This window comes from Nocardia sp. NPDC046763, assembly GCF_040645495.1.
Lineage (GTDB): Bacteria > Actinomycetota > Actinomycetes > Mycobacteriales > Mycobacteriaceae > Nocardia.
This window is the reverse complement of the sequence record NZ_JBEYYI010000019.1, coordinates 56,967-170,833: the sequence shown is the minus strand read 5'-3', so window position 1 is coordinate 170,833 and position 113,867 is coordinate 56,967. Positions and strand designations below refer to the sequence as shown.

Genomic DNA, 113,867 nt, shown 5'->3' with positions numbered 1-113,867 from the left:
AGCGACACCACCGTCATCCTCACGCTTGAAATAGATGTTCGGGAACGCAGCGAACCGATGCCACGCCACACCCCAGGTGACATTGCGGCCGACCAGCAGCAGGAAGGTCGCGCCGGAGACCAGCTTGATGAACGCGAAGATCGACACCAGGGCGATCGACTCGGGCAGCAGCTTGGCCACCTGCTCGGTGAAGAAGTCGCTCCAGGTGTGGGATTCGTGGTAGGTGGCGATCTTGCCGGCCTTCACGAAGACCATGCCCAGGCCCTCGACCAGGACGATCGCCTCGATGACGTACGCGGGCGCGAACCTGGAACCGCTGAACCGGGACAGCCGCTGCGGCACGCGCGGGTGATTCAGCTGGCGGATGACGATCAGCACCAGAATGCCGACCACCGTTCCGATGCCGAGGATTTCGTCCGTCAGGTGGTAGATGCCCCAGGATCCGACGATGGGCCAGTGGAATTCGGGGTCGAAGATCTGGCCGTACGCCTCGAACCACAGGATGAACCCGGCGAGGAAGCCGATCATGACGAGCCAGTGGGCCCAGCCGACCGTGCGGAATTTGTTCATGCGCGTGTGCGCGAGGAATTCCACGATCATGGTCTTGAAGCGTGGGAAGAACGGCCGCCAGCGATCGGGTGCGGACTGCCCGACCATGACGGTGCGCGCGATGTTCCGCACGCCTCCGATGAACGATGCCCAACAGAAGACTGTGAACACCGCCCCAATCGTGCCCAGAGTCACTGTCAGGGCATTCATGTCGCGACCTCTCTTACGGTTCTACGAGCGTCTTGCGAGGCAGCCTGGTTCCGCCTCGAGTTGCCCGTATCCTAATGGACGGTAAGTTACCCGTCGGTAACTTAACTGTCCAGGGTTTCCCACACCGTAAATCCCGGCAAATCGGTGCGGTAACCAAGGGCAGGCTTACTTCGAAACCCCGTGTCCAGCAGAAAGAAACGAATCTCGCAAATCGTAGGGTGATCGACTAGGCTCACGCTGTCCGACAGCTGTGCGCGTCTTCACATGCTCGGGGAGGACTCGTCCTAGCGCGTGGCATGGCCCGAGGGAAGCCGGGCCTCGCGTGGCGAAGAGGCGCACAGCGGATATACCTGATGACGGATTGGATACCAACCGAATGAAGCTTCGCAGTACCACTGCGGCTGCTGCCCTGGTCATCGGCGCAATGACCATCGGGATGACGACCGCCCACGCCGACGATGCTCCCGCACAGCCTGCTGGAATCAACTACTCCACCAAGCTGGTCGACGGCAAGACTATCGTCTCCACCCTGAAGAACGGCACCTTCGAGCTCGCCCAGCAGGACGGCGCGACGCCCGAGGACCCGAAGCAGACGATCGTGAACGTCAAGGATCAGCAGGGCGCCACCCTTATCTCCTTCCCCCTGAAGTTCAGCGCCGCCGGCACCGACATCCCGGTGACATCGGACGTGAAGGACGACGGGAAGGTGCTCGAGGTCGTCCCGGAGAAGCCGGCCGACTTCCAGCCCGGCACCACCGTGCTCGCCGCCAAGCCGATCGCCTCGGCGTCGGAGAACCAGTCGGCGATGAGCGACTTCTCCACCAAGTTCGGCCTGGCCATCGGCATCGGTAGCTTCGTGGGCACGGCGCTCGGCGCGCTCATCGGCTGCGTGGTGACCATCGTGGCCGGTTGTGTCCCGGGCCTGGTCGCGGGTGCCGGCATCGGCGGCATCCTCGGCACCATCGCTGCAGGTGGCCCGACCCTGGTCGCCGCGGGTATCGACCTGCTGCAGACTCTGCAGGCTCCGGACGGCACCACCAAGTGGGCGCCGACCACGGCCGCTGCCGCTGCTCCCGCATCGGTCACGCAGAACTGAGAACTACGGGGGCCTTGGCCTCCGCACGCTAGACCGTTCGGCCCGCCTCACTCGTGGAGGCGGGCCGAACACGTTTCCGGGGCGGGGTCGGACCGGTCACGCCGGCAGTTCGAGGTGGCCGGTGGACGTCACCGTGTCGCGGCGGCGGGCGAAGCGGGCGAAGGTGCGCTCGGTCATTACGTAGCTGCCGTCTTCACGCACCAGAAGAACTGTGCTGCAGCGGGTTCCGTGCACGGGATGATCGACGAAGCGTGCGGAGGCAGCGCGTTCGGTGAGCCGGTCCAGTCCGGTCTCCGGCAACTCGGAGGCGGCGGCGGGGGTGCGGTCGGCCAGGACGTCCAGATAGCTCTCGACATCGCCCGGATCGGCCGCGGCCACGGTGGCGAGGGCGCGCACACCCTCGCGGACCTTGGGCCAGGCCGGATCGCCGGTGCCGGTCGACACGCTGTCGTCGGGTTCGAGGGAGCCGGCGAGCGCATTGTTGGACAGGCCGTGGAAGCCCGGCGCGAGTTCGCGCGGGGTCCGGTCGCTCCGATTGCTGTGCCACCACAGCGTTTCCAGATCCGAAACCACCAGGTTGTAGCCGTTGTAGTCGTCGGGTGCGGCGGTGACGTCGCGCACGAACTTCTCCGGCACCGGATCGCCGCGCAGGAAATCCATCAGCAGCGCGCCCCGGGAGCGGGCATCGGGGCGGAAGTCGCCGGGCCGGCGCACATTGGTGACCGTCGCGAAGCGGTGGCGATCCGACAGCAGGCCCAGCCACGTACCCGGTACCGGGCCCGCCGCACCCAGATCCCGGCCCGCCAGCAGACCGGGCACCTCGTCCCAGGGCCGCAGCGATTCCGTTGGGCGAGTGAAGAACTCGTCCCGATTGGCGGCCACGATCAACCGGTATTCCGGATGCGCCCGCCAGCCGAGCAACACCAAACACATAACCCCCAGCATGCCCGACCGGGGGTCGCCGCGACCACGCCCGATCGCTCCCCGCCCGCTCCCCGCCCGCCGCCCCTGCGCTGCCACCCGAGGGCACACCCGCCGTACCCCGGAATGCGAAAAGGCCGGTAGCGGTTGGGCTACCGGCCTTTCCGAGGGTGCTGTGATCAGAGGGTGCGCACGCGCAGGCCCGGGTTGTCCGAGAGCACGGTGCTCACCGGCTGCGCGAACAGCTGCGGGGTGTTGCCGGTGATGAGACCGATCAGGTTCGGGATCTCGCAGATCGGGTAGTCGGCGACCGAGGAGGCGCTGGAGATGCCCAGGGCTAGGGTGCCGGTCACCAGCGGACCGCCCGAATCGCCGGGCAGGGCGCAAATATTGGCGGAGAAGGACTGGGTGAGCAGGCGGTCGCCGACCTGGACGGTCTGGTCGACGGCGTTCACCACGCCGCAGCTGAAGCCGGTGCGCGCACCCGACTTGCAGACCGGGGCGCCGACCACCGGCACGGCCACGCCGGTGATGTTGACCGGGGCCGCTCCCGGGACGTTCACCAGCGGGTTGGAGAAGGCGTCCCGGTACTGGTCGCTGATCCCGATGATCGAGTAGTCCTCGTTGCCCAGCACCGACTTCTGGAACGCGCCGACCTGCGGGCCCAGGCTCTCGCCGCCGACCATCTGGTAGACGCCCGGCGAGTTGGCGCCGGGGGTGGCCGAGATGTTCGGGTTGCAGTGGCCCGCGGTGATGTTCACGACGTTGCCGTTGCCGTCGATGCCGTTGAAGCCGAGCGAGCAGCGCAGCGACATGCGGCCGGCCACCGAGGCGTAGGCCTGGCCGGCGGCCATGGTCTGCGGGCCGGCACCGGCGATGTCGGAAGCCTTCGGGACGTCCTGGCCCTCGCCGCCGACCGGCGGGGCGGTCATGACGATGACACGGGCCGGGTCCACGAAGCCGGGCAGCGGCAGGTCGGGCTTGTCCACCCGGACCGCGATGCTGTTGTTGAGGGTGTCGATGGCCACGCCCCGGATGGCCTTGGACACGGACTCCGGCTGGTCCTTGAGCCACTGCTGGAAGGCGTTCTTCTCACCGCGCAGCGTGGTCTCGCTCTTGGCGACGTCCTTGGCGGTGAAGCCGGCGTCCGTCACGGCCTTGCGGGCCTGGTCCAGGCTGTCGCCGGGGGCCAGCGCCACGATGGCCTTGCCGGTCTCGTCCAGCCAGGCGCCACCGAAGACGCCCGGGAACTGCCGCTGGGCGGTGGTGGCGAAGGTTGCCACCTTCTGCGCGGTGTCGGCGCGCTGCAGGTAATCCTGCGGGGAGATCTTCAGGTCGCGGGTGATGGCGGTGACCAGCTCGGCCGGCAGATCCGGGGTCGCGGGGGCCGCGGGCTCCGCGTGCGCACTCGCCGCCAGGGGTCCGGCGACGAGCACAGTGGTGGCCGCGATCGCCGCAGTACGGACAAGGGACCGTGGGCGGCGGCCCACGGCTGGCATGGAGAATCGCATACGTGGCAGGAGCATGGCCCCGACTATATGGTGTCGGGCCCGTTATGCCTACTTATTGTGAGATGACGTTTCGGTATTCGGCGTGCAAACAGCGGGCGTGTTCGAACACGCGCAATGAGAGGGGTGTCCGATTTTCGCGGCCCGCTGGAACGGGCCGCGAATCATCACGCGTTGGAACGCGTCCGGACCTGAATTCCGCTGCCGATGCCGCCGTCGGAATTGGCGTCGATTTCGGTGAGAATCGCGCGCACCGGGATACCCAGCGACGCCGTACCACCATACTGCGCCAGCGCGGTATTGGCCTCGTTGCAGTTCGGTGCGTCGGCCGCATTCGAGCCGCTGGTGATGCCCAGCGCCAGCGTGCCGGTCACGATCGCGCCGCCGCTGTCACCACCCAGGGTGCAGGCGCTGGAGGCGAAGCCGCGCACCGTCTTGGACTGGCCCTCGGAGGTGAACAACTGGGTCTCGACCCGGTCGGCCACCACGAAACCACAGGTGAAGGTGGAGGATTGACCGGACTTGCAAACCGGCGCGCCGGTGATCGGGTCGGCCACCCCGGTGATGGTCAGGGTCGTGCCATTGGCGCCGCGCACCGACGGCTGATCCATGCCGGCCCGCACCGCGTCGTCGTTCAGCTTGATGACCGAATAGTCGAGTGCGCTGCGGCCGCCCAGATTCGAGGAGACGAAGCTGCCGGCCTTCGGGCTGGACACCAGGTTTTTCACATTCGGAATGTAGACATCGGCGCTGGTGCCCTTGTCCACATTCGGATTGCAGTGTCCGGCACTGATGTTCAGGGCGTTTCCGGCGGAATCCACACTGTTGAAGCCGAACGAGCACACATCGACGCTGCGCAGCGACGAATCACTGAGCGCGGTCGGCGCGGTGATATAGGTGTCACCGCCCATGGGGCGCCGCTCGACCGGGCCGCCGGAATCCGGGGACAGCATCACCTTGATATTGGCGATCAGCGTGGGCAGATTCAGCAAATGCCCGGCCGGGGTGTTCGCCACGCTGAGCACCAGCTGGCTGTTGAGGAAGTCGATGGCGACCGAGTTGATGGCATTGGACAGATCGCGCGGCAGGCTGGTGATCCACGTGTTCAGCTGATCGGCCGAATTTTCGAGGTTGTCGGCGCTGATCGGGGCCAGCCGGGTCTGGTAGCCGTCGGCGGCGGCGATCTTGGCGGCATCGAGGGAGGTGACGGCCACGACCGGCTTGCCGTCGGTGCCCAGCCACGCGCCCGCGAAGTCGTCGGGACGCTGGCTGCGGAAAGTCGTTGCGTAGTCCCGCAATTGCTGGGCCTGGTTGGCCCGGTCCAGGTATTCGGCGGGCGTCATCTTCAGATCGCGCTGGATGGCGGTGACCAGCTCGGCCGGAAGCTTGTCGGCGGCAAGCTGATCCGGGGACGCCGGGTCGGCGGTGGCGGTGCTGAGCAAGGGACCGATGAGGACGGTCGAGGCGAACGCGACGGTGGCTGCTCGAACCGTGGCGCGACGCGCCATGAACTTGCGCATGGAGTCCCTTCGTAAGTGCACCAGCAGACCGATGTCCCGGGTCCGGATCCGGTTACCTTCCGGAAGGTCGGTCAGCGCACCACTTTAGGGCATCAACCACCGAAGGTCTCTACGAAATCAGCGCGGATTCTGTCCCCACGGATCCTGCAGTACCGGCGCTTGCGGCAGCTCGAAGGTCGGCACCGGCGGATACTGGTAGATCGGCGGATACGGGCGTGTCGTGGTGGGCGGCGGCGTGGTGTGCGGGGTGGGGCTCGGTGTGGTGGCCGACGGGTCCGGCGTGGTCGTCGGCGGTGGCGGCGTGGTCGTGGGGTCCGAGGTGACCGGTACGTCCGCGTTATCGGCGGGCGGCGCGGCCGCGGTCGGATTGTCCGAACCGGTCGGCGGCAGCAGCGGCGGGGCCACCCCCGCGGTGGCCACCGGCTCCGAACGCACCTCGCCGCGCGGCGGGCCCGGGGTGGAGTCGTCGGTGCGCAACACGGCCGCCACCCCGATGCCACCGAGCAGCAAACCGACCAGGGCCGCCGCCGCGGCAATGATGTACGGGCCGCGATTGGCACGCGGTGCGTGGGTGACCGCGACCGCCGCGGTCGCGCGGGTGACCGCCGGCTCGGCGGTGGTGACGGTCGGGACCGCCGCCGAATACGCCTGGGCCAGTTCGGAGGACTTGAGCGCGGGCAGCACGTCGGTGACGTCGGCGGCGTTCTCGGTGGCCGCGCTGGCATCGGGCGGCGTGAGGCCGGCCGGGGTGGACAGCACCGCCGCCAGCGCCGCGCGGGCTGCGTTGTAGGCCAGGGTCTTCCCGGTCTCCGCGTCCGCCTGGGGTAGGTCGCGCTCGCTGACCAGCACCACCGATTTCAGGCCCAGATAGTCCAGCGCCTCGCGCAGGGATCGCACGTGGGCGTCGGGCCAGCCGGTCGGGTGGGCCAGATAGAACTCGGCGGGACCGTTGAGATGTTCGGCGGCCTGACTGATCAGACAGAAAACTGCCGTGGCCATCAAGTCCTCGGCCCGGTACGCCTCACCGTCGTCCACCGCGAGCCCGGCCGGATCCCCGACCGCGCCAACGAAGCCCCGGATGGAATGGCTGTAGCCCTCCGGTGCGTCGCCGCCGAGCACGGCGTCGCCGTCCTCGGACATGTGCAGCACCGACTCGCGCACGGTGTAGTGCACCGGGAGTGTGGCGTCGTCGCCTGTCACCACGGCAACGACGGATTCGTCGTCCGCGATCCGCAGGCCCACCCCAGTGGCCATCCTCTTCTACCTCGCTCGATGCGTCCGGGTGCTCTCCGTGCCGAGGTCAGACGAGGAGTGAACCGTGACCCATGGCGCGAAGCATTGACAATAACTCCGAACGCGAGCCGGCACCGATTCGACGTCTCATCCGAGCCACGTGATGTTCCACGGTTTTGGCCGAAATGTAGAGTCGGGCCCCGATCTCGCGGTACGTCAAGCCCAATAGGACCAGTTCGGCCACCTCACGTTCGCGTTCGCTCAGCACGGTATCGGTGATCGGTTCCGGGCGTGGCTGCGGGGCCGCGGGCTCGGGCGCGCGCACCGGAGACTCTGGCGGCCGAGCCTGCGCGCGCACCGTGCGCGCCAGCTTGAGCAGCGCGGTCGCGGTGGCGGAATCACCCGCCGCCAGCGCGGCCTCACTGGCCAGCCGGGCCGCGTCCCAGCGCAAGCCGAGCCCGGCCAGCCGGGCCACTGCGCCCTCCACCTGCTCGCGCACTACCTGACCGCGCAGCACCAGCACCCAGGTGCGGCCCGCGTCCGCCAGTACCGCGGCCTGCGGATCGCCCGCCGCGGCGGAGGTCTTGAGCCGATGGGCGTGCGGCAGCAGGGCTTCCGGACTCTCCTGCGCGATGGCCGCCTGAATCGCGTACCAGTGGAAGGCATTCGACCAGGCGGGCGGTTCACCGAGCCGGCGTAGCAGTTCGTCGGCGGCGGTCACCAGCGCGGTCATCCGGGCCTCGTCACGCAGGCGGATGCCGGCCAGCCACAGCTCGCCGATGGGCAGCAGCGCCAGCAGATCCGCGCCGACCTCGTCGAACAGCGGGAAGGCCTGCTGCCAGGCCATGGCCAGCGCCGCGTGATCGCCGCTGCGCCGCGCCAGGCCGACGATCACGCCGTGTGCGAGCAGCCGATCGCGCGGATCCAGTTCCGCCAGGCCGACTTCCGACATCAGGGTGGCCGCCGAATGCTCGTCGCCGCCCAGCATGGCGACCCACGCGCCCAGCACCAGGCTCTGCGGATCGCGGCTGGGGCCGCGGTCCTGGGTGCCCTGCCGCAGGGCGTCCGCGGCCCGGCGCGGATCGCCCATGCTCAGGCACAGCAGCACCGCGATCGACACCGCCGAGCACGGCAGGAAGCGATCGCCGCCGTCATCGGTGGGGGCCGGGCCGGAGTGTGCGGCGTGGATGAGCGCGGACGCCGCCGTGACGGCCGCACCGCGCCGCGCCTGCGCGGGGCTGGTGAAGCGCTGCACGGCAAGGGTTGTCGGCGCGATGGCCCGCATCTCGGCGGTGAAACCGGTCGGGGTCGAGACGGCTCCGAAGGTATTCGTGGCGCTCGCAGCGGGTCTCGCCGGTGCGGTGTCCTCGGGGCGCGGTCGGTCGCCGGTGGGCCGGGCCGTGGGGCTCGCGGCCCGGGCCGGTGCGCCGGTTCCGGCGGCCGGCGGGGCGAAAGTCCTGGGCGGCGGCGGGAATGGGGCGCCGGCGTGGCTGTTCCCGCGATCGGTGCGCGTCGCCGCGCTGAAATCGCCAGGAGCACTGGGCGATCCGATCGTGTCGAACAGGGCATTGGCGATCGAGGCCGCGCGCGCGGTGGCCTCGGTGAGCGGCCACTGGGCGGCATTGACCGACAGCGCCTGTGCGCCCTGGGCATCACCGGACATCGACAGCACCGTGGCGGCGACCGCCCAGTCCGGACCGACCCGGGTGGGGCCGAGCCAGGTGTAGAGCTGGGCGGCCCGGGTGGCCAGGCCGCGCCGGGTCCACACACCGGCGCAGATGCGTACGGCGGCAGCCAGATCCGCGAGCGGGATCGCCGGATTGGCCAGGGTGGGTTCGGCCAGGCGCAGAGCGGTGTCGCCATCCCCGGCCCGGGCGGCGGCATCGGCCCAGCGCACGGCGAGGGCCTCCGGATCCGCGCCGGCGGCGGCCGCGGCCGCGTAGTGCCGGACGGCCTCGTCACCGGCGCGTTCCGCTGCGGCACAGAGGAATTCGGCCAGCCGCTCGTCGCGAACGCCCGATTCGGCGAGCAGCAGCGCGGTGTGGTCGCGCAGCAGTCCGGCGTCCAGGCGTGCGTGCAGCAGGCGGCGGGCGACCGTCAGGAAGCGGCGGTCGCCGACCAGGGTGCGCAGCGGCGGGACGGCCGGGGCCAGGAGCAGATCGGCATCGGTGACCAGGGCGCTGCCCCGGGCCCGGTCCACCAGATCCTGGGCGGCCGGTGGGGCGATGTCGAGCACCTCGGTGAGCTCGCCGGTGTCCAGGCCCGCGCCGATGGCCGCCACCACCAGGGCGTCCAGCAGGTCCGGATCGGCGTCGTCGAGACGCGCCCGGGCCCAGGCCGTCACCGCCTGGTCCACCGCGGTCACGCCCGCGTCGAGGCGGGTGGCGCAGGCGGCGGTCAGCGCGGCCACCACACCGCCGTGGATGCCGCCGGTCTGGCGGTGGATGTGCTGGGCCAGCCCGCGCGGCACCATCATGCCCAGTTCGCGGGCGAACGGGGCGATCTCGGTGGCGCCCAGGGCGCGCAGATCGACCACCCGGCCGCGGCGGGCCACCATATCGGTCAGGCCCCGCAACCGGGGATCGTGCGGGCGCGGGCGCAGCGCGATCACCACCGGGTACTCCCCGGATTCGGCTGCGGCGCACAGCAGGTCGAATTCGGCCTGGCCCAGCGCGTGGGCGTCGTCGACGATGAGGGCGCCGCGGGCGCGGCTGTTGTTGCCGTTGTAGCCGTCCGCGCGGGCCGGGGCCGACGCGCGCAGCGCGTGCGCCGGATTGTCGGTGTGCGGGACGCCCCGGGCGCGCAACCGCGCCCGGACGGCGCCCAGCAGGGTGGACTTTCCGGTGCCGGAACGGCCCCGGACGAGATAGAGCACCGAGGCGGAATCGTCGGAATCCAGGTCCCGGAAAATCTCACGGGCGCACGGGATGGAATCCAGTGCGACGGGGGTCATGCCTGTCACGAGGAACCAACTCTCAGCGGCCGGTGTGCGGAACGACCGGTGGAACGGCGTTGCCGAGCTGATCAACTGCATTGTTCAGTGCGCCCGTGGGGAGCGTCACGCTGGGTACCGTCGGCGGCTGGATCTGCGGCACCGTCGGCATCTGGACCGGTTGTTGCTGCTGCTGCGGCGGCTGGGGGCTCGCCGGATTCTGTTGCGGCGCCGGGGTATCCGCCTGCGCGGCCGGGGTGGTCGGGTCGGTGGCGGCCGGTGCGGGTGCCGCGGCGCCGGTGGTGGCCGGGCTGCCGGGCTTGGCCGCGCCCGGCTGCGACGCGGGTTTGGTCGCGGAGACCGGGCTGCCTGCCGCCGGAGCCGGGGCGCCCGAGGTGGCGGCCCCGCCGGTCGGCGCCGGGGAATCGAGCGCCACGGCGGAGGTCGAGGGGGACGGCGTACCGGCGGGATTCGCGGGCGTGGACTGTCCGCCGGTGCCCATGGCCAGGGTGCCGGTGGCGATGGCGGCCACCGCGACCGCGGCCGCGCCGATCACCGCGAGGCGCTTCCAGTGCCGGAAGCCGCCGGCGGGTTCCTCGACCGGGAGATCGGGCAGCAGCGGAATACGCGGGGCCGCAGGCGATTCCGCCTTCCCCGCGGTATCATCCGCCGCCCTTCGGTCGGAATCGCCGACCGGGCCCGCTGGTTCGGGGTCCGGGGGCCCGCCCGGGGAGTCGCCCCGGGGCCGCTGGGGGAGCCCGGCCGTGGGGCGACCGGGGGCGAGGGCCGGGCCGCCGCCGGCCTCGGCGAGGCCCAGGCCGGCGACCGCGATCGCCGGATGCGCCTCGGTCTCGGTGGTGTCGGCGAGCAGGTCGGCGGCCAGCAGAGCGGCGCCGTGCGCGCTCAGGTGGGCCGGGTCGGCGGCGGCCGCGACCGGGATGCCGAATTCGGTGGACAGCACTTCGGTTACCAGCGGGATGCTCGCGCCGCCGCCGGTGACCAGGAAGCCGTCCAGATCGGCCGCGGTGAGCCCCGCCCGGCGCAGGGCCTCACGGACCAGATCGGTCGAACCGAGAAGCGGGCCCCGCAGCAGTTCCTCGATATCGTCGCGAACCAGTCGCACGTCCACTTCGCTCATGGCGGGCAAACGCACGGGCACCATGGTGGCGGTATTTGTGGACAGAGTTTCTTTCGCAATTTTGCAGCGAACACGGAGTGTCGCCAATTCTTGTTCCACCAAAGGGTCGAAAGGATCGAAATCCTTTTCGCCGACCGCATGGGCGAGCACGAAACGCATTGTCAGCAGATCGAATTCCGACCCGGCCACCTCGGTGGTCCGTACCGGTTCGCCCAGCAGGCCCGACATGACCCCCGTGCGCGCCACCGAAACCGTCAGGCCGGTCGCCCCCAGGTCGTACACCACCATCGCGCCGTCGTGGCCGGACTCGTGTACCTCCTGCAGCCAGCGCATGGCCGCCGTCGGCTCCGGGACCAGGGCTACCGCGTCCAGTCCGGCCGCGTCCAGGGCGGTCCGCTGCACCTCCACGGTGTGCTGCGACCACCACGCCGGGTAGCAGGCGACCGTGGCCGCGGCCGGGCCCATGCCGTCCACCGCGCGGCCGATGGCCGCCGCCACCAGGTCGGCGGCGCGGACGGCGGATCCGTCGCGGGTGCGAATGTCCACGGGATCCCCGACCCGGGCCAGGAAACTGTCCGGAACCTCCGGCTCGGCGCCCAGCATGCTGGGCCGTGTCTGTACTGTGTGTTGTCCCCCCGAAGTCGTCACGGCAACCGTATTCGACGACCCGACGGTGATGCCGAGCGCCAGCCCCTGACTCATTCGAGTTCCCCTGTCATTACCCAACGCGCGACCGGTGGATCGCGTGCCGAAAGCTCTTCGGTCCGATTTGTACGAAAAATCTCGGGTTAGGCCGGGTGGCCCACCCCGCCTGTCGGGAACCGAGAGGATCCCGTTACCGATTCCCCCGCAGGTTTGGGGGAATTCCCCTAATGTTCGCCTGCCCCCGTAGGCGACCGCCGGGGAACTTGGGGGAGTTCACCCCGTTACGCGTAACGAGTTGCCTTCCTAGCGTGAAAGGAAATTCGAGCAGCGCGGGTCAGCGGGGCCCGCCCATCCAGGGAGACGATTCGCCATGAGCCCCAACGCAATTCTCGAGTTCATCCTCAATCTGCTGCGTGACCATGAGGCCGCGGTCAGCTATTGCAACAATCCGGGCGGGGCGCTGGCCGCCGCCGGGCTGGAGAACGTAACGCCCGAGGACATCGCCGCCGTGGCACCCATGGTGGCCGAGTCCGCACTGGTTGCGGGAGGTTCGCAGCTGTCCGACATCATTGCCGCGGGCGGGGCGACCGGGCTGGGAGCCGACACCGGGCTGGGCGGCTCCGCCGGGCTGGGAGCCGACACCGGTCTCGGGGTCGGCGCCGGGGTCAACGGCGGCGTGGCCGGCTCGGCCGCGATCGGCGACTCCGCGGGTGTGAACTTGGGCACCACCGCCGCCACCGCCACCCAGGTGTGCCTGACCGGCGATACCGGCACCGGCCTCGAGCTGGGCCTGTCCAATGGCATCGGCGCGGTCGTCGGTGCGGCCGCCGACCTCGGCGCGGGCCTGTCCGCCGGACTCGGCGGCGCGCTCGGAGCGGCCGGCGACGTCGGCACCGGCGTGGAGACCGACCTTGGTGGCGTGCTCGGCGCGCAGGCCGCCGCCGACCTGACCTCCGCCCTCACCGGCGGCCTCACCGCCGGCGCCGGCCTCCAGACCGGCCTCCAGGGCGCCCTCGACACCGTCACCCAGGCCGGCGCGGACCTCACCACCGGCCTGACCGGCGCTCTCTCCACCGCCGGCGACCTCGAAACCGGTCTCGGTGCGAACCTTTCCGCCGCCGTCAACGCCGCCACCGATGTGGGTGCGGGCCTTCAGACCGGCCTGACCGGCGCCCTCGGCTCTGCTGCCGGCGTCGGCGCGGGCGTGCAGACGGGTCTGACCGGCGCCCTCGACTCCGCTCTCGGCGCGGGTGCCGGGGTACAGACGGGTCTCGATGGCGCGGTGAACGCGGCGGGTGACCTCGGAACCGGCCTCGGCGCTGGGCTTTCCACCGGAATCGACAGCGCGCTCAATGCGGGCCTGGGCGTACAGACCGGCATCGATGGTGCGGCGAACGTGGGCGCGCAGCTCGGAAGTGGCCTGGAGACCGGGCTTTCCGGGGCGGCCGACACCGTGGTCGGGGTCGGCAGCCAGCTCGGCGGCGACCTGAACGGTGGACTCTCGGGCGGTCTGAACACCGGTGCCCAGGTGGGCGCGGGTCTCGACGCCGGAATCAACACTTTGCTGGGCGCGGGTACCCAGGCGGGAGCAGGACTGCAGACCGGCATCGGCGGCGCCGCGAACGTCGGCGCGGGCCTGGGCACGCAGGTCGGAGCCGGGCTGGAGACGGGGCTCTCCGGTGCGGCCGACACTCTGGCCGGTGCCGGGACGCAGCTGGGTGCAGGCCTCGACGGCGGTCTGCACACCGGTGCGGATCTGGGTACGCAGATCGGAAGTGGTTTGGAGACGGGCATTTCCGGCGTGGGTAATGCGGCGGCCGGGATCGGCGCGGGCGTGCAGGGTGGCCTCGGGACCGGGATCGATACTGCGGTCGGCGTGGGCAGCCAGCTGGGCGCGGGGGTGCATACCGGAGTGGACACCGGCGCGAACCTGGGTGCTCAGGTGGGCAGTGGGCTCGATGCGGGGCTCAATTCCGCGGTGGGCGCCGGGACTCAGGTCGGGACCGGTTTGGAGACCGGGCTCGGCGGGGCTGCGAATGTTGGTGCGGGGCTTGGGACCCAGGTCGGGAGTGGCCTCGATGCCGGGGTGCACTCGGCGCTCGGTGCCGGGACTCAGGTCGGCGCGGGCCTGGAGACGGGGCTCGGCGGGGCCGCGAATGTGGGGACCGGGCTGGATGCGGGGACGCAGCTGGGCGGGGGCGTGGATACCGGTCTGACCGGGGTGGGGAATTCGGTCGCCGGGGTCGGCGGCGGGTTGGGTGCCGGGGTGGGGACGCAGGCCGGTGGGGGCGTGCAGGTGGGGAGCGGGCTCGATGCGGGGGTGCACGGCGGGACCGCGGTGGATGCCGGGTTGCACGGTGCCGGTACGAATCCCTGGGCGGGCGTGGATGTTTCGCAGGCGTTCGGCAGCGGGGTGCATGCCCCGGGTGCGGACGCGTCGCTGTTCGGGGATGGTGGGGCGCACACCGGGGTGGATCTCGGGACGCATCCGGGCGGGGACATCGTCGGCGACGTGCTGCACTCGTAGATTGAAGGGTCGCTCGCCGCGGGTTCGCCGCGGCGAGCGACGACCTGTCGGGGACACAACGGCTGGAATAGGTTCGGTGAGCAGGCTGTGACGGGCATGGTGGCGGCGAATCCGCTGTTGACGATGGTGTCGGAGACCATCGCGGTGGCGAAGGCCGCGGAACGCGGCGATCTGGTCGCGCGGCTGGAGACGGTCGCGGGCAAGGTGCGCGATCCGCGGCGGCGGATCCTGGTGGCCGGTCTGGGGAATCAGGGCAAGAGCCGGTTCGTCAACGCGCTGATCAATATGGACGTGTGCCCGGTGGCCGACGATACGACCACGGTCGTGAGTACGGTGCTGTCCTACGGTGAGCAACCCCGGGCGACCGTGGTCGCGGCGGGCGCCGACGGCGGCGAGAACACCCGGGAGCCGGTGCCGTTCGAGACGGTCCCCGTCCTCACCGCGCGTAGTCCACAGGGCCGGGCCGTGCTGCGGCTCGAGCTCGAGGCCCCGAGCCGGCTGCTGGCCGACGGCATCGTGGTGGTGGATACGCCGGGACTGGGCGCGCACGGAACCACCGGCGCGGCAGGCATTCTCGCGCAGGCCCCGGCCGCGGACGCGGTGCTGGTGCTCACCGACGCCTCCACCGAGCTCACCGAGGCCGAGGTGGATTTCCTGCGGCAGGTGCGGGAGCTGTGCCCGGCGGTCGCGGTGCTGGTGACCAAGATCGACCTGTATCCGCATTGGCGGCAGGTGTTCGAGGCGAACCGGAAGCACCTGCGCGCCAATGGGATCGAGATGCCCATGCTGCCGGTGTCTGCGGTGCTGCGCGCGCATGCCATGCGCCTGCAGGACGAGGGCCTGGGCCGCGAGTCCGGATTCGGGCTGGTGTTCCAGTTCCTGCGCGAGCAGGTGGTGGCCCGCGATCAGGCGGCGATGCAGCGCGCGGTCGCCCTCGACATCTCCTCCGCCGCCGAGCATCTGGCGCTTGCGCTGGGCAGTGAGCTGGTCGCGCTGCGTGATCCCGAGCGTGGCGCGGCGGCCATCCGGGAACTGCACGCCGCCAAGGCCGAGGCGGAGAAACTGCACCGCCACACGGCCGCCTGGCAGCAGACGCTGGGTGATGGCATCACCGATCTGGCGGGGGATATCGACCACGATCTGCGTAGCCGCCTGCGCGATATCGCCCGCACCGCCGAGGACTGGATCGACCAGCACGATCCCGGCCGGCACTGGGACAGCATCGACGAATGGCTCACGGCCACCGTGGGTTCCGCGGTCGGCGACAACCTGGTGTGGACGGGCACCCGAGCGGTGAAGCTGGCAGAGCGGGTCGCCACCCACTTCGACGATCTCGGCGCGGTGGATCTGCCCGAGGTGCGCGACACCCTCGACGACGACTCCCGCGCCGAGTCCTGCACCCTCGCCGATCTGGAACCCGATCTGGGGCTGGGCCACAAGCTGCTGGTGGGTGTGCGCGGCTCCTACGGCGGCGTGGTGATGGCGGGCATGGTGGGCACCATGGCCGGGTTGGCCCTGATCAATCCGCTCTCGCTGGGTGCGGGAGTCCTGCTGGGCGGCAAGGCCTTCAGCGACGACAAGAAGGCCCGCCTGGCCAAGCGCCGCGCCGACGCCAAGATGGCGGTGCGCCGCTACCTCGACGACATCGCCTTCCACACCGGCAAGGAGACCAAGGACCGCCTGCACCGCATCCACCGTCTGCTGCGCGACCATTTCACCGCCATCGCCGACCGCACCCTGCGCTCCATCGACGAATCCCTGCGCGCCGCCCAGGAGGCCGCCAACCTGGAGGCCGCCCGTCGCACCGAACGTGCCGCCGAAATCGAACGCCGCCTGCGCGTCGTGGCCGAACTCCGCCGCCACGCCAGCACCCTCCTCGGCCCGGAACCCCCCGCCGCGCAGTCACAACTCCCGCCCGCCGGGCACTAGCGCAGACGACTCCGCCGGCCGATCCCACCCGCGCGAGGTAGGCGTTCGTGCGTGGTCATGGCGATGGCACTGGCGAGTTCGGCACTGTGCCGGACCGGCGCGGAGCCGAAGAACGGGCGCGGCGCACCGGGGTGTAGTCGGGGCGTTCAGGTTCGGGCCAGGCAAGATCAAGGGTCTGGCAGCTGGGCTCGGATGCCGTGAGCTGCCTCTCGGAACTGGGAATCGGCTGTGAGAGCTGGGCGGTTCTGATAACGATTCGGCGTGGCCGGGCGAATGCCTTGCGATGCGTGGAGGTGCGGTGTGCTTCGGAATCGGGGGCCTATGAGAGACGACGCGAGCGGTGTCGGGTATGGGCTGGTGCCGGAGACGCGCGGGCTGGTGGCGGCGGCGCGGCGGGCGCTGGGCGAGCGGCCGCGGGTGCGCGGCCAGCTGGAAGAGTGCGCGCGGCGGTTGGACGAGCCGCTGCGGGTGGCGTTGGCGGGCCAGCTCAAGGCCGGTAAGTCGACACTGTTGAACGCGCTGGTCGGGCAGGACATCGCGCCGACCGACGCGACCGAGTGCACGCGGCTGGTCACCTGGTACCGCAATGGGACAGCGCCGCGGGTGACCGCGTTCAGCCTGGACGGGGCGCGGGCCGATGTGGTGGTGCGGCGTGGCCGCGGGGCCGAGGGGCTGCCGGGCGCGCAGGGGCTCACCTTCGATCTGTCGGCGCTGCGCTGGAACGCCCCCGCGCCGAGGGAGGTGGACCACCTGGCGGTGGAGTGGCCGTCGGCCGAGCTGGCGCAGACCACCATCATCGATACGCCCGGCATCTCCTCGGTGTCGCGGGAGGTGTCGGCGCGCACGTCGCGGCTGCTCACGCCGGGCGGCCCGGGCCCGGCGCTGCCGCCCGCCGATGCCGTGCTCTATCTGCTGCGCCGTCTCGACGCCGCCGATGTGGACTTCCTGGAGCGTATCGGCGCCGGACCGAGCGCGAGTACCGGTGCGCCGCAATCCTTCTCGGGCCAGCTGGGCGTGGTGGGCGTAGTGTCGCGGGCCGACGAGATCGGCGCCGGGCGCATCGACGCCCTGCATTCCGCCCGCGATGTGGCCGCCCGCTTCGCGACCGAGTTGGAGCGAACCGGCCTGTGCCAGTCCGTGATTCCGGTGGCGGGTCTGCTCGCCTTCGCCGCCGCCACGCTGCGCCAACGTGAATATGATGCCTTCGAGCAGCTGGCCGCCATCCCGGTGGACGAGCTGACCGCGGCCCTGCTGTCGGCTGACCGCTTCGCCCATCCCGATCTGGCTCTGCCGGTCCCGGCCGAGTTGCGCGCCCACCTGACGGCCCGCTTCGGTTTGTTCGGAATCCGCCTGGCCGTCACCCTGATTCGGCTCGGTGTCCGCGGCTCGCAGGCCCTGGCGGCCGAATTGTCCGACCGCAGTGGCCTCGACGAACTCCGCACCGTCCTGGATGTCCAATTCGCCCAGCGCGCCGATGAATTGAAGGCCCACTCGGCCCTCACCGCCCTGGCCCGCATCCTCACCGCCAATCCGGGTTCGGCGGCCGATGTCCTGCTCCCGCGGGTGCGCACCCTGCTCGCCGATGTGCACGGCTTCGCCGAACTCCGCCTACTGGCGCACCTACGCTCGGACGAATTGCCCCTGCCCCCGGACGATCTGGCCGAACTGAACCGCCTCATCGGCGGCACCGGCGTGGCCCCGACGCGGCGCCTGGGCCTGTCCGCCCACACCGATCTCGCCACCCAGCGCGACGCGGCCCTGGCCGCGGTCCGGAAATGGCGTGCCCGGGCCCGCCACCCGCTGGCCGATCAGTTCACCGCGAACGCCTGCCTGACCGCGGCCCGCAGCGCGGAGGGTCTGCTGGACATCCTGCACGAGCCCCCGACCACGCCTTTCCCGGCGCTGCGGCGGCCCGGCCGCTAGGTTCCCGGCGTCAGGGTGCGGTGCGGTCGCTGCGCGGGTCGATCAGGATCTTGGCGTGGTGCTCGGGGGAGGCGAGGGTGGTGAAGGCCGCGTCGATCCCGTCGAGGCCGACGGTCCCGGTGATCAACGGGCTGGGATCGACCTTTCCTTCGGCGATCATGTGGAGGGTGTCGCGGAATTCACCCGGGTCGTAGCCGAGGACGAACCGCAGCTCGATCTCCTTGTTGATGGCGGTGGCGGGCTGAAAGGCGTCCTGCTGCATGCACACCCCCACGACCACCACGCGGGTCAATGGCGGTGCGGCGGTGAGGATCTGGTCGATGATGCCGGGCACACCGACGCATTCGAAGACGACGGGTCCCGATGGACCGCGGTCGAGGGTGTGCGCGACGCGGAACAGGTACCACCACGGGAAGTTCGGGATCCGCCGCAGTCGTTCCATGGCGTCGAAGCCCAGGTTGAGGATGTCGGACGCGCCGGTGATCCGCGGCTTCTTCGGCGTTGCCTCCCACGGTGATTCGACGGTTGGGTCGACCACCACATCGGCCCCGCACCGGCTCGCCAGTTCGCGGCGGCGCGGCGAGAAGTCGCTGGCGATCACGGTGCGCACGCCCGCCGCCTTCAGCATGGAGATGACGGCCAGCCCGATGGGACCGCAGCCGACGACGAAGGCGGTCTGCCCCTTGGCGATCCGGCTGCGGCGGACCGCGTGCCAGCCCACGGCCATCGGTTCGGTGAGGGCGGCGTGGTCGGGGGACAGGCCGTTGGGGACCGGGAAGGTCATGGGTTCCTGCACCAGCACCTGCTCGGCGTAGCCGCCGGGCGCGTTGGCGGACAGTCCGGTGAGTTCGGGCTGGCGGCCGGTGCGCAGGATGGGCAGCGCCACCACCGGGGTGCCGGGCTTCCATCGGCGGCGGGTGCCGGGACCGTATTCGGCGATCTCGCCGGTGAATTCGTGCCCCATGACGATCCGCTGGTCGGAGCGCATGAAGTGGGCGTAGCCGGTGGCGGCGGCCAGGTCGGCGAGTTCGTCGCAGTGCAGGCGGGCGTGCAGGTCGGAGCCGCAGATGCCGCAGCGAGTGACCGACAGCAGTACCTGACCCGGCCCGGGGACGGGGGTGGGCAGGTCCTCGACCCGGAATTCGCCCTTGCTGACCACGGTCGCGCGCATGCCTGACTCCTGTCGAATGGCGGTGACAGTGTGGATTCTTCACCGGAACGGACCGCGGGTCCGGTGAATCACCGAACCCGCGGCCGTTTTTGTCGGACTCCTGTCCGGATCTCGCCGGTGGGGTCAGACTCCCACGAGTTCCTCCTCGGTCTCCACCTCGTGCTGGTCGAGCCGGGTGTCGCGGGGCAGCGCCAGGAATCCGAGGCACACCAGCGCCATCAGCCCGATGCCCCACACCAGCGTGTAGTCGAAGGTGTGCGCGAAGTTGACCGCATTGGCCTGTCCACCCGCATGCGCGAGGGTCTGGCCGACGGCCGGATTCGTGGCGGGAGATTCGCAGCTCGCCGGGACGACGGAGGGATCCACCTCGGCGGAGCGATCCCGCACACAGGCCCGGAAGTTCGCGAGGATCTGCTCCTGCGCGGGCCCGGGTACCCCGGCCGTAGCCAGCTCGGTGCGGGTCTGCGCGGCAACGGAATCCACGCCGCGCGCCGAATCATGATCCAGCTGCGCGAAGAACAGGATGCCGACCAGCGCCACGCCCAGCGCCATCCCCAGCTGCTGGCCGGTGTTCAACAGCCCGGACGCCGCCCCGGCCTCCCGGTCGGGAATCTGCCCGAGCAGCATGTCGATGGTCGGCGCGACCACGATGCCGAATCCGATGCCGGTCACGATGAGCGGCAGCACCATCTGCCAGGAGGCGAAATCGGATTCGTAGTGGGCGGCCATCGCGCCGTACAGCGCGAACCCGCCCGCCGTCACCAGTCCGCCCGCGAGCAGCACCCACTTGCCGAACCGCGGCGCCAGCACGCTGACCGACACGCCCGCCCCGATGCCCGCGCCGACCGCGAAGAACACCGAGGTGAGACCGGCCCGCATGGGCGACCAGCCCAGCCCGGCCTGCATGAACAGCGTCCAGATCAGGAAGAACCCGCCGAAGCCGATCCAGAACAGCAGCCAGCTCGCCAGGCCGACGGTGAACGGCCGCGATCGGAACAGGTCCAGGTCGATCAGGGGCGATCCGCCGTTGCGGCTGCGCCGCTGTTCGTAGGCCACGAAGGCGGCGAAGGCCGCGGCTGACGCGCCCATCATGACGAAAGTCCAGGCGGGCCAGTCCAATCGACGGCCCTCGGTGAGCGGATACACCAGCAGCAGCACCGCGGAAATGGCGAGCACCATGCCGACGATGTCCAGGCGCGGCGCGTGCGCGGACCGCGAATCCCGCATCACCAGGGTCGCGGCGGCCAGCGCGATCAGGCCGACCGGCACGTTCACCAGGAAGATGGGCCGCCAGCCCAGATCGAAGAGATTCCACTGCACCAGCAGTCCGCCCAGGGACAGCCCGACCGCGGACGCGGATCCGCCGACGCCGCTGTAGACGGCAATGGCCTTGGCGCGCTCGTCCTTCGGGAAGGTGACGCGAATGATGGCGAGGATCTGCGGCACCATGAGCCCGGCCATCGCGCCCTGGACGAAGCGCGAGCCGATGAGCAGTGTGGGTGAGGAGGCCAGGCCGCAGGCCAGTGAGGCCGCGGTGAATCCGGCCATGCCGAGCAGGAACAGGCGTTTGCGGCCGTAGATGTCGCCGAGCCGCCCGCCGGTGATGAGTACGGCCGCGAAGGACAGTACGTACGCGGCGATGATCCATTCGATCTGCGAGTAGGCCGCGCCCAGGTCCTTCTGGATGCTCGGCACGGCCACATTGACGATGGTGACGTCGAGCAGGTCCATGAATCCGGCGGCCAGCACGACGGCGAAAGCGATCCAGCGACGTGGATCGAGGGTGGGGGTGTTGTCGGTATCCATGGTGCGAGCTCTCTTCGCTATCGGGAGTGGATCGACTCACCAAACTATGCACCTGAAGTGATTATCAATCAAGAGGGCAATCATAATTCGGGCATTGCTGTAGTCTGGGTGGGTGCCCGACGCCGATCCCCAGTACTCACCGCTGTTCGAGAGCGTCGCATTCCTGCTGGGGCAGTTGGGATCTCATTCCGCGTACCGCTTCGACGCGCTGCTCGCGCCGCTGGGGATCAGGCCGCCGCAATACGGCACGCTGCGACTGCTCGAGGCCAATGACGGCCGGACCCAGCAGCAGCTGTGCGACGCCCTGGGGATCCACCGGAACGTCATGGTCAGCCTGATCGACGATCTGGAGAAGCGCGGTCTGGTCGAGCGGCGCAAGCATCCGGTCGATCGGCGCGCCCACGCCGTGCACCTGCTGCCCGCCGGCCGCGAGACGATCGTCCGCGCGGCCGCGATCGCCGATGGGCTCAATGCGGAAATGCTCGCCGCGCTCGACCCCGAGGACCGGCCGCGGCTGCTCGCGCTGCTGCAGCGGACGGCGATCGGCAATGGCCTGACGCCGGGTGTCCATCCCGGCCTGACGGTCGCGCCGGGCGCCGTGCCCATGTATGGCCCAGATCACACCTAGGCGCTGTCACAGGCCGGGCCGGCGCGTGTCCAACCAGGTGTAGGCAACTCACCCGGAAGGACACCGACGATGGCCACCATCGACGTTCTGGACTCGTTCATCAACTACACCGACACCGGCAGCGGTGCGGTGCCCGTCGTGTTCCTGCACGGCAACCCCACCTCCTCCTACCTGTGGCGCAATGTGATCCCGCACGTGAGTGACGCTGTGTCCGATACACCGAACCGCGCCCTGGCACCGGATCTCATCGGCATGGGCGCCTCCGGCAAGCCGGACAGCGACTATCGCTTCGTCGATCACGCCCGCTACCTGGACGCCTGGTTCGACGCCCTGGGCCTGGACCAGGTCGTGATCGTGGGCCACGACTGGGGCGGTGCACTCGGAATGGACTGGGCTGCACGGCATCCCGAGCGGGTGCGCGGTATCGCCGTGGTGGAGACCTTCCTGCGGCCGCTGCGCTGGTCGGAGATGCCGCCGCAGGGCGCGGAACTGTTCCGCCGCTTCCGTTCTCCCGAGGGCGAGGAGATGGTGCTGGAACGCAATATGTTCATCGAGTTCAACCTGCCGGCCGCCACCCGGAATCTGAGCCCCGAGGCCCTGGACGCCTACCGCGCGCCCTACCCGACCCCGGAGTCTCGCCGGCCGATGCTGGCGTGGCCGCGCGAATTCCCGCTGGAGGGCGAGCCGGCCGACGTGGTCGCCATCATCGAGAACTACGACCGGTGGATGGCCGCGAGCCCCGAGGTGCCGAAGCTGGTCATGCACGTCGAGGACGGTGTCGGCCTGGGCTCGCCGGAGGTGGTGGAGTGGGCGCAGCAGACCTTCGCCGCCGCCGAGCTCGCGAATATCGGACCGGCCGGGCATCACTGCCCCGAGGACCAGCCCGATGCCATCGGGCAGGCGGTCGCGCAGTGGATTCACCGCCGCGCCCTCACCGCCACTCCGGCCGTGGCCTGATCCGCGGGGTCGCACGGCCGGGCGGTTCGAGCGGTTCGCCTGATTTCGCCGTGGCAGGGCTGATCGCGGGGCGCACCATGGTGTCCCCCGCGATCCCTATGCTGGCGATATGGACACCGGATCGGACATCGACGAGCGCGCGCTCGTCGCACGGGCCGTCGAGGGCGATCGTGCCGCCGTCTCGGATGTCGTTCGGCTGCTGCAGGATCCGATCTACCGGCTCGCATTGCGCATGGTGTGGCGGCCCGCCGACGCCGAGGATGCCACCCAGGAGATCCTGCTGCGGGTGGTCGGCCATCTCGCGACCTGGCGCGGCGAGGCCCGGCTCACCACCTGGGCCTACCGGATCGGCGTCAACTACCTGCTGAATCTGAAGCGGCAGACGCCGCAGGAAGCCCAGCAGCTCAGCCTCGACCAGTTCAGCGAGGGACTGAAAGACGGCCTGGCCGAGGAGGATTACCGCGGTCCGGAGTCCACGCTGCTCACCCACGAGGTGCGGCTCAACTGCAGCCAGGCCATGCTGCAGTGCCTGGGCCGCGACGAACGCGTCGCGTATGTGCTCTCCGACGTCTTCGAGGTGAGTTCGGAGGAGGCCGCCTGGATCGTCGGCGCGACATCCGCCGCGTATCGGAAACGGGTGGAGCGGGCCAAGAAACGGCTCGGGAACTTCCTGCAATCCACCTGCGGCCTCGCGAATCCCGAGGCGTTCTGCCGGTGCTCGCGGCGGGTGGAGAAGGCCGTCGAGCTGGGCCGGGTGGACCCGCGTCGCCCCGCCTTCGCCGCGCACCCGATCACGCCGGGCGGGCGCAGTGTGGAGGAGGCGGAGCGGCAGATGGTGCGCCTGCACGATGCCGCCGCCGTGCTCGGCGCGCATCCGGATTACGCCGCGCCGCAGGCGAAGATGGAGGCCATCGCCGGGCTGTTGCGTTCGGGGCGGTTCCCGCTACTGGAGTGACGCGGGCTGCCCGTACTTCAACTCGTACGCCCACGGCGCGAGTTCGGCCGTCACCTCCGCCAGGTCGGGGGTGGTGTCGCAGTCCGAACACTCCAGGCGCACATGGACTTTCCCGTCGCAGCCGGTGTGCCGGTAGGTGATCGGCGGCCCGTCCGGTGCGGCCCAGCGGTCTCCCCACTCGGTGAGCGCGAGGATGACCGGCTCGAGGTCGAGTCCCTTTGCGGTGAGCCGATATTCGGGGTGGCCGCTGCCGGTGCCGCTGCGCTGCTCGAAGATTCCGGCCTCGACGAATTCGGCGAGCCGCTTGGTGAGGATGTTCGGTGCGATGCCGAGCGAGCGCTGGAACTCGGTGAACCGGGTCATCCCGGCGAACATCGCATTGCGCACGATGAGCAGGCTCCAGCGCTCGCCCACGATCTCCAGCGTGCGCGCGGCCGAGCACACCTCCCCGTCGTACATGCGTCCCAACATGTATCCAGATTGGCCCATCCGCTTGTGTGATGCAAGTAACCGCACTATCGTTATGCAAGTAAGTTCTCGCGAGACAGTCCACTCCGACCCGTCCTGTGTTCAGGAAAGAAATGGGACCTGCCATGACTGATCAGAACTTCACCACCAGCATCACCGTCGACCGGACCCCCGCCGAGGTGTTCGCCGCCGTCCTGAACGCCCGCGGCTGGTGGTCGCCCGGCATCAAGGGCGGCACCGAGCGGGTCGGCGACCAGTTCGTCTTCGAGGCCCCGGGGGTGCATCGCAGCGAGATCGAACTGACCGAGGTGGTGCCGGACCGGCGCGTGGTCTGGCTGGTGAAGGACAACTACATGTCCTCCGTCCAGGACCGGACCGAGTGGGTGAACACCGAGATCCACTTCGACATCGCCGAGACCGCCGGCGGCACCGAACTCCGCTTCACCCACGTCGGCCTGGTGCCCGCGTACGAGTGCTACGACGCCTGCTCCCCGGCCTGGACCTTCTACATCACCGAGAGCCTGCGTGACCTGGTCACCACCGGTGTCGGCCAGCCGAGCGAATTCCCCGCCGAGGTCGAGGCCACCGCCGAGGCCGCGCGGGGATAGCGGTTCCCCGCGGCGAGAGTTGTCTAATTGTCGCCCAGGAGCTTTCGCGCGATGGGCACCACCTGTCGCGCGAAACGCTGCACCTGGTCGACGTCGAAACCCGGCGGCCAGTAGATGAAGGTGTCGAAGCCGGCGTCCCGGGCCAGACGGACGATGATGTCAGCCCACTCCTCGGGGGAGCCGTGAATCGGGTCGGAGCCATGCGGATCCGGGTGCAGCGACCGGTCGCTCACCACGCCGGGCAGCGCCGCCAACCGGGTGATGGTGCGCGGATCCCGTCCGAGTGACCGTGCCACCGCGTCGATGCGGGCATTGGCGCCGGCCCACTGCTCCCAGGGCATCCAATTCGGCAGCGGCGCAACCCATCCGTCGGCCGCCGAGCCGATCAGGTCCAGTGTGTGCGATCCCATGGCGCCCAGCCAGATCCCGATGTCGTGCGCGGGCGCGGGCCCGCCCTCGATGCCCTGCACCGTGTACTCGGTGCCCACCACGGACACCGGCTGTCCGGCCCGCCATTCCGCCCGAATGATGGCGATGCTCTCGGCCATGGCCATGAGCGCCGCCCGGCCCTTGCGGGCGGGCCCGCCCATGGCCACCACGCCGCTCTCGAAAGCGCCCGCCCCCAAACCCAATTCGAAGCGCCCGCCGCTGAGCAGGTCGAAGGTGGCGGCCTGCTTGGCGATCATTGCGGGCGTGCGCAGCGGGAGATTCGCCACGCCCGGATAGAGGCTGACCCGGCCGGTGGCCGCCAGGCAGGCCCCGATCACCGCGAAGGTGTCGCCGAACTGCGCGTTGTAGGGATGGTCCTGGATGGCCACCAGATCCAGCCCGTCGGCGTCGGCGGCCACGGCCATATCGATGACGTCCGGCAGTGCGGCCGCGACGGGCGGGATCGAAATACCGAACCTTGCCTGCATCGAGCCTCCTCACCAGCGGAAATCGACGCTCCCGATCTTCGTGGGCGGTTGCGTGCAACACCGGCATTTCGGACGTTGGCGCGCATCCCGGGCGTGTCCTGTCCCTGTTCACCACCCTGCCCGGAAACCGCGCGGTACGGCCGGGTTCCGTTTACGATCCCCGCGTGAGCTCGAAATCGTCCGGATCGCCCGGGGATTCGCCCGCGGCCGGGCGCATGCGGGCGCGGGACATCGACCGCGTCAATGCGCGGACGCTGCTCGACGCCGCCTTCGAGGAGGGCGAGCTCGCGGTCGAGGAATACCACCAGCGGTCCGAGCGGGCGCAGGCCGCACAGACGCTCGGCGAACTGCAACGACTCATCGTCGACCTGCAGCCGAGCACCAAGACCGCCGATCTCGCGCCCGCCGGCCGGCGGGCGCGCCGGCCGTCCGCGGGCGGCTATCCGCCGCGCACCCGGGCCCGCGACAGTGACCGCCAGGCCACCTGCACCCTGCTCGACGCCGCCCGCGCGGACGGGCAGCTGAGCGCCGCCGACCATCGCACCCTCACCGAACTCGCCGGTGAGGCGCAGACATTGGGCGAACTGTCCCAGCTCACCGACGATCTGCAGCGGCCCGCCGACGCCCGGCCGGATCCGATGCCGCCGAAGTCGCGGCGCGAGAACTGGTTCGCGGCCGGTGTCGCCGCGCTCAGCATCGTGGTGGCCGTGGGGACCTTCGTGGCGGTGGACCGCCCGGCCTCCCCGCCCGCCGGGCCGCCCGCGGTGGACCTCGGCACGATCAAACCCATGGTGCTGCCCCGGCCGAAACTCACGGAAGCCGATGGCATCGACTACTTCCGGGCCGCCTACCGCGCCAAGTTCGGCGACACCATCGTCGACACGCTGCTGCTGTACCCCGACTACGCGGTCGGGACCCGCGGCATCCAGCCGAACCGTCAGGTTCGCTACTACTACCGCGGCGGCTTCGACCAGGGTGACCAGCCCCGGACCCGGTCGCCACAGACCCCGACCGTGGACCTGGCCGCCGTGAACGTGCCGGCCGTCATGGCCGTGGCGGCCCAGGCTCCCACGCTCACCAAGGTGGATCAGGGCAAGGTCAACTACCTCGATATCGAGGGCTCGGGCAGCGGGCCGATCGTCCGAATCTATGTGGGCAACACGGCCAATGAGAGCGGCTACGTCGAGGCGACTCCGGACGGCCGGATCGTGCGGACCCTGGCGTTCGGGGGATAGATCGAGATCATGGCTGATGCACGCTCCCAGGGATTGCGGGCCCGCGACACCGATCGCGTGGACGCCTGCACCCTGCTCGACACCGCCCGGGACGCCGGCGAGCTCACCGCAACCGAGCACACCGCACGAACCGCGAAGGCCGTGGCGGCCAAGACCTTCGGTGAACTGGACGCCGTGCTGGAGGACCTGCAGATTCCCGCCAATCTGGTGAATTCGCCTGTGGTGCGGGCGAATCGGCGCGGCCCGTCCACGCGCATGCGGGTCGCCGCCGCGATCCTGGTGGCCGCGGCGCTGCTGGGCGCGTTCGCGGGTTGCGTCTCGCGCACGGTCGCACCGAAACCCGCTCTGCCGGACCCCACCACGGGCCCGGGCCTGGCCAGTTTCGTCGCGGCCTACCGGGACCACTTCGGCGACACCAAGGCCGACCAGGTTCTCCTCTATCCCACCTACGTGGTCATCGAGCGGCGCCAGGATCCGTCGGCACCACGTGACGCGCACATCCGTTACGACGGCAGCTTCCACTCCTATGACGACATCGCCCGAACTCCGGGCATGGACATCTTCGACATGTCGGTCCTGGATCTGAAGAAGATCGCGGGCCTGCTCGCCGGGGCTCCGCAGTCGGCAGGCGTGCCCAACGGCCGGATCAGCCATGTCGAGATCGCCCGTGGCGCCGATGGCAATCCAGTGGTGACCGTCTACGTCGACGACGATTCCCAGCACGGCTATTTCAAGGTCACCGCCACCGGCGAGCCCATGGAGATCTACCCGCCCAGCTGATCGGTCCCGATCCGGGCCCATTGGTAGTTGCAAACCGGCCGGTGCGGACGGGAGGGGCAGCGAGTCGCGCCTGCGCGAAGAATTTTTTGTGCTGCGTGGAATAGATGACGTGCGGCCCCCGTTGGGACAGGTCAGCAAGGTTGAGCGAGTTGGACTCAAGTTCAAGTTGCGCCCCGCCGCCGGCGGGTGCAAGATTGAGCCGACCACGCTCAGTGTTACTGGGATGCAGTGTGCCGGAGTCGCTCGGAAGGGATTCCGGGGCGCTCAGGTACGTCAACTAGGAGGAACAACCATGGCTCGTGCGGTCGGTATCGACCTCGGGACCACGAACTCTGTCATCGCCGTTCTCGAAGGCGGCGAACCGGTCGTCGTGGCCAACTCGGAAGGATCGCGCACCACGCCGTCCGTCGTCGCTTTCGCCAAGAACGGTGAGGTGCTCGTCGGTCAGCCCGCCAAGAACCAGGCCGTCACCAACGTCGACCGCACCATCCGGTCCGTCAAGCGCCACATGGGCGAGGACTGGTCTGTCGACATCGACGCCAAGAAGTACACCCCGCAGGAGATCTCCGCGCGCGTGCTCATGAAGCTGAAGCGCGACGCCGAGGCCTACCTGGGTGAAGAGATCACCGACGCCGTGATCACCGTCCCCGCCTACTTCGAGGACGCGCAGCGCCAGGCCACCAAGGAGGCCGGCCAGATCGCGGGCATGAACGTGCTCCGCATCGTCAACGAGCCCACGGCCGCCGCGCTGGCCTACGGCCTCGACAAGGGCGACAAGGAACAGACCATCCTGGTCTTCGACCTGGGCGGCGGCACCTTCGACGTCTCGCTGCTGGAGATCGGCGAGGGCGTCGTCGAGGTCCGCGCCACCTCCGGTGACAACCACCTCGGTGGCGACGACTGGGACGAGCGCATCGTGGGATGGCTGGTCGACAAGTTCAAGGGCACCTCGGGCATCGACCTGACCAAGGACAAGATGGCCATGCAGCGCCTGCGCGAGGCCGCCGAGAAGGCCAAGATCGAGCTGTCGTCCTCGCAGTCGACCTCGATCAACCTGCCGTACATCACGGTCGACGCGGACAAGAACCCGCTGTTCCTCGACGAGCAGCTGACCCGCGCCGAGTTCCAGAAGATCACCTCGGATCTGCTGGACCGCACCCGCAAGCCGTTCCAGTCGGTCATCAAGGACGCCGGCATCTCGGTCGGCGACATCGATCACGTTGTGCTCGTCGGTGGTTCGACCCGTATGCCCGCGGTCTCCGACCTGGTCAAGGAGCTGACCGGCGGCAAGGAGCCCAACAAGGGCGTGAACCCGGACGAGGTCGTCGCCGTCGGCGCCGCCCTGCAGGCCGGTGTGCTCAAGGGTGAGGTCAAGGACGTCCTGCTGCTCGATGTCACCCCGCTGTCGCTGGGTATCGAGACCAAGGGCGGCGTGATGACCAAGCTGATCGAGCGCAACACCACCATTCCGACCAAGCGGTCGGAGACCTTCACCACGGCCGACGACAACCAGCCGTCCGTGCAGATCCAGGTCTTCCAGGGTGAGCGCGAGATCGCCTCGCACAACAAGCTGCTCGGATCGTTCGAGCTGACCGGCATCCCGCCGGCCCCGCGCGGTGTGCCGCAGATCGAGGTCACCTTCGACATCGACGCCAACGGCATCGTCCACGTCACCGCCAAGGACAAGGGCACCGGCAAGGAGAACACGATCAAGATCCAGGACGGCTCCGGCCTGTCCAAGGAGGAGATCGACCGCATGGTGAAGGACGCCGAGGCGCACGCGGCCGAGGACAAGGCGCGTCGCGAGGAGGCCGAGACCCGCAACCAGGCCGAGTCGCTGGTGCACCAGACCGAGAAGTTCATCAAGGACAACGAGGACAAGGTCCCGGCGGACGTCAAGACCAAGGTCGAGGCGGCCATCGCGGAGGCGAACGAGGCGCTCGAGGGCACCGACATCTCGGTCATCAAGACCGCGGTGGAGAAGCTCGCCACCGAGTCGCAGGCGCTGGGCCAGGCCATCTACGAGGCCGCGGCCGCGGACCAGGCCGCCCAGGGCAATGGCGCGGGCGCGCCGCAGTCCGATGACACCGTCGTGGACGCCGAGGTCGTCGAGGAGCCTGAGAAGAAGTGACGAACCAGAACCCGGACTACAACGCCGATCCGACGGCGTCTGATGGGCGCTCCGCGCCTGCGGGTGAGGTCTTCGAGGCCGCGGCGGACACCGCCGCGGCCCTCGGGGCCGAGGGGACTCCCGAGGTCAGCGAGGACGCCCTAGCCGACGCGATCACGGCCGAATTGGCCGAGCGCACCGCCGATCTGCAGCGTCTGACCGCGGAGTACGCCAACTACCGCCGCCGCGTCGAGCGCGACCGCAAGGCCGCCATCGACACGGCCAAGGCCGCGGTCGTGGGCGAACTGCTCCCGGTGCTCGACGATCTGGATCGCGCTCGCGCGCACGGTGACCTCGACAACGGACCGCTCAAGTCGGTCGCGGACAAGCTGGTCACCGCCCTGCAGAAGCAGGGTCTCGAGGAATTCGGTTCGGAGGGTGAGCCTTTCGACCCGACCCTGCACGAGGCCGTGCAGCACGAGGGCAGTGGCGCGGACCCGATCCTCGGCATGGTGATGCGCAAGGGCTACCGCTTCGGCGATCGCGTGCTGCGGCACGCGCTGGTCGGCGTCACTGACGGTGTGGCGGATCTGGCTGCGGCGCAGCCGGATACGACGAACGCTGGCACCGATGCCGCTGGCACTGATTAACAACGCACAGACGCCCCCGGCGTCATCCGCAATACAGACGCCCCCGGCGTCACCGGCAACACAGAAAGGAGGAGATGCCCGGTGAATCGAGAGTGGCTCGAGAAGGACTTCTACAAGGATCTGGGTGTTTCCTCCGGCGCCACCCAGGACGAGATCAAGAAGGCCTACCGCAAGCTGGCCCGTGACCTGCACCCGGACAAGAACCCCGGGGACAGCACGGCCGAGGAGCGGTTCAAGGCCGTCAGCGAGGCGAATGCCGTGCTGTCGGATCCGGAGAAGCGCAAGGAGTACGACGAGGCCCGGAAGCTGTTCGCCGGCGGCGGTTTCGGCCGCGGCGGGTTCTCGCCCGGGGGCGGCTACGGCCAGCCCGGCGGCGGGTTCTCCGGCGAGTTCAACCTCGGCGACATCTTCGGCGCGGGCGCCGGAGCCGGTGGCGCCGACGGTGGCCTGGGCGATCTGCTGGGCGGGCTGTTCAATCGCGGTGGCACCCGGACCTCGTCGCGTCCGCGGCGCGGTTCGGATGTCGAGACCGAGACGACCCTGGGCTTCCGCGAGGCCGCCCAGGGTGTGACCGTCCCGCTGCGCATGACCAGCCCGGCCGCCTGCACCACCTGCCACGGCAGTGGGGCCAAGCCGGGCACCAGCCCGCGAGTCTGCCCGCACTGCAATGGCACCGGCGTAGTCAGCCGGAACCAGGGCGCGTTCGGCTTCAGCGAGCCGTGCGAGGACTGCCGGGGTACCGGGTCGATCATCGACGACCCGTGTGTCGACTGCCGCGGCAGCGGCATCCAGAACCGGACCCGCACCATCACCGTGCGCATTCCCCCGGGTGTGCGCGATGGGCAGCGGATCCGGCTGGCCGGTCAGGGCGAGGCGGGCCTGCGCGGCGCGCCTCCGGGCGACCTGTATGTCACCGTGCATGTCAGCCAGGACAAGGTCTTCGGCCGCAATGGCGACGACCTGACCCTGGTGCTGCCGGTCTCGTACGCCGAACTGGTGCTGGGTACCACGGTTTCCGTGCCCACCCTGGACGGCCGTGTCGGCGTCAAGGTGCCGCCGGGCACCGCCGACGGCCGGACCTTGCGGGTGCGCGGGCGCGGTGTGCCCAAGCGCGACGGCGCCGCCGGTGACCTACTGGTCACGGTGAAGGTCGCGGTACCGCAGAAGCTGGACGACAATGCCGCCGAGGCGCTACGGCGCTACGCGGAGGCGGAGAAGACCAGCGGGTTCGATCCACGTGCGGGATGGGCAGGTGCGTAATGAGTTCCGATCCGAAGAAGACCGAGGCCCAGTACTTCCTGATCTCGGTGGCCGCGCAGCTGGCGGGCATGCACGCCCAGACGCTGCGCACCTATGACCGGCTGGGTCTGGTTTCGCCGCAACGCACCTCGGGTGGCGGGCGGCGCTATTCGGACCGGGATGTGGAGCTGCTCCGCGAGGTGCAGCGCCTGTCCCAGGACGAGGGCGTGAACCTGGCCGGCATCAAACGGATCATCGAACTCACCAACCAGGTGGAGGAGCTGCAGCAGCGGGTGAGCGAGTTGACCGCCGAGGTGGAAAGGCTCCGGTCGGGGTACCGCCCCGACCTGACCCCGCCGCAGCGCAGCACCGCTCTCGTGGTGTGGCAGCCCCGAAACCGGCGTAAGCAGTAGCTCCCCCGCCTCTCCGGATATTCAGCGGGCGGCTCAGAGCCGTTGGGGTCGGGCAGCCGTGCCGGCGGTTGGGAGCCGAACCTATTTCGGGGGTACCCGGGGAGTTACCCGGATCTCGCGAAATCAGTTGTCCCGTTCAGGGAACGGGGAGGGGTCGGGAGCGTTGCTCCCGACCCCTCCCCTGCTCTATCAGGCTTTGCGGATGAGGCTGGGTGTTCGCCCGGTTGCGATTGTTGCGGGCAATGTGCTGAGTTGCCCATGGGAACTGTGGGATTGGCGAAGTTCTTGGCGCCGGTGAATTGCAAACAGACCGGTAGGTTATAAATTGACGCCAATCATGAGTTTTGTCCGTATGCTGCAAGGGAATTCAAGGGCCGGCGCAGTTGCGGCAAGATCGCTGTTTTCCTGAGTCTTGCAAAACGGATCAGACAGGTTTGCTGTCCGAAAACCCGTGTCTTGCGGTGTGTTCCGGTTGAACAGTCTGTTTTCGACTCGGATACCCCGCGAAGTTCACGTTTTCGAGGAATAAAGGCCGTGTTATTGAAACGTCCCGTTCCGTTGCTGGCTAACCTCGCTTACACTTGCTTGGCAACGGCTGCTGTCGAGTGTCCCGCAGCACTTCACTCGCCGGTCACGCCTGCGTTCGATTGCGAAATGGGGTTGTGACACACATGGATTCGCGCACCGTCGCATTGATAAGAACAACGTTCAAGGCGGTTGCTGCGGAAGACGGTGGCCCCGAGAAACTCGCGCGTTCGTTCTACGCCATCCTCTTCACGGAGTACCCCCACGTTCGCGACTTCTTCCCCGCCGCCCTGGATGCCCAGCGCGACCGACTGGTCAAGGCCATCGGCTACGTGGTGGACCGGCTGGAGGAGCCGGACCGGTTGCTGCCCTTCCTGGCCCAGCTCGGTCGTGATCACCGCAAGTACGGGGTGGTGGCCGAACACTATGAGGCCGTGGGGAAATCGCTGAAGAGCGCGCTGGAGGCCTACGCCGGCACCGAGATCTGGACCGACGAGATCGGGCGCGCCTGGGACGAGGGCATCGGCGTCATCGCCGACACCATGATCAACGCGGCCGATCGGGAGACCACCCCGCCGGTGTGGACCGGCACCGTCATCGAGCACCGGGAAGTGCTGCGCAACCTGGCCATCGTGCGCCTGCGGCTGGACCAGCCCATGCAGTACGCGGCCGGTCAGTACATGAGCGTGCAGATCCCCTCCCGCCCGCGCATGTGGCGCTACCTGTCCCCGGCCATCCCCGCGAATGCCGGCGGCGAACTGGAATTCCATATCCGCGGCGTCACCGGCGGCTGGGTCAGCCCGGCCATGGTCGGGCACAGCCGGGTCGGCGAGCAGTGGCTGATCGGCTCGCCGCTGGGCGGGCTCGGCGTGCCCCGCAACATCCGCCGCAAGCTGCTCATGATCGGCTGCGGCACCGGCATCGCTCCGCTGCGCGCCCAGCTCATGGCCATGACCACGCGGCGTTCCAATCCCAAGGTGGATCTGTTCGTCGGAGGCCACTACCCGTGCGATCTCTACGACCTCGAGGTGCTGAGCCAATTGGCCTGCGCCAACAAATGGCTCACCGTGCACCCGGTCACCGAGTCCACCGAGAACCCGTGGTGGCACTTCGACGACTCCGACGGGACCCGCGAGTATCCGGGCCTGCAGCCGCGGGTGGTCGGTCAGATCGGCAAGATCGTGGCGAGCCACGGCTCCTGGGACGACCGGGACGTGCAGATCGTCGGCGCGCCGTCCATGGTGCAGACCACCAAGTTCCGCCTCATGGCCGCCGGCACCCCCACCCCGAACATCCGCCACGATCCCCTCTTCTGAGACCGGCTGCCCCGGCTCCCCGGATATTCAGCGGACTGCTGAGAGCCGTCGGACTTGGGCACCCGTGCCGGCGGTCGGGAACCGAGACCATCTCGGGCGTATCCGGAGAGATACCCGGATCCTTGCGAAATCAGTGGTCGCGTTGGCGATTATCAAAAACCCTCGTAGCGAATGGCTTCCGCGGGGGCGCCGATGGCGACCAGTTGGTCGATGGTGTTGCGCACCATGGCCGCGCCGCCGCAGACCAGGATCTGGTGATGGTCCAGGGGGCCGAAGCGTTCCGGGATGTCGGCGATGGTGCCCGGCATCATCTCCTCCGGGCGGAAGCCGATGTCGACCCGGCACTGCTCGTACCAGGTGTCGACGAGATCCGGGTCGTACTCGTCCTGCACCACGGGAACGACCGTGAGCCACGGCAATTCACCGGTCAGCAGGTAAAGCATGTCGGAGGCGTAGAGGTCGCGCGGGTAGCGCCCGCCCACGAACAGATGGGTGCGCGGCGGCTGCTCCCGGCGCGACAGATCCAGCAGCAGCGCGCGCATCGGCGCGAGCCCGACCCCGTCGGCGATCATGACCAGCTCGGTGGCCTCCGGCGTCACTGCCAGCCAGCCCGCGGGCGCGCTGATCCGCCATTCGTCGCCCGGATGCGAGTCGGCGACGATGGATCCACTGCACCAGCCGCCCGGCACCGTGCGCACATGGAATTCCAGCTTGCCGTCCAGCGAGGGCGGCAGCGCCGGATACAGGCGGCGCACCATGTTCGGATGCTGCGGCGTGCGCACCTCCACCGACTGGCCCGCCGCGAACGGCACGAACTCGCCGATCAGCCGCACCACCGTGGTGTCCTCGCGCAGTCGGTGCGCACCCACCACCGTGGCGTTCCACTCCGTCTGCGCGCCGAGCGCGAGTTCTCCGGTCTCGTCAGGGCCGAGCGTCACCGATAACTCCTGATTGTCGAAAGCCGTGCACTACACCGGATCCGAGCTTATCGCCGACATCGGCGTGCCCACCGCGAGCAGAGCGCGCCGGGTGTCGGCGATCATGCGGGCCGAGCCGGCGATCTGGATCTGGCGATCGGCCCAGGCGCCGAAGCTGGCCACTACCGCGCCCAGATTGCCGATCAGCCGCCGGTGCATGCCGAACGGCGTCTCGGCCGGCGGATAGGGGTGCCACCACGGGTTGGTCTCGTTCTCACACACCGGGACCACCGTGAGCCACGGATTGGATTGCGAGAGCTGCCACATGTTCTCCACGTCGTAGAGATCACACGGGTATCGCCCGCCCATGAACAGGTGCACGCGCGGATTGATGCCGCGCCGGCCCATCTCGATGAGCTGTGCCCGCAGCGGGGCGATGCCGGTGCCGGACCCGATCATGAGCACGTCCTTGCGGCGGCTCAGATCCACGTGCAGACCGCCCAGCGGAGCGGCGATCATCCACCGGTCGCCGACCTGGGTCTCGTTCACGATGCCCGGGCTCACCCAGCCGGTGCGCACCTTCCGCACGTGGAACTCGATCTCGCCGTACGGATTGGTGGGGATGGCCGGCGACAGGTAGCGCCACATCTTGGGCCGCTGCGGAATGGCCACCGGCACGTACTGCCCGGCCTGATAGGGGATAGGGGTGTCGGTCTGCAGCCGGACGATGGCCAGATCGTCCACCACCCGCCGGTGCCCGACCACCGTCGCCTCCCAATACGGTTGCGACTTATCAGAATTGGCGCCGATGGCCATGGACGCCGAGATCAGGATGGTGATGTCGCGCCAGCCCGCCTCCAGCTGCCGGCTCCAGTTCGCGGTGCCGTTGTAGCTGCGGAAGGCGTGGAGCAGGGCGCGCCCGGCGATGTCGTAGTGCGCCGCCTCCACCCCGTACTTGCGATGGTCGCGCGCGAGTTGCTCCAGGAAGCGTTGCGCGCGATCCCAGTCTTCCAGATTGTCGAGCACGAACGAGATGGCCGTGACCAACCGTTTCGGCTGCATGTCCATGGCGGGGGGGAACAGTTCCCGCAGGGCGGGAATTTCTGCGAAAAGATGACCGTAGAACGCGCTGATCAGCCGTTCCGGCCCGCTGGGGGCCTCGACGACTGTCCGAAAGTTTGCGCGGACCAGCGCTGCCGAACGCGCATCCACGACGTCGAGCTTTCCTTCCTGTGCTGCTGCCCCGGAACGCCTGCTGCCAGGCGGCCCTCCGCGTCAAGTATCCCTTAAAACCCGGTGGTCGCACGGGTATAGCCGGAGCCCGATCGATTTCCGTAACCCGGAGTTCAGATCACCAGGACGATCTTGCCGCGTGCGCCGGGTGCGCCGATCACCTCGGGGGCCTCGGCCAGGGGCGGCATGGCGCTGATCGGGACCATCAGGTCGCCGTCGCCGACCAGTCGCAGCAGCTCGCGCAATTCGGCTGCGCCGCCGTGGGATTGGAAGTTGCCGCCGTGCACGCCACGGGCCTGCAGCTCCGCCTCGTCGGCGGACCAGATGGTCGAATAGGCGGAACCGCCGGGCTTGACCAGGCTCGCGTTGTCGGCGAAAACCGGCGGTGGGCTGACCAGATCGAACAGCACGTCGATACCGCCGGGATCGGTGATCCGCACCGAATCCGCGACCGACAGCTCCGAGCCCGCGGCGCGGGTGGGGGAGTCGGTGACGGTGATCCGGCCGTAGTTCACCACCTCGGTCGCGCCCAGCCGGATCATGCGATCGGTGTCGTCGGGGCGGGCGGTGGCGATGACATGCGCGCCCACGAGCGCCGCGAGCTGTACCAGGTAGGACCCGACACCACCCGAGGCGCCCACGACCAGCACCTTCTGGTCGCGGGTGACCCCGGCGGCGCGCATGAGGTCCAGGGCCGTGATGCCCGCGGTCGGCAGGGCGGCGGCGCGAATGGCGGTGACCTCGTCCGGCAGCTTGGCGAGGGCGCCGTCGTGCGGCACCACGATGTACTCGGCGAAGGTGCCGTGCCCGATCGGCGGGGTCAAGAACTTCCCGACCACCCGCTCCCCGATCTCGAAGTCGTTCACCCCCGCGCCCACCGCGGTGATCGTGCCCGCGCCGTCGGTGCCCGGGATCAGCGGAAAGTCGTGTGGCAGTTGGCCGTCCAGGAAGCCGTCGATGATCCGCTGGTCGAGCGGGTTGACCCCGGCGGCCTCGAGCTGGATCAGGACCTGGCCTGGTCCGGCCTCGGGGGTGGGCACGTCGGCGGGCTCGGGGCGGCCACCGAATTCACGGACGACGATCGCGCGCATTGCTGCTCCATTCATTCGGAAACCGGGATGGATGAGCTGGTGTGATGCGTCAACGAACGGAGTCATCGTACGCGTAGCGTAGGAACCGGTCTCGGACGCTGGACCTGGCGTCGAAAACTGGTCAGACTTGAGCGGAACAGACTCAACTTCTACCGCGTTGTAGAGAGCAACGACAAGTAGGAAGGTGACAGTGGACTCGTTCAATCCCACCACCAAGACCCAGGCGGCCCTGACCGCCGCCCAACAGGCGGCCGCCGTCGCCGGAAACCCGGAAATCCGTCCGGCGCACTTGCTGGTGGCGTTGCTGGATCAGACCGACGGCATCGCCGCACCGCTGCTCAAGGCCGTCGCGGTCGACTCGGCGACGGTGCGACGTGAGGCCCAGGAGATCGTGGACCGGCTGCCCCGGGCCACCGGCGCCACCACCACCCCCAACCTCGGACGGGAAGCCATCGCGGCGCTCAGCTCCGCGCAGCGGCTGGCCACCGAGCTGGGCGACGAATACGTCTCCACCGAGCACCTGGTCTACGGCCTGGCCGTCGGCGACTCCGATGTTCAGCAATTGCTGCTGAAGTACGGCGCGACCGCCGACGCCCTGCGCGAGGCCTTCACCGCCGTGCGCGGCAACGCCCGTGTCACCTCGCCGGATCCGGAGGGCTCGTACCAGGCGCTGGAGAAGTACTCCACCGACCTGACCGCCGCCGCCCGCGAGGGCAAGCTGGACCCGGTCATCGGCCGCGATACCGAAATCCGCCGTGTCGTACAGGTTTTGAGCCGTCGCACCAAGAACAACCCGGTGCTGATCGGTGAGCCCGGCGTCGGCAAGACCGCCATCGTGGAGGGTCTGGCCCAGCGCATCATCGCCGGCGACGTCCCGGAATCGCTGCGCGGCAAGAAGCTCATCTCGCTCGATCTGGGCGCGATGGTGGCGGGCGCCAAGTACCGCGGTGAGTTCGAGGAGCGGTTGAAGGCTGTGCTGGAGGAGATCAAATCCTCTGCCGGACAGATCATCACGTTCATAGACGAGCTGCACACCATCGTGGGCGCGGGCGCGACCGGCGAATCCGCCATGGACGCGGGCAATATGATCAAGCCCATGCTGGCCCGCGGTGAGCTGCGGCTGGTCGGCGCGACCACCCTCGACGAGTACCGCCAGCACATCGAGAAGGACGCGGCCCTGGAACGCCGCTTCCAGCAGGTGCTGGTCGGCGAGCCATCGGTGGAGGACACCGTCGGCATCCTGCGCGGGCTCAAGGAGCGCTACGAGAACCACCACCACGTGCGGATCACCGACTCCGCGCTGGTGGCCGCGGCGACCCTGTCCGACCGCTACATCACCTCCCGGTTCTTGCCGGACAAGGCCATCGACCTGGTCGACGAGTCGGCCTCGCGGCTGCGCATGGAAATCGATTCGCGCCCGGTGGAAATCGACGAGATCGAGCGCGTCGTGCGGCGCCTCGAGATCGAAGAGGTGGCGCTGGCCAAGGAGACCGACGAGGCGTCCAAGCAGCGGCTGGAGAAGCTGCGCCAGGAGCTCGCCGACGACCGCGAGAAGCTCAACCAGCTGATGACCCGCTGGCAGAACGAGAAGCAGGCCATCGACGCGGTGAGCGTGCTCAAGGAGGAGCTGGAGTCGCTCAAGGGCGAATCCGAGCGGGCCGAGCGCGACGGCGACTACAACAAGGCCGCCGAACTCAGGTACGGGCGAATCCCCAAGCTGGAGAAGGAACTCGCCGAGGCCGAGTCCAAGGCGAAGACCGCCGCCGATGGTGACGTCATGCTCAAGGAGGAGGTCGGGCCGGACGATATCGCCGAGGTGGTGTCGTCGTGGACCGGTGTCCCCGTGGGCAAGATGATGGAGGGCGAGACCCAGAAGCTGCTGCGCATGGAGGACGAACTGGGCAACCGGGTGGTCGGGCAACCGGAAGCCGTGCAAGCGGTTTCGGATGCCGTGCGCCGCGCCCGGGCCGGGGTCGCCGACCCCAACCGGCCCACCGGTTCGTTCATGTTCGTGGGCCCGACCGGTGTCGGTAAGACCGAACTCGCGAAGGCGTTGGCGGACTTCCTGTTCGACGACGAGCGCGCCATGGTCCGCATCGACATGAGCGAGTACAGCGAGAAGCACTCGGTGGCCCGCCTGGTCGGTGCGCCCCCGGGATACGTCGGCTACGACCAGGGCGGCCAGCTCACCGAGGCCGTGCGGCGACGCCCGTACACGGTGGTGCTGTTCGACGAGATCGAGAAGGCCCACCCGGACGTCTTCGACATCCTGCTGCAGGTGCTCGACGAGGGCCGGCTGACCGACAGTCAGGGCCGCACGGTCGACTTCCGCAACACCATCCTCATCCTGACCTCCAATCTGGGTGCGGGCGGTGACAAGGATTCGGTCATGAACGCGGTGCGCCGCGCCTTCAAGCCGGAGTTCCTGAACCGGCTCGACGACGTGGTCATGTTCCACGCGCTCGACGAGGAACAGCTGGAGCGGATCGTCGACATCCAGCTGAACCAGCTGCAGAAGCGCCTGTCCCAGCGCCGCCTGAAGCTGGACGTGTCCGACTCGGCCCGCTTCTGGCTGGCCGTGCGCGGCTACGACCCGGCCTACGGCGCGCGCCCGCTGCGCCGCCTCATCCAGCAGGCCATCGGCGACTCGCTCGCCAAGGAGCTGCTGGCCGGCGAGGTGCAGGACGGCGACACGGTGAAGGTCAACGTCACCCCCGATGGCGACACCCTCATTGTCGGCCGTTGACCCAGCGGATTGCGCAGCCCCGAGACAGAAGTCTCGGGGCGGCGTCTCATCTGTCCACGGCGAGGGCAATCGCTGGTGAGTCGAATCGGACAAAGTTCGCGGCCCGCCCCGGCCTGGACTGCGGCTTGATAGACCTCCGCCTTGGAGCGAAGGAGCGAAGCGGAGGAGGGAAGGCCGGGGTCACGAGGGCCGCGAACCGCCGAAGCGAAGCGGAGGCAAATTAAACACAGCCGCCTACCCTGGAGGCCATGACTAATCCGAGCGATCCGTGGTCGCGGCCGCCGGAACCGGGCCCGGGGGAGGGGCCCGCCGAGCAGGCCGCGCCGGGCGGCTACCCCTCGGATAGCGCCGTCGGCTACGGACCCACCGAGGCCATACCCGCCGGTCCGGTCGATTATTTCGGGCAGCCGCCCGGGCCCGAGGCCACCCGCGTGCTGCCGCCGGCGGAAGCGCAGTGGGGTGGATACGAGAACGGCGGCGGCTACGAGCCGACCGCCGTCTACCCGGGTCAGCCGGGGTACACCCCGACGAGCAGCTACGGCGCGCCCGGGTATCCGCCCGCCGTGGGCGGGCCCGGTTACCCGGGTGGTCCGGGGATGCCGACCGGTGGATATCAGCCCGCGGGCTTCCCGCGGAATCCGGTCCCGCCCCTGCCGCCCCGCCGGACCACCCTGTGGATCGCGCTGGCCATCGCCGCAGTCATCGTGGTCGCCATCGTCGGCGTCGCGGGAACCCTGCTGTCGAACAACGATTCGTCGAACAGCGCGGCCGCGCCCAGCGGCGTCAGGACCTCCGGGTACCCGGCGCCGAGCAACTCCTCGGCCCTACCCCTGCCCAGCGGCATTCCCACCATCCCGGGCCTGGGTGATCTGGACCAGCTGGGTGCGAACATGGGGACCATCTCGAACAACGACGGTTCCACCCTCACCATCACCACCCTGTCCGGTGGCACGGCGACCGTGAAGACCGACGGCAAGACGCAGGTGATTTCCCTGGGCAGCACCAAGGTTTCGGACTTGCCGGTCGGCGAGGTGATCATGGTCGAGGGCGACAAGAATGCCGACGGATCCATCCAGGCGAAGCTGATCATCAGCACCTCGATGCCGAGCGGAACCCGATGAACTCTCGACCTGTTGGCGAGTGCCAAGCCCCAAAGGTTCGCGGCGCGTCTCGTTCTGGACTGACGAAGCGGGGGAGCGAAGCGGAGGAGCGTAGGAGGGAAGAACGAGACCTCCAGCGCCGCGAACCCGCCCGGAGCGAAGCGGAGGGCAAATTGAACACGGCCGCGAACCCGCCCGGAGCGAAGCGGAGGGCAAATTGGACACAGTGTGGATAGGGTAGGCGGCGATGACGGCAATATGGTTCGGGCTGGCGGCGATCGCGCTCGTGGGTGCGATCGTGCTGCTCTATTTCGATCGGCTGCAGCGGCAGCGCACCGGGCACGTGCGACAGGTCTGGGCGAAATCCCAGGGCTACACCTATGTTTCGGTGGAGCCCACGCTCGCCTCCACCTGGCGGCGCGGCGCCCTGGCCAAGCTCGGCTATCTGTCCGCGGTGGACGTGGTGTCGGGCAATCGCAAGGGTGAGAAGTTCGTGCTCTTCGACCTGGAGGACGCCGCCACCCTGGTCGCGGTGCGCCGGCAGATCGGCTCGGACATCGATATCGACCTGCGGCTGAAAACCGCGGCGCCGCCGAAGGATCACGATCTGGAGCTGCTCGGCGCCATCGGCGACCGGGTGGTCTTCGCCACCAACCCGGACATCGCCCGGCACGCGGTGGATCAGCGCATGGTGGCGTTCATCGAGTCGCTGCCCGACATCGTGCAGCAGCTGTGGTCCGAGGGCAACTGGACCCTGGGCATGGTGCCGGTCGGGGCCGTGGCCAAGGACTGGGAGATGGCCATCGACGCGGTGCTGCGGCTGTCGGGCCTGCTGCACGTGCTGCCGCCGGTCATCAATACCGAGCGCGGCCGCGACGAACTCCCCGAACCCGGTCGCTCGCACCCGGTTCCCGAGGACGACGACTACGACGGTCACGACGAATTCGGTGACTTCGGCGACGACGACCGCGATCGCCCCCGCGGCCAGGACCGTCCGGCCCGCCCGCGTGCCGAGGAGGCCGACGACTACGAGTCCCCACTGGTGAGCGATATCGCCGGCGCGAGCGAACCGGACGACGAGCCCGAAAACTGGCGTCCCGCACTGAAAGTCGTGCCGGACCCGCGCAACCGCCCGCGCCGCAACTGGCCGCCCGCCCCCGAGGGGGAGGAGTCGGACCGGTACGACGGGGACGAAGACCGTTGGGCGGAACCGGAATCCGAGGATTGGCGCGACGAACCCGAGTCCGACCGCGAGCCCGAGGAGGGCTGGCGCAAGGACCAGGGCCGCAGTGCCCCGCCCGGCGGCCCGTTCCATCCGGGGTTCCGCCCCTACCAGGGACCCGCACCGAGGTGACCCACCCCGGCCGTGTCCCCGCGCGGCACGCCGCAGCCACGTGGTGTCTGCGCGAATTCGCCGCGTGTGGGTCGGCCAGGGATCAGAATGGGGGCGCAGTTCCGGTCATTGCCGACCGCTCCCAAGTCGTGCGAGTGATGGGCCGCCGATGACCGAGAGTTCCCCTGATCGTCCGGCGGGCGCCCCGCGCCTGCCGGGTGCGCACCGCCCGGTGGCGTTGATCACGGGGCCGACCTCCGGCATCGGCAAGGCGTACGCCACCCGGCTCGCCGCGCTCGGCTACGACCTGGTGCTGGTGGCGCGGGATGAGGATCGGCTGGCCGCGCTGGCACACGATGTGCGGGTGCGTTTCGGCGCGCGAGCCGAGACACTGCCCGCGGACCTGGGCCGCTCCGCCGACCTCGACCGGGTGGCCGAACGCCTGGCGCAGGGCGTCGAATTCCTGGTCAACAACGCGGGATTCGGCATGTCGGGCGAGTTCTGGACGCTGGAACCGGACGCCCTGCAGCAGCAACTGGATGTGAACGTCACCGCTGTCGTACAGCTGACTCGGGCGGCCCTGCCGCCCATGCTGCACGCGGCGAAGGGCACGGTGGTCAATGTGGCCAGTACCGCGGGCCTGATACCCGGACGGGGTTCGACCTATTCGGCCTCCAAGGCGTACGTCGTATCCTTTTCGCAGGGGCTGGCCGGCGGGCTGGCCGGAACCGGAGTCCGGGTGCAGGCCTTGTGCCCGGGATTCGTCCGCACCGAATTCCATGAGCGGGCCGGAATCGACATGGCCTCGCTACCGCGACCGTTGTGGTTGAGCGTGGACGAGGTGGTGGCGGGTTCGCTGCATGATCTGGAGAGAGACCGGGTGATCAGCGTGCCCGGAATGCAGTACAAAGCGATCGTCGCGATCGCCGGGTTCATCCCACGATCCCTGGTGACCCGCCTTAACCGGGGCCTGTTCAACGCACGCGGAAGGACATAGAGAAAGCAATGCAGGTAACGACCACCGACCGGGACAGACTCGCGGCTCTGGTGCGCGACCTCGCCGTGGTGCACGGCCGGGTGACCCTGTCCTCGGGTAAGGAAGCCGACTACTACGTGGACCTGCGCCGCGCCACCCTGCACCACGAGGCGGCCCCGCTCATCGGCAAGCTACTGCGCGAACTCGTGGCGGACTGGGACTTCGACGCGGTGGGCGGGCTCACCATGGGCGCGGACCCGGTGGCGGCCGCGGTCATGCATGCGCCCGGCCGGGCCATCGACGCCTTCGTGGTCCGCAAGGCCGCCAAGACGCACGGCATGCAGCGTCAGATCGAGGGCCCGGACATCGTGGGCAAGCGGGTGCTGGTGGTCGAGGACACCACCACGACCGGAAACTCCCCGCTCACCGCGGTGCGCGCGCTGCGTGAGGCGGGCGCCATCGTGGTCGGTGTGGCCACCGTGGTGGACCGCGAGACCGGCGCCGACGACATCATCGCGGCCGAGGGTCTGGAGTATCGATCGATCCTGGGTCTGAAGGACCTCGCCCTGGGGTGAGGACTTAGGTCCTTACTGAAGGGTTAACAAGGCTTTGCTCTGGGCTGAACCCTTGCCCTGGGTTAGCCTGTTGCTGGTCTTACGTCCGACAAAGGTGTTGCGAAGGGTCGTGTGAGTCACCAGTGGTGAGCATTGCAATCAACAAGGGTCATCAAAATGTTGCGATGCTCGGCATCGGCGCCTACCGGCCCCAGCGCTTGGTCAGCAACGCCGAAGTGTGCGAGATCCTGGACTCCACCCCCGAGTGGATCTTCGAGCGCACCGGCATCCGCAACCGGCGCTGGATCTCCGGTGACGAGACGCTGCGCACCATGGCGGTGGCCGCGGGCAACCGGGCGCTGAACAACACCGACATCGACCGATCCAAGATCGGCGCGCTCCTCCTCTGCACCTCCAGCTGGCTCAAGCTGACCCCGCACGGTGCGCCGAGCGTCGCCGCCGACCTCGGCATGAACGGCATCCCGGCCTTCGACCTGACCTCCGGCTGCGGCGGGTTCGGTTACGGCCTGGGTGTCGCCACCGACATGATCCGCTCCGGCTCGGCCGAATACATCCTGGTGATCGGCGCGGAGACGATGACCGTTGGCCTGGACCCGAAGGATCGCGGCACCGCCATGATCTTCGGCGACGGCGCGGGCGCGGTCGTAGTCGGGCCCAGCGAGGAGAACGGCATCTCGCCGACCGTGTGGGGCTCCGACGGCGAGAACGCCGAGGCCATCTCGCAGGACGTCGATTTCCTGGAGTTCATGAACAAGGCGCAGCGGCTGCAGGGCACCGACCCGGCCGTCGAGCCGGTGGGCCGCATGTCGCTGCACATGGAGGGCCCCAAGGTCTTCCGCTGGGCCGCGGTCACCCTGCCGCGCGCGCTGTCGAGTGCAATCGAGCAGTCCGGCGTGCACAAGGAGGACATCGAGGTGTTCATCCCGCACCAGGCCAATGCCCGCATCAACGAGCTCATGAAGAAGAACCTCGGGCTCGCCGACGACATCCCGATGGCCAATGACATCGAGAACACCGGCAACACCTCCGCGGCCTCGATTCCGCTGGCCATGGAGGAGATGCTGGTGACCGGCAAGGCCAAGGGCGGTCAGCTGGCGCTGCTGCTCGGCTTCGGTGCGGGTCTGTCCTACGCCGGTCAGGTCGCGGTGCTGCCGCCCGCGCCGGCGGAACCCAGCTTCTGATGGCCCGCCCGTTCCGCGCGGCGTTCGTCGGCGCGGCGGCCGTGACGGTGTTCGGCGCCGTCACCGGCCGCGAGAAATTGCAGTGGGCCGCAAAGCCTTTGCTGATGCCGCTGCTGGCGGCCGATGTGGCGGTGAACGGCGCATCCCTGCATCGCACCGATCGCACGGTGCTGCTCGGGTCACTGGCCGCGGCCACGATCGGCGACGTGCTGCTCATCGACCCCGATGACGATCGCCGATTGATAGCCGGCGCTTCGTCTTTCGCGGTCATGCAGACCGGGTACTCGTGGTTGTGGTTCCGGCGCGGCGGCCGGCCGCGCGCGCAGATCGTGGCTCCGCGCCTGGCGGCGTGGCTGGGCGCGGCGACGCTGATGCGGTTCAAGGCCCCGGCGATCGCGGTGCCGCTCACCGCCTATGGCGCGACCCTCGGCACGGCGGCCACGCTGGCGTCCGATCCGGAACTGGCCCCGGACGCGAAGAATTTTGCGGGCGTCAACATTCCGAATGCGGACCCACGCAGCCGATTGGGTGTGGGTGCGTTGTTGTTCACGCTGTCCGACGGATTGATCGTGCTCCGGCGTATTTTCGCGCGCGGTGAGAAGTCGCGCCGGATCAGTGAGGGCGTCATTCTCGGCACATACGCCGCCGCGCAATACCTGCTCGCGGATCCCCGCGCGCATCGGTAGCCATGTCGGTAACCGAATAGGTCACCGTATCTGTCATCGATAACCGCTGCCGATCATCGAATTCGATGCGACAAGAACCCCATCCCGAGTTTCGGGATGGGGTTCCGGTGTATTTATCCCCGAAGGATCAGGGCAGGACCTGCGGAATGGCATCCGGGTCGACCGCGCCCACGAGCAGCCCGATCAGGGCGCCCTGAAGGGCCGGGCCGAGCGCGCACAGCGGGATGAGCGGAATGCCGATCACGGTGACGGCGCAGATGGCGGCGCCGATCACGGCCCCGACACCCGCGCCCACCACCGCGGCATTGGCCATCGGATCGTGGTTCTTGGCGTTCGGATCGGTGGCGATGTCCTGTGGCTGCGAGATCTCGGCCGCCGGCTGCGCGACCTCGGGCGCAGCGGGCTGCTCGACATCCGGGGTGACCGGCTGCGCGGCCTCCGGAGCGACGGAGACCGCCTCCGGCGCGATGGTCTGGGCAATGGCGGCCGCGACCGGAGCCGGGACCATCTGCCCGACCGGGGCCGACTGTACGGCGTCGGCCGGAGCGGTGGCGGAAGCCGTTCCCGCGCTTGCGAAAGTAGCGGCGACGGCCAGCGGCAGTGCCGCGACGATTGCCTTACAACCCAAATTACGAATGGTGCGACGCATGATTTTTCCTGTCCTCCCGACCCCCGGGGCACGCTGAACTCAGATGGCGTGCAGAACGATTCGCGTTGCCGATGGCAACGGAACAAGTTCTATCCGATCGCGGTCGCGGAATCAAGTCCCGCTGCCCCATTCGAGATCCGTGGAATTGTGTTCGCCGCCACTATTCGGTGACGCGTGTCATTCCGCGGATTGCGGACAGCAGTTCGCGGCCCGCGCCGGATTCCGTCCACCATGCGGTATGGCCGAGAAAATACTCGTCGTAGGCGATTTCGGCGTTCTTCGCATTGCCGCCGGGGACGACGCCGAGGAAGTAGTCGATCTCGGACAGTTCGTACTCGCAATGTACGAGGGGGAGCAACGCCGGGAGGGCGAGCCGTTCGGCGGCGGTCAGCGGCCGCACCGATTCGTAGCCCTGGAGCAGGACGCGCACCTGGTCGAATCGCACCTTCGCCGGTCCGCCGTCGCGGATCGAAATCCAGTCCACGGCACTGCGTTCGATGGCGGTGGCGAGATCGTGGACGGCGGTGGTGCGGTCGCACAGGCCGAAGTCGATGACGGAGGTGATGTCGCGGTCGCGCCAGAGCAGGTTCGTGCCGTGCCAATCATTGTGTGTCCACAGCGGTTCCAGGTCCGCGAGCAGGGGCCCGAGACGTTCGTGGGCCGGGAGGTGGACGCGTTCAAGGTCGGCCCGCCAGTCGCGTTCGACGAGGAATTTGCCGATGGCCGGGCGTTCCGCGGCCCGATGCGCCACGGCCGCAAGGGGATCGGCGGAGGCGAAGATGGTGAAGCTTGCCAGTAGCGGCCTCGGCGGGCGGCGTGGCGCCTCGTATCCCGCGGCGGCCACGTGCAGGCGGGCCAGCAGGCGCCCGGCCGCGGCCGCCCCGTCGAGGGAGCGGTACGGCGTCCAGGAGAAGACGCCCTCGTACTCGTCTCGCCCGTCACCCGATTCCTGGACCTCGTAGGCGAAATCGCCCAGGTCGACCGTGTGCAGTACGCGGGGCACCGGAATGCCTTGCGAGCGAAGGTGATCCATGAAGCGGTACTCCTCGCCGAGCGCGGCGGCGTCGCGCAGCGCCCGGGGGAGGCGTTTGACGATGAGGTCGCGCCCGTCCGACGGGCGTACCCGGGCGGTCGCCGACAGTGGTCTCGGGCTGCGCCACACGATTGCCGCGTCCGTGCCCAGCACCGCGTCCACCTCGGCGGAAGTCAGTGCGGGCCAATCGGGTTCGACCAGCGGGTCGAAACCCATGCCGTAGACGCGGCCGTCGGTCATCCCCGCCGGACCCGCACCAGGAGCGCGGTCACCGCCGCGGCCGCCAGAAACGAGTAGAGCGAGGCCGAGGACCACCAACCCGGATGGACGCCGAGCGCGTCCTGCGCCCGGGCCCAGAATGTCGCCCACCAGCTGATGGAGCCGGGATTGAACAGCTGGTACACCACGAAGCCGAAGGCCCACGGCAGCAGCATGAGCGGCCGGGCGGGTGCGTTCTGCGCCAGATTCCAGTCGCGGCGGCCCTGGCCGAGGAAGTAGTCGACGATGAGCACCGCGCACAGCGGCACGAAGACCGAGCCGATCAGGTAGAGGAAATTCGCGTAGCTGCTGAAGTCGCGCACCGGCAGCGCCAGCAGGGTCACCGCCATACCGACGAGTCCGGCCAACAGTCGCCGATCCACCCGTGGCAGCAGGTTCTGGATGGACATGGCCGTCGAATACACATTGGCGAAGGACTGGTCCGATTCGCGCAGCACCAGTACCGCGAAGAAGACCCAGCCCGCGGTCACACCCAGGAAGGAGTCGAAAACGTGGTCGGCATTGCCGCCCGCCTGCAGGATGGCGATGATGCCCAGCAGGTAGCACCACACCTGGGCGATCGAGTAGCCGGCCACGGTGGCCCCGGCGGCGGTCTTCGCCGAGCGGGAGTGCCGGGTGTAGTCGGCGGCCAGCGGCACGAACGAGATGGATACGGCCAGGGTGGTGTCGACGGCGGGCCAGAACCCGCTCCAGCTGGTGTCGTGCTGCGCCGGAACAGGTTGCCGCAGCAGCTGAATCGTGAAGTAGAGCATGGCGATGGCCACCGCCACCGAGACGTACTTGCGGAGCGCCCGCACCGCGGCCAGCGGCCAGATCGCCATGGTGGTGGACAGCGTACCCGCCGCGATGATGACCACCCAGTGCGGCACCCGGTCGTGGGTGAGCGCCGAGACGCCGAGCGCGATGACGGTCAGCTCGTACACACCCCAGCCGATGCACTGCACGATATTGGCGACCGTCGGCAGATACGACAGCCGCGTCCCGAACAGGCCGCGCAGCACCGCCATGGCCGGCGCGCCGGTGCGGGCCCCGACCGCGCCCGGTCCGGCCACCATGGCCGCGCCGACCACGGTGCCCACGACGGTCGCCAGCAGCGCCCCGGCCAGCGGGAGCGGGGGGTTCCCGGTAGGGAAGAGCACGTACGCGGCGCCGCTGAAGCCGATGAGACTGACGCCGAGATTGAGCCAGAACGCCGCCTGATCCGTGAAACCCAGTGTGCGCGGCGGCTCGGTGTCGAGCACCAGCGGCGCTTCCCTGCGGTCGGGTTTTTCGGCGATCGTCATGGACAGGAGCCTACGGCCCGAATCGTGCGAATCCGGCACTGAGCTGGATATATATCAGAGGCAGAGGATGATCCGGTCCCGGTTGTGCGGGTCGACGCGGATCGAAATCGTGCCGCCCACAGCGATTCTCGGCTTCACCACCGGCTCGACGTCGAAGACGATGCTGCCGTAGTAGGTCTCCGAGCCCGGCACCACGAGTTCGAGATCGAGTTCGGTGATCTCGGTGCAGTGGTCGGTGCGCTGCAGGGGGTGTACCGCTTCGATGTTCGCCCAGCCCTCGAGCCCGTGCCGGCGTAGTCTGCGGTCGGAGCGGGTGGGGCGCTGGGCGAACAGCATGCCGAGGCCCAGGAACGTTCCGAAGAGACCGACCAGTGTGACGATCTGGACCGGCACGGTTCCCGGCGGGGTGAGTGGGACCAGCCACCCCAGCCACAACCCGAGTGCGACGAGATATGCCGCCGTCACTCCGAGCACCGTACGGGCTATGCGCGCGTGGTCCATGACACCCTCCAACCACGGCCTCTCAGAATTCCAGGATAGTCCCGAAATTTGTTCCCCGTGGGCCGATCAGGCGAGGTCAGAGGGCTGGCGCGTCAAACGGGCACACCGGCTGCGCGGAGCGCGGTGAGAGCATCCAGATCGAGCGGCAGGCTGACGCCGTCGAGTTCCAGGGTCACCTGTCCTGAGTACTCACCGGTCGGTAGGTATTGGCCGTCCTGCAGCCGATGGGTCAGCAGCCGCAGCGACTCCTCGGTCTCCAGCAGCCAGTAGTGCCCGATCCCCGCCGCCGCGTACTCCGCGAACTTCATGACCCGATCCACCCGGCGCGAACCCGGCGACACGATCTCGATGGCCGCCAGCACATCCCCCGGCCGCACCCGGGTGGCGTGCTCGGCCCCGGCCGCACCGCACACGATCAGCACATCTGGCACCCGCACGGTCGGCGGCGTGCCGTCGTCGATGATCAATTCGATGCACGCCATGGCGGCCACCCGCCGGGGCAGCGCCCGCTCCAGCTGAGCGGCCAAGCGCCATACCGCGAGCTGATGCCGCGGCGGTTGCGGCGCCACCACCAGCACGCCGTCGACCAGTTCGCGGCAGTACCGGTTGTTCTCGGGCAGCAGCGACCACTCCGCGATGGTCAGGAGATGATTCGGCCAGTATTCAACCGATTTCAGCAATTCCGCGGAACTCGACCGAGTCATGGGCCCAGTCTTCCATGCACGGCAACCGTGCAGCGATGTTTCAACCCTTCAACCGCAGAACGGCGAGTACCCGTCGATGATGCAGATCCGAGGGCGGCAATTCCAGCTTGGTGAAGATGTTGCCGATGTGTTTCTCCACCCCCCGTTCGGTCACCGACAGCGCCCGGGCGATGGCCGCGTTCGACAGTCCCTGGGCCATGGATTCCAGCACTTCACGCTCCCGCGGGGTGAGCCGGGCCAGCGAATCCTGTTGCCGGGCGGCGCCCATGAGCTGGCCGACCACCTCCGGATCCAGCGCGGTGCCGCCGGTGGCGACGCGGCGCAGGGCCTCGGTGAAATCGCCGACGTCGGCCACCCGATCCTTGAGCAGGTAGCCGACGCCGCCCGCACCGGCGGCCAGTAACTCGGTGGCATAACGGGTTTCGATCCACTGCGAGAACACCAGCACCCCGGTGCCGGGATGACTGCGGCGCAGCGCGAGCGCGGCCAGCAGGCCCTCGTCGGTGAAGCTGGGGGGCATGCGGACGTCCACCACTGCGACATCCGGCAGCTGGTCGGCGACCGCAGCATGCAGACCGGTCGCGTCGCTCACGGCGGCCACCACCTCGAACCCGCGTTCCGTCAGCAGCGCGGTGAGGCCGTCGCGCAGGATCGCATTGTCCTCGGCGATGACCACCCGCAGCGGCCGGTTCGCAGTGTCCTCGCTGTTCGGATTTTTCACAGCCTCGATCATTGCGGCCCCGCCAGCGGCAGCACCAGCGTGACCACGGTCGGGCCGCCGATGGGGCTGTCCACCGTGAGCGTGCCATCCACCGCGCGCGCCCGCTGCGCCAGCCCCGAAAGCCCGCCCACCACAACACCTTCGCCGGGCCCGCCCACCGGTTGCAGCGCGCCGCCCTGACCGTTGTCGCGCACGCTCACCGCCAGCGCGCCCGTACCCGCCGGCAGCACCGCCACCCAGATCCGGTTCGCGGCAGCGTGTTTCACCACATTGGTGAGCAGTTCCGCGACCGAGAAATAGGCGATGGCCTCGATGGCCGGGCTGGGCCGCAGCGGCAGCAGCACCCGCAGCTCCACCGGCAGCGCGCAGCGGGCGGCCAGGGTCTCCAGCGCCGGTTCCAGCCCGAGTTCGAGGGCGGGCGGATGGATGCCGCGCACCAGTTCCCGCAGTTCGGTCAGCGCCTCCTTGGATCCGGTGCGAGCCTGGGCGATCAGCTCGGCCGCGTCGCCGCCCGCCGCGATCCGCTCCTCGGCGCGGCCCAGCATCATGGCGATGCTGACCAGCCGCGCCTGGGTGCCGTCGTGCAGGTCGCGTTCCAGCCGGCGCAGGGTGGCGGCGGAGTCGTCGACCGCGGCGCGGCGGCTCTCGCGCAGGCCGGCCAGCTCGAGATCGCGGGCAGTCGGGGTCAGCAGCCATAGCGCGAGCGCGCGGTGCAGGAAGCAGACACCGCGGATCAGCCACGGCAGCAGGAAGCAGCCGAGCACCCCGAGCGCCGCGAAACCCAGTACGCGCGGCCAGGTGTCGACGGAGAAGGCGTCGCCGAACTGGATCATCGAATGGTGCTCCACGCCGTTTTCGTCCACATTTGTGGGATTCAGCAGCGCCCACGGGATGGGTGACAGCGCAACGAAACCGATCACGGCCACGGTCATCAGCACGCCGTAGCCGATCACCACACCCAGCAGGCCCTCGACGATCAGGAACAGCAGGGCCCGATACGAGGTCCGGTCGGTGAAGGCGCTGCGCAGCCAGCCGATCGGCCCGGGTGTGAACGTGAACGCCGGCGGCTCGGGCAGAGCCGCGTCCAGCAGCACCGCGACCAGCACCCGATGGATGCGGCCCCACACCCGGCCGCCCAGAATCATGGCCGCCAGCACCGGAATACCCACCACGAACAGCGAAAGGTACAGGCCGCCACCGATTCCCGCGAACAGATAGACCGCCGCGACGCAGCCCAGTCCGAAAACGATGATCAGATACGCGAATTCCTTCCAGGTGCGCGCCCGGAACGGCGTCGTCAGGAAGGTCCGCAGCACAGTGCTGGGCAGGGCGGCCGTATCGCTCATGGCTTCATCGTCGCGGGCGGCCGGGTGCGGTGGCGAGGGAGCAGCCCAGAAAATATTCGGTGTAGCCAGCACGACCACCTAGCATTCAGCCCATGACCTACGACGCGCCCCCGCCGGGCTGGGATCCGCAGTCCCAGGGCTATCAACAGCAGCAGCCGGGTTACAACCAGCAGCCCGGCTATCCCCCGGGCTACCCGCCGCAGACGCCCGGCTACTACCCGCCCGGCTACTACGGCGCGCCCGCCCCGGATCATCCGCAGGCCGTGGTCGTCTTGGTCCTCGGAATCATGAGCCTGGTGTTCTGCCAGCTGCTCGGGCCGGTGGCCTGGATCATGGGCGGCAAGGCCCGCCGCGAGATCAATCAGTCGAACGGCATGATCGGCGGCAGCGGCATGGTGACGGCCGGCTGGATCTGCGGCATCGTCTCCACAGCGCTGATGATCCTGGTCATCCTGTTCATCGTGGTCGCCATCATCGTGGGCGCGGTCGGCTCCTCGCAATAGGCAACTACCATCGCCGGGGTGAGTTCCGCCCCGACCGCCCACGAACCGCCGACCCCCGGACCGACCGAATGGGGTGAGCATCCGCACGGCGTCGGACCGTGGCGCGAGGAGTTCGGCACCGAGCCGCCGGACGATCCGCGCCTGGACCCGGACCTGCTCGAACACGGCGACCGGCGCAATGTGGTGGATGCCTACCGGTATTGGCGGCGCGAGGCCATCGTCGCCGACATCGACAGCCGCCGGCACCCGTTCCATGTGGCCATCGAGAACTTTGGGCACGACGCCAATATCGGCACGGTGGTGCGCACGGCCAATGCCTTCGCGGCGGCGGCCGTGCACATTGTCGGGCGCCGGCGGTGGAATCGCCGTGGCGCCATGGTCACGGACCGCTACCAGCACATTCACCATCACGCCGACACCGATGAGCTGCTGCGTTTCGCGGCCGACGCGGGACTGACGGTGGTGGCGGTGGACAATGTCCCCGGCGCGGTGCCGTTGGAAACCGCGGCGCTGCCGCGTGAATGCCTGCTGCTCTTCGGCCAGGAGGGCCCGGGCGTGACCGAGGCCGCGAAAGCGGGCGCGTTGCTGACCGTTTCGATCGCACAGTTCGGCTCGACCCGCAGCATCAATGCCGGTGTCGCCGCGGGTATCGCCATGCACGCCTGGATCCGCCAGCACGCCGACCTCACCACCGCCTGGTGAGCTGGACGACTCTCGGTAACAAATCAGCCACGAGTGCAGTGCCCGACTGGCACGATAAGTCCTATGACTTCGCGGACCGGACGCAATATCGAGCCGACCGCTGCCCTCTGGTCGGAGCGAGCCGACCTGGCGGAGTCCGCGATCCTCTCGCGTCACCTACGCAAGTTGTGGGGCTGTCCCGGTACCCAGCTCGGCGTGGTGGGCTGGCCCGCCACCAAAGGCGAACGGGTTTTCGCCTTCTGGCACTACTGGTGGCAGGCCCACCTGATCGACTGCGCGGTCGACGCCGCCAATCGCGCGCCGACCCCCGCTCGGCAACGCCGCCTCTGGTCCATCGCCCACGCCACGCGCCTGCGCAATATCACCGGCTGGACCAACAACTACTACGACGACATGGCCTGGCTGACAATCGCTTTGGAGCGGGCCGAACGCACCCAGGGCGTCGCCGAGGTGCGGGGCGCGCTGATTGCTCTGGAGAAGGCGCTGGTCAACGGGTTCGATCCGGAGTTCGGAGCGGTCCCCTGGCGCAAGGGCTCCGACTTCTACAACGCCCCGGCCAATGGTCCGGCCGGCATCGCCATGGCGCGGCTGGGCCGCTACCACCTGGCGCAGGAACTGGCCGACTTCCTCGACGCCAACCTGCGTGACAAGGAGACCGGCCTGATCTTCGACGGCATCCACCTACCCTCCGGCGAGGTCGAGAAGCCGGTCTACAGCTACTGCCAGGGCGTGACGCTCGGCCTGGAAACCGAACTCGCGGTGCACACCGGCGAACCCCGGCACGCCGAGCGCGCGGCCCGGCTGGTGGACGCGGTCGAGGAACATCTGACCGTGGACGGCGTGGTGGTCGGTGACGGCGGCGGGGATGGCGGCCTGTTCAACGGCATTCTCATCCGCTACCTGGCGCTGACCGCCCTCATGCTGCCCGGAGACGAACCAGCCCGGGTCACCGCGCGCCGCAAGGCCGCCGCGATCGTGTGCGCGTCCGCGAACGCGGCCTGGGAGCACCGCCTGGATGTGGAGGGTGAGCCACTGTTCGGCGCGGATTGGCGGCAGCCCGCGCGACTTCCGGGCATCGCGGGCGCGGGCGGCTTCGAGGGCGGTTCGGTGACGGCCTCGCGCAGCCCGGAACGCGATCTGTCGGTGCAGCTTTCGGGCTGGAAGCTGATGGAGGCCGCGCACACGGTGACGGCCGCCGGGCTGTAGTCGCTCAGGCGCGCGGCAGCCGCGGCAGCGGCACCGTCGCGGCCTCTGCCACGTCGAGGTCGAAATCCTCGGCGGGACGTGCCATTTCGACGCGGTACTGCCGCACGCCCAGGACCGTGCCGAGCACCAATCCGACCACCAGGGTTCCGATGACCGCGGGCATGAGCCAGGACATGTTCTCCAGGAAGCTGCCCGCGTAGTAGCTGGCCAGCAGGATCACCGGTGCCCAGATGACTGCGCCGACGGACGAGGCGATGGTGTATTTGCGGTGGTCCATCCCGGCCGCGCCCGCGACCAGCGGGCACAGCGTGCGCACCCAGGGAATCCAGCGGGCCACCAGCACCGCCAGGAACCCGTGCTTGTGCAGCATGTCCGAAACCCGCTCGAGATTGCGGGTATTGATGTACTTCCCGTTCTTGCGCGCCACCAGATGGTGTCCGGCGCGCTGGCCGAAGACGTACCCCACCTGGTTGCCGGCGATGGCCGCGATCATGGTGCCGATCGACAGCGCCCAGACCTGCCCCTCGCCGACCTGCGAGGCCAGCACGACACCGGCGGTGATGAGCATGGAGTCACCCGGCAGGAACAGCCCGATGATGAGCGCGCACTCCAGGAAGACGAAGGTGAGAACAACGGTCCAGACGAGCACTGGTCCGGCTGTCTCGAGCGGGCCGAATCCGCCTGATGCGAGGGTTAGCGGGGTGGTCGACACCGAAGGGCTCAGTGGGTCGGCTCGTTCGTCGAGGTGGCGTACTCGGCCTGTTCCGGGGCCTGGCCGCGGTGTAGCAGGTTCTTCGCGACCGTGACGATGCCCGGCAGGATGGACACGAACACGATCAGCAGGAAGATCGCCTCGACGTTCTTACGGATGAATTCGACATTGCCCAGGAAGTAGCCGAGCACGGTCACGCCGCCGCCCCACGCCACCGCGCCGATGATGTCGACGGTGGCGAACTTGCGGTAGTCCATCTTCGAGACACCGGCCAGCACCGGCATGAAGGTGCGCACGATGGGTACGAAGCGGGCCAGCACGATGGTCTTGGGGCCGTGCTTCTCGAAGAAGGCGTGGGTCTCGGTGATGTAGTGCTGTTTGAAGAAGCGCGTGTCTTCCTTCTTGAACAGCGCCGGGCCGATGCTTCGGCCGATCCAGTAGCCGCTCTGGTCGCCGAGCCAGGCCACGAACGCGGTGGCCGGGATCAGCCACCAGATGTTCATACCGGCCGGCGGGTGCGCCGAGGCCGCCAGCAGACCGCCGGTGAACAGCAGCGAGTCGCCGGGCAGGATCGGGAACAGCAGACCGGTCTCGATGAAGACGATGGCCAAGATCGCCGGGAGCACCGCGTGCTGCAGCCAAGTCTCCGTCAGGAGGTGCATTGGATCCAAGATCGCGGGCAGCGCGGCATTGGTCGTCACGGCATCGGATACGGCCAGCAAGGTCACGGCCACCACAGTACCGGTAGCCCGGACATCACACCGAACGTCGAAGCAACCTCACAAACTTGTGGGGTAAGTGAGGCCATTGCCCCGGAGAAAAGGGGCTGTCCTATCGTGTCAGCTGACAGAATTTTGTAGTACGCACCACACACAACACGGAGGTCACTGTGCCCATCGCGACTCCGGAGATCTACGCCGAGATGATTGCTCGGGCCAAGCAGAACTCCTTCGCGTTTCCCGCCATCAACTGCACCTCGTCGGAGACCATCAACGCGGCCATCAAGGGCTTCGCGGACGCCGGCAGTGACGGCATCATCCAGTTCTCCACCGGTGGTGCGGAATTCGGCTCCGGCCTGGGCGTGAAGGACATGGTGACCGGTGCGGTCGCGCTGGCCGAGTTCGCGAACGTGGTCGCCGCGAAGTACGACGTGACCATCGCGCTGCACACCGACCACTGCCCGAAGGACAAGCTCGACACCTTCGTGCGCCCGCTGCTGGCCATCTCGGCCGAGCGCGTGAAGAACGGCCTGAACCCGCTGTTCCAGTCGCACATGTGGGACGGTTCCGCGATCCCGATCGACGAGAACCTGGAGATCGCCAAGGAACTGCTGAAGCAGGCGCACGCGGCGAACATCATCCTCGAGGTCGAGATCGGCGTCGTCGGCGGTGAAGAGGACGGCGTCGAGGCCGAGATCAACGAGAAGCTCTACACCTCGCCCGAGGACTTCGAGAAGACCATCGACGCGCTCGGCTCCGGGGAGAACGGCCAGTACCTGCTCGCCGCCACCTTCGGCAATGTGCACGGCGTGTACAAGCCGGGCAACGTGGTGCTCAAGCCCGAGGTGCTGGCCGAGGGCCAGCGGGTGGCCGCCGCCAAGCTGGGCCTGGGCGCGGACGCGCAGCCGTTCGACTTCGTCTTCCACGGCGGTTCGGGCTCGCTGAAGTCGGAGATCGAGGACTCGCTGCGCTTCGGCGTGGTGAAGATGAACGTCGACACCGACACCCAGTACGCCTTCACCCGCCCGGTCGCCGGCCACATGTTCGGCAACTACGACGGCGTCCTGAAGATCGACGGCGAGGTTGGCAACAAGAAGGTCTACGACCCGCGCAGCTACCTCAAGAAGGCCGAGACCTCGATGGCGGCGCGCGTCGTCGAGGCCTGCAACGACCTGAACTCGGCGGGACGCTCGATCAGCGCCAAGTAAGCTCAATGGTCGGGATTCCGCTGAGGCGAGCGGAATCCCTGGCAATTTTCGAGCGGCGGGCGCGCCGCAGTCTCTATCGAGGCAGGTGGCATGACTGTCGATGTGCGGGTCCTGGGCCCCGTGCAGCTGTTGGTCGCCGGTCGGTCCGTGCCGGTCGGCGGCCCCAAGCCGCGTGCGCTGCTGGCGGCTCTGACCGTCAACCGGCGGCGCGCGGTGTCCTCGCAGGCGCTGGCCGACATTGTCTGGAACGACGCTCCACCGGACTCGTATCAGGCGAGTCTGCAGGTGTTCGTCTCGAACATTCGCAAGACCCTGCGCACCGCCGGGGTCGACCCGGTGGCGCTGCTGCGCACCGAATCCTCCGGCTACCGGCTGGAGATCGAGGACGACGAATGCGATCTCGGGCGCTTCGAGACGCTGCGCCGCGAGGGTTCGGAGGCCGCCTCGATCGGCGATCCCACCGCCGCGTCCCGGCTCTTCGGTGAGGCGCTGGCGGAATGGAGCGGCCGCGCCCTGGACGATCTGTCCGGCCTCGGCTTCGCGGAGAGCTTCGCCACCGCCATGGACGAGGAGCGGCTGCTGGTCGCCTCCGCCCGCATCGATTCCGAAATCACTTTGGGCCGAGCCTCTTCCGTGGTCGGCGAGCTGGTGTCGATGACCAGCGCGCATCCGCTCCGGGAGCCGCTGTGGGCGCAGCTCATCACCGCCCTCTACCTGTCGGGCCGACAGGCCGACGCGCTCGACGCCTGCCGTCGGGTGCGCACCGTGCTGGCCGATGAGCTCGGCATCGATCCCGGTCCCGCGCTCATCGCGCTGGAGCAGAAGGTGCTCCGTCAGGAACCGTTGAGCACCGGGCAGATTCACGAGGTCGAGCGCATGGCCAAGGCCATGACCGAGACCGTCACCGAGATGCCGCGCGCGGTGCGCGCCGGGCAGTTGCGGCTGTCCGACGGCCGGGTGGTGCCGATCGGTCCGAACGGCATGAAGATCGGTCGCATGACGGACAACGATCTGGTGCTCGACGATCCCAAGGCCAGTCGGTACCACGCGCAGATCACCCCGAGCCGGGCCGGGCTGCTCATCAAGGACCTGCACTCCGCCAACGGCATCTACATCAACGAGGAGTCCATCGAATCGGCCGCAGTGCTGGCCGACGGGGACGCCATCCGGATCGGCACCACCGTGCTCACCTTCCAGGCCGTGCGCTGAGCCGTCGTTGTATTACGTTGCTGCACTGTCAGTTTCGGTTCGCAGTGCGGCGCCGGTAGGCCCCGCGGGTCTCGATTAGGTCGAGATCGGTCGAGTACCGGCGGTTCGCAGGGTTCCGGGGGTAGGGTCTCTGCCCGGATATGTCCGGAGGGCTCGTTCGTCGGAAGGTTGAGTGCATGACCAAGCGGCTGGTGGCAGCTGCGGGAGCGGTGATCGTCGGGGCGGGTGTACTCGCCGGAATGGGCGGGCCGGTCGCGGTGGCGGATCCGGATCCGGGTGCGGCACCGGCCGTTCCGGGTATCGGGCCCTGCAGCACCGACGCCAAGCCGGGACACGAGTCGCTGATCCCGAAGACCGTCGAGGTACCCCTGCCCTATCCGGTGGTCACGGTCGACACCGGGCCGCCGCCGGAGAACACCAAGCGCGTGGCGATGCAGCTGCCGCCGGATCCGTGCGTGAACCCGTGCCCGGACCTCACCGACACCCCTGCTCCGCCACCGGGACTCACCGAACAGCTCGGCCTCCCCAAGCTGATCGTGCGGCCGCAGCCGTTCAATTTCGCGTTGCCCAACCCGAATCCGCCGGCGCTGCCGCCCCGTCCCGATCCGGCGCACCCGCCGGTCGAGGCCGCCGCTCAGGCGCCCGCCCGGCCGACGCCGCAGGTCTCCGACGTGCGCGAGGTGTCCAAGCTGACCGGCGCCGACTCGGTCAACCGCACCGACAAGCGCTGGCAGGTACAGGGCACCGACCTGGGCATCATGTGGCAGAGCGCGCCGGACGAGATCGCCATCGCCTTCGGTGACACCGTCGGCCGCGACTTCCATCCGCCGGGCGGCATGGGTGAGGACTGGCGCTCGAACCTGCTGGCCTTCAGCAAGAACCGGGACCTGGAGAACGGTGTCGTGTTCGACCGCATGGTCACCGACGACCGCTGCCACGCCACCGAACTGCTGAGCAGCCGCAAGCTGGACAATGTCGAGATCACCACCATTCCGACCTCGGGCTTCGCCATCGGGAACCGGCAGTACCTGAGCTACATGTCGATCCGCACCTGGAACAGCGTGCCGGGGACCTGGTTCACCAACTACGGCGGCATCGCCTACTCCGACGACCACGGCGAGCACTGGACCAAGGACCCGTACGCCAAGTGGGAGAACATCTTCGGCGTCTCCAACTTCCAGGTGACGGCCATGGTGCCGCAGGGGGACTGGGTCTACATGTTCGGTATCCCCAACTCGCGGCTCGGCGGGGTGGGGCTGGCCCGGGTGCCCAAGGACCAGGTGCTCAACCCGACCGCCTATCAGTACTGGGACAGCGGCTCCTGGATGCCCGAGACGAACGGATCGGTCACGGTCACACCGATTGTCGACGCGCCCGCCGGTGAGCTGTCGGTGCGCTACGACGAGAGCCGCAACGTGTGGCAGATGAGTTACCTGGACACCGCCAAGGCGGCACTCGTTGTGCGGGAATCGGATACGCCGCAGGGTGCATGGTCCGACAGCGCGGTCACGGTGAGCGCGCAGCAGTACCCCGAGCTGTACGGCGGCTTCATCCACCCCTGGTCGACCGGTTCGGACATGTACTTCACCATGTCGACCTGGAGTGACTACAACGTCTACTTGATGCATGCCACGTTGAACTGAGACCGGAAACGAAACCCCGGTCCGTTACCCCAACCGCGACAACTGATTTCGCTGCGGTTGGGGTAACTCCGGGGGTACGGCCAGAATCGGTTCGGCACCTCCGCAGGCACGGATGCGGGACCGGCGACGGCACTCGGCCGCCCGCTGAAGTCTCGGAGAGGCGGGTCAGCGAGGCGGGTCAGCGAGGCGGGTCAGGACAGCCGGATCTCGGCGATCGCGCGGCCGAACAGCTTCTTGCCCTCGGAGGTCGCGCCCAGCACGACGGTGGCCGCGCCCCTGGCGGCGTCCACCGACTTCACCTTGCCGGTGAACTCGACGATGGTCGGGGCGGTCGGCTCGACCGGCACGAAGCCGGAGAAGCGGACGCTGAATTTGCCCAGCGCCGACGGATCGCCCAGCCAGTCCACCAGGTAGCCGGCGGTCAGGCCCATGGTGAGCATGCCGTGCGCCACCACGGTGGGCAGTCCGACCAGGGTGGCGGCGGTGTCGCTGAAGTGGATGGGGTTCGGGTCGCCGGAGACTCCCGCGTAGTTGACCAGGTCGCCGCGGGTGACCGGCACCTTGGTGGCGGGCAACTCGGTGCCGGCGGTCAGGGTGGCGGCGGTCGGGATGGTGTGGACCGGCTGCGGCGCGGCGGGCGCGGCCGGCTCGGCGACCTCCTCGGGGGCCAGCAGCACCAGGCCGGTCGGGTCGGCGTCGAATTCGCCGGGCTCGGCGACGTGGCCGTGCATGACCACGCCCGAGACCGTCTCGACCATGGCCGGATCGATCTCGACGCCCTTGCGGGCCACGATGGTGGTGGTGGAGACCAGCACCGGCAGCGCCTCGGCGTCGGTGAGGGTGACCTTGACGGTGATGAAGTCGTTGTCGCCGAAGCTGCGGATGTTCTCGATGACCACGTCCACCCCGAGGCGGTCCTCGGCCAGGATCGGGCGGTAGTACTCGAAGACCTGATCGGTCTGCAGGATCTGCGAGACGTCGTACTCGGTGAGCACGGACCCGATCAGCGAGCGGGTGGTGGCCGCGCCGATCACCGAGGCGAAGGTCGGCGAGGTGAGCAGGCCCCCGTAGCCGAGCGCCGCGGCGGCGTCCTCGCGATGGTGACCGGGGTGCTCATTGCGCACGGCGCGCGCGAACTCGCGGATCTTCTCGCGGCCGACGTCGTAGTGATCACGGACACGGAAGTGCCGTCCGACCAGTTCGGCCGCGGTGGCCCTAGTAGCCTCTGCCGTTTCCGGCATGGTTTTCAGCTCCCTGCAATTCGAAACCCGGTGGGCCCGCACCACTTCTGTCGGACACTGCTCTATACGAAACAGGCAATGTCCTGGACGGTGTACAACCGCTGAAGTGCCGGAATGCCGAAACGGCTGGCCCAGACAATCCGGCACACTCTACCCACGTACCGGACTGTTGACCAGGTCTTTGTGATGTTCATCGCGACCGGGGCCGCAAATGCGTCAGCGAATTTTCCGGGAGTCTCTCAGTGCCCGTTCTGCGGGTCGCACACCTTCCACGAACCACCCTCATTGCGCAGATCGAAGGTGCGTGCTGACGTCTTCGACGGGTCCGCCGCGGTGTACACGGTCGCCTGCGCCAGCGCGGCGTCGCCGTTGATCCGAATGGCGTCGATGCTCTTCACCTGCGGAATGCTCTTCTGGTCCTGCGAGGTCTTGTACACGCTCGTGAACTGGTCGGCCGAGATCTTCTGGTAGAAGTCGTGTTGCGCACCGCAGGTCACGGCCCGCAAAGCGTCCAGATTCCCGGACTTCAGCGCGTCGGTGTACGTGGTGACCGTCTTCTGCACCAAGGCTTCCGGCGAGTTGTCGTTCTTGTGCTTCACCACCCCGAACACCACACCGGCAATGGCGATCACCGCGATCACGGCCGCCGCCACGATGATCCACAGCTTCTTCGACACACCGCCGGAGGCCGCCGCGGCCCCGTCGGCCGCCCCGGCCGGAACCCGCTGCGGCTGCGCCGGAATTCGCGATCCATCCCCCTGAACATCCTGCGGCCCAAGCGGTCCCGGACCACCCGGCACCGGACCCTGCTGCACACCCTGCGGTGCGTTCGGTCCCTGTGGTGCATTGGGGCCCGGTGCGCCCGGTCCCTGCGGGCCGCGCGGACCCTGCGGCGGCGCACCCGCCCCGACCCGCTGCGGCGCGGCGATGCGTGGCCCGCCGATCGGCTGGCCCGGCGTGGTCGGCTGCATATCCGCCGGCGACGGCGCGGTCGCGGGCCGGCGCGGCCCCATCGACGGCCGCGGCGGCGACGGCCGGGTCTCCTCGACCGGCGCATCCGGCACCGGCGCATTGCCCTTCGGCCCCACATTCCGCGGCCCGGCGTTCACCCGTGGCGTCTGCGGCGGCTTGCTGACCGCCCGCCCCTGCGGCCCCGACACCCGGATCTTCTCGGTCCCCTGCTCACCGGACACGATCGGCAACGCCGTCGTGGCGTCCTCCGCCGGATTGGGAACCTTCTTGATCACAACGGTTTTCGCGTCCCCGCCCGCGACGTCACCGGAATCGCCGTCCGGCTTCGCCGTGGAATCGCCTGCCCCGCCGGCCTTCTCGGCCGCCGCGCCACCGTCCTTCGCCTTACCGGCATCCTTCGCCTTGACGCCGGCCGCGGCGGCCTTGCCATCCTCCGGCTGTGAATCCGCCTGCGGCATCCCCTCGGTGGGAACATTCTGCGGCGCAGGCTTCCCCCGCGTCGCATCGCTCGCGGCGCCACCCGGCTTCCCGGCAGCCGCAGGCGCGGAACCGGCCTTCGCGGCCCCGCCCTTCGTACCCTGCTCGGGTCGCTGAATCCGAATCAACTGTGTGGTTGCATCCGCCGCGGCCTCGCTCGCGGCCCGCCCGCCCGCAGCAGGCTTCTCCCCGCCCGGCCGCTGAATCGGAATGAACTGCGTAGGAGCATCATCCGTCGCCGCCTGCCGGCCCGGGCCGGACTGCTCGGCGCCGGTCGGCTGTCCACCGGCGTTCTTTTGCGCGGGTGCGCTCGAACCCTTGGGGTCGGCCGGGGCGGTCTGCCTCTCCTTTGCCGCGGAGGCCGAGGACGCGTCCGGGCGTTGTACATCGCCGACGGCCTGTGGCTTTGCGCCAGGTACGGATTGCCCAGCGCCAGTGGGCTTCTCACTGGCCGCGTTCGATGGCGTCGGCGCGTTCGAGTCCTGGCGGGTTGTCTGTCCTACGGCAGGTTCGGTGGCCGGCGGGGTGCCCGGTCGCGGTGCAGCGCCCGCGGCGGGAGCCTGTCCGCGGGGGGTGGACTGCCCGGCGGCAGCGGGTGGGGTGCCGGGCGGGTTCTGCTTACCGGCCGCGCCGGGGGCTGCGGGCTGGCCGCTCGGGGTGTTCTGGGGGACGAATTCGCCCGAGCCCTGGCGAGCGGCGGCCGGGGGCCGGCCGCCCGGGGTGCGCTGCGGTGCGGGGGACTGGACGCGTCCGGTCGACTTGGGGGTTTCATAGTGGATGGTGGCGAAACCGGCCGAGCCGGACTTGGCCGGCTTGCCTTGGCCGGGGGCCGGGTTCGAGGCGGTCGGCGCGGGTTTGGCTGCGCCGGTGCGGATCTCCTCGGTGCGGGAGTCGGCGGTGGGAATCACTTCCGTGGCCGCGGTCGGGGGAGCGTCGTCTCCGGCGGCGTCACTCGGTACGCCGGGGCCCTTCGCGGGGTTGCTCGGGGCGGGGTCCCCGGGCCGGGACGGGGACTGGTCGGTCGGAGTCTTGGGGGCGGCGGTGTCCTCGGCGCCGGATGCCGGGTTGGCAGGACCCTGCGGCTGCTGGTCGTCTTTCGGGTCGGACACGCGCTACACCCCTCGCTTCTGCGGAACTGTGATTCGACGGTCAGCCTACTGAGCATTCCGGACGGCGGTGCAGAATGATCGGCATGACCTCCTTCGGCGATCTGCTCGGACCGCAGCCGGTCCTCCTCCCGGAAAACATCGACGCGGAGGACGCGCTGCTCCAGAAACAGGACCCGGCGCAGGTCGCCGCGGCGCATCCGACCGCCTCCATCGCCTGGGCCTACCTGGCCGAGGCCGCGCTGGAGCGGGGTGAAGCCGCCGAGGGCGAGATCAACTACGACATCGTCGCCGCCTACGCCTTCGCGCGCACCGGCTACCACCGCGGCCTGGACCTGTTGCGTCGCAACGGCTGGAAGGGCTTCGGCCCGGTGCCCTGGAGCCACGAGCCCAATCAGGGCTTCCTGCGCAGCGTCGGCGCGGTGGCGAAGGCCGCCCGCGCCATCGGCGAGACCGACGAGTACGCGCGCTGCCTGGACCTGCTCGAAGACTGCGACCCGCGCGCGGCCGCCGAGCTCGGCCTCGACTGAATTGAGCGGCGGCCTAGGCGAAACCATCGACGCTGCCCGGGAGAGCAGCGTCACCCGCATGCGCAAGGCCGCGGGCCGGGTCCGGTCCTCGCTGCTGCCGATCGTGCAGTGCGCGATCGGCGCGGGCGTGGCCTGGTTCATCGCCCACAATGTGATCGGGCACGAGCGCCCGTTCTTCGCGCCCATGGCCGCGATGATCTCGATCGGTCTGTCGTTCGGTGCACGGCTGCGCCGGTCGGTCGAGCTGATCGTCGGCGTGGCAGTCGGCATCGGCATCGGCGACCTGTTCGTCACCCGGGTGGGCACCGGCGGCTGGCAGATCGTGCTGCTGGTGGTGATCGCCATGTGCGCCGCCGTCTTCCTGGACGGCGGCCCCGTCATCACCATGCAGGCGGCCAGTTCCGCGGTGCTGGTGGCCACGCTCTATCCGCCCGGCCAGGGTGGTGCGTCCCTGCGCATGATCGACGCGCTGGTGGGTGGCCTGGTCGGCATCGTGGTGGTGGCGGCGATCCCATTGCATCCGGTGCGCCGCGCCCGGGAGCAGGCCGCCGGGATTCTCGAGGTGATGGGCAATGCCCTCACCGAGTGCGCGGACGGCCTGCTCGAGCAAGATGCCGGCAAGATCAAGACAGCGCTCGAGACCGCGCGCGGCACCCAGGGCGCGATCGACGCCCTGCGCAACACCCTCGAGGGCAGCAAGGAGATCATTCGAATCTCCCCGCTGTACTGGAACTCTCGCTCCCGGCTGCAACGCCTGCGGGAGGCCGCCGACCCGCTCGACAACGCGGTCCGCAATACCCGCGTGCTGCTCCGCCGCGCGCTCACCTCGGTGCGCGACGACGAGGTGCTGAATCCGGGCCTCGTCGCGGAGGTCGAGAAGCTCGGTCAGGCCGTGGATGTGGTGCGTCGCATGATGCTGGCCGACCCGGACGAGAAACCCGATCCCGCCGAGGCGACCCGCGTGCTGCGCTCGGTCGGCAAGGGCGCGACCAAGGATCTGGTGGCCGGGGCGGGTCTGTCCGCCCACGTGGTCTTCGCTCAATTGCGTTCCATCGTCGTGGATCTCATGCAGGTGTGCGGGCTACGAAGACTGTCCGCCATGGCGCTGCTGCCGCCGACCGTCCCGCATCCTTACGTCACGCCGATCGACTGATCCGAGCGTGCGCCCGCCCCGAATCGCGGGTGGGTCCGAGACCGGAATTGCGGGTATGTCCGATTCGTCTGCGGGTCCCCGCTCTTGATCTTCGGGTAGTCCGCTACTCGCGTCGAACCGCTTGTGCCCCTCTACCGTTCGTATCAGGCCGGATTTACGAGGGGTAGTCCGGTTTCGGACTCGCAGCGACGGGTGGCAACGGTTCCTCCGGACCGCTGTCGTTGCGATGGGCCGCCCGGCGACCGGGTCGTCCGGGCGGCCCGCCCGGGTCCGCCCGGACAGAGCCGCCAGGCATGGCCGGGACAGAGTTGGAAACGCGGCAGGGTCAGAGCCAGAAGCGCGTCAGTGCGCTGCCCGCCGACCACCAGCCGCCCGGCAGCCCAGACAATTCGAACAGCGCGTTGATCGCGTCGAAGAAGAGCCGGTTGAGCTCCGGCGTGAACAGCAGCGCGAACAGGATCAGAATGCCGAACGGCTTGATCTGATCCAGCGACCGCCGCGTCTGATAGCTCAGCGACGGCTCCAGAATCCCGTAGCCATCGGTGCCGGGAATCGGGATGAGGTTCAGCACGGTCGCCGTAATCTGCAGGAACGCAAGGTAACTGAGCCCGAACCAGAATGCCGCGTGCGAATGGGTGCTGCCGTAGGACCGCACGATCACCAGCAGCACGATCGCGCACAGCGCGTTCACCGCGGGGCCGGCGCCGCTCAGCATCCGCTGTACCCGCGGGCTGAAGTTGTGCGAGTGCACGTACACCGCACCACCGGGCAGCGCGAACCCGCCGAGCGCGATGAATACCACCGGCAGTGCGATCGACAGCAGCGGATGGCTGTACTTGAGCGGATTGAGTGTCAGATACCCGCGCATCTCGACTTCGCGGTCCCCGGCCCGCCACGCCACGTACGCGTGCGCGAACTCGTGCAGGCAGACGGACACGATCCAGCCCGCCACCACCAGGATGAAAACGCCGAATTGGGCCTGGCGCGAACCGTAGTCGGCGTCCCAGGCGAGCGCTCCGCCCGCCACTGTGATCACCACGACCAGCAGGAACACCGGACTGGGCCGGACCGCTCCGGATGCCCGGCCCACCGCGCGCGGGTAATTCACCTGATACTCCCAACTGGTCGGCTGTTCTGTACGCCGCCGCCACCCATTCTGGGGCTGAATCAGCGAACCAGCAGCCAAGGCTCGTGGTGCCGATAGAACGTGGAGCGCTTCACCACCCGATCGGTGGTGATCCCGTCGCGGGTGACAATGGCACCGCTGGTGCCCAGCTGCATGGCGCGCCCCTCGATCCAGCGCTTCTTGCGCAGGCCGCGCTGCACGGTGGCGTGCAGGCCGGGCATCTCCAGCATCGGCGAAACATGCAGTGCCGCGACCTTTCCCGTGAACAGCCGGGTGTCGTCGACGTAGGCCTCGCCCTCGAGCTTCGCGCCCGCCTCGCCGACGAGGGTGGCGCGGCCGATCAGCACCTTGCCGGTGTCGTCGCGAATCAGCGGGGTCGCGATGGCCTTGCCCTCCAGCGCGCGCTTGGCGGCGGCGGAGCCGGTACCGGTCTCATAGGCGCGGGAGCCGTAGGTGCGATCGATGGGCACATAACCGATTTCGACGCCGAGCCGCTCGGTGCGCATCAGATGGGTGAGGACCGCGGCCAATCCGGCGTCCTCACCGAGCACGATGAGCCGGGGCAGGCTGTCGGCGGCCATGACCGGGAGCAACTCGTCCAGCGCTCCGGTATCGGGAATGGCGGAGGTCTGGGTGAGGGACAGGGATGCCAGGGCGATGGGAACGGGCGCGCCGTCGCAGCGGAGAACATGGGTACTCAACTGCCGAACACCCTCCTCTGGCTTGCCAACACCTATCCGCCTCGCTGCGTATCCGATGGACCCCCGCCGGTCCCTCTCCCCGTGCCACCATAGCCCTGTCTCATTTGCCGCGCTGTCCTCGCTGCGCATGCTGTGTTCGATTGCCCTCCGCTTCGCTCCGGGCGGGTTCGCGGCCAAGGCGCGGGCCTATGGAGCCGGAAGCTCGATTCTTCCCTCCGCTCCTCCGCTCCGAGCGCGGGAGGCGGAGCGCAGTCCAGAATCGAGCCGGGCCGCGAACTGCGGGTATGCCGCCCAGAGGACTCATGTGGGATTCCCGTAAAGTGTGCCTACGGCCACCGCCTTCTGACGGCGGGTAGCTGCAGCGCCAGAGGGGCTGCGCGTCGAACCCGTAGGAGACACTCACATGCCGGCAATCGTGCTGATCGGCGCCCAGTGGGGCGACGAGGGCAAGGGCAAGGCGACCGATCTGCTCGGCGATCGGGTCCAGTGGGTAGTTCGATACCAGGGCGGCAACAACGCGGGTCACACCGTGGTGCTGCCCAATGGTGAGAGCTTCGCGCTGCATCTGATCCCGTCCGGCATCCTCACCCCCGATGTGACCAACGTCATCGGCAATGGCGTGGTGGTGGATCCGGGTGTGCTGCTGGCCGAACTCGCCGGTCTGGAAGAGCGCGGTGTGGACACCTCCCGCCTGCTGCTCTCGGCCGACGCACACCTGATCATGCCGTACCACGTGGCCATCGATAAGGTCACCGAACGCTTCCTGGGCAACAAGAAGATCGGCACCACCGGCCGCGGCATCGGCCCCTGCTACCAGGACAAGGTCGCCCGCGTCGGCGTCCGCGTGGCCGACGTGCTGGACGAGAAGATCCTCACCCAGAAGGTCGAGGCCGCACTGGAATTCAAGAACCAGGTGCTGGTGAAGATCTACAACCGCCGCGCGCTGGACCCGCAGCAGGTGGTGGACGAGGTGCTCGAGAAGGCCGAGGGCTTCAAGCACCGCATCGCCGACAGCCGGCTGCTGCTCAACCAGGCGCTGGAGCGCGATGAGATTGTGCTGCTGGAGGGTTCGCAGGGCACCCTGCTGGACGTCGACCACGGCACCTACCCGTACGTCACCTCCTCCAACCCGACCGCGGGCGGCGCGGCGGTGGGCGCGGGCGTCGGCCCGAACAAGATCACCACGGTGCTCGGCATCCTGAAGGCGTACACCACCCGTGTAGGCTCCGGCCCGTTCCCGACCGAACTCTTCGACGAGTCCGGCACCTACCTGGCCAAGACCGGCGGCGAGGTCGGCGTCACCACCGGCCGCGCCCGCCGCACCGGCTGGTTCGACGCCGTGATCGCCCGCTACGCCACCCGCGTCAACGGCATCACCGACTACTTCCTCACCAAGCTGGACGTGCTCTCCAGCCTGGACACCGTGCCGATCTGCGTCGCCTACGAGATCGACGGCGAGCGGGTCGAGCAGATGCCCACCACGCAGACCGAATTCCACCACGCCAAGCCGATTTACGAGGAAATGCCCGGCTGGTGGGAGGACATCTCCGGCGCCCGCACCTTCGAGGAGCTCCCCGCCAACGCCCAGGCCTACGTCAAGCGCCTGGAAGAACTGTCGGGAGCACGGGTTTCGTGCATCGGCGTCGGCCCGGGTCGTGACCAGACCATCGTCCGTCACGACATCCTGGGGTGAGCTCCCCGCCTCCCCGCGACTTCAGCGGGCGCTGACCCGCCTCTCCGAGACTTCAGCGGGCGGCCGAGCGCCGTCGCCGGTCCTGCATCCGTGCCTGCGGATGGGTGCCGAACCGATTCTGGTCGTACCCGGTGAGTTACCCGCATCTCGCGAAATCAGTTGTCGCTGAATCGGAAACCCGCGCCCGCCGCTGATGCGGCGGGCGCGGGTCGTTTCGGGGCACCGTGTGGTTTTTTCCGGCCGCGCTCTTGGCGGCTCCGTTCGACCTGCTCTGCTGAGGGAATCAGTAGGTGATCAGCGGGGCGAGCGGGTCGGCGGCGTGCGGGTTGAGGGCGGCGGAGGCCGCCGCGATGGACTTCACGGCGACTCGCAGGTCGGATTCCTCGTGGGTGAAGGGGAGTCGGATGAAGCGTTCGAAGGCGCCCTGGACGCCGAAACGTGGTCCGGCGGCGAGCAATACGCCGTGGTTGGGGGCGGTGGCGGCCAGCGCGGTGGAGACCGGGGCGGGGAGTTGGGCCCACACGGACATGCCGCCGACACCCTCGGTGACGCGCCAGTCGGGTAGTTCCTCGGCGAGGGCTTCGAGCAGGACCGCGCGCCGGGAGCGGAGTTGGTCGCGGCGGGTGGTGAGGATTTCGTCGGCATTGCGGAGCAGATGGACGGTGGCCAGCTGGTCCATGACGGGGGTGCCGAGGTCGACGGTGGAGCGGGTGCCCAGGAGTTTGGTGATGAGGGCCTGGTTGGCGCGGACCCAGCCGACGCGCAGGCCGCCCCAGAAGGACTTGGAGGCCGAACCGATGGTGACGATCTCCGAATTGCGGGCGAAAGCGGCTGCGGGCGGCGGGGATTCGAGGTCGGTGAGGTTCAGGTCCACCATGGATTCGTCGACGATCACCGTCATGCGGGTCTCGCGGGCGATGGCGGCCAGCTCCGCCCGGCCCTCGGCGTCGAGCAGGTGACCGGTCGGATTGTTGAAGTCGGGAATCAGGTAGGCGACGCTGGCCGCGGTCTGCCGTGCGGCACTGCGGATTCCGTCCAGATCCCAGCCGTCCGGGCGCATGGGCACCGGCACCGGGCGCGCACCCACATCGCGAATCGCCTCGATCGCGTTCGGGTAGGTGGGGTGCTCGATGAGCACGCGTTCGGCCGGGGTGGTGAGCACATTGAGCAGCAGCCGCAGACCGTGCTGCGCGCCCAGGGTGATGAGGATCTGGTCCGGCTCGGTGGGCAGCCCGCGCTCGGTGTAGCGGCGGGCCAGCGCCTCGCGCAGCATGAGCACACCCACCGGGTCCATGCCGTGCGTGCCGAGATAGGTCGGAAGCCCTTGCAGGGCAAAGGAGTACGCCTCGGTCATCTGCGGCGGGGCGGCCATGGCGGCGTAGGTCATGTCGATGGTCGGCAGTTCCGGCTGCGCCATCATGGCCAGGATGCTGCGGGCGGGCTTCGCGCCGTCGTGCACCACGGTCGGCGGCAGCGCCACGGTGCTGCGGGAGCCCTGGCGGCTGATCAGGTAACCGTGCTCGCGCAGCAGGGAATACGCGGAGGTGACGGTGGTGCGGCTGACCGCGAGGGAGGTGGCCAGATCGCGCTCGCTCGGCAGCGCGACGCCTAGCGGCGCGCGGCCGTCGTGAATGAGCAAGCGGATGCTCTCCGCCAGTGCCACGTAGGCGGGCCGCGCCGAACGCTTGCCATTGTCGGCGGGGGCGCCCGGTTCGTTGTTCCGCCACCGGCCCAGGTCGCGCGTCAGGCTGGCCGCGCCGATCACTCGTGTCACCATACAGGCCAGTATCGGGGTACTGGATATTTTCTTCAAGTCCGGGTCGGGGCCACCATGGGCTCATGGTCGCTCTGCTGGTCTCCATTCTGATCGTCGCCGCTTTCGCCGGTCTCGTGTACCGGTATGCGCCCGAGCCCGGCGAGCGCTGGGGCGTGCTCCTGGAGCGGTATCGCCCGCATGCCCCCATGTCGGACTGGTCGCTCGCCGAATATGAAGCGTCCCGGCAGTATTCGGACCTGGACGCCATCGCGTCGCTCCGTCCGGATGCGTGCCCGCCGACCCCCGCGCGCCGATTCCGTCGCAGCGCTCCGGCCGTGGCCGCCCTGTCCACCATCCCGTGCCGGGAAGAATCGGTCCAGTTCTAATCAACTGGACTGGAATCGAGATCTTGTCGGTGCCACCGTGCACACTGGCCTCATGTCCGCCCCGGCCCGCCCCCTGGCGTCGGCGGCGCTCTTCGATACCGCGATCGGCGTATGCGCCATCGCTTGGAGCGCCACCGGCGTCCTGCGCTTCGCCCTGCCCGACCGCGACCCCGCGGCCACCCGCTCCCACATCCTGCGCCGCCACCGACTGGCCGACATCCACGAGGCCGAGCCCACCGCCGACCTGGTCGCGGCCATCGACCGCATCCGCGCCCACCTCACCGGCGATCTGGACGACCTCCGCTGGATCCCCCTGGACACCAGCGCTTTCAACGACTTCGACCGCGCCGTCTACGAGGTGACCCGTGCCATCGACCCGGGCCACACCCTCAACTACGGCGCGGTCGCGAACCGCATCGGCGCCCCCGGTGGCGCCCAGGCCGTCGGCCAATCCCTGGGCCGCAACCCGATCCCCCTGATCATCCCCTGTCACCGGGTACTGGCCGCCGACCACGCCCTGCACGGCTTCTCCGCCCCCGGCGGCCTCACCACCAAACAGCGCCTCCTCGAAATCGAACGCACTCCAGGCTTCGGCGAACCCACTCTCTTCTGACCTCTGCCATATGAAAGGCAGCCGCACAGAAGGACTGTGCGGGTGCCTCGTATCGCTGGAAGGCGCTTCGTCTACTCGCCGGCTTCGACGATCGGACCCCAGTAGCTGAACGGCCAGCTTGCGCCCGTGCAGAACATCCAGACATCCGCGCCCGGCGCGAAATGCAGGTAGAGCGGCCGCCCTTCGGAAAGCCCCGTCACCGGATCCGATCCGACGAACGGCGGCTGCAGGCTCCAGCCCGCGCAATTCCACCATTCGCCCGGAACCGGGTCCATGCGGATCACGCCGCCCGGCTCTGGTGTGGCAACCGGCGGGGTAGCCGATGCCGCCTGGGCGCCGAGCAGGCCGCACACGGCGACCGCACCGGTGATTGCGCTGGTGCGCAGTACTTTTCGCATCTCGATCCTCAATTCTTCGCTGGCGCTCACAGTGCGCTTCCCAGGAAGCCGCCCAGCGCCGCGCCTCCCGCTCCGACCACAGCTCCCCCGACGAGTGCGGCGGGGATGCCCGCGGCCGCGGCTCCAGCGGCAGCGCCGACACCCGCGCCGATCAGTGCACCACCGGCCGTGCCGCCCGGAACGTCGATCGGCGCGGTCCACGGCGCCACGACGGCTCCGGCCGAACCGAGCCCGAATCCGATCGCGGCTCCGACGCCGACGCCGATCGCGCCGCCGACGGCCCCACCGGCCAGTGCCGTCGGTACACCCGCGCCGACGGCGCCGATGCCCCCGCCGATCGCCGCGCCGCCGAGGGTGCCCGCGGCGATCTTGTCGGAGCGGCTCGGGTTGACGCCGATGGAGTTGAGGCCGGTGGCCAGGCTCGCTTCGGTGTCGGCGGCTACGCCGTTGACGGTGTCGAGGATGTTGTCGGGCAGCTGGTCCGGGGCGGGAGTGGTGAAGTCGCCGATGCGGACAGTGCGCGGGGGCGGGGCGATCGGGAGGACCGGGTCCACCACGGTCGGGGCGTGCAGGGTTTGGAAGTCGACCGCGGGGGCCGCTTCGTGATTCGGGATGGGGCGGAAGTTCGCGGGGATCGGGTAGTCGGCCTGCGGCTGCGACTGCTGTTGCGGCAGTGGGTGATTCGGCACGGTGACGCCGGGCTGCACGAGGCTCGGGCGCGGGCCGGGGCGATCCTGGTCATGGGCCGGGAGGGCTACGCCCGGCTGGGAGGAGCCGGGGCGCGGGGCGGGCTGAACGGAGCCTAGCGTGCCCGCGGTGTCCGGGCCCGCCGCACCCGGCTGCGGATTCGCTTCCGGGATACCGGTATTGCCCGCGGCGCGGCTGCCGCTCGGCTGCGCGGCGGCCTGGGTCGAGCTGCGCTGCGCCGACTTGGCCGGCTGGTCACTCGTATTCGAACAGGCCACGGTCAGCGCCAGCGGAATGGCGCCCACGACCATCGCCCGCTGAGCCACAGTGCTCTTCACTTCACGATGCCGACGGAGCACGCCGAAACACCTGCCTTCCGAACATATTTCGTTGCACCGGTCCGGATACCGGCCATGACTACCGGTTATTCGCAGGAACCCCCGGCGGGGCTTGCTCGTGCCCCGGCCCTATTCGCGTCGACGCAGATCAGTGCCTCGAATTGGGGGTGCGAAGTTCCACTCCGCCGGAGGAATCGAGTGCGGGAGCGGCTGGACGGCCCCGCCGATGGCGCCACCGATGCCGGCGGTGGCCGCGCGCGCGGCGACCGCGCAGGGGAGGGCCAGGGCCAGCGGCAGGACGGCGGCAGGACGGAGGGCATGGCGGAGCACGCCGGTATTCACTTCTCGATGCCGACGAGTTACGCCGAAAACACCACGGGTTGGCAAAACTCGGATCGGGTCAGTTCACGGACTTGCCCGAAGGTGTCCCGCCGCGCATCAAATCCGCCAGCGCCTCCCGATCGGTGACATCGAGCTTGATGCACGCCCGGTACAGGTGCCCCTCCACCGTCCGCACCGAGACCGTCAGCCGGTCCGCGATCTGCCGGTTGGACAGCCCGGCCGCCACCAGATTCGCGATCTCCCGTTCGCGCGCGGTCAGCGGCAGCGGCTGCGCGGATTGCCGTAGCGCCGGGGTCGAGGCCCCGCCGCAGGCGGCCGCCATCCGATTGGCGGTGGCCGCGGATTCCAGCAAGCGCCGCCGGTCACCCGCCCGCTCGTGCGCGGAGGCGGCCTGCGCCGCCGCGTCCGCCGCCGACAGCAACGCCCCGATCGACTCGAATTCCGCTGCGGCGGCGTCCAATCCGGGCCCGTCGTGGGTGGCCACCGCCACCGCGTGCCGGGCCTGCACCTGTACCAGCCGCCCGTCGATGCGGGACGCCAGATCCGCCAGCCGGCCGGCCACCGAGTGATCGCCGAAGCGGGCCGCGGTGTGCAATGCCATGGCCTCGATGGCGTGCTGATGGGTGCGCGCGGCCAGATCCGCGGCCCCGAGGGCGAGCCGTACGGCCGGGGTCGCGGTGCCCTCGGCGGCGGCCTGCATGGCCCTTGCGAGCTCGAGCAACGGTTCGTAGACGGCGCTGTGCCGCCCGCCCCGGAGGGTCGCCGCCGCAATGGCTTCCGCGGCTTCGATGGGCCGCCCGAGCGCCGAATACGCCTCGGCCAGTCGCAGCTGCGCGGGGAACATCCAGGCCGCGGCGCCCTCGGCGGTGAGTGCGGCGAGCGCCTGTTCGAGGTTGTCGATACCCTGCGGGAATCGGCCCTGCGCCACATCCACGGTGCCCTGCAGGATCTTGGCCATGCCCCAGGCCAGATATTGGCCGGGGGAGGAGAACGGGTAGGGCGTATTGGCGCATCGGCGCGCGGCTTCCAACTCGCCGATGAAGGTCAGGGCCAGCACTTCCGCGTGCGTGGAGATGAATCGGTTCAATCCGTCGATGTGCGACTCCACGGCGTGCGAGCGGGCCGCGTACTGCCGGGCGGCTTCACCGCGTCCCATGAGCGCGAGGGCGAGTCCGCCGCCGAAGGCCGCCCAGTACACCGCCCACGGTGGCGCGTCCGGGGCGGACATGACCGGTTCGGCGAGGGCGAACGCATCGTCGATCCGGTTCTCGTTGACCGCGCACGCAGAGGCCAGACCGTCCAGTGTCGCAATGATTTTCGGATGGGTGACCCGATTGCGCACCGATTCCAGCACCGTATCGGCGCGGTCGGCATCGCCCATGGACCACAGCAGATTCGACACCCGGGTGCTGCCCCAGCGCGCCAGCTGCACCTCGTTCATCTGGTCCGGATCGAATCCGGCCAGCGTGCGCTCGGCCTCGATGCGATGCCCCTGCCACAGCAGCGCGCGAGCCAGCAGATCGGCGGCCTCCACGCCGCCCTGGCGTTCCACCGCCGCGCGCGCGAAGCGTTCTCCCAGTGGGAGATTCGCCAGTGCGATGGCATCCGCGGCCGCCGCCTGGAACAGCTCGAGATCCGCGGATTTGTCGCTGTCCAAGGCCAATTCGGCCAATCGGATGCGCTCGGACGCGGAGTTGATGGGCCGGTCCCGGAGCGAGGAGTACAGCCGCCCGCGCAGCCGCCGCGCCGACGCGATGCCCAGCCGCCGCCGGATCACCTCACCGAACAGCGGATGGTTGTAGCGCACCAGCAGCTGATGGCTGTTCTCGACAATCCTGATGAGACCGCGTGATTCGGCGGATTCCACCGCTTCCTCGCCCGCGAGTTCGGAGAGCACGTCCAGGTCGATGGGCTCGCAGAAGGTGAGCAGTTCCAGCACCCGCAGGACCGACTCGGGCAGCTGCTCGACCCGATCCTCCAGCAGCGCAGCCAATTCCGAGGTGACGGCCGCGCGCCCGCGCAGCTGCCACACCCCGCTGACCTGCCGCAGTGTCCCGGCCTCCAGCGCGCCCTCGACCAGGTGCCGCAGGAAAAGCGCGTTGCCGCCGGAGGATTCCCACATCAGATTGGCGGTGAAGCCCTCCAGCTGTCCGCCCAGCATGGATTCCACCAGTTCCACGCTCTGCCGCTGGGTGAACGGCTTCAGGTCGATGCGCACCAGATGCCCTTCCTTCCACAGCGAGGTCACCGCGTCGGGCACCTGCACCCCGCTGCGTACGGTGCACACGATGTGGGCGGCCTTGTCGATGGCCAGCTGCAGCAGCAGGGTGGCCGAGAGCTGGTCGAGCAGATGCGCGTCGTCGACGCCGATGATGGTGTGCCCGTCGGCGAGCAGCGCCTCGCGCGCGGCCGCCATGAAGGTCACCGGATCGTGCGCGGTGTACACCCCCACCATGTGCGCGAAGACCCCGAGCGGAATGCTGCGGGCGGATTCGGTACCCGCGACCCAGCGGATGTTGCCGCCGACGGCGGCGGTGGCCTGCCGCGCCAGCGTGGTCTTGCCGACCCCCGCGTCACCGGTGAGTACCGCCCCGACGAACTCGTCACCGGTGAGTGCCGACCTGATCGATTCGAGTTCTCTCACCCGCTCGACCATCGGCCAATTCCGAGCCATGGCTCAACTGTAGATGGCCCGACCCGCCCCGGCAGCGGGAACGAAACCCCCGGAACCTGCGGCTTTTATTCGTTGACCAGCCGTAATCCGGGGGTGCGGGCCTGACGGCGGTCGACCAGCCAGACCATGATGGTCTGGTCGGCGGCCGGATCCAGGGTCTCGACCTCCACCTCGACCGCACCCCGCGTGGGGTGCTGAATCTTCAGCACGAGGGATCGGAAATCGGTGAGCCGGTGCTCGCGCCAGCGTCGCTCGAACTCCGGGTAGCGGCTCAGGGTGGTGACGACGGCCTCGACCGACGGGTCGTCGGGGAACCGGGTGGCGGCGGCGCGCAGGGACGAGGTGGCCATATCGGCGGCGTCGGACCAGTTCAGGAAGGTCTGCTGGGCGGCCGGATGGGCGAAGATGTAGATGGCGAAGTTGCCGTGCGCCGCCGCGTCGAACACGCCGAGGGGTTCGGCGAAGGCGCGGAAGGAGGGGTTTCCGGCGAGCAGGTTCAGCCAGCGGCCGAGCACCAGCGCGGGCGTCGGCTGCAGGGCGTCGATGACCGCCTGAATGGTCTCGGAGACCTGTTCCAGGGCCTGCCCGGATACGGGGCAGGGGGCCTTCTGTTCCAGTCCGAGGGCCAGCTTGCCGAAGTGGTGTTTCTCGATCTCGTTGAGCCGCAAGGCTTCCGCGAGGGCCACCAGCACGGCGGTGGAGGGGTTGGTGTCGCGCCCCTGTTCCAGGCGGGCAAGGTAGTCTGCGCTGACACCGGCGAGCGCGGCCACCTCCTCGCGGCGCAGGCCGGGTGTGCGCCGCCGCCGGCCGGCGGGCAGTCCGACGTCCTCGGGCTGCAATTGCGCGCGGCGGGCGATCAGGAACTCGGCGAATTCGGAACGGGACACCCTTCCATACTGCCTGGTCCTGGTTCCGTTATCCGCGCCCTGGCAGTCCCCGGATAACCACGGTGTGGATAAGCGGACCGGAGTCCACTTAATCTGGTCGACATGACGACTTCCGAGCAGACCACCCTCGCCCCCGGCTCCTGGACCCTGGACGCCGCCCACTCCTCGGTCAACTTCACCGTGAAGCACCTGGGCATCTCCAAGGTCCGCGGCCGCTTCAACCGCTTCGAGACCGGCTTCGTGGTCAACGAGGCCGGCGAGGCCGCCATCGAGGCCACCATCTACTTCGACTCCTTCGACACCGGCAACGAGATGCGCGACGGCCACGTCCGCACCGCCGACATCCTCGATGTCGCCAACCGCCCGCACCTGACCTTCCGCGTTCCCGAGCCCGTCGCCCTCAGCGAGGAGTTCGAGGTCACCGGTGAGGCCACCATCGGCGGCATCACCAAGCCCGTCACCCTCGAGGTCGAGTGGGGTGGCGTGCAGGTCTTCCCGCAGGACAACAAGGAGCACGCCGGCTTCACCGCCTCCGGCACCATCAAGCGCAGCGACTTCGACGTCGCCCCGGGCATGCCCAACGCCATGCTGAGCGACAAGATCGCCATCGAGCTCGACATCCAGCTCGTCGCCCCGTAATTCCGGGAGCTACCCGCCGCATCGGAAAAGTCAACGCCCCCTGTGGAATTCCACCGGGGGCGTTCGGCCGTGCGCGGAAGGTCAGTCCGCCCAGACCGTTTCGATCGGGGTGCCCTCGTTCGGCGGCGGGGTCGGGATGCCCGCCGGCGTGCGCGAGAAGCGCGGGGCCGGGGCGTGCTGCACGACGCCGTCGATGTCGATCAGGCCGGTGCGGGCCTGGATGTGCGGATTCTGTTCGGCCTCGGTGAAAGTCAGGACCGGGGTGGTGCAGGCGTCGGTGTGCTCGAAGATCGCCCACCACTCGTCGCGGGTCTTGGTCTTGAACCTCTCGGTGAACAGCTTGCGCAGCTGGTCCTGGCCGTTGGGGTCGAGCTGGTTGGGCAGGCCCTCGGGCGAGATCTCCAGGCCCTGCAGCAGTTCCGCGTAGAACTGGGGCTCGATACAGCCCACGGCCATGTACTTGCCGTCGGAGGTCTCGTAGGTGTCGTAGAAGGCCATGCCGGTGTCGAGCAGGTTGGTGCCGCGCTCATCGGACCACAGGCCCACGCCCCTCATGCCCCAGATCATGTGGGAGAGAGCGAGTGCGCCATCGATCATGGCGGCGTCGATGACCTGGCCCTTGCCGGAGTTCTGACGTTCCACCAGCGCGGCCAGGATGCCGAAGACCAGGAACATGGAACCGCCACCGAAGTCGCCGACCATGTTCAGCGGCGGCACGGGGCGTTCGCCCTTGCGGCCGATGGCATTCAGCACACCGGTGAGCGAGATGTAGTTGATGTCGTGTCCGGCGCGGTCGGCCATCGGGCCGTACTGGCCCCAGCCGGTCATGCGGCCGTAGATCAGGCGCGGATTGCGTTCCAGCGCCGCGTCGGGGCCCAGTCCCATGCGCTCGGTGACGCCGGGCCGGAAGCCCTCGAGCAGCACGTCGGCCTTCTCGATGAGCCCGAGCACCTGCTCGATGTCGGCGGGATCCTTCAGGTTCGCCTCGACGATGGTGCGCCCACGCCACTGCGGACGCTCCATGAAGCCGGGCAGCATGCCGGGCCGCTGCACCCGCACCACGTCGGCGCCGAGGTCGGCGAGCAGCAGTGCCGCGTGCGGACCGGGGCCGATGCCGGCCAGTTCAACAACCCGGATGCCCGCGAGCGGGCCCTGTTCGGCGGTGGATGGAGTGCTCACGCCCTACCTCGGTTCGTCGTCGAATCCTGCGCACCGGCTCACACGCCGGTGTTGACGGTATGACAATAACGCGAAGTCGCCGCGGCCCTGCGCGGGTGGCCCATTGCGCTAGCGATCGATGATCGGCAGCGGCAGGGTATCCGGGGGCGGGGGTCCGGGGAGCTCCGAGCGCGGCAGGCGCAGGGTGGGCGGTTCGCCCGCGGCCCGGCGCATGGTCGGGTTCGGGTTCTCGAAGAGGCGTTCCTTGGCGGGCAGCCCGTAGAACGCGCGGGCATTGTCTCCGAGCACCCGGTGCAGATCGGAGCCCACGGCGTCGGCGATCAGCGCGATATCCGCGTCGCGGAACGGCCGTCCGGCCCGGGTGCCCGGCAGGTCGGTGCCGAACATGAGGGCCTCGGGGTTGACGTTGTGGATCTTGCGCAGGGCCGAGCCCACATTCATCGCCACCCGCCCGAAGCCGGAGGCCTTCACCTTGGCCCCGCGGTCGACCAGGTTGAGCAGGTAGGGCAGGCAGTCGTCGGACATGCCCAGGTGGTCGATGGACAGCTTGGGCAGCTTGGTGATGACCGGTTCCAGCGAACCCAGCATGGAACCGTCGATGTAGAGCTCCACATGCCAGCCGGCCAGTTCGTAGGCCCGCAGCGCCAGCATGGTGAGCCCGACGATGTCGCCGCCCGCGCGCTTGAGGTTGAACCGGATGGCCCGCACCCCGGCCCGGTTCAGCTCGAGGATCTCCGCGTCGGTGGCGTCCACGTGCAGATTGGTGACGCCGACCCAGCCCTCGCCGAGTTCGGCGAGGGCGGCCAGCAGATAGCTCTGATCGGTGCCCTGGAACGACCCGCTGACCACGGCGCCACCGTCGATATCGAAGCGGGACATGCGCTTGCGATAAGCGGCGATGGTGTACGGGTCGGGCAGGTAGCCCTCGTTCTCGACCAGCGGGAACCGCGGATCGAAGATGTGGAGATGGGCATCGAACACGTGATCAGCATGCCTCAGAACGGTGACATGTGTGGACAACCTTGTCCGGCAGGCGGATTGGCGCTGGTCAGGACATCTTGCCCGGAGCCGGTCAGGAAACCTTGTCGGGTTCGGAGGCGGCGAGCATCTCGTCGCGCTCGACGACCTTGACCCGCTCGCGGCCCTGCGGCTCGCCCAGGGCGCGCTCGTGCGCGTCGAGGCGGTACCAGCCGGCCCAGGTGGTGAACGGGATGCCCTTGCCCTCGAGGAATTCGGTGACCGCGTCCAGCTCCGGCTTCGCGGCCGGGGTGAAGTTCGCGGCGTCGTCGAGCAGGCAGGCGATGGTCTCGTTGGCGTCGCCCTTGGTGTGGCCGATGAGGCCGACCGGGCCGCGCTTGATCCAGCCGGTCACGTAGGTAGCGGGCATGTAGCGAGCCCCGCCGTCGGCATCCTCGTCGACGAGCACGCGACCGGCCTCGTTGGGCACGGTGCCGGCCTGGTCGTCGAAGGGCAGCAGCGGGATGTTCTGCGACAGGTAGCCGACCGCGCGGTACACGGCCTGGATGTCCCAGTCCTTGAATTCGCCGGTGCCCTTGCAGTTTCCGGTGCCGTCGAGCTGGGTGCGCTCGGTGCGCAGGCCCACGACCTTGCCGTCCGCGCCGAGGATCTCGGACGGGTTCTCGAAGAAGTGCAGGAACAGCTTGTGCGGGCGGTCGCCGACGTCGCGGATGGCCCACTGCTCCAACGTATTGCAGATCATGTCGACCTGCTTGGAGTGGCGGCGCGCGGCCTCGGAGCCCTCGTCGTAGTCGATGTCCTCGGGGTCGACGATGACCTCGATGGTCGGGGAGTGGTCGAGTTCGCGCAGTTCGAGCGGGGTGAACTTGGCCTGCGCGGGTCCGCGGCGGCCGAAGACGTGGACCTCGAGGGCCTTGTTGTCCTGCAGGCCTTCGTAGACGTTCGGCGGGATCTCGGTGGGCAGCAGTTCGTCGCCGGTCTTGGCGAGCACGCGGGCCACGTCGAGGGCGACGTTGCCGACACCGAGGACGGCGACCTTCTCCGCGTCCAGCGGCCAGGTGCGCGGCACGTCCGGGTGGCCGTCGTACCAGGACACGAAGTCGGCGGCGCCGTAGGAGCCGTCGAGGTCGATGCCGGCCACCTCGAGGGCGCGGTCGGCGTTGGCGCCGGTGGAGAAGATGACCGCGTCATAGAACTGACGCAGGTCCTCGAGGGTGATGTCGACGCCGTAGTCGATATTGCCGAGCAGGCGGACCTGCGGCTTGTCGAGGACCTTGTGCAGGGCGGTGATGATGCCCTTGATGCGCGGGTGGTCGGGCGCGACGCCGTAGCGGATGAGGCCGAAGGGTGCGGGCATGCGTTCGTAGAGGTCGATGCTCACCCCGTCGAAACCGGTGGGGGCATCGGACTTCATCAAGGCATCGGCGGCGTAAATACCTGCCGGGCCTGCGCCCACGATCGCAATGCGTAGCGGGCGGGTCGCTGCACTCTGTTCGGTCATTCTTCCGCGCACCCTTTGGGTCGAAGCTAACTTGTCGTCAAAACTCAGCCGTCGTTCTTAGCTTAGGCTAAGTTGACGCCCTGGCTTCGGTGACCGCCGTTGGCCCCCGACGCTGCAGCGTTGCTGCGTAGTCTTGCTATTCCCGCGCCTGGGGCGGAAATTCTGCTGATTCTATCGATGGCGCACGAGGCCCTTCGCGCGCAGGGCCGTGAACTGTGGGAATGCCGAGGCCCTGAGTATGGGAATGCCGTGGCAGGCGGACGGCGGCGACCAGGCATGATCTACCCATGAGCGACGCCGAGGAGACAGTCGAGGAGACATCGGTTCCGATCGACCAGAACGAGGCCCGGAGCATGTGGCCGTTCCTGGTCGCGGCGGGCGTCATCGCGGTCGTGATCCTGGGCATCGTGATCGCGACGCTGGTCTCGCCGGTTGAGAAGAATGTCACAGATTCCGATCGGCTTTCGGTGGCGGCGGGCAACTTCATCAAGTCCCGTAGCGAGACCGGCAAGTACGATCCGGCCTTGTCCTGCAAGGGATTCGACGAGAACGCCTCGCCGCTGAAGATCGCGGCTGCGACCGGGGGGACCATCACGTTCGACAAGCTCTCCGACCCGGCCGTCGACGGCGAGAAGGCCACGGCGCAGGTCACTTTCACCGTCTCCGGCGCTCAATCCACCTCGACCTGGCACTTCACCCGGGAGAATTCCCGCTGGTTGGTCTGCAATTCGTGACAACGGCCGAAGTCTCGGCCGGGGTTTGACAGTGGGGCCGTTTTTTCGGCAGTCTCGTCTCAGGTCATGAGTACCAGCGTCAAGCCCCGGCTGGCTGGTCGGCAACCCTCCTCCGCGGTGGGGTGCTCCGGGTGACGACCTGGCCTCGCATCGGACAGCGGTGCGGCAAGTGCGGATTCACAGGAGGTACAAGTGAGCTACGCGGGTGACATCACGCCGAAGCAGGCGTGGGAACTGTTGCGCGACAACCCCGATGCGGTGCTGGTGGACGTGCGCACCGAGGCCGAGTGGCGGTTCGTCGGGGTGCCCGATACCAGCGGCATCGGCCGGCCGACCGCGCTGATCGAGTGGGTGGACGTCTCCGGCACGCCCAATACCCGCTTCACCGACCAGCTGAAGCAGGCGCTCGGCGATCGCGGGCAGGACTCGGCCGCTCCGGTCATCTTCATCTGCCGCTCCGGCCAACGCTCCATCGGCGCGGCCACCGCCGCCACCACCCTCGGCATCGCCCCGTCCTTCAATGTGGTCGACGGCTTCGAGGGTGCGCTCGACGGTCAGGGGCATCGCGGCGGCACCGGCTGGCGCGCCGACGGCCTGCCCTGGCGTCAGTCATGAGTTTCGTGTCCGGCCGGATCGCAGGGAGGCAGTCATGATCACCGGTGGTTCCTTCGACAAACCGCTCCCCGAGGGCGTCGGCCCCGCCACGCAGGCCGTGCGCGGCGGCACCCGGCGCTCCGGCTTCGACGAGACCTCCGAGGCGCTGTTCCTCAATTCGGGTTTCGTCTACGAGAGCGCCGAGGCGGCCGAGGCGTCCTTCACCGGCGATATCGAGCACTTCGTCTACTCCCGCTACGGCAACCCGACGGTCGCCATGTTCGAGGAGCGGCTGCGCCTGATCGACGGCGCGGAAGCCTGTTTCGCGACCGCCTCCGGCATGTCCGCGGTCTTCACCGCCCTGGGCGCGTTGCTCTCGGCGGGTGACCGACTGGTGGCGGCCCGCAGCCTGTTCGGCTCCTGCTTCGTAGTGGCCAACGAGATCCTGCCGCGCTGGGGCGTGGAGACCGTCTTCGTCGACGGCGAGGACCTGGACCAGTGGGAGCAGGCGCTGTCGGTGCCGACCCGGGCCGTCTTCTTCGAGACCCCCTCCAACCCCATGCAGACCCTCACCGATGTGCGCGCGGTCTCCGATCTCGCGCACGCCGCGGGCGCGAAGGTGGTGCTGGACAACGTCTTCGCCACCCCGCTGCTGCAGCGCGGCTTCGACCTGGGCGCGGACATCACCGTGTACTCGGGCACCAAGCACATCGACGGCCAGGGCCGGGTACTCGGCGGCGCGATCCTCGGACCGCGGGACTACATCGACGGCCCGGTGAAGAACCTGATGCGTCACACCGGTCCGGCGCTGAGCCCCTTCAATGCGTGGACCCTGCTCAAGGGCCTGGAGACCATGCCACTGCGCCTGCGCCAGTCGGTGGACTCCGCGCTGAAGATCGCCGGGTTCCTGGAGACCCATCCCGCGGTGGCTTGGGTGAAGTACCCGTTCCTGTCCTCGCACCCGCAGTACGAGCTGGCCAAGCGTCAGATGTCCGGCGGCGGCACGGTGATCACCTTCGAGCTGAAGGCCCGGGAGAACGAGGCCAAGAAGCGGGCTTTCGAGGTGCTCAACCGCCTGCGCATCGTCGACATCTCCAACAACCTCGGCGATGCGAAGACGCTGATCACGCATCCGGCCACCACCACCCACCGGGCGATGGGCCCGGAAGGCCGTGCGGCCGTGGGGATTACCGATGGCGTGCTCCGCATCTCCATCGGGCTCGAGGATGTGGAGGACCTCCTCAATGATCTGGACCAGGCGCTGAGCTGATCCGACGAGTATTCGAAAGGGCCGGAACCCGGTGGGTTCCGGCCCTTTTCGCGTTCAGGGGTGGACGGGGTCCGGGGGGAAGCCGCCGAGCGTCATGTTTGACAGCATGCTGTCAAACATGACAGCATGCTGTCATGATGAAAACAGTTCACATGGCCGTGTACGACACCTTCTCGGACTGGGAGGCCGGGCATGCGACCGCGCACATCAATCGCGAACTCTGGCACCGCGAGCCGGGAACCTGGCAGGTGAAGACGGTCGCCCTCGGCGCCGAGCCGATCACGTCGATGGGCGGCATGCGGGTCCTGCCCGATCTCGTTCTCGATGATCTGAAGCCCGCCGACAGCGCGATGCTGATCCTGCCGGGACTCGAAACCGGGCAGCATCCCGAGACGCTGGCGGCCTTCGCGCGCAAGGCCCGGGAGTTTCTGGCGGCCGGGGTGCCGGTGGCGGCGATCTGCGGCGCGACCTTCGGGCTGGCGCAGGAGGGGCTGCTCGACGATCGGTCGCACACCAGCAATGACGCGGGATATCTTGCCTACTCCGGATATTCGGGCGGCGAGCACTACGTTCAGGCGACCGCCGTCACCGACGGTGACCTGATCACCGCGACCGGCACCCGACCGGTCGATTTCGCCCGTGAGATCTTCGCGCGCCTCGGCATCTACGAGCCGCAGGTGCTGGAGTCCTGGTACCAGCTGTACGGAAACAATGATCCCGCAGGCTTCTACGCTTTGTTCGAGTACGAGCAGCAGCGCGCGGCGGCCGTGCAATGACGCGCACCGCGCAGCAGCTGTTCGGGGCCGCGGCCGTCACGTCGTTCAAGCTGAACGGCCAATTCCTCTCGATCGCAGAGGAATTGGCCAAACCGTCCGGGATCACGGTCGCGTGGTGGCAGGTGCTCGGCGCGATTCTGCACGAACCGCTTCCCGTGGCCGGTATCGCCCGCGAAATGGGTATCACCCGCCAGAGTGTGCAGCGCATCGCGGATGTGCTGGCGGACAAGGGATTCGTGGAATACCGCCCCAATCCGGCGCACCGGCGCGCGAAGCTGGTGGCCATTACCGAGGCGGGTCACGACGCGGTGCGGCGGATCGACCCGCAGCACGCGGCCATGGCGAAACGGCTTGTCGCGCACCTGGGTATCGAACAGCTCACCCACATCGTGGACGCGCTGACGACCCTGTCGGCCGCCCTCGATGCGCTCGAGGGCGACGCGACGGGCGTGGCCTGATCACAGCGCGAACGGGTCCTTGGTCTTGCCGACCAGGGCGGCCACCGAGGGCAGGATGGTGGTCGGGCGGTACGGGAACTGCTCGACCAGGGCCGGAGTGGAGATGCCGGTGGTGACCAGGATGGTCCGCATGCCCGCCTCCAGGCCCGCGATGACGTCGGTGTCCATCCGGTCGCCGATCATGACGGTGGACTGCGAGTGCGCGCCGAGGCGGCGCAGCGCCGAACGCATCATCAGCGGGTTGGGCTTGCCCACGTAGTACGGCTTCTTGCCGGTGGCCTGCGTGATGAGGGCCGCGACCGAGCCGGTGGCCGGGAGGATGCCCTCGCGGGAGGGTCCGGTGGCGTCGGGGTTGGTGGCGATGAAGCGCGCGCCCGCGGCGATGAGCCGGATGGCGGTGGTGATGGCTTCGAAAGAGTAGGTGCGGGTTTCGCCGAGCACCACGTAGTCCGGGTCGGAATCGGTGAGGACGTAACCGATTTCGTGCAGCGCGGTGGTGAGGCCGGATTCGCCGACCACGTAGGCGGTGCCGTCGGGCCGCTGGTCCTTGAGGAAGGTCGCGGTGGCCAGCGCGGAGGTCCAGATGGATTCGGCCGGAATATCGAGGCCGGTGTGCTCGAGCCGGGCCTGCAGATCGCGCGCGGTGTAGATCGAATTATTGGTGAGCACCAGGAACGGAATGTCGTTGTCACGCAGTTCGGCGAGGAACTGATCGGCCCCGGGCACCATGTGATTCTCGTGCACGAGGACGCCGTCCATGTCGGTCAGAAAGGAGAGGATCGGTTCAGCGCTCGAGTTGGTCACGCGCACATTCTCCGCTATCCCGGGACCGAACGCTCATATATTCCTGCTCTAGATGACCGTCCGACCGGTTTCATCCCCGGAATACCGTCCGCCTACCCGGGGTTCGATCCCTTGGGTGTGACCCCTGCCGCACCGCGTTTCACCGCTGACCTATCGTGCGAGGTAAGACCGTTCGCGATGCCCGGTGTCGCGGCGGTCGTGCGGGAGGTTGGCCCGCACAGCACGAGCGCAGCAAGGCGACAGGAGTGCCCAGGTGAAAGACCTCAAGCTCGGTTACAAGGCGTCCGCGGAACAGTTCGGCCCGCGCGAACTGGTGGAGCTCGCGGTGGAGGCGGAGGCGCACGGCCTCGACAGCGCCACCGTCTCCGACCATTTCCAGCCGTGGCGGCACAATGGCGGGCATGCCCCGTTCTCGCTGGCCTTCCTGGCCGCGGTGGGCGAGCGCACCAAGCGCATTCAGCTCGGCACCTCGGTGCTGACCCCGACCTTCCGCTACAACCCCGCGGTCATCGCGCAGGCCTTTGCCACCATGGGCTGCCTGTACCCGGATCGCATCATGCTCGGCGTCGGCTCGGGTGAGGCGTTGAACGAGATCGCCACCGGCTTCCAGGGCGAATGGCCGGAGTTCAAAGAGCGTTTCGCGCGGCTGCGCGAGTCGGTGGACCTGATGCGCGCGCTGTGGACGGGCGAGCGGGTGGACTTCGACGGCCAGTACTACAAGACCGTCGGCGCCTCGATCTACGACGTGCCCAAGGGTGGCATCCCGGTCTACATCGCCGCGGGCGGCCCGCTGGTGGCCAGGTATGCCGGCCGCGCCGGTGACGGTTTCATCTGCACCTCCGGCAAGGGCATGGATCTCTACACCGAGAAGCTGATGCCCGCCGTCGCGGAGGGCGCCGCCAAGGCCGGCCGCTCCGTCGGCGACATCGACCGCATGATCGAGATCAAGATCTCCTATGACACCGATCCCGTTCTGGCACTGGAGAACACTCGCTTCTGGGCCCCGCTCTCGCTGACCGCGGAGCAGAAGCACTCCATCACCGATCCCATCGAGATGGAGGCGGCCGCCGACGCGCTGCCGATCGAGCAGATCGCCAAGCGCTGGATCGTGGCCAGCGATCCGGATCAGGCGGTCGAGCAGATCAAGCCTTATGTGGATGCGGGCCTGAACCACCTGGTCTTCCATGCGCCCGGTCACGATCAGCGCCGGTTCCTGGATCTGTTCCAGCGCGATCTGGCGCCCCGCCTGCGCGCCCTCTGAGCCGGTTCACGCCACACCGGATCGAGTGGCGGCCGGGGACGGGCGACCCTTGCGGAAGTCCGTCCCCGACTGTTCGCGGCCGGGTAACCGGGTAGGCGCGGAAATCAGCCCAAAACGGTCGGTAGGCTTTCGCCCATGGCTGCCACACCGGTTTCCAGTGTGTACATCGCGTCCCCCGAGGGCGACACCGGCAAGTCGACGGTGGCGCTCGGTGTCCTGCAGGCCCTCGCGGCGACCACGCCGCGCGTGGGCGTGTTCCGGCCGATCACCAGGTCCGCGATCGGGCGCGACTACATTCTCGAGCTGCTGCTCGAGCACTCCACCTCCGATGTCGACTACGACCAGGCCATCGGCGTCACCTACGAACAGGTGCACGAGGATCCGGACGCGGCGATCAGCGAGATCGTCATGCGGTACCACGCGGTCGCCAAGCAGTGCGACGCCGTGCTCATCGTCGGCTCGGACTACACCGATGTCGCCAGCCCCAGCGAACTGCGCTACAACGCCCGCATCGCGGTGAACCTCGGCGCGCCCGTACTACTGGTGGTGCGCGGAATGGGCCGCACCCCTGAGGAATTGGGCCAGCTGGTGGAGCTGTGCCGCGCCGAGCTGGTGGCCGAGCACGCCAAGCTGGTAGCGGTGATCGCCAACCGGTGCGAGCCCGGGCAGCTGGAAGCCGACGCCGCAGCCCTGAAGCAGGCCTGCGCGGTCCCGTCCTGGGCGCTGCCCGAGGTGCCGCTGCTGCAGGCGCCCACCATGGAGGAGCTGCGCGAGGCCATCGGCGGCGAACTCTACAGCGGCGACCCGGAACTCATGCAGCGCGAGGCGCTCGAGGTGATCGTCGGCGGCATGACCGCCGAGCACATTCTGGAACGTCTCACCGACGGCGCCGCCGTCATCACCCCCGGTGACCGCTCCGACGTGCTGCTCGCGCTGGTGAACGCCCATGAGGCGGAGGGCTTTCCGTCGCTGGCCGGCATCATCATGAACGGCGGCATGCTGCCCGAGCCGTCCATCGCGCGGCTGATGGCGGGCCTCAAACCCAAACTGCCCATCCTCGCCACCGACCTCGGTACCTTCGAGACCGCCAAGGCCACCGCGCTCACCCGCGGCCGCGTCTCGCTGTCCAGCATCCGCAAGGTGGACACCGCGCTGGCCCTCATGGAGCAGCGGGTCGATCCGCGGGAACTGCTGCGGCAGATCGAGATTCCCATCCCGAACATCGTCACCCCGCAGATGTTCGAGTACCAGCTCATCGACCGCGCCCGCAACGACCGCAAGCGCATCGTGCTGCCCGAGGGCGATGACGATCGCATTCTGCGCGCGGCCGGCCGGGTGCTGCAGCGCAAGATCGCCGACCTCACCATCCTCGGCGACGAGGCGTCGGTGCGGGGCCGCGCCGCCGAGCTCGGCGTGGACATCGAGACCGCCGAGGTGCTCGATCCCAAGACCTGCCCGCTGCGCGACGAATTCGCGGAAGAGTACACCCGCCTGCGTGCCCACAGGGGCATGACGGTGGACCGCGCCCGCGAATTCATGAGCGACATCTCGTATTTCGGCACCATGATGGTGCACATGGGCGTCGCGGACGCATTGGTGTCGGGCGCGGCGCACACCACCGCGCACACCATCCGCCCGTCCTTCGAGATCATCAAGACCGAGCCGGGCGTGTCCACGGTGTCCAGCGTCTTCCTCATGTGCCTGGCCGACCGGGTGCTGGTGTACGGCGACTGCGCCGTGGTGCCGGATCCGACCTCCGACCAGCTGGCCGATATCGCCATCTCCTCCGCCCGCACCGCCGTCCAGTTCGGCATCGATCCGCGCGTGGCCATGCTCTCCTACTCCACGGGCGAGTCGGGCTCCGGCGCGGACGTCGACAAGGTGCGCGCCGCCACCAAGCTGGTGCACGAGCGGGCGCCGGAACTGCTGGTGGAGGGGCCGATTCAATACGACGCCGCGATCGAGCCCACGGTGGCCAAGACCAAGCTGCCGAATTCCGAAGTGGCGGGCCAGGCGACGGTCTTCATCTTCCCGGACCTCAATACCGGCAACAACACCTACAAAGCGGTGCAGCGCAGCGCCGGGGCCGTCGCCATCGGCCCGGTGCTGCAGGGTTTGCGCAAGCCGGTCAATGATCTGTCGCGGGGCGCGCTGGTCGCGGACATCGTGAACACCGTCGCGATCACCGCGATTCAGGCTCAGCAGGAGGCGTGATGAAGGTTCTGGTGATCAATTCCGGATCCTCGTCCATCAAATATCAGCTGCTCGATCCGGCAACCACCGATGTGTGCGCGCACGGTGTGGTGCAGCGCATCGGCGAGGCGGTCGAGTCGAACGCGGTGACCGTCGAACACACCTCGGGCGAGAAGACTCTCGAGTATCAGGGCCCCATCGCCGATCACGCGCAGGGCCTGCGCGTGGCGTTCGATCTGTTCAGCGCGAGCGGCCAGGATCTGGCGCACGCGGATCTGGCCGCGGTCGGGCACCGGGTGGTGCACGGCGGTGAGGTCTTCTACGAGCCGACGCTCATCACCGACGCGGTGGTGCAGGCCATCGTCGACCTGTCCTCCCTTGCGCCGCTGCACAATCCGCCCAATGTCATCGGTATCGAATCGGCTCGCGCGCTGCTGCCGGACGTGCCGCAGGTCGCGGTGTTCGACACCGCCTTCTTCCACAATCTGCCCGCTGCGGCGAAGACCTACGCCATCGATGCGGAAATCGCTGCGGCGCACGGTGTTCGCAAGTACGGTTTCCACGGCACCTCGCACGATTACGTGTCCGGCCAGGTCGCGGCCTTCCTCGGGAAGGACCGAACCGAACTCGACCAGATCGTGCTGCACCTCGGCAACGGTGCGTCGGCCTCGGCCATTCGGGCCGGGCAGGCGGTGGACACCTCCATGGGCCTGACCCCGCTGGAGGGCCTGGTCATGGGAACCCGGTCCGGGGACCTGGATCCGGGGATCATCTTCCACCTCATCCGCACGGCGGACATGGATGTGAACGATGTGGACGCCCTGCTCAACCGGAACTCCGGCATCAAGGGCATCTCCGGCGTCAATGACTTCCGGGAGCTCGGCCGCCTCATCGAAACCGGCCATCCGACCGCGAAATTGGCGTTCGACGTCTACATCCACCGGCTGCGCCGCTACATCGGCGCGTACCTGATCGAGCTGGGGAAGGTGGACGCCATCACCTTCACCGCCGGTGTCGGTGAGAACGACGCCAAGGTGCGTGCCGAGTCGATGGCGGGACTGGAGCGGTACGGGATTCGTATCGACGCCGACCGGAACACCGCGAAAGACCGTACGGCCCGGCGCATCTCGACCGACGACTCGGACGTGTCGGTGCTGGTGGTCCCGACCAACGAGGAACTCGCCATCGCCCGCGCCGCCGCCGATCTGGTCGGCTGAATGCCATGGCACCCTGAGGGCGATAACGCCACGGCACCCTCAGGGTGATTCGGACTTCACGAAAACATCATGATGGGCCTGGCATGGTGGTCACCGGATCCGGTTCCCCCGGTCCACCGGAACCCGTGTCGCACCACGCACAGCCGTGGTAGGGGCCGAAACTCCCTCGCCGGTCCCGTGGTTCGCAGACTGCCTCTGTGACCGCCGCGGGCGACACGGGACTCCTCCGGTTCCTCAGAACCAGGACTTGGCACGCACCGCGTTGGCCAGATCCACCAGCGCGTATCGGTGGGTGCGTTCGGGCGCGGAGCGGGCCAGGCCGCGCAGGCCGGTCTCGATGCCGCGCCGCAGATCCCGCTCGGTGAACGGCGACCCGAACAGCGTGGAGCTGACCGATTTCGGATGCTTCCCGGCCTGCACCCAGCCCAGCGCGATCCCCAGGGTGAGAATTCGCAGTTGGGCCGCGCGTCCCTCGCCGGGCGGCAGATCCTGCACCCGCGCCGCCGCCACCTGCAGCGTCGACTCGTCCAGTTCCGCGGCGGGCGCGCAGGTCAGTAGCATCAGAATGGCCGTCATCCGGGCCTCCGCGTAATGCCGTGAGGCGGGCGGCACCTGATCCAGCGCGTGTACTGCGGCGGTGATGTTCCCGGCCGCGGCCAGCTGGCGGGCCAGGCCGAAGGCCGCGCTCACCACGCCCCGATCGGTGCGCCACACGGTGGCGTAGTAGCTCTCGGCGTAGGACCGCCACTCCTCGGGATCGGGCGAATCCCAGTGCTGGAGAATGAGTTCCGCGGTGGCGGCGAGCGCCAGCCTGGGTGCGATCTCGCCGGGCAGCGCCTCCAGCACGGCGTCGAAGCGGGCGAAAGCGCGCTCGTACTCGAGTTCCAGCAGTTCGGTCAGGCCCAGGTACCAGTCGATGCGCCAGTCCGGGGCCGGCGGCAGCGGCTCGTCGGTGAGCCGGGCCAGCAGCATGCGGGCGGCCGCGGGCTCGTCGAGGTCCAGGTGGGCGCGGGCCTCGGCCAGCGTCACCTCCAGTTCGAAGGTCTCCGGCGCGCCGCCGGGTTCGGCCGCCGCGCGCTGGCGGGCGTGCCGCAGCTCGTCGAGGGAGTGCCGGGGTTCGGGATGCGCGGCCCCGGCCAGCAGCGGCGCGGACGGGTCGCCCGGATCGATGATGGGCACCGGCAGCGCCGCCACCACGTTGCCGGGCTGCAGCAGGATGTCGCGAGCGATGCCGTCGATGATGCCGTCGGTCTGCGCGATGAGCTCGCCGGTGCCGAAACTGGTGCGCGGCGGGCTGAACAGCGTGGACAGCTGCGGATGCTCGTTGCCGGTCTCGACGGCCAGGATCTCCCGCAGCACGCCGGTGAGCTGGGTGGCCAGCAGTCGTGCGGAGGGGAAGCGGCGCTCCGGGTCCGGATGGGTGGCGCGCAGCAGCAGCCGGTGGAGGAACGGGTGCCGGGCCAGCACCGGCTGCTCCTTCGGATCCGGGATGCCGTCGACGTAGGCGCCGCGCTCCATCGGCAGGTGCAGGGTGAGCACGGCCAGCGTGCGGCCCACGGTGTAGATGTCGGAGGCCACCGTCGGCCCGGTGTGCGCGATCTCCGGCGCCTGGAATCCCCTGGTGCCGTACAGGTTTCCGTACGCTTCGAACTGGGTGACCGCGCCCAGATCGATGAGCTCCACCCGGTCGGTGGTGATCATGATGTTGTCGGGCTTGAGATCGTTGTAGGCCAGCCCCACCGAATGCAGATAGTCCAGGGCGGGAAGGATTTCCAGCAGGTAGGCGATGGCCTCGGCGACCGGCATGCGGTCGGGCGCATGGTGATCGAGCAGATCGCGCAGCGAACGCCCGCCCACGTACTCCATGACGATGTAGCCGATCGGCGTCCCGTCCGGCCCCGGGTGCTCCACGAAGTTGTGGATCTTCACGATGCTCGGGTGCACGACCTCGGCCAGGAACTGCCGCTCCGCCAGCGCGACCGCCTGCGCCTCGGCGTCACCGGCGTGCAACAGGCCCTTGAGCACCACCCAGCGGTCGCTCACATTGCGGTCGACGGCCAGGTAGATCCAGCCCAATCCGCCGTGTGCGATACAGCCCTGGATCTCGTACTGGCCCGCCACCCGGTCGCCGGGATACAGCGAGGGCCGGAAATCGTAAGGCGCGCCGCAGGTCTGGCAGGTGCCCGCGGTGGTGGACGCCCGGGTCGGGGTGGCCCGTCCGACCGGCTTGCCGCACCGCCAGCAGAACCTCCGCCCCTCGGCCACCACCGGATCGTCGAGCACGGCGGCTTCCGGATCCACCGGCTCCACCGCCGGGATCGGCACCAGTCCGGCCCCGAGCCGCCGCACCACGGGCCGCGGGCGGGTCATGCGGGCGGTGCGCTGGGAGGGCCTGGTCGGGGTGCGCGGCTCGCCCTCGGCGCTCGAAACACCCGGCGCCACCGGGATTTCCGGTTCCACGACGGTCGGCTGCGTGCCGGGGGATTCCGCCCGCGGCGTCGGCTCGGTGCGCTGGGCGGGCCGGGTGCCCGCGTCGTCATCGCTGTCGCCGGCCGGTTCGTGCCGCGTGGTCAGCTCGGTCCGGGCGGGCCAGTGCGGTCCCACGGTCATCTCGGTGCGCGCGACCGCCTGCGTACCCTCGGGCTGCTCCGGTGTGGTCATCGTCAGTCCTGATACCTCGGGGGCGGCGGAATGGCGGCGTCTCCGAGCTCGGTCACCAGCCAGCGGCGGTAGAGCCGGTTCCAGGTCCCGTCCGCGCGAATGCGTTCCAGGGTGCCGTTGACGAAGCGGACCAGATCGTCCGCGCCCTTGGAGATGCCGATTCCGTACTGCTCGGTGCTCAGGTTGGGTCCGACGACCTCGATGGCCGGATCCTGCTCGGCCAGCCCGGCCAGCAGGGTGTCGTCGGTGCTGACCGCGTCCACCTGCCGCTGCTGCAGCACCACCAGGCAGTCGGCCCAGCTGGGCACGGTGAGGATGGACGCGGCGGGCTGTGCGCGCCGGATCAGGTCCAGGGAGGTGGTCCCGCTGACCACGCACAGCCGTTTGCCCGCCAGATCGGCGAGCCCGGTGATGGCGGAGTTGCGCACGGCCAGCACCCGCTGATGCGCCTGCAGATACGAGGTCGAGAAGGTAACCGTCTGCCGCCGTTGGCAATTGATGGTCATGGTCTTCACCACCACGTCCACGGTGTGCTCCTGCAGTGCCCGCTCGCGGTCGGCGGAGCCGAGGATCCGGAACTCCAGCGCCGCCGGATCGCCCAGCAGGTCCCGGGCCAGCTCGCGGGCGATCTCCACATCGAATCCGGCGAGCGTGCCGCTGGTCGGATCCCGGAAGCTGAACAGATTGCTGCCCGGGTCCAGGCCGACCAACAGCCGCCCCCGCGCCCGGATGGCGTCGATGTCGGGCCCGCTCCCGGTGCCGTTGGGCCGCAGGCTCGCGGTCGGGTCACCGCAGTCGGCCACCTCCGGCGGTGGCGCGGTCTGGGTCTGTGCCGCAACGGCTCCCGACGGCAGTGGCGGCTCGACATAGCTGGGCGCCCGGGTCGAGGGCGCGGGTGGCGGGGGACCGGTGTCCCCGCAGGCGGCGGTGCAGGCCACGGCCACGGCCAGGGTCGCGAGCGTCAGGGAGCGGACGGGTCTTCGGGTCATCGGTACTCCCGCAGTCGGGGCCAGAGTCCGGCCGCGATCAGCACGGCGGCGGCGGTGCTCAGCACCAGCGCCCCTGGGCCGAGCAGGTCCAACGTGCGGGCGGCGTGCGAGGTGTCGGTGCGCAGCATGTTGCGGGTGCTGGTGATGCCGTCGCCGAGCGCGCGGTCCAGCGCGTCGGTCTGGGCGGTGGCCTCGTTGGCGCCCGGCCCGGTGGCGACCGCGGCCGCGCCGATGAAGTCGCCCTTGGACAGGGCGTCGTTCATGCGCTGGTGCGCGGCCCGCCAGCGGTCCAGGGCGGCCGCCGCGGTCTGCACGTCGCTCGCGCCGGGCGCGTCGGTTCGATAGCCGGACAGGATGTTTCGCAGTTTGTCGATGGCCTGGTCGTAGGCCTTGTCGTAGTCGGCGCTGGTGTCGCGGCGCACCAGCTTGAGGGTCTCCGCGGTGCGGGCCTGCTGGGCCAGGATGCGGCTCTCGGTGAGCGCCACGGTTGGGGTGCTGCCCTCGTCGCGGGCGTGGCTGGTGTCCACCGCGGAGATGATGCCCGCGATCACCGTCCAGGCCAGCAGCGCCGCCATGGTCCCGGTGGCCAGCATCAGCCCGAGATTGAGCACCCGGTGCCAGCGCCGGTACAGGAACAGCTGCGCCGCGATCAGCGCCGCCACCACCAGCAGTGGCAGCAGGATGGCGGGCCAGGGCGGGCGCACGTGCGTGTGCTGGGTGGAGGTGATGGCGGCGGACCGGTGCTCCTGCAGTTCCTGCGCCATCGGCAACAGCGTCCCCTGCATGAGGTTGGACGCCTCGCTCAGATAGGCCGCGCCCACCGGCTCCCCGGCGCGGTTGTTGGCCCGCGCGGTCTCGATGACGCCGGTGTATACCGGCAGTCCGGTGGCGATACCGCTGCGCAGATGCGTATCCGCCTCCCCGTCACTGCGATTGGACTGGGTCACCAGTTCGGCCGCGGCCTCGCCGACCGCCTGGTTGTACCGGTCGCGCATCGGCTTCGGTTCCAGCCCACCGGAAATGAAGGCGGCACTGGCCGAGGCGTCGGCCACCGACAGCGAGGTATAGAGCCGCTGCGCCGAATAGGCGTCGGGCTCGGACTGATCCAGCAGGACGTCCAGCGCGTGTTGCCGGTTGGTCACCGCGGTGGCGGTCACGATGCCGGCCGTCACACACAGGCTCAGCAGGACCAGCCCGATAGCGATCAGTTTGGCCGGGGAGGACCGGGCGAAACTGCGCAGTTCGGTGGTCGCGAAGCGTTCGCGCCAGGCCGCGGCGGCGGTGCGCGGGGAGAGCTCCGCGAGCCGCAATTCCTCGGTGCGAGCCATCCTCACCTCCTAACGACCGATATCGAACGACCGACTTGTTGCTGTCGGATGAGCTTATTGTGGACGTACCGCCGCTGTGACGCGGGAATCCCCGCGGTGTGACCCGCCCGAGCGGGGACTGTGCACGGCAGCGCGGTTGGACGATGGGATTGCGAAGATGCGTGGTGATGGGGACGGGTGGGCGGAGAGTCCGGATGGCACCCGCCAGTGGGGTCGTTTCGGCGCTGCCGGACTGTTGCTGCGCGCCCCGCTGGCCGGCGGCGGATCTGCAGTCCTGCTGCATCATCGGGCAGCCTGGACCCATCAGGGCGGCACCTGGGCGCTGCCCGGCGGAGCCCGCGATTCACACGAGACCAGCGTGCACGCGGCCGTCCGCGAGGCCGAGGAGGAGGCGGGCATCGCGCCCGGCTCGATCCGGGTGCGCGGATCCCGCGTGACCGCGACCGCGCCCAGTGGCTGGACCTACACCACCGTCATCGCCGATGCCGCCGATCAGCTGCGCACCCGCGGCAACAAGGAGAGCCAGGACCTGATCTGGGTGCCCGAGGACGAGGTCGAGGACCGGCCGCTGCACCCCGGCTTCGCTGCCGCCTGGCCTGCCCTGCGCGCCACGCCCACCCTCATCAGTCTCGAGGGAATCGCCGATACCGGCGCGGTGGCGGCCGCGTTGCCGCGCACCCTGGATCTGGCCGGGCAGGGATTCCTCTGGCTGCATTCGAATGGCGACGGGGTCGGCCGCACCGCCCGCATCGGCGCGCCCGAATCGGTCACGGAACAGACCGATTTGGCCGGAAATGTGTTGTTCCTCACTCTGGACCAGGTGTTGTCTTGAGGCGTGACAGCGCGCGAGCTCCCCACCTACTGCCGGATCTGTGAGCCCCTCTGCGGGCTGATCGCCACCGTCGAGGACGGGAAGCTGGTGCGCCTGCGCGCCGACAAGGACCATCCGCTCTCCCGCGGCAACGCCTGCCCCAAGGGCATTGCCTTCACCGAGATCCAGAACGATCCCGACCGGGTGCTGTATCCCTTGCGGCGCACGGCCTCCGGCGAGTTCGAGCGGGTCTCCTGGGACACGGCGCTGGAAGAGATCGGCGCACGCCTGCGCGGGCTCATCCGCGAGCACGGAATCGACAGTCTCGGCTGGTATTTCGGCAACCCGTCCTCCTTCTCCTATTCACACACCCTGTGGATGGTGGGTTTCCAGCTGGCCGCCGGGCTGAAGCACGTGTATTCGGCCGGTTCTCAGGACGTCAACAACCGCTTCGTGGCCAGCGAGCTGCTCTACGGCTCCCTCACCACCGTGCCGGTTCCCGATCTGGACCGCACCGACTTCCTGCTCATGCTGGGCGCGAATCCCCTTGTCTCGCACGGCAGTGTGCTGAGCGCGCCGCGTATCCGCGAGAAGCTCACCGCCATCACGAAGCGGGGCGGGCGCGTGGTGGTGGTCGACCCGCGAAACACCGAGACCGCCAAGCTGTTCGAGCACGTCGGCGTGCGACCGGACGGCGACGCCTGGCTGCTGGCCTCGCTGTTGCAGGTCATCTTCGACGAGGGCCTCGAAGACACCGAGGCATTGCGCCGGCAAGCAAGGGGCGCACAGGAATTGCGGGATGCCGTAGCGCGTTTCACGCCCGAATACACCGCCGAGATCACCGGCCTCGAACCCGATCGGGTGCGCGCCCTCGCTCGCGATCTGGCCGACGCGGAATCCGCCGCGGTCTACGGCCGCACCGGCACCTGCCTGGGCAGGCACGCGACCCTGGTGGCCTTCCTCATCGACGTCCTGTCCCTGGTGACCGGAAACCTGGACAGGCCGGGCGGTTCGGTCTTCGGCAAGGAACTGGTGGCGGTCTCCGAGCTGAGCGCCCGCCTCGGTTTCGCGGGTTACGGCAAGAACCATTCCCGCATCGGCGGATTTCCGGACGTGCTGGGCACCTTCCCGGCCGCCATCATGGCCAAGGAGATCACCACCCCCGGCCCGGGCCGCCTGCGTGCCCTGTTCACCTCGGCGGGCAATCCGGTCTCCTCGGTGCCCAATGGCCGCGAACTGGCCGCCGCGCTCACCGAACTGGACCTGTTCGTTTCCATAGACATATATGTCAACGACACCAACCGGATCGCCGACTACATCCTCCCGGCGACCACTTTCCTGGAGCGCGACGACATTCCGCTGCCGTTCACCGCGTTCTCCCCGACGCCGTACACCCAGTACACCGAGCGGGTCATCGAACCGTACGGGGAGGCTCGCGAGGAATGGCGGATCATCGACGCCATCGCGACCCGGATCGGCGTGCAGCCCTTCGCCGTCGGTCAGGCTCGCCCGGCCGGTCGCCTGCTGAGCGCTCTGCGCCGCCGGGTCCCGGGCCTCGGCTCCGCCCGCCCCACCCCGACCCTGCTGGCCGACCTGGCCCTGCGCACCGGCCCCTACGGCGACCGATTCGGCCTGCGGCGCAATGGCTTGAGCCTGCGCATGCTGCGCCGCCACCCGCACGGGGTGGTGCTCGCCGACAGCATCGCCACCGGGGTACTGCGGAACGTGGTGCGGCACAAGGGTGGCCGCGTGCGGCTGGATCCGGACGAGATCATCGGCGAACTGCGCACCCTCGGCGCGCGGCCGGCCGATCCCGCCTATCCGCTGCGCGTCATCGGGCTGCGTGAACTGAAATCCCACAACTCGTGGATGCACAATGCCGAGCCGCTCATGCGGGGCGACCGCGAGCACGCCGCCCGCATCAACCCCAAAGACGCGGCGGTGGCGGGCATTTCCGACGGCGACCGGTGCCGGGTCACCTCCGCGCACGGCGCCATCGAGGTGATCGCCCGGCTCACCGAGGACATGACCGAGGGCACCGTGGCCATTCCGCACGGCTGGGGTCACGACGGCGGCTGGCGGCGCGCCAATGCCGCCGGGGGTGCGAACGTGAACGACCTGATGTCCACCGATCTCGCCGATGTGGAACGCCTCGCGGGCATGTCCAACCTGAACGGCGTCCCGATCCGCCTCGACCCGGTCGGCTAGCTAGCGGTCGTTCTCCAGGATCCGCTGCTTGATGGCGCGGGCGGCGGCCTCCGGATCGTCGGCCTCGGTAATGGCCCGCACCACCACGATTCGCGTCGCGCCCGCGTCCAGCACCTCGGGCAGGCTGCGGGCGTCGATACCGCCGATGGCGAACCACGGCCGCTGCGTGTGCGAATCGGCGGTGGACCGGACCAGGTCGATGCCCGCGGGGGTGCGGCCCGGCTTGGTCGGGGTGGCGTACACCGGCCCGGTGCAGAAGTAGTCGATGTGCTCGTCCACCGCGGCCAGCCCGGCCTGCGCGCGATTGTGCGTGGAGCGGCCCAGCACCACCTCACCGCCCAGGATCTGCCGCGCGTACCAGGGCGGCAGGTCGCCCTGGCCCAGATGCAGCACGTCCACCCCGGCCGCGAGCGCGATATCGGCGCGGTCGTTGCACGCGACCAGTGCGCCGTGGCGGCGGGCGGCGGCCTTCAGCTCGGCCAGCGCACCCAGTTCGGCCTTGGCCTCGAGCGGCCCGAACCGCTTCTCCCCGGACGAGCCCTTGTCCCGCAGCTGGATGATGTCGACGCCGCCGGCCAGGGCCGCCTCGGCGAACTCCGCCAGGTCACCCCGGTCCCGGCGGGCGTCGGTGCACAGGTACAGCCGCGCGGTGGCGAGGCGTTCCCGTGGGGTGGCGGGCCGGTTCGGGTGGGAGGGTTGCACAGCCTCGACGGTAGTCGCGCTACGGTGTTCCAGTCGAAACGACCCGAGGGAGCGCACCCGGCGTGACGGTGCGCGACACTCCCGCCGAGTCCACTGTTTCGAGCGACATATATGCAGGTCCCGCGGATGCCGGGATGAGTTAGGTGGATTCACATGCGGACTCTGGCCGTCGTCGGCGGCGGTGTGATCGGACTTTCGGTAGCCTGGCGTGCCGCCGGAGCGGGCTGGACCGTCACCCTCTTCGACCCGGCCGTGGGCTCCGGATCCTCCTGGGTGGCGGGCGGCATGCTCGCCCCGCTCTCGGAGGGCTGGCCCGGTGAGGACGCCGCTCTCGCCTTCGGCGCCGCCTCCCTGATCCGCTGGCCCGGGTTCGCCGCCGAGCTGCGGGCCGTCACCGGCACCGATGTCTTAGTCGCCGACCAGACCCTGACCGTCGCCCTGGACGGCGCCGATGCCGCCGACCTGCGCACCATCGCCGACTGGGTGAATGCCCGCGGCCACGAGCTGCGCCTGCTGGACCGCGCCGGAGTGCGCGCCGCCGAACCCGGCCTGGGCCGCGGCGTGCGCGCCGGACTGCTCGCCGTCGCCGAACCCGCCGTGGACAATCGCGCCCTGGTGACCGCGCTCCGAACCGCCTGTGCCGCGGCCGGAGTGGAGTTCCGCGCCGAGCGGGTGGAGTCCCCGGTGGGCCTGCCGCACGATCGCGTCGTGCTCGCCACCGGCGCCGCGGCCGCCGACCTGTGGCCCGGTCTGCCGGTGCGCCCGGTGAAGGGCGAGATCCTGCGCCTGCGCCGCCGCCCCAGCGCCCCGCGCGCGCCCGCCCGCGTGATCCGGGCCCGGGTGCACGGCCGGCCCATATATCTTGTGCCGAGGCGTGACGGAATCGTGCTGGGTGCAACACAATACGAAGTCGGGTTCGACAATGCCGTCACCGTCGCCGGTGTCCGCGACCTGGTCACCGATGCCGAAGCCGTGCTGCCGGGCCTCGGCGAGTACGAATTCGCCGAGGCCATCGCGGGTTCGCGACCGGGCTCGCCCGACAATCTGCCGCTGATCGGTTACCTGGACGAGCAGGTGATCGTGGCCGCGGGACACGGCCGCAACGGCATTCTCGACACCCCGGTCACCGCCGATGCCGTCCTGGCGCTGCTCGCCGACGCCGAGCTGCCCGAGGCGCGCGCCGCGGACCCGCGCCGGTTCACCACCGCCGCACCGTTTCTTTTCGATATGCACAGCACCCAGGAGGAGTTCGATGACCGCAATTCCGGTCGGCGTCACCGTTAATGGTGAGGACCACGTGTTCCCCGACGAGCTCACCATCCGGCAGCTACTGGAACGGCTGAACCTGCCATGCCAGGGCGTGGCGCTGGCCATCGACGGCGCGGTGTTCCCCAAATCCCGCTGGGACGAGCCGGTCGGCCGCGGCTGGGAGATCGAGGTGCTGACGGCGGTGCAGGGTGGCTAGCGCGCCGGCAGGAGCGCCGCTGGTCATCGCGGGTCGCGAGTTCGGCTCCCGGCTCATCATGGGCACCGGCGGCGCGGAGAACCTGGCCGTGCTGGAGGAGGCCCTGGTCGCCTCGGGCACCGAGCTGACCACGGTCGCCATGCGCCGGGTGGACGCCGCGGGCGGCACCGGTGTGCTGGACCTGCTCAAGCGGCTGGAGATCGCCCCGCTGCCCAATACCGCCGGCTGCCGCACGGCGGCCGAAGCCGTGCTCACCGCCCAGCTGGCCCGCGAGGCGCTCGAAACCGATTGGGTGAAGCTGGAAGTCATCGCCGACGAGCGCACCCTGCTGCCCGACGCCATCGAATTGGTCGCCGCCGCAGAGCAATTGGTGGACGATGGCTTCACCGTGCTGCCCTACACCACCGACGACCCGGTCTTGGCCAAGCGCCTCGAGGACACCGGCTGCGCCGCGGTCATGCCCCTGGGTTCGCCGATCGGCACCGGCCTGGGTATCGGCAATCCGCACAATATCGAGATGATCGTGGCCGCCGCGGGCGTGCCGGTCATCCTCGACGCGGGCATCGGCACCGCCAGTGATGCCGCGCTGGCAATGGAACTCGGCTGCTCGGCGGTCCTGCTGGCCACCGCGGTCACCCGCGCCCGGCAGCCCGCGCTGATGGCCGCCGCCATGGCCCGCGCGGTCGAGGGCGGCCGGCTGGCGCGGCAGGCGGGTCGAATCCCCAAGCGGTTCTGGGCACAAGCGTCCTCGCCCGGATTCTGAAGCGCCGCACTACGGTTCGCGCCGTCTCGTCCCTGAAGTGCCGCGCTATGGTTCGCGGCGCGTCTCGTTCTGGACTGACGGAGCGGGGGAGCGAAGCGGAGGAGCGGAGGAGGGAAGAACGAGACTCCAGCGCCGCGAACCCGCCCGGAGCGAAGCGGAGGGCAAATTAGCCCAGTCATCCTCAGGGATGAGCTACGCGCGACCAATTAGCGATAGTGCGCGCTCCGCACATGGGGAAGACTGGTCGCCATGATCGAACTGAGAGGCCTGACCAAGCACTACGGCCAGACCGTCGCGGTGTCGGACCTGTCGTTCACGGTCCGTCCGGGGCAGGTGACCGGCTTCCTCGGCCCGAACGGGGCGGGCAAGTCGACCACCATGCGGATGATCCTGGGGTTGGACACACCGACCTCCGGCACCGCCCTCATCGACGGTAAGCCGTACCACGACCTGAAGCGTCCGCTCGACACCGTCGGCGCGCTGCTGGACGCGAAGTGGGTGCATCCCAATCGTTCCGCGCGCTCGCACCTGCGGTGGATGGCCGCCTCCAATGACATTCCGCAGTCGCGGGTGGAGGAGGTGCTGCGCCTGGTCGGCCTGTCCGAGGTCGCCAACAAGAGCGCCGGTGGTTTCTCCCTCGGCATGTCGCAGCGGCTCGGCCTGGCCGGCGCCCTGCTCGGCGACCCGCAGGTGCTGCTGTTCGACGAACCGGTGAACGGCCTCGATCCCGAGGGCATTCTGTGGATCCGCCGCTTCATGCAGCGGCTGGCGGGCGAGGGCCGCACCGTGCTGGTGTCGAGTCATCTGCTCTCCGAAATGGCGCAGACCGCCGAGCATCTCGTCGTGATCGGCCGGGGCCGGCTCATTGCCGACACCACCACAAAGGATTTCATCGAGAAGGCCTCGGAACAGTCTGTGCGCGTGCGCAGTCCGCAGCTGGATCAGCTGCGCAGCCTGCTCACCTCGAACGGCATGACGGTCCGCGAGGACGGCGCCCGGCCGGCCGGTAAAGAACCTACCGAGGGGGACGGCCCGGCCCTGGTGGTCGCGGGCGTCACCAGCGACGCGGTCGGAAAACTGGCCGGCGCCAACGACATCACGCTCTACGAGCTCTCGCCGCAGCGCGCCTCGCTGGAGGAGGCGTTCATGCGCATGACCGGTGGCGCGGTGCAGTACCACGGCGAAGGCTTCGATCAGGTCATGGGAGGTGCGCTCTGATGGGAGTGCTCGCGGCGGAACGAATCAAGCTCACCTCGACCAAATCCCCGGTCTGGTGCACGGCGCTGCTGGTGATCTTCGCGCTGGGTATCGCGGCGCTGTTCAGCCTGGCCCTGAACGCGTCCTGGCGGGTGTTCGAGGATCAGCTGGCCCAGGGCAAGATGACCCCGGCCGACGCGCCGTACGCGGAGAACTCGGTGGCGGGCCTGGGTATCACCGGCCTGGCCCAGGGCATTCCGGGTTTCGGCTACCTGATGGTCATGATCCTGGCGGCGCTGGCGGTCACCAGCGAGTACCGCTTCGGCACCATCAAGACCACCTTTCTCGCGGTTCCCAGCAGAACCTCCGTGCTGCTCACGAAGGCAGGTGTCATTGGGGTTGCTATGGCGTTGCTGAGTGCAGTGCTGACCTTCCTCGGCTTCTTCATCTTCAAGGTCATGGTGAACCACGACGCGGGCAGTCACCTGAGCCTGAGCAGTGGCGATCTGCGGGTCTTCTACGCCGTGCCGCTGTTCATCCTGCTGGTGGTCTTCCTGGCGGTCGGCGTGGGCACGCTGATCCGGCAGTCGGCGGGCGCGCTGTCGCTGCTGATCGTCTGGCCGGTGATCCTCGAGCCCATGGTGGGCGCGTTCGGCAAGGTCGGCCGGGAGATCCAGGTGCTGCTGCCGTTCCAGAACGCGGGCCTGTTCCTGGGCACCGTGGATGCCAAGTCGTCGTACTGGCACTGGGGTCCGTGGGGCGGCCTGGCCTATTTCGCGGTCTTTGTCGCATTGATCTTCGGAGCCGCGTTGTTCGTGGTAAATAAGCGCGACGCGTAGAGCGCGACGCACAGACCCTGCCCTGGGGGCCGCCGGCCACTGCCCGGCACGGCGGCGAGCACCGGCCCGATACGGATTCTCCGTATCGGGCCGATGTCATGGGGAGCCGAAAATGTGTTCCAGCTAACTTTTCCTACCGGCCTGGATCGGTTGGCCGTCGTACTGGACAGTCGTAGCATCGAAGCAGCAACCAAAACACTCAAACCTTCGGCGGGCCCAATGATGTGGCCGCTAGCACCGATCGGGAGGTGTCAGGTGGCAATCATTGATCCATCCCATGACGGAACGCTGAGATACGCTCTGGGCGTGAGCGAACGACCCTCCGACGGCGGTGAACGCGCCTCCGACGCGAACCGCACGGACGGACTGGGAACCGATCGCAACCGGTCCCGCGACGTGCCCGGCAGCCGGGCGCGGCAACCCCGCATCGACCCGGATGTGGTCATTCCCTTGATTCCCGCGGAACTGTCCGAGGACCCCGACGAGACCGACGAGTCGCAGACCGGGCGGCGGCGCGGCGGTTTCCCCGGGCAGCTCTCGGCCATGGTCAATGCCGCCAATCAGCGCGGCGACATCATCGGCGCCATCCGCAAGGCGCGCGAGAACCTGCCCGGCGATCCGGCCTTCGGTGATCCGCTTTCGGTCTCCGGGCCCGGTGGCGCGCGTGCGGTGGCCCGCGCGGCGGACAAGCTGGTCGGTGATTCCCCCAGTGCCGCACGCGAATTGGGGCTGGGTGCGCTGCAGGTCTGGCAGGCCGTGCTGGAGCGGGTCGGCAAGGGTCGTGGCCCGCAGGAGATCACCATCATGTTCACCGATCTGGTGGCCTTCTCCAGCTGGTCCCTGGCCGCGGGGGACGAGGTGACCCTGGACCTGCTGCGGCGGGTGGCCAAGGCCATCGAGCCGCCCATCGTGGATCGCGGCGGCCAGGTGGTCAAGCGCATGGGCGACGGCGTGATGGCCGTGTTCCCGTCCGCGGACCGGGCGGTGCGGGCGGCGGTGGCGGCCAAGGAGAACTTGTCGGCGGTGTCGGTGGACGGCTATCGCCCGCAGATGCGCCTGGGGCTGCACACCGGCAGCCCGCGCGAGATCGGCGGCGACTGGCTCGGCATCGATGTGAACATCGCGGCCCGCGTCATGGAGGCGGGCGGCAATGGCAACACCATGCTCTCGGGCGCGACCCTGGACTCGCTGCGACCCGAGACGCTCGAGGAGCTCGGGCTGGGCGTAAAGCCCTATCGCCGTAGCTTTTTCGCCGCTCCCCTGAGCGGCGTCCCCGAGGATCTCCGCATCTTCCGCCTCGAAGCGGAGTAGCGGCCCCCCGGGGCCGAAAGGGGTTTCAGGGAAGCGCCTGAGCGCCAGGGAGTCAGTTGGTCATCCAGAGCACCGCGCCCACGGCCGCGAGCACGCCGCAGACGGCGAGCCCGATGGCCAGCGGGCGCGAGGTCTTGAACAGCGAGTACGCCCCGCCGAGCAGGAATCCGGCGAGGGCGAGCAGGACGATCGCGGTGACGTCTGAGGACACCTGTTCAGTGTGCCTGAAGGTTGCCGACGCACCGGGACCGGTCCCGACCTGGGATTTTGGAAAATAACAAGCACGCGGGCTTGATTTTTTCCGGGACCGATGTGACCCTGTAATCGACCGCAGCACCGAGGCTGCGCCGACCGCGCTGTGACAGCGCAGGTGCACAGGGAGGCCCGCCATGAGTCAGCTCGCCGACACTCCGGATCTGATTCGGATCGGCAACTGTTCCGGGTTCTACGGCGATCGTCTCAGCGCCATGCGGGAGATGCTCGAGGGCGGGCAGCTCGACGTGCTCACCGGCGACTATCTGGCCGAGCTCACCATGCTGATCCTGGGACGCGATCGCATGAAGGACGCGAACCTCGGCTACGCCAAAACCTTTGTGAAGCAGCTGGAGGGCAGCCTCGGCCTGGCCCTCGAGTCCGGGGTGAAGATCGTCGCCAATGCGGGCGGGTTGAATCCGGCCGGGCTGGCCCAGCGGGTGCGCGAGGTGGCCGAAAAGCTCGGTCTCGCACCGAAGGTCGCGTACGTGACCGGTGACGATCTGCTGGCGCGGGCCGGAGAGCTCGGACTGGGCGCGCCGCTCACCGCGAACGCCTACCTGGGCGCGTGGGGCATCGCCGAATGCCTGACCGCAGGCGCGGACATCGTGGTGACGGGGCGGGTCACCGACGCCTCGGTGGTGGTCGGTCCCGCGGCCGCGCATTTCGGCTGGGGCCGAACCGATTACAACGCGCTGGCCGGTGCGGTGGTGGCGGGACACGTCATCGAGTGCAGCACCCAGGCCACCGGCGGCAATTTCGCCTTCTTCACCGAGATCGCCGATCTGGGCCGGCCGGGCTTCCCGATCGCCGAGGTGCGGCGCGATGGCAGCAGTGTCATCACCAAGCATGAGGGCACCGGCGGCGCGGTCACCGTGGACACGGTGAAAGCCCAGCTCATGTACGAGATCCAGAGCGCACGCTATGCCGGGCCGGATGTCACCACGCGACTCGACACCATCGAGGTGAGCCAGGAGGGCCCCGACCGGGTGCTGATCAGCGGCGTGACCGGTGAGGCCCCGCCGCCACAGACCAAGGTGTCGACCAACACCATCGGCGGATTCCGCAACGAGATGGAGTTCATCCTCACCGGCCTGGATATCGAGGCCAAAGCCGAACTGGCGCAACGGCAGCTGGAGTCCTGGCTGCCGGCGCGGCCCGCGGAGCTGGAGTGGACCCTGGCACGGCTGGACCGGCCCGACGCCGACACCGAGGAGCAGGCCAGCGCCCTGCTGCGCTGCGTGGTCCGCGACCCGGATCCGAACCGGGTGGGGCGCGCTTTCTCCAGTGTCGCCGTGGAATTGGCCCTGGCCAGCTTCCCCGGTTTCTCGCTGACGGCCCCGCCCGGCAATGGCGGTCCGTACGGGGTGTTCACGCCGGGATACGTGGATTCCAAGGAGATTCCGCACACGGCGGTCCTGGCGGACGGCACCGAGGTCGCGATCGCGCCGGCCGGGGAAACCCTGGAGCTGGATGCGGTCGCGGAACCGGAACTGCCGCAGCCGCTTCCGGCGGGAGCCACCACCCGTGCCCCGCTGGGCGCGATCGCGCTGGCCCGCAGTGGCGACAAGGGCGGCAATGCCAATATCGGCGTCTGGGTGCGCACCGAGGAGCAGTGGCGCTGGCTGGTGCACACGCTGACGGTCGACGAGCTGCGCCGCCTGCTGCCCGAGACCGCCGCGCTGCCGGTCACCCGGCACGTGCTGCCGAATCTGCGGGCGCTGAACTTCATCGTCGAGGGCCTGCTCGGGGAGGGCGTGGCCTATCAGGCCCGCTTCGACCCGCAGGCCAAGGGGCTCGGCGAATGGCTGCGCGCCCGGTACCTGGACATCCCCGCGGAGTTGCTGCCGTGAGGCGGCGCGGCGGACCTGCGTCGCGGCTGTGGTCCGGCCGAGCCGGTGATAGGCGAGGGTCCGGCCGAGCCGGTGACAGGCGAGGGTTCGGCCTCGCGGAAGGGAACGAGGCGGTATGAGCGCCGGATATGCAGATCCGTGGCAGACGCCCGAACGTCGCGAATTGCGCGCCACCGTGCGCGGTTTCGCGGAGCGGGAGGTGCTGCCGTATCTGGACGAGTGGGAGCGCAATGGCGAGATCCCGCGTGAGCTGCACAAGAAGGCGGGTGCGCTGGGGCTGCTGGGCGTCCAGTTCCCGGAGTCCGCCGGCGGTTCCGGAGGTGACGGCATCGACGCCGCCATCGTGGCCGAGGAGCTGCACTACGCGGGCTGCTCGGGCGGCCTGTTCGCCTCCCTGTTCACCTGCGGTATCGCGGTGCCGCACCTGATCGCCTCGGGCAACGCCGAGCACATCGAGCGCTGGGTGCGGCCGACGCTGGCGGGCGAGAAGATCGGGTCGCTGGCCATCACCGAGCCGGGCGGCGGTTCGGATGTCGGGCATCTGCGGACCACGGCGGTCCGTGACGGCGACGACTTCATCGTGAACGGGTCCAAGACCTTCATCACCTCCGGTGTGCGCGCCGATTTCGTGGTGACCGCGGTACGTACGGGCGGTCCGGGCGCGGCGGGTGTGTCGCTGCTGGTGGTGGAGAAGGGCACGCCCGGGTTCACCGTCAGCCGCAAGCTGGAGAAGATGGGCTGGCTGTGCTCGGACACCGCCGAACTGTCGTATGTCGATGTGCGAGTGCCGGTCTCGAACCTGGTGGGCCCGGAAAACAGCGGATTCGCCCAGATCGCACAGGCTTTCGTGAGCGAGCGGATGGGGCTGGCCGTGCAGGGGTACGGGCACGCCCAGCGCTGCCTGGATCTGACCCTGCGGTGGTGCCGGGACCGGGAGACCTTCGGCCGCCCGCTGATCAGCCGCCAGGCCGTGCAGAACACGCTGTCGGAGATGGCGCGCCGCATCGACGTCGCACGCGTGTACACCCACGCGCTGGCCGAGCGTGCCGCCCGCGGCGAGACCGATCTGATCGCCGAGGTGTGCTTCGCCAAGAACACCGCCGTGGAGACCGCGGAATGGGTTGCCCACCAGGCGGTGCAGCTCTTCGGTGGCCTCGGCTACATGCGTGAGTCCGAAGTCGAGCGCCACTACCGCGATGTCCGCATCCTCGGCATCGGCGGCGGCACCAACGAGATTCTGACCAGCCTCGCGGCCAAGCGATTGGGGTTCCAGTCTTGAGTATTCTGCGCACGTCCGTAGACCCGAATTCGGCGGACTATCAGGCCGCCGCCGAAGCCATGACGGCCAAGCTGGCCGAGGTGGAGGCCGAGTACGCCAAGAACATCGCGGGCGGTGGCCCGGACAAGATGGCCCGGCACCGCAAGCGCGGCAAGCTGACCGCGCGTGAGCGCATCGAACTGCTCATCGACGAGGATTCGCCGTTCCTGGAGCTGGCCCCGCTCGCGGCCTGGGGCAGCGACTTCCATGTGGGCGCCAGCGTGATCGCGGGCATCGGCATTGTCGAGGGCGTCGAGTGCATGATCGTCGCGCCGGATCCGACCGTGCGCGGCGGTACGTCGAATCCGTGGACGCTGCGCAAGAACCTGCGCATGAACGACATCGCGCTGGAGAACCGGCTGCCGGTGATCGGCCTGGTCGAGTCCGGCGGCGCGGATCTGCCGACACAGAAAGAGGTCTTCGTTCCCGGCGGGCGCATGTTCCGGGACCTCACCCGGCTGTCGGCGGCCGGAATACCCACCATCGCACTGGTTTTCGGCAATTCCACCGCCGGTGGCGCGTACGTCCCGGGCATGTCGGACTACACGGTCATGATCAAGGAGCGCTCCAAGGTGTTCCTGGGCGGTCCGCCGCTGGTGAAGATGGCCACCGGTGAGGAGTCCGACGACGAATCCCTCGGCGGCGCCGAAATGCACGCCCGCATTTCGGGTCTGGCCGACTACCTGGCCGTGGACGAGCAGGACGCGATCCGGCTGGGCCGGTCCATCGTCAAGCGACTGAACTGGCAGAAGCAAGGTCCGGCCGCGCGCCCGCTCACCGAGGTGATCGAGCCGCTGTACGACTCCGAGGAACTGATCGGCATCGTGCCGACCGACCTCAAGATCCCCTTCGATCCGCGCGAGGTCATCGCCCGCATGGTCGACGGCTCCGACTTCGACGAGTTCAAGCCTCTCTACGGGTCCAGCCTGGTGACCGGTTGGGCGGAACTGCACGGCTACCCGGTCGGCATTCTCGCCAATGCCCGCGGCGTGCTGTTCTCCGAGGAAGCGCAGAAGGCGACCCAGTTCATCCAGCTGGCCAACCAGTCGAACACGCCACTGCTGTTCCTGCACAACACCACCGGCTACATGGTCGGCAAGGAGTACGAGCAGAAGGGCATCATCAAGCACGGCGCGATGATGATCAACGCGGTGTCGAATTCGAAGGTGCCGCACATCTCGCTGCTCATGGGCGCGTCCTACGGCGCGGGCCACTACGGCATGTGCGGCCGCGCCTACGATCCGCGCTTCGTATTCGCCTGGCCCAGTGCCAAATCCGCCGTCATGGGCGGCGCGCAGTTGGCGGGCGTCATCTCCATCGTGGGCCGGGCCGCGGCCGAGGCCAAGGGCATGCCCTTCAACGAGGAGGCCGACGCCGGGATGCGGGCCATGATCGAGGCGCAGATCGAGGCCGAATCGCTGCCCATGTTCATGTCGGGCCGCCTCTACGACGACGGCGTCATCGACCCGCGTGACACCCGCACGGTCTTGGGAATGGCGTTGTCCGCCATCCACAATTCCCCGATCAAGGGCGCCGAGGGCTTCGGCGTCTTCCGGATGTGAGGCCAGAGATGAGCATTGCGACCCCAATGGGCACAGTGATTACCAACGTTCTGGTCGCCAACCGTGGCGAGATCGCACGACGGGTGTTCGCCACCTGCCGTCGCATGGGTATCGCTACCACGGCGGTCTATTCCGACGCCGATGCGAACGCTCCCCATGTGGCCGAGGCCGATGCGGCAATCCGCCTGCCGGGCAACACCCCTGGCGAGACCTACCTGCGTGCCGAGCTGATCATCGAGGCCGCCCTGGCCGCCGGTGCCGACGCCATCCACCCCGGCTACGGATTCCTCTCCGAGAACGCCGAATTCGCCAAGGCTGTGCAGGCCGCCGGCCTCACCTGGATCGGCCCGCCGGTCGCGGCCATCGAGCAGATGGGCTCCAAGGTCGAGTCCAAGAAGATGATGGACGCCGCCGGTGTCCCGGTACTGAAGCAGCTGGATGCGGCCGAGGTCACCGCCGACATGCTGCCGGTGCTGATCAAGGCGTCCGCCGGCGGCGGCGGTCGCGGCATGCGCGTGGTGCGCGAACTGTCCGAGCTGACCGGTCAGATCGAGGCGGCGCAGCGGGAAGCCCAGTCCGCCTTCGGCGATCCGACCGTCTTCTGTGAGCGCTACCTGGAGACCGGGCGCCACATCGAGGTGCAGGTCATGGCCGACACCCACGGCACCGTGTGGGCGGTCGGCGAGCGCGAGTGCTCGATCCAGCGCCGCCATCAGAAGGTCGTCGAGGAGGCTCCCTCCCCGCTGGTCGAGAAGATCGACGCCATGGGCGAGGGACAGGGCATGCGGGCGCGGTTGTTCGAAGCGGCGCGGCTGGCGTCGCAGGCCATCGGCTACGAGGGTGCGGGCACCGTCGAATTCCTGGCCGACGAGAAGGGCGACTTCTTCTTCCTGGAGATGAATACCCGTCTGCAAGTGGAACATCCGGTCACCGAGCAGGTCACCGGCCTCGACCTGGTGCGCCTGCAGCTGCAGGTGGCCGCCGGTCGCCCGCTGCCCGCGCGGCAGCCGGAGATGCGCGGCCACTCCATCGAGGTGCGCCTCTACGCCGAGGATCCGGCCCACGACTGGCAGCCGCAGTCCGGCCCCGTCCACAAGCTCGACATCCCCGGCGCCCTGGGCGAATTCACCGTGCTGACCGAGCCGGGTGTGCGCCTGGACACCGGCGTGGTGGACGGTTCCGTGGTGGGCGTGCACTACGACCCCATGCTGGCGAAAGTCATCTCCTTCGCCGAGACCCGTGACGAGGCGGCGCATCTGCTGGCGAGCGCGTTGCAGCGGGCCAAGATTCACGGCCTGGTCACCAACCGTGACCTGCTGGTGCGGGTGCTGCGGCATCCGGCGTTCCTGGCGGGCGACACCGATACGGCGTTCTTCGCGACCCACGATCTCCAAAAGCTATCGGCGCCACTGGTTTCCGAGGCCGACGAGCAGCTGTCCATCGTGGCCGCCGCGCTCGCCGACGCCGCCGCCAACCGGCGCGCGGCCCGGGTCGGCGGCGGCCTGCCCAGCGGCTGGCGCAATCTGCCGTCGCAGCCGCAGTCCAAGTCCTACGAGTCGCGCCTGACCGGCAAGCACGAGGTGCGCTACCGCCTGACCCGCGCGGGTGTCGAGGTCGAGGGCCATGACGGGCTCGAATTGCTGGAGGCCACACCGGATCTCGTGGTGCTCCAGGTTCCGGGGGAGCGCGGCCCGGTGCGCCGCCGCTTCGAGATCGCCCGCTACGGCGACCTGGTCGCGGTGGATTCCCCGCTCGGCCCGGTGGCCGTGCGCCGCCTGCCGCGCTTCGACGACCCGGCCGACCACGTGGCCGAGGGCTCGTTGCTGGCTCCGATGCCGGGCGCGGTCATTCGCCTGGGCGCGGCCGTCGGCGACCGGCTCGAGAAGGGCCAGCCCATCCTGTGGCTGGAGGCGATGAAGATGGAGCACACCATTGCCGCACCCACCGCCGGCGTGCTCACCGAATTGAACGTTTCCGCCGGCCAGCAGGTCGAGGTCGGCGCGGTTCTCGCCGTGGTCCACAGCGAAGATCAGGAGTAGGCAATGAGTTTCATCGAGACAGACGAGCAGAAGGCGCTGCGGGCCGCGGTGGCCAAGCTGGCCGCCAAGTACAACTTCCGCGACTACGCCGGACCCAAGGCCCGGCGCAACGAGCCCTTCGACGAGCTGTGGGACGAGGCCGGCAAGCTCGGCTTCCTGGGCGTGAACCTGCCCGAGGAGTACGGCGGTGGTGGCGCGGGCATCTACGAACTCGCGCTCGTGCAAGAGGAATTGGCGGCGCAGGGCTGTGGCCTGCTGCTCATGGTTGTCTCGCCCGCCATCTGCGGCACCATCATCACCAAGTACGGCACCGAGGCGCAGAAGCAGCACTGGCTGACCAAGCTGGCCGACGGCTCGTCCAAGATGGTCTTCGGTATCACCGAGCCGGACGCGGGCTCCAACTCGCACAAGATCACCACGACCGCCCGCCGCGACGGCGAGGACTGGATCCTCAACGGCCGCAAGATCTTCATCTCCGGCGTGGACCAGGCCGAGGCGGTACTCATCGTGGCCCGTTCCGAGAACGCCAAGACCGGCAACCTGCAGCCCGCCCTGTTCATCGTTCCCACCGATGCCCCCGGCTTCGTGAAGACGAAGCAGGAGATGGACATCCTCGAGCCGGACAACCAGTTCACGCTGTTCCTCGACGATGTGCGGCTGCCCGCCACCGCCCTGGTCGGCCAGGAGGACGCCGCTATCGCGCAGCTGTTCGCGGGCCTGAACCCGGAGCGCATCATGGGCGCGGCCATGGCGGTCGGCATGGGCCGCTACGCCATCGACCGGGCCGTGGCCTACGCCAAGGAGCGCGCGGTGTGGAAGGGTGCGCCGATCGGCGCGCACCAGGGCATCTCGCATCCGCTGGCGCAGGTGAAGATCGAGCTGGAGCTGGCCAAGGTCATGATGCAGAAGGCCGCGTTCCTCTACGACTCCGGGGACGACTTCGGCGCGGCCGAGGCCGCCAATATGGCGAAATACGCTGCGGCCGAGGCCAGTATCAAGGCTCTCGACCAGGCCATCCAGACCCACGGCGGTTCCGGCCTGACCTCGGATGTGGGCCTGGCGGGCATGCTGGCCGCTGCGCGCATCGCCCGGGTGGCCCCGGTCAGCCGCGAGATGATCCTCAACTTCGTGGCCCAGCACTCGCTCGGCCTGCCCCGGTCCTACTGACCGGGGCGACGAGTGGCGGCGGTGTGCGCGGCCACCGTCACTCGTCCCTCCCGCACCCGAAAGCCACACAGCAGCAGGAGTATTCGATGACCGACACAGCCGGTGCCGCCGCGGACGCGCCGTTCGTGCGCTACGAGGTGCGCGACGGATTCGCGGTACTGACCCTGGACTCCCCGCACAATCGCAACGCCCTGTCCTCCCGGCTGGTCACCGAATTACTGGCGGGCCTGGAGCGGGCGGCCGGGGACGATGCGGTGCGTGGGGTGATGCTCACCCACACCGGCAACACCTTCTGCGCGGGCGCGGATCTCAAGGAGGCGGTGGACGCCGACCCGGCCGCCGCCGCCGATATCCGCACCCGCTGGATGATCTCGGTGCTGCGCGACATCCTCGCCATGCCCAAGCCCGTGGTGGCACGGGTGGACGGCAATGTGCGGGCGGGCGGCATGGGCATCATCGCCGCCTGCGACCTCGTGGTCGCCGGGCGGAGCAGCAGCTTCGCGCTGACCGAGGTGCGGATCGGGCTGGCCCCGTTCATGATCTCGCTGACCCT

Annotated in this window: 96 protein-coding genes, 1 pseudogene and 1 riboswitch (1 of these 98 only partly in view); of the genes and pseudogenes, 56 read left to right on the top strand and 41 right to left on the bottom strand. The window is 69.0% G+C overall.

The features are described from left to right. A pseudogene (locus ABZ909_RS28180) lies at positions 1–759 on the bottom strand (Fe-S oxidoreductase); the annotation flags it as partial. 376 nt (positions 760–1,135) lie between these two features. On the opposite strand from ABZ909_RS28180, the gene ABZ909_RS28175 reads away from it, so the two are divergent. Next, positions 1,136–1,855 carry a hypothetical protein gene (locus ABZ909_RS28175; protein ID WP_357005134.1) on the top strand — a complete coding sequence of 240 codons (720 nt, stop codon included), beginning with the start codon at positions 1,136–1,138 and terminating at the stop codon, positions 1,853–1,855. Between the two features lie 96 nt (positions 1,856–1,951). On the opposite strand, the gene ABZ909_RS28170 is transcribed toward ABZ909_RS28175, so the two are convergent. From ABZ909_RS28170 to ABZ909_RS28145, 6 genes are all read right to left on the bottom strand, one after another. Continuing rightward, positions 1,952–2,788, bottom strand: a complete 837-nt coding sequence (locus tag ABZ909_RS28170) for an NRDE family protein (protein WP_357005131.1) — start codon at positions 2,786–2,788, stop codon at positions 1,952–1,954. Between the two features lie 167 nt (positions 2,789–2,955). Continuing rightward, a complete protein-coding gene (locus ABZ909_RS28165; RefSeq protein ID WP_357005128.1) occupies positions 2,956–4,302 on the bottom strand; it encodes a S1 family peptidase in 1,347 nt (448 codons plus the stop codon). A 149-nt stretch (positions 4,303–4,451) separates the two neighbouring features. After that, positions 4,452–5,804: a S1 family peptidase gene (locus ABZ909_RS28160; protein ID WP_357005125.1), complete on the bottom strand. Its 1,353-nt coding sequence runs from the start codon at positions 5,802–5,804 to the stop codon at positions 4,452–4,454. A 117-nt stretch (positions 5,805–5,921) separates the two neighbouring features. Next, a complete protein-coding gene (locus ABZ909_RS28155) occupies positions 5,922–7,058 on the bottom strand; it encodes a hypothetical protein (protein WP_357005122.1) in 1,137 nt (378 codons plus the stop codon). 46 nt (positions 7,059–7,104) lie between these two features. After that, on the bottom strand, positions 7,105–9,990 hold the full coding sequence (locus tag ABZ909_RS28150; RefSeq protein ID WP_357005119.1) for a LuxR C-terminal-related transcriptional regulator: 2,886 nt from the start codon (positions 9,988–9,990) through the stop codon (positions 7,105–7,107). 22 nt (positions 9,991–10,012) lie between these two features. After that, on the bottom strand, positions 10,013–11,809 hold the full coding sequence (locus ABZ909_RS28145; protein WP_357005117.1) for an Hsp70 family protein: 1,797 nt from the start codon (positions 11,807–11,809) through the stop codon (positions 10,013–10,015). A 313-nt stretch (positions 11,810–12,122) separates the two neighbouring features. Here ABZ909_RS28145 and ABZ909_RS28140 point away from each other — a divergent pair, with 313 nt between their 5' ends. From ABZ909_RS28140 to ABZ909_RS28130, 3 genes are all read left to right on the top strand, one after another. Continuing rightward, the gene (locus ABZ909_RS28140; RefSeq protein ID WP_357005114.1) at positions 12,123–14,279 is read left to right on the top strand and encodes an IniB N-terminal domain-containing protein; all 2,157 of its coding nucleotides are present in this window, start codon (positions 12,123–12,125) and stop codon (positions 14,277–14,279) included. A gap of 96 nt (positions 14,280–14,375) precedes the next feature. Further along, complete coding sequence (locus ABZ909_RS28135) at positions 14,376–16,208, top strand: dynamin family protein (RefSeq protein ID WP_357005160.1); 1,833 nt, start codon at positions 14,376–14,378, stop codon at positions 16,206–16,208. Positions 16,209–16,529: 321 nt separating this feature from the next. Continuing rightward, positions 16,530–18,131, top strand: coding sequence for a dynamin family protein (locus tag ABZ909_RS28130; RefSeq protein ID WP_357005111.1), 1,602 nt, complete (start codon positions 16,530–16,532; stop codon positions 18,129–18,131). Between the two features lie 10 nt (positions 18,132–18,141). Here ABZ909_RS28130 and ABZ909_RS28125 read toward each other — a convergent pair whose 3' ends face one another. Beyond that, entirely contained in the window at positions 18,142–19,302 is a 1,161-nt protein-coding gene (locus ABZ909_RS28125) for a zinc-binding dehydrogenase (protein ID WP_357005108.1), read from the bottom strand. A 123-nt stretch (positions 19,303–19,425) separates the two neighbouring features. Next, entirely contained in the window at positions 19,426–21,108 is a 1,683-nt protein-coding gene (locus ABZ909_RS28120) for an MFS transporter (protein ID WP_357005105.1), read from the bottom strand. A gap of 112 nt (positions 21,109–21,220) precedes the next feature. Between ABZ909_RS28120 and ABZ909_RS28115 the strand changes: the two genes are divergently transcribed. The 3 genes from ABZ909_RS28115 (at position 21,221) to ABZ909_RS28105 (ending at position 23,648) form a co-directional block, all read left to right on the top strand. Further along, complete coding sequence (locus tag ABZ909_RS28115) at positions 21,221–21,736, top strand: MarR family winged helix-turn-helix transcriptional regulator (protein WP_357005102.1); 516 nt, start codon at positions 21,221–21,223, stop codon at positions 21,734–21,736. A 69-nt stretch (positions 21,737–21,805) separates the two neighbouring features. Beyond that, a complete protein-coding gene (locus ABZ909_RS28110) occupies positions 21,806–22,693 on the top strand; it encodes a haloalkane dehalogenase (protein WP_357005101.1) in 888 nt (295 codons plus the stop codon). Between the two features lie 109 nt (positions 22,694–22,802). Continuing rightward, the gene (locus tag ABZ909_RS28105; protein ID WP_357005098.1) at positions 22,803–23,648 is read left to right on the top strand and encodes an RNA polymerase sigma factor; all 846 of its coding nucleotides are present in this window, start codon (positions 22,803–22,805) and stop codon (positions 23,646–23,648) included. Here the strand turns inward: ABZ909_RS28105 and ABZ909_RS28100 are convergent. Then, positions 23,637–24,119: a helix-turn-helix domain-containing protein gene (locus ABZ909_RS28100; RefSeq protein WP_357005095.1), complete on the bottom strand. Its 483-nt coding sequence runs from the start codon at positions 24,117–24,119 to the stop codon at positions 23,637–23,639. The two genes, ABZ909_RS28105 and ABZ909_RS28100, sit on opposite strands and share 12 nt — an antisense overlap. 122 nt (positions 24,120–24,241) lie before the next feature. Here ABZ909_RS28100 and ABZ909_RS28095 point away from each other — a divergent pair, with 122 nt between their 5' ends. After that, positions 24,242–24,724, top strand: a complete 483-nt coding sequence (locus ABZ909_RS28095; RefSeq protein WP_357005092.1) for an SRPBCC domain-containing protein — start codon at positions 24,242–24,244, stop codon at positions 24,722–24,724. 23 nt (positions 24,725–24,747) lie between these two features. On the opposite strand, the gene ABZ909_RS28090 is transcribed toward ABZ909_RS28095, so the two are convergent. Continuing rightward, a complete protein-coding gene (locus tag ABZ909_RS28090; RefSeq protein ID WP_357005089.1) occupies positions 24,748–25,641 on the bottom strand; it encodes an LLM class flavin-dependent oxidoreductase in 894 nt (297 codons plus the stop codon). Positions 25,642–25,805: 164 nt separating this feature from the next. Between ABZ909_RS28090 and ABZ909_RS28085 the strand changes: the two genes are divergently transcribed. From ABZ909_RS28085 to ABZ909_RS28055, 7 genes are all read left to right on the top strand, one after another. After that, entirely contained in the window at positions 25,806–26,876 is a 1,071-nt protein-coding gene (locus ABZ909_RS28085) for a DUF1707 domain-containing protein (RefSeq protein WP_357005083.1), read from the top strand. A gap of 9 nt (positions 26,877–26,885) precedes the next feature. Then, a complete protein-coding gene (locus ABZ909_RS28080; protein ID WP_357005080.1) occupies positions 26,886–27,656 on the top strand; it encodes a DUF1707 domain-containing protein in 771 nt (256 codons plus the stop codon). Positions 27,657–27,948: 292 nt separating this feature from the next. Then, the gene (dnaK, locus tag ABZ909_RS28075) at positions 27,949–29,787 is read left to right on the top strand and encodes a molecular chaperone DnaK (RefSeq protein WP_357005077.1); all 1,839 of its coding nucleotides are present in this window, start codon (positions 27,949–27,951) and stop codon (positions 29,785–29,787) included. Beyond that, on the top strand, positions 29,784–30,416 hold the full coding sequence (gene grpE, locus ABZ909_RS28070; RefSeq protein ID WP_357005074.1) for a nucleotide exchange factor GrpE: 633 nt from the start codon (positions 29,784–29,786) through the stop codon (positions 30,414–30,416). The genes dnaK and grpE overlap by 4 nt, the downstream gene beginning before the upstream one ends. A gap of 81 nt (positions 30,417–30,497) precedes the next feature. Continuing rightward, on the top strand, positions 30,498–31,676 hold the full coding sequence (gene dnaJ / locus ABZ909_RS28065) for a molecular chaperone DnaJ (RefSeq protein ID WP_357005071.1): 1,179 nt from the start codon (positions 30,498–30,500) through the stop codon (positions 31,674–31,676). Continuing rightward, a complete protein-coding gene (locus ABZ909_RS28060) occupies positions 31,676–32,068 on the top strand; it encodes a helix-turn-helix transcriptional regulator (protein ID WP_357005070.1) in 393 nt (130 codons plus the stop codon). Before dnaJ ends, ABZ909_RS28060 begins: the two co-directional genes overlap by 1 nt. Before the next feature lie 671 nt (positions 32,069–32,739). Then, positions 32,740–33,909, top strand: coding sequence for a globin domain-containing protein (locus ABZ909_RS28055; protein ID WP_357005067.1), 1,170 nt, complete (start codon positions 32,740–32,742; stop codon positions 33,907–33,909). Between the two features lie 152 nt (positions 33,910–34,061). Here the strand turns inward: ABZ909_RS28055 and ABZ909_RS28050 are convergent, their stop codons facing one another. The 3 genes from ABZ909_RS28050 to ABZ909_RS28040 form a co-directional block, all read right to left on the bottom strand. Next, positions 34,062–34,847: an FAD-binding oxidoreductase gene (locus tag ABZ909_RS28050; protein ID WP_357005065.1), complete on the bottom strand. Its 786-nt coding sequence runs from the start codon at positions 34,845–34,847 to the stop codon at positions 34,062–34,064. A 30-nt stretch (positions 34,848–34,877) separates the two neighbouring features. Then, complete coding sequence (locus ABZ909_RS28045) at positions 34,878–36,038, bottom strand: FAD-binding oxidoreductase (RefSeq protein ID WP_357005063.1); 1,161 nt, start codon at positions 36,036–36,038, stop codon at positions 34,878–34,880. 134 nt (positions 36,039–36,172) lie between these two features. Beyond that, positions 36,173–37,150, bottom strand: a complete 978-nt coding sequence (locus tag ABZ909_RS28040; RefSeq protein ID WP_357005060.1) for an NADP-dependent oxidoreductase — start codon at positions 37,148–37,150, stop codon at positions 36,173–36,175. Positions 37,151–37,340: 190 nt separating this feature from the next. Between ABZ909_RS28040 and clpB the strand changes: the two genes are divergently transcribed. The 7 genes from clpB (at position 37,341) to ABZ909_RS28005 (ending at position 45,747) form a co-directional block, all read left to right on the top strand. Continuing rightward, positions 37,341–39,896 (top strand): ATP-dependent chaperone ClpB, encoded by a 2,556-nt coding sequence (gene clpB, locus ABZ909_RS28035; protein WP_357005057.1) that lies wholly within the window; start codon positions 37,341–37,343, stop codon positions 39,894–39,896. Between the two features lie 248 nt (positions 39,897–40,144). Further along, on the top strand, positions 40,145–41,017 hold the full coding sequence (locus ABZ909_RS28030) for a DUF5666 domain-containing protein (RefSeq protein WP_357005054.1): 873 nt from the start codon (positions 40,145–40,147) through the stop codon (positions 41,015–41,017). 226 nt (positions 41,018–41,243) lie between these two features. Continuing rightward, positions 41,244–42,350, top strand: a complete 1,107-nt coding sequence (locus tag ABZ909_RS28025; protein WP_357005052.1) for a hypothetical protein — start codon at positions 41,244–41,246, stop codon at positions 42,348–42,350. Positions 42,351–42,498: 148 nt separating this feature from the next. After that, the gene (locus tag ABZ909_RS28020) at positions 42,499–43,326 is read left to right on the top strand and encodes an SDR family oxidoreductase (protein WP_357005049.1); all 828 of its coding nucleotides are present in this window, start codon (positions 42,499–42,501) and stop codon (positions 43,324–43,326) included. A gap of 8 nt (positions 43,327–43,334) precedes the next feature. Continuing rightward, complete coding sequence (gene pyrE, locus ABZ909_RS28015) at positions 43,335–43,880, top strand: orotate phosphoribosyltransferase (RefSeq protein WP_354843337.1); 546 nt, start codon at positions 43,335–43,337, stop codon at positions 43,878–43,880. 122 nt (positions 43,881–44,002) lie between these two features. Next, positions 44,003–45,061, top strand: coding sequence for a beta-ketoacyl-ACP synthase 3 (locus ABZ909_RS28010; protein ID WP_357005046.1), 1,059 nt, complete (start codon positions 44,003–44,005; stop codon positions 45,059–45,061). Further along, positions 45,061–45,747: a lysoplasmalogenase gene (locus ABZ909_RS28005; RefSeq protein WP_357005043.1), complete on the top strand. Its 687-nt coding sequence runs from the start codon at positions 45,061–45,063 to the stop codon at positions 45,745–45,747. The genes ABZ909_RS28010 and ABZ909_RS28005 overlap by 1 nt, the downstream gene beginning before the upstream one ends. A 127-nt stretch (positions 45,748–45,874) precedes the next feature. On the opposite strand, the gene ABZ909_RS28000 is transcribed toward ABZ909_RS28005, so the two are convergent. The 7 genes from ABZ909_RS28000 to ABZ909_RS27970 form a co-directional block, all read right to left on the bottom strand. After that, on the bottom strand, positions 45,875–46,375 hold the full coding sequence (locus ABZ909_RS28000) for a hypothetical protein (RefSeq protein WP_357005041.1): 501 nt from the start codon (positions 46,373–46,375) through the stop codon (positions 45,875–45,877). 181 nt (positions 46,376–46,556) lie between these two features. Beyond that, entirely contained in the window at positions 46,557–47,669 is a 1,113-nt protein-coding gene (locus tag ABZ909_RS27995; RefSeq protein ID WP_357005037.1) for a phosphotransferase, read from the bottom strand. After that, complete coding sequence (locus ABZ909_RS27990) at positions 47,666–48,991, bottom strand: cytosine permease (protein WP_357005034.1); 1,326 nt, start codon at positions 48,989–48,991, stop codon at positions 47,666–47,668. Before ABZ909_RS27990 ends, ABZ909_RS27995 begins: the two co-directional genes overlap by 4 nt. Before the next feature lie 54 nt (positions 48,992–49,045). Then, positions 49,046–49,492 (bottom strand): hypothetical protein, encoded by a 447-nt coding sequence (locus tag ABZ909_RS27985; protein ID WP_357005031.1) that lies wholly within the window; start codon positions 49,490–49,492, stop codon positions 49,046–49,048. A 92-nt stretch (positions 49,493–49,584) separates the two neighbouring features. After that, a complete protein-coding gene (locus ABZ909_RS27980) occupies positions 49,585–50,196 on the bottom strand; it encodes a Uma2 family endonuclease (RefSeq protein WP_357005028.1) in 612 nt (203 codons plus the stop codon). Between the two features lie 40 nt (positions 50,197–50,236). Continuing rightward, positions 50,237–50,878 (bottom strand): response regulator transcription factor, encoded by a 642-nt coding sequence (locus ABZ909_RS27975; RefSeq protein ID WP_357005158.1) that lies wholly within the window; start codon positions 50,876–50,878, stop codon positions 50,237–50,239. A gap of 47 nt (positions 50,879–50,925) precedes the next feature. Beyond that, complete coding sequence (locus ABZ909_RS27970; protein ID WP_357005025.1) at positions 50,926–52,263, bottom strand: sensor domain-containing protein; 1,338 nt, start codon at positions 52,261–52,263, stop codon at positions 50,926–50,928. A gap of 92 nt (positions 52,264–52,355) precedes the next feature. Here ABZ909_RS27970 and ABZ909_RS27965 point away from each other — a divergent pair, with 92 nt between their 5' ends. The 3 genes from ABZ909_RS27965 to ABZ909_RS27955 all read left to right on the top strand — a co-directional run bounded on the left by ABZ909_RS27965 (position 52,356) and on the right by ABZ909_RS27955 (position 54,674). Beyond that, positions 52,356–52,766 carry a DUF4190 domain-containing protein gene (locus ABZ909_RS27965; RefSeq protein WP_357005022.1) on the top strand — a complete coding sequence of 137 codons (411 nt, stop codon included), beginning with the start codon at positions 52,356–52,358 and terminating at the stop codon, positions 52,764–52,766. A gap of 18 nt (positions 52,767–52,784) precedes the next feature. Continuing rightward, positions 52,785–53,468, top strand: a complete 684-nt coding sequence (locus tag ABZ909_RS27960) for a TrmH family RNA methyltransferase (protein WP_357005019.1) — start codon at positions 52,785–52,787, stop codon at positions 53,466–53,468. 63 nt (positions 53,469–53,531) lie between these two features. Further along, entirely contained in the window at positions 53,532–54,674 is a 1,143-nt protein-coding gene (locus ABZ909_RS27955) for a glycoside hydrolase family 76 protein (RefSeq protein ID WP_357005016.1), read from the top strand. 4 nt (positions 54,675–54,678) lie between these two features. Here ABZ909_RS27955 and ABZ909_RS27950 read toward each other — a convergent pair whose 3' ends face one another. Beyond that, positions 54,679–55,398 (bottom strand): DedA family protein, encoded by a 720-nt coding sequence (locus ABZ909_RS27950; RefSeq protein ID WP_357005157.1) that lies wholly within the window; start codon positions 55,396–55,398, stop codon positions 54,679–54,681. Next, complete coding sequence (locus ABZ909_RS27945) at positions 55,395–56,048, bottom strand: VTT domain-containing protein (RefSeq protein WP_357005154.1); 654 nt, start codon at positions 56,046–56,048, stop codon at positions 55,395–55,397. Before ABZ909_RS27945 ends, ABZ909_RS27950 begins: the two co-directional genes overlap by 4 nt. Before the next feature lie 227 nt (positions 56,049–56,275). Here ABZ909_RS27945 and fbaA point away from each other — a divergent pair, with 227 nt between their 5' ends. From fbaA to ABZ909_RS27930, 3 genes are all read left to right on the top strand, one after another. After that, positions 56,276–57,313, top strand: coding sequence for a class II fructose-bisphosphate aldolase (gene fbaA, locus ABZ909_RS27940; protein ID WP_354843373.1), 1,038 nt, complete (start codon positions 56,276–56,278; stop codon positions 57,311–57,313). A gap of 90 nt (positions 57,314–57,403) precedes the next feature. Then, positions 57,404–58,522, top strand: coding sequence for a BTAD domain-containing putative transcriptional regulator (locus ABZ909_RS27935; protein ID WP_357005013.1), 1,119 nt, complete (start codon positions 57,404–57,406; stop codon positions 58,520–58,522). A 176-nt stretch (positions 58,523–58,698) separates the two neighbouring features. After that, positions 58,699–60,165, top strand: a complete 1,467-nt coding sequence (locus tag ABZ909_RS27930; RefSeq protein ID WP_357005010.1) for a DUF4185 domain-containing protein — start codon at positions 58,699–58,701, stop codon at positions 60,163–60,165. Positions 60,166–60,356: 191 nt separating this feature from the next. On the opposite strand, the gene ABZ909_RS27925 is transcribed toward ABZ909_RS27930, so the two are convergent. Both ABZ909_RS27925 and ABZ909_RS27920 read right to left on the bottom strand, forming a co-directional pair. Continuing rightward, positions 60,357–61,406 carry a fused (3R)-hydroxyacyl-ACP dehydratase subunits HadA/HadB gene (locus ABZ909_RS27925; protein ID WP_357005007.1) on the bottom strand — a complete coding sequence of 350 codons (1,050 nt, stop codon included), beginning with the start codon at positions 61,404–61,406 and terminating at the stop codon, positions 60,357–60,359. Between the two features lie 239 nt (positions 61,407–61,645). Then, complete coding sequence (locus tag ABZ909_RS27920; protein WP_357005004.1) at positions 61,646–63,964, bottom strand: hypothetical protein; 2,319 nt, start codon at positions 63,962–63,964, stop codon at positions 61,646–61,648. Between the two features lie 83 nt (positions 63,965–64,047). On the opposite strand from ABZ909_RS27920, the gene ABZ909_RS27915 reads away from it, so the two are divergent. Further along, positions 64,048–64,491, top strand: a complete 444-nt coding sequence (locus tag ABZ909_RS27915) for a DUF3151 domain-containing protein (RefSeq protein WP_357005001.1) — start codon at positions 64,048–64,050, stop codon at positions 64,489–64,491. Positions 64,492–64,549: 58 nt separating this feature from the next. Then, on the top strand, positions 64,550–65,644 hold the full coding sequence (locus ABZ909_RS27910) for an FUSC family protein (RefSeq protein WP_357004998.1): 1,095 nt from the start codon (positions 64,550–64,552) through the stop codon (positions 65,642–65,644). A gap of 325 nt (positions 65,645–65,969) precedes the next feature. On the opposite strand, the gene ABZ909_RS27905 is transcribed toward ABZ909_RS27910, so the two are convergent. Together ABZ909_RS27905 and ABZ909_RS27900 are read right to left on the bottom strand one after the other, a co-directional pair. Continuing rightward, entirely contained in the window at positions 65,970–66,752 is a 783-nt protein-coding gene (locus tag ABZ909_RS27905) for a site-2 protease family protein (RefSeq protein WP_357004995.1), read from the bottom strand. A gap of 59 nt (positions 66,753–66,811) precedes the next feature. Then, a complete protein-coding gene (locus tag ABZ909_RS27900; RefSeq protein WP_357004993.1) occupies positions 66,812–67,471 on the bottom strand; it encodes a hypothetical protein in 660 nt (219 codons plus the stop codon). 403 nt (positions 67,472–67,874) lie between these two features. Between ABZ909_RS27900 and ABZ909_RS27895 the strand changes: the two genes are divergently transcribed. Next, positions 67,875–69,164 carry an adenylosuccinate synthase gene (locus tag ABZ909_RS27895; protein ID WP_357004990.1) on the top strand — a complete coding sequence of 430 codons (1,290 nt, stop codon included), beginning with the start codon at positions 67,875–67,877 and terminating at the stop codon, positions 69,162–69,164. A gap of 283 nt (positions 69,165–69,447) precedes the next feature. On the opposite strand, the gene ABZ909_RS27890 is transcribed toward ABZ909_RS27895, so the two are convergent. After that, positions 69,448–70,941 (bottom strand): PLP-dependent aminotransferase family protein, encoded by a 1,494-nt coding sequence (locus ABZ909_RS27890; RefSeq protein ID WP_357004987.1) that lies wholly within the window; start codon positions 70,939–70,941, stop codon positions 69,448–69,450. A 62-nt stretch (positions 70,942–71,003) separates the two neighbouring features. Between ABZ909_RS27890 and ABZ909_RS27885 the strand changes: the two genes are divergently transcribed. Beyond that, positions 71,004–71,306 carry a hypothetical protein gene (locus ABZ909_RS27885; RefSeq protein WP_357004984.1) on the top strand — a complete coding sequence of 101 codons (303 nt, stop codon included), beginning with the start codon at positions 71,004–71,006 and terminating at the stop codon, positions 71,304–71,306. A 52-nt stretch (positions 71,307–71,358) separates the two neighbouring features. Continuing rightward, complete coding sequence (locus ABZ909_RS27880; RefSeq protein WP_357004981.1) at positions 71,359–71,919, top strand: methylated-DNA--[protein]-cysteine S-methyltransferase; 561 nt, start codon at positions 71,359–71,361, stop codon at positions 71,917–71,919. A gap of 71 nt (positions 71,920–71,990) precedes the next feature. Here ABZ909_RS27880 and ABZ909_RS27875 read toward each other — a convergent pair whose 3' ends face one another. From ABZ909_RS27875 to ABZ909_RS27860, 4 genes are all read right to left on the bottom strand, one after another. Continuing rightward, positions 71,991–72,347, bottom strand: coding sequence for a hypothetical protein (locus ABZ909_RS27875; RefSeq protein WP_357004979.1), 357 nt, complete (start codon positions 72,345–72,347; stop codon positions 71,991–71,993). After that, positions 72,344–73,342: a hypothetical protein gene (locus tag ABZ909_RS27870; protein WP_357004976.1), complete on the bottom strand. Its 999-nt coding sequence runs from the start codon at positions 73,340–73,342 to the stop codon at positions 72,344–72,346. Before ABZ909_RS27870 ends, ABZ909_RS27875 begins: the two co-directional genes overlap by 4 nt. A 400-nt stretch (positions 73,343–73,742) precedes the next feature. Beyond that, complete coding sequence (locus tag ABZ909_RS27865) at positions 73,743–76,358, bottom strand: LuxR C-terminal-related transcriptional regulator (RefSeq protein ID WP_357004973.1); 2,616 nt, start codon at positions 76,356–76,358, stop codon at positions 73,743–73,745. A gap of 65 nt (positions 76,359–76,423) precedes the next feature. Continuing rightward, positions 76,424–77,245 (bottom strand): helix-turn-helix transcriptional regulator, encoded by an 822-nt coding sequence (locus ABZ909_RS27860; RefSeq protein ID WP_357004970.1) that lies wholly within the window; start codon positions 77,243–77,245, stop codon positions 76,424–76,426. 102 nt (positions 77,246–77,347) lie between these two features. Here ABZ909_RS27860 and ABZ909_RS27855 point away from each other — a divergent pair, with 102 nt between their 5' ends. Continuing rightward, entirely contained in the window at positions 77,348–77,884 is a 537-nt protein-coding gene (locus ABZ909_RS27855) for a YceI family protein (protein ID WP_357004967.1), read from the top strand. Positions 77,885–77,965: 81 nt separating this feature from the next. Here the strand turns inward: ABZ909_RS27855 and ABZ909_RS27850 are convergent, their stop codons facing one another. The 3 genes from ABZ909_RS27850 to ABZ909_RS27840 all read right to left on the bottom strand — a co-directional run bounded on the left by ABZ909_RS27850 (position 77,966) and on the right by ABZ909_RS27840 (position 81,542). Beyond that, the gene (locus tag ABZ909_RS27850) at positions 77,966–79,063 is read right to left on the bottom strand and encodes a CaiB/BaiF CoA-transferase family protein (protein WP_357004964.1); all 1,098 of its coding nucleotides are present in this window, start codon (positions 79,061–79,063) and stop codon (positions 77,966–77,968) included. Between the two features lie 108 nt (positions 79,064–79,171). Then, a complete protein-coding gene (locus ABZ909_RS27845; protein ID WP_357004962.1) occupies positions 79,172–80,044 on the bottom strand; it encodes an amidohydrolase family protein in 873 nt (290 codons plus the stop codon). 91 nt (positions 80,045–80,135) lie between these two features. After that, on the bottom strand, positions 80,136–81,542 hold the full coding sequence (locus ABZ909_RS27840; protein WP_357004959.1) for an FAD-dependent oxidoreductase: 1,407 nt from the start codon (positions 81,540–81,542) through the stop codon (positions 80,136–80,138). 287 nt (positions 81,543–81,829) lie between these two features. Between ABZ909_RS27840 and ABZ909_RS27835 the strand changes: the two genes are divergently transcribed. The 5 genes from ABZ909_RS27835 to ABZ909_RS27815 all read left to right on the top strand — a co-directional run bounded on the left by ABZ909_RS27835 (position 81,830) and on the right by ABZ909_RS27815 (position 85,374). Beyond that, the gene (locus tag ABZ909_RS27835) at positions 81,830–82,276 is read left to right on the top strand and encodes a hypothetical protein (protein ID WP_357004956.1); all 447 of its coding nucleotides are present in this window, start codon (positions 81,830–81,832) and stop codon (positions 82,274–82,276) included. Positions 82,277–82,338: 62 nt separating this feature from the next. Further along, positions 82,339–82,454: riboswitch (SAM riboswitch) on the top strand. Positions 82,455–82,468: 14 nt separating this feature from the next. Next, complete coding sequence (locus ABZ909_RS27830; RefSeq protein ID WP_357004953.1) at positions 82,469–82,891, top strand: rhodanese-like domain-containing protein; 423 nt, start codon at positions 82,469–82,471, stop codon at positions 82,889–82,891. A gap of 34 nt (positions 82,892–82,925) precedes the next feature. After that, positions 82,926–84,140 carry an O-succinylhomoserine sulfhydrylase gene (locus ABZ909_RS27825; RefSeq protein ID WP_357004950.1) on the top strand — a complete coding sequence of 405 codons (1,215 nt, stop codon included), beginning with the start codon at positions 82,926–82,928 and terminating at the stop codon, positions 84,138–84,140. A 134-nt stretch (positions 84,141–84,274) separates the two neighbouring features. Next, positions 84,275–84,916: a type 1 glutamine amidotransferase family protein gene (locus ABZ909_RS27820; protein WP_357004947.1), complete on the top strand. Its 642-nt coding sequence runs from the start codon at positions 84,275–84,277 to the stop codon at positions 84,914–84,916. Continuing rightward, on the top strand, positions 84,913–85,374 hold the full coding sequence (locus ABZ909_RS27815) for a MarR family transcriptional regulator (protein ID WP_357004944.1): 462 nt from the start codon (positions 84,913–84,915) through the stop codon (positions 85,372–85,374). Before ABZ909_RS27820 ends, ABZ909_RS27815 begins: the two co-directional genes overlap by 4 nt. On the opposite strand, the gene ABZ909_RS27810 is transcribed toward ABZ909_RS27815, so the two are convergent. Continuing rightward, the gene (locus ABZ909_RS27810) at positions 85,375–86,133 is read right to left on the bottom strand and encodes an HAD-IIA family hydrolase (protein ID WP_357005151.1); all 759 of its coding nucleotides are present in this window, start codon (positions 86,131–86,133) and stop codon (positions 85,375–85,377) included. A gap of 298 nt (positions 86,134–86,431) precedes the next feature. Between ABZ909_RS27810 and fgd the strand changes: the two genes are divergently transcribed. The 3 genes from fgd to ABZ909_RS27795 all read left to right on the top strand — a co-directional run bounded on the left by fgd (position 86,432) and on the right by ABZ909_RS27795 (position 90,849). Next, a complete protein-coding gene (fgd, locus tag ABZ909_RS27805; protein WP_357004941.1) occupies positions 86,432–87,439 on the top strand; it encodes a glucose-6-phosphate dehydrogenase (coenzyme-F420) in 1,008 nt (335 codons plus the stop codon). A 135-nt stretch (positions 87,440–87,574) separates the two neighbouring features. Next, positions 87,575–89,653, top strand: coding sequence for a phosphate acetyltransferase (gene pta / locus ABZ909_RS27800; RefSeq protein ID WP_357004937.1), 2,079 nt, complete (start codon positions 87,575–87,577; stop codon positions 89,651–89,653). Next, positions 89,653–90,849, top strand: a complete 1,197-nt coding sequence (locus ABZ909_RS27795; RefSeq protein WP_357004935.1) for an acetate kinase — start codon at positions 89,653–89,655, stop codon at positions 90,847–90,849. Before pta ends, ABZ909_RS27795 begins: the two co-directional genes overlap by 1 nt. Before the next feature lie 234 nt (positions 90,850–91,083). Here the strand turns inward: ABZ909_RS27795 and ABZ909_RS27790 are convergent, their stop codons facing one another. Genes ABZ909_RS27790 through ABZ909_RS27780 form a run of 3 tightly spaced genes read right to left on the bottom strand, consistent with a single transcriptional unit; the run spans position 91,084 to position 95,827 of the window. After that, positions 91,084–93,510, bottom strand: a complete 2,427-nt coding sequence (locus ABZ909_RS27790; protein WP_357004932.1) for a tetratricopeptide repeat protein — start codon at positions 93,508–93,510, stop codon at positions 91,084–91,086. Between the two features lie 2 nt (positions 93,511–93,512). After that, positions 93,513–94,499 carry a glutamate ABC transporter substrate-binding protein gene (locus tag ABZ909_RS27785; RefSeq protein WP_357004929.1) on the bottom strand — a complete coding sequence of 329 codons (987 nt, stop codon included), beginning with the start codon at positions 94,497–94,499 and terminating at the stop codon, positions 93,513–93,515. Further along, complete coding sequence (locus tag ABZ909_RS27780; protein WP_357004927.1) at positions 94,496–95,827, bottom strand: hypothetical protein; 1,332 nt, start codon at positions 95,825–95,827, stop codon at positions 94,496–94,498. The genes ABZ909_RS27785 and ABZ909_RS27780 overlap by 4 nt, the downstream gene beginning before the upstream one ends. A 157-nt stretch (positions 95,828–95,984) precedes the next feature. Between ABZ909_RS27780 and ABZ909_RS27775 the strand changes: the two genes are divergently transcribed. Both ABZ909_RS27775 and ABZ909_RS27770 read left to right on the top strand, forming a co-directional pair. Then, positions 95,985–96,659 carry an NUDIX domain-containing protein gene (locus ABZ909_RS27775; protein WP_357004924.1) on the top strand — a complete coding sequence of 225 codons (675 nt, stop codon included), beginning with the start codon at positions 95,985–95,987 and terminating at the stop codon, positions 96,657–96,659. 3 nt (positions 96,660–96,662) lie between these two features. Next, positions 96,663–98,846, top strand: coding sequence for a molybdopterin-dependent oxidoreductase (locus ABZ909_RS27770; protein ID WP_357004922.1), 2,184 nt, complete (start codon positions 96,663–96,665; stop codon positions 98,844–98,846). Here the strand turns inward: ABZ909_RS27770 and thiE are convergent, their stop codons facing one another. Beyond that, positions 98,847–99,548, bottom strand: a complete 702-nt coding sequence (thiE, locus tag ABZ909_RS27765; protein WP_357004919.1) for a thiamine phosphate synthase — start codon at positions 99,546–99,548, stop codon at positions 98,847–98,849. Positions 99,549–99,701: 153 nt separating this feature from the next. Here thiE and thiO point away from each other — a divergent pair, with 153 nt between their 5' ends. The 6 genes from thiO (at position 99,702) to ABZ909_RS27735 (ending at position 105,123) form a co-directional block, all read left to right on the top strand. Beyond that, on the top strand, positions 99,702–100,832 hold the full coding sequence (thiO, locus tag ABZ909_RS27760; RefSeq protein WP_357004916.1) for a glycine oxidase ThiO: 1,131 nt from the start codon (positions 99,702–99,704) through the stop codon (positions 100,830–100,832). After that, entirely contained in the window at positions 100,801–101,013 is a 213-nt protein-coding gene (thiS, locus tag ABZ909_RS27755; protein WP_354843470.1) for a sulfur carrier protein ThiS, read from the top strand. The genes thiO and thiS overlap by 32 nt, the downstream gene beginning before the upstream one ends. 19 nt (positions 101,014–101,032) lie before the next feature. Beyond that, positions 101,033–101,776 (top strand): thiazole synthase, encoded by a 744-nt coding sequence (locus ABZ909_RS27750; protein WP_357005148.1) that lies wholly within the window; start codon positions 101,033–101,035, stop codon positions 101,774–101,776. 249 nt (positions 101,777–102,025) lie between these two features. Beyond that, a complete protein-coding gene (locus tag ABZ909_RS27745) occupies positions 102,026–102,994 on the top strand; it encodes an ABC transporter ATP-binding protein (RefSeq protein WP_357004913.1) in 969 nt (322 codons plus the stop codon). Next, positions 102,994–103,812 carry an ABC transporter permease gene (locus ABZ909_RS27740; RefSeq protein WP_357004910.1) on the top strand — a complete coding sequence of 273 codons (819 nt, stop codon included), beginning with the start codon at positions 102,994–102,996 and terminating at the stop codon, positions 103,810–103,812. Before ABZ909_RS27745 ends, ABZ909_RS27740 begins: the two co-directional genes overlap by 1 nt. Positions 103,813–104,355: 543 nt before the next feature. Then, on the top strand, positions 104,356–105,123 hold the full coding sequence (locus ABZ909_RS27735) for an adenylate/guanylate cyclase domain-containing protein (RefSeq protein WP_357005146.1): 768 nt from the start codon (positions 104,356–104,358) through the stop codon (positions 105,121–105,123). A 52-nt stretch (positions 105,124–105,175) separates the two neighbouring features. On the opposite strand, the gene ABZ909_RS27730 is transcribed toward ABZ909_RS27735, so the two are convergent. Further along, on the bottom strand, positions 105,176–105,334 hold the full coding sequence (locus ABZ909_RS27730; RefSeq protein ID WP_357004908.1) for a hypothetical protein: 159 nt from the start codon (positions 105,332–105,334) through the stop codon (positions 105,176–105,178). Positions 105,335–105,512: 178 nt separating this feature from the next. Between ABZ909_RS27730 and ABZ909_RS27725 the strand changes: the two genes are divergently transcribed. The 6 genes from ABZ909_RS27725 to ABZ909_RS27700 form a co-directional block, all read left to right on the top strand. Then, positions 105,513–107,228, top strand: coding sequence for an acyclic terpene utilization AtuA family protein (locus ABZ909_RS27725; RefSeq protein ID WP_357004905.1), 1,716 nt, complete (start codon positions 105,513–105,515; stop codon positions 107,226–107,228). Between the two features lie 115 nt (positions 107,229–107,343). Then, on the top strand, positions 107,344–108,507 hold the full coding sequence (locus ABZ909_RS27720) for an acyl-CoA dehydrogenase family protein (RefSeq protein ID WP_357004902.1): 1,164 nt from the start codon (positions 107,344–107,346) through the stop codon (positions 108,505–108,507). After that, positions 108,504–110,108, top strand: a complete 1,605-nt coding sequence (locus ABZ909_RS27715; protein ID WP_357004899.1) for a carboxyl transferase domain-containing protein — start codon at positions 108,504–108,506, stop codon at positions 110,106–110,108. The genes ABZ909_RS27720 and ABZ909_RS27715 overlap by 4 nt, the downstream gene beginning before the upstream one ends. A gap of 35 nt (positions 110,109–110,143) precedes the next feature. Beyond that, positions 110,144–112,147, top strand: coding sequence for a biotin carboxylase N-terminal domain-containing protein (locus ABZ909_RS27710; RefSeq protein WP_357004896.1), 2,004 nt, complete (start codon positions 110,144–110,146; stop codon positions 112,145–112,147). A 3-nt stretch (positions 112,148–112,150) separates the two neighbouring features. Next, positions 112,151–113,314: an acyl-CoA dehydrogenase family protein gene (locus ABZ909_RS27705; RefSeq protein ID WP_354843494.1), complete on the top strand. Its 1,164-nt coding sequence runs from the start codon at positions 112,151–112,153 to the stop codon at positions 113,312–113,314. Between the two features lie 86 nt (positions 113,315–113,400). Further along, positions 113,401–113,867: the 5' portion of an enoyl-CoA hydratase family protein gene (locus tag ABZ909_RS27700; RefSeq protein WP_357004893.1), read on the top strand. It continues 328 nt past the right edge of the window; only the first 467 of its 795 coding nucleotides appear in the window; its start codon is at positions 113,401–113,403; the stop codon falls past the right edge of the window.

Bases quoted from the DNA above. Each gene is read 5' to 3' on its own strand.
- ABZ909_RS27840 (WP_357004959.1), bottom strand. From the start codon at position 81,542: ATGACCGAACAGAGTGCAGCGACCCGCCCGCTACGCATTGCGATCGTG.
- ABZ909_RS28120 (WP_357005105.1), bottom strand. From the start codon at position 21,108: ATGGATACCGACAACACCCCCACCCTCGATCCACGTCGCTGGATCGCT.
- ABZ909_RS28165 (WP_357005128.1), bottom strand. From the start codon at position 4,302: ATGCTCCTGCCACGTATGCGATTCTCCATGCCAGCCGTGGGCCGCCGC.
- ABZ909_RS27810 (WP_357005151.1), bottom strand. From the start codon at position 86,133: ATGGACGGCGTCCTCGTGCACGAGAATCACATGGTGCCCGGGGCCGAT.
- ABZ909_RS27865 (WP_357004973.1), bottom strand. From the start codon at position 76,358: ATGGCTCGGAATTGGCCGATGGTCGAGCGGGTGAGAGAACTCGAATCG.
- ABZ909_RS28125 (WP_357005108.1), bottom strand. From the start codon at position 19,302: ATGCGCGCGACCGTGGTCAGCAAGGGCGAATTCCGGGTCGAGGACCTG.
- ABZ909_RS27795 (WP_357004935.1), top strand. From the start codon at position 89,653: ATGAAGGTTCTGGTGATCAATTCCGGATCCTCGTCCATCAAATATCAG.
- ABZ909_RS27970 (WP_357005025.1), bottom strand. From the start codon at position 52,263: ATGAGCGATACGGCCGCCCTGCCCAGCACTGTGCTGCGGACCTTCCTG.
- ABZ909_RS28005 (WP_357005043.1), top strand. From the start codon at position 45,061: ATGGCCCGCCCGTTCCGCGCGGCGTTCGTCGGCGCGGCGGCCGTGACG.
- ABZ909_RS27785 (WP_357004929.1), bottom strand. From the start codon at position 94,499: ATGACCCGAAGACCCGTCCGCTCCCTGACGCTCGCGACCCTGGCCGTG.
- thiS (WP_354843470.1), top strand. From the start codon at position 100,801: ATGACCGCAATTCCGGTCGGCGTCACCGTTAATGGTGAGGACCACGTG.
- ABZ909_RS28095 (WP_357005092.1), top strand. From the start codon at position 24,242: ATGACTGATCAGAACTTCACCACCAGCATCACCGTCGACCGGACCCCC.
- ABZ909_RS27930 (WP_357005010.1), top strand. From the start codon at position 58,699: ATGACCAAGCGGCTGGTGGCAGCTGCGGGAGCGGTGATCGTCGGGGCG.
- ABZ909_RS28030 (WP_357005054.1), top strand. From the start codon at position 40,145: ATGACTAATCCGAGCGATCCGTGGTCGCGGCCGCCGGAACCGGGCCCG.
- ABZ909_RS27745 (WP_357004913.1), top strand. From the start codon at position 102,026: ATGATCGAACTGAGAGGCCTGACCAAGCACTACGGCCAGACCGTCGCG.
- ABZ909_RS27735 (WP_357005146.1), top strand. From the start codon at position 104,356: ATGGTCAATGCCGCCAATCAGCGCGGCGACATCATCGGCGCCATCCGC.
- ABZ909_RS28020 (WP_357005049.1), top strand. From the start codon at position 42,499: ATGACCGAGAGTTCCCCTGATCGTCCGGCGGGCGCCCCGCGCCTGCCG.
- ABZ909_RS27790 (WP_357004932.1), bottom strand. From the start codon at position 93,510: ATGACCACACCGGAGCAGCCCGAGGGTACGCAGGCGGTCGCGCGCACC.
- ABZ909_RS27895 (WP_357004990.1), top strand. From the start codon at position 67,875: ATGCCGGCAATCGTGCTGATCGGCGCCCAGTGGGGCGACGAGGGCAAG.
- ABZ909_RS27995 (WP_357005037.1), bottom strand. From the start codon at position 47,669: ATGACCGACGGCCGCGTCTACGGCATGGGTTTCGACCCGCTGGTCGAA.
- ABZ909_RS28150 (WP_357005119.1), bottom strand. From the start codon at position 9,990: ATGACCCCCGTCGCACTGGATTCCATCCCGTGCGCCCGTGAGATTTTC.
- ABZ909_RS28090 (WP_357005089.1), bottom strand. From the start codon at position 25,641: ATGCAGGCAAGGTTCGGTATTTCGATCCCGCCCGTCGCGGCCGCACTG.
- ABZ909_RS27825 (WP_357004950.1), top strand. From the start codon at position 82,926: ATGATCACCGGTGGTTCCTTCGACAAACCGCTCCCCGAGGGCGTCGGC.
- ABZ909_RS28160 (WP_357005125.1), bottom strand. From the start codon at position 5,804: ATGCGCAAGTTCATGGCGCGTCGCGCCACGGTTCGAGCAGCCACCGTC.
- ABZ909_RS27955 (WP_357005016.1), top strand. From the start codon at position 53,532: ATGACTTCGCGGACCGGACGCAATATCGAGCCGACCGCTGCCCTCTGG.
- ABZ909_RS28110 (WP_357005101.1), top strand. From the start codon at position 21,806: ATGGCCACCATCGACGTTCTGGACTCGTTCATCAACTACACCGACACC.
- ABZ909_RS28175 (WP_357005134.1), top strand. From the start codon at position 1,136: ATGAAGCTTCGCAGTACCACTGCGGCTGCTGCCCTGGTCATCGGCGCA.
- ABZ909_RS27740 (WP_357004910.1), top strand. From the start codon at position 102,994: ATGGGAGTGCTCGCGGCGGAACGAATCAAGCTCACCTCGACCAAATCC.
- ABZ909_RS27985 (WP_357005031.1), bottom strand. From the start codon at position 49,492: ATGGACCACGCGCGCATAGCCCGTACGGTGCTCGGAGTGACGGCGGCA.
- ABZ909_RS28100 (WP_357005095.1), bottom strand. From the start codon at position 24,119: ATGTTGGGACGCATGTACGACGGGGAGGTGTGCTCGGCCGCGCGCACG.
- ABZ909_RS27720 (WP_357004902.1), top strand. From the start codon at position 107,344: ATGAGCGCCGGATATGCAGATCCGTGGCAGACGCCCGAACGTCGCGAA.
- ABZ909_RS28135 (WP_357005160.1), top strand. From the start codon at position 14,376: ATGGTGGCGGCGAATCCGCTGTTGACGATGGTGTCGGAGACCATCGCG.
- ABZ909_RS27725 (WP_357004905.1), top strand. From the start codon at position 105,513: ATGAGTCAGCTCGCCGACACTCCGGATCTGATTCGGATCGGCAACTGT.
- ABZ909_RS28145 (WP_357005117.1), bottom strand. From the start codon at position 11,809: ATGAGTCAGGGGCTGGCGCTCGGCATCACCGTCGGGTCGTCGAATACG.
- ABZ909_RS28170 (WP_357005131.1), bottom strand. From the start codon at position 2,788: ATGTGTTTGGTGTTGCTCGGCTGGCGGGCGCATCCGGAATACCGGTTG.
- ABZ909_RS27910 (WP_357004998.1), top strand. From the start codon at position 64,550: ATGCGCAAGGCCGCGGGCCGGGTCCGGTCCTCGCTGCTGCCGATCGTG.
- ABZ909_RS27835 (WP_357004956.1), top strand. From the start codon at position 81,830: ATGAGCGACGCCGAGGAGACAGTCGAGGAGACATCGGTTCCGATCGAC.
- ABZ909_RS27945 (WP_357005154.1), bottom strand. From the start codon at position 56,048: ATGCACCTCCTGACGGAGACTTGGCTGCAGCACGCGGTGCTCCCGGCG.
- ABZ909_RS27820 (WP_357004947.1), top strand. From the start codon at position 84,275: ATGATGAAAACAGTTCACATGGCCGTGTACGACACCTTCTCGGACTGG.
- ABZ909_RS27890 (WP_357004987.1), bottom strand. From the start codon at position 70,941: ATGGTGACACGAGTGATCGGCGCGGCCAGCCTGACGCGCGACCTGGGC.
- ABZ909_RS27965 (WP_357005022.1), top strand. From the start codon at position 52,356: ATGACCTACGACGCGCCCCCGCCGGGCTGGGATCCGCAGTCCCAGGGC.
- dnaK (WP_357005077.1), top strand. From the start codon at position 27,949: ATGGCTCGTGCGGTCGGTATCGACCTCGGGACCACGAACTCTGTCATC.
- ABZ909_RS28080 (WP_357005080.1), top strand. From the start codon at position 26,886: ATGGCTGATGCACGCTCCCAGGGATTGCGGGCCCGCGACACCGATCGC.
- thiO (WP_357004916.1), top strand. From the start codon at position 99,702: ATGCGGACTCTGGCCGTCGTCGGCGGCGGTGTGATCGGACTTTCGGTA.
- ABZ909_RS27980 (WP_357005028.1), bottom strand. From the start codon at position 50,196: ATGACTCGGTCGAGTTCCGCGGAATTGCTGAAATCGGTTGAATACTGG.
- ABZ909_RS28140 (WP_357005114.1), top strand. From the start codon at position 12,123: ATGAGCCCCAACGCAATTCTCGAGTTCATCCTCAATCTGCTGCGTGAC.
- ABZ909_RS28055 (WP_357005067.1), top strand. From the start codon at position 32,740: ATGGATTCGCGCACCGTCGCATTGATAAGAACAACGTTCAAGGCGGTT.
- ABZ909_RS27705 (WP_354843494.1), top strand. From the start codon at position 112,151: ATGAGTTTCATCGAGACAGACGAGCAGAAGGCGCTGCGGGCCGCGGTG.
- pta (WP_357004937.1), top strand. From the start codon at position 87,575: ATGGCTGCCACACCGGTTTCCAGTGTGTACATCGCGTCCCCCGAGGGC.
- ABZ909_RS28105 (WP_357005098.1), top strand. From the start codon at position 22,803: ATGGACACCGGATCGGACATCGACGAGCGCGCGCTCGTCGCACGGGCC.
- ABZ909_RS28155 (WP_357005122.1), bottom strand. From the start codon at position 7,058: ATGGCCACTGGGGTGGGCCTGCGGATCGCGGACGACGAATCCGTCGTT.
- ABZ909_RS27775 (WP_357004924.1), top strand. From the start codon at position 95,985: ATGCGTGGTGATGGGGACGGGTGGGCGGAGAGTCCGGATGGCACCCGC.
- ABZ909_RS27880 (WP_357004981.1), top strand. From the start codon at position 71,359: ATGTCCGCCCCGGCCCGCCCCCTGGCGTCGGCGGCGCTCTTCGATACC.
- ABZ909_RS28060 (WP_357005070.1), top strand. From the start codon at position 31,676: ATGAGTTCCGATCCGAAGAAGACCGAGGCCCAGTACTTCCTGATCTCG.
- ABZ909_RS28130 (WP_357005111.1), top strand. From the start codon at position 16,530: ATGAGAGACGACGCGAGCGGTGTCGGGTATGGGCTGGTGCCGGAGACG.
- ABZ909_RS27990 (WP_357005034.1), bottom strand. From the start codon at position 48,991: ATGACGATCGCCGAAAAACCCGACCGCAGGGAAGCGCCGCTGGTGCTC.
- ABZ909_RS27855 (WP_357004967.1), top strand. From the start codon at position 77,348: ATGACGACTTCCGAGCAGACCACCCTCGCCCCCGGCTCCTGGACCCTG.
- ABZ909_RS27935 (WP_357005013.1), top strand. From the start codon at position 57,404: ATGACTGTCGATGTGCGGGTCCTGGGCCCCGTGCAGCTGTTGGTCGCC.
- ABZ909_RS27925 (WP_357005007.1), bottom strand. From the start codon at position 61,406: ATGCCGGAAACGGCAGAGGCTACTAGGGCCACCGCGGCCGAACTGGTC.
- ABZ909_RS28040 (WP_357005060.1), bottom strand. From the start codon at position 37,150: ATGCGCGCGATCGTCGTCCGTGAATTCGGTGGCCGCCCCGAGCCCGCC.
- ABZ909_RS27915 (WP_357005001.1), top strand. From the start codon at position 64,048: ATGACCTCCTTCGGCGATCTGCTCGGACCGCAGCCGGTCCTCCTCCCG.
- pyrE (WP_354843337.1), top strand. From the start codon at position 43,335: ATGCAGGTAACGACCACCGACCGGGACAGACTCGCGGCTCTGGTGCGC.
- ABZ909_RS27815 (WP_357004944.1), top strand. From the start codon at position 84,913: ATGACGCGCACCGCGCAGCAGCTGTTCGGGGCCGCGGCCGTCACGTCG.
- ABZ909_RS27885 (WP_357004984.1), top strand. From the start codon at position 71,004: ATGGTCGCTCTGCTGGTCTCCATTCTGATCGTCGCCGCTTTCGCCGGT.
- ABZ909_RS27780 (WP_357004927.1), bottom strand. From the start codon at position 95,827: ATGGCTCGCACCGAGGAATTGCGGCTCGCGGAGCTCTCCCCGCGCACC.
- ABZ909_RS28025 (WP_357005052.1), top strand. From the start codon at position 41,244: ATGACGGCAATATGGTTCGGGCTGGCGGCGATCGCGCTCGTGGGTGCG.